This window comes from Plantactinospora solaniradicis (genome assembly GCF_042658085.1).
In the GTDB taxonomy this organism is placed as follows: Bacteria; Actinomycetota; Actinomycetes; order Mycobacteriales; family Micromonosporaceae; genus Plantactinospora; species Plantactinospora solaniradicis.
The window spans coordinates 442,767-535,064 of sequence record NZ_JBHSPR010000007.1 but is presented as its reverse complement, the minus strand read 5'-3'; the positions used below and the strand labels follow the sequence as shown (position 1 = coordinate 535,064).

71 protein-coding genes and 1 pseudogene (1 of these 72 cut by a window edge) are annotated in these 92,298 nt (G+C 69.9%); 38 read left to right on the top strand and 34 right to left on the bottom strand.

The window, feature by feature from the left end:
• The 3 genes from ACFP2T_RS08365 to ACFP2T_RS08355 all read left to right on the top strand — a co-directional run.
• The coding region (locus ACFP2T_RS08365; protein ID WP_377419376.1) for a Gfo/Idh/MocA family oxidoreductase at nucleotides 1-568 on the top strand (568 nt) is incomplete at its 5' end.
• A 17-nt stretch (nucleotides 569-585) separates the two neighbouring features.
• Nucleotides 586-4,767: a glycoside hydrolase family 38 N-terminal domain-containing protein gene (locus ACFP2T_RS08360; protein ID WP_377419374.1), complete on the top strand. Its 4,182-nt coding sequence runs from the start codon at nucleotides 586-588 to the stop codon at nucleotides 4,765-4,767.
• Nucleotides 4,764-5,462, top strand: coding sequence for a DUF7158 domain-containing protein (locus tag ACFP2T_RS08355; protein WP_377419373.1), 699 nt, complete (start codon nucleotides 4,764-4,766; stop codon nucleotides 5,460-5,462). The genes ACFP2T_RS08360 and ACFP2T_RS08355 overlap by 4 nt, the downstream gene beginning before the upstream one ends.
• Nucleotide 5,463: 1 nt before the next feature.
• Here ACFP2T_RS08355 and ACFP2T_RS08350 read toward each other — a convergent pair whose 3' ends face one another.
• From ACFP2T_RS08350 to ACFP2T_RS08330, 5 genes are all read right to left on the bottom strand, one after another.
• A complete protein-coding gene (locus ACFP2T_RS08350) occupies nucleotides 5,464-6,375 on the bottom strand; it encodes a carbohydrate ABC transporter permease (protein WP_377419371.1) in 912 nt (303 codons plus the stop codon).
• 11 nt (nucleotides 6,376-6,386) lie between these two features.
• Complete coding sequence (locus ACFP2T_RS08345) at nucleotides 6,387-7,319, bottom strand: carbohydrate ABC transporter permease (protein WP_377419369.1); 933 nt, start codon at nucleotides 7,317-7,319, stop codon at nucleotides 6,387-6,389.
• 58 nt (nucleotides 7,320-7,377) lie between these two features.
• Nucleotides 7,378-8,826, bottom strand: a complete 1,449-nt coding sequence (locus tag ACFP2T_RS08340; RefSeq protein WP_377419367.1) for an ABC transporter substrate-binding protein — start codon at nucleotides 8,824-8,826, stop codon at nucleotides 7,378-7,380.
• A gap of 22 nt (nucleotides 8,827-8,848) precedes the next feature.
• Nucleotides 8,849-12,364: an endo-1,4-beta-xylanase gene (locus tag ACFP2T_RS08335; protein WP_377419365.1), complete on the bottom strand. Its 3,516-nt coding sequence runs from the start codon at nucleotides 12,362-12,364 to the stop codon at nucleotides 8,849-8,851.
• Nucleotides 12,365-12,603: 239 nt separating this feature from the next.
• Nucleotides 12,604-13,761: a LacI family DNA-binding transcriptional regulator gene (locus tag ACFP2T_RS08330; RefSeq protein WP_377419363.1), complete on the bottom strand. Its 1,158-nt coding sequence runs from the start codon at nucleotides 13,759-13,761 to the stop codon at nucleotides 12,604-12,606.
• Between the two features lie 319 nt (nucleotides 13,762-14,080).
• Between ACFP2T_RS08330 and ACFP2T_RS08325 the strand changes: the two genes are divergently transcribed.
• From ACFP2T_RS08325 to ACFP2T_RS08305, 5 genes are all read left to right on the top strand, one after another.
• Nucleotides 14,081-16,099, top strand: coding sequence for an MGH1-like glycoside hydrolase domain-containing protein (locus tag ACFP2T_RS08325; RefSeq protein WP_377419361.1), 2,019 nt, complete (start codon nucleotides 14,081-14,083; stop codon nucleotides 16,097-16,099).
• The gene (locus tag ACFP2T_RS08320) at nucleotides 16,096-18,726 is read left to right on the top strand and encodes a glycoside hydrolase family 2 protein (RefSeq protein ID WP_377419359.1); all 2,631 of its coding nucleotides are present in this window, start codon (nucleotides 16,096-16,098) and stop codon (nucleotides 18,724-18,726) included. Before ACFP2T_RS08325 ends, ACFP2T_RS08320 begins: the two co-directional genes overlap by 4 nt.
• Before the next feature lie 403 nt (nucleotides 18,727-19,129).
• The gene (locus ACFP2T_RS08315) at nucleotides 19,130-20,119 is read left to right on the top strand and encodes an efflux RND transporter periplasmic adaptor subunit (protein WP_377419357.1); all 990 of its coding nucleotides are present in this window, start codon (nucleotides 19,130-19,132) and stop codon (nucleotides 20,117-20,119) included.
• Entirely contained in the window at nucleotides 20,116-20,946 is an 831-nt protein-coding gene (locus ACFP2T_RS08310; protein ID WP_377419355.1) for an ABC transporter ATP-binding protein, read from the top strand. The genes ACFP2T_RS08315 and ACFP2T_RS08310 overlap by 4 nt, the downstream gene beginning before the upstream one ends.
• Nucleotides 20,943-22,280 (top strand): ABC transporter permease, encoded by a 1,338-nt coding sequence (locus ACFP2T_RS08305; RefSeq protein WP_377419353.1) that lies wholly within the window; start codon nucleotides 20,943-20,945, stop codon nucleotides 22,278-22,280. The genes ACFP2T_RS08310 and ACFP2T_RS08305 overlap by 4 nt, the downstream gene beginning before the upstream one ends.
• A gap of 81 nt (nucleotides 22,281-22,361) precedes the next feature.
• Here the strand turns inward: ACFP2T_RS08305 and ACFP2T_RS08300 are convergent, their stop codons facing one another.
• Entirely contained in the window at nucleotides 22,362-23,411 is a 1,050-nt protein-coding gene (locus ACFP2T_RS08300) for an iron-siderophore ABC transporter substrate-binding protein (RefSeq protein ID WP_377419351.1), read from the bottom strand.
• Between the two features lie 303 nt (nucleotides 23,412-23,714).
• On the opposite strand from ACFP2T_RS08300, the gene ACFP2T_RS08295 reads away from it, so the two are divergent.
• Complete coding sequence (locus ACFP2T_RS08295; RefSeq protein ID WP_377419350.1) at nucleotides 23,715-24,185, top strand: hypothetical protein; 471 nt, start codon at nucleotides 23,715-23,717, stop codon at nucleotides 24,183-24,185.
• An 80-nt stretch (nucleotides 24,186-24,265) separates the two neighbouring features.
• Here ACFP2T_RS08295 and ACFP2T_RS08290 read toward each other — a convergent pair whose 3' ends face one another.
• Together ACFP2T_RS08290 and ACFP2T_RS08285 are read right to left on the bottom strand one after the other, a co-directional pair.
• On the bottom strand, nucleotides 24,266-25,252 hold the full coding sequence (locus ACFP2T_RS08290; RefSeq protein WP_377419348.1) for an ABC transporter permease subunit: 987 nt from the start codon (nucleotides 25,250-25,252) through the stop codon (nucleotides 24,266-24,268).
• Entirely contained in the window at nucleotides 25,249-26,199 is a 951-nt protein-coding gene (locus tag ACFP2T_RS08285; protein WP_377419346.1) for an ABC transporter ATP-binding protein, read from the bottom strand. Before ACFP2T_RS08285 ends, ACFP2T_RS08290 begins: the two co-directional genes overlap by 4 nt.
• A 124-nt stretch (nucleotides 26,200-26,323) precedes the next feature.
• Here ACFP2T_RS08285 and ACFP2T_RS08280 point away from each other — a divergent pair, with 124 nt between their 5' ends.
• The 3 genes from ACFP2T_RS08280 (at nucleotide 26,324) to ACFP2T_RS08270 (ending at nucleotide 28,684) form a co-directional block, all read left to right on the top strand.
• Nucleotides 26,324-27,457 carry a sensor histidine kinase gene (locus tag ACFP2T_RS08280; RefSeq protein WP_377419344.1) on the top strand — a complete coding sequence of 378 codons (1,134 nt, stop codon included), beginning with the start codon at nucleotides 26,324-26,326 and terminating at the stop codon, nucleotides 27,455-27,457.
• Complete coding sequence (locus ACFP2T_RS08275; protein ID WP_377419342.1) at nucleotides 27,454-28,110, top strand: response regulator; 657 nt, start codon at nucleotides 27,454-27,456, stop codon at nucleotides 28,108-28,110. Before ACFP2T_RS08280 ends, ACFP2T_RS08275 begins: the two co-directional genes overlap by 4 nt.
• A 94-nt stretch (nucleotides 28,111-28,204) precedes the next feature.
• Entirely contained in the window at nucleotides 28,205-28,684 is a 480-nt protein-coding gene (locus tag ACFP2T_RS08270) for a hypothetical protein (RefSeq protein ID WP_377419340.1), read from the top strand.
• Nucleotides 28,685-28,748: 64 nt separating this feature from the next.
• Here ACFP2T_RS08270 and ACFP2T_RS08265 read toward each other — a convergent pair whose 3' ends face one another.
• Nucleotides 28,749-30,158 carry an aminotransferase-like domain-containing protein gene (locus ACFP2T_RS08265; protein ID WP_377419338.1) on the bottom strand — a complete coding sequence of 470 codons (1,410 nt, stop codon included), beginning with the start codon at nucleotides 30,156-30,158 and terminating at the stop codon, nucleotides 28,749-28,751.
• On the opposite strand from ACFP2T_RS08265, the gene ACFP2T_RS08260 reads away from it, so the two are divergent.
• On the top strand, nucleotides 30,157-31,131 hold the full coding sequence (locus ACFP2T_RS08260) for a DMT family transporter (protein ID WP_377419336.1): 975 nt from the start codon (nucleotides 30,157-30,159) through the stop codon (nucleotides 31,129-31,131). The genes ACFP2T_RS08265 and ACFP2T_RS08260 overlap by 2 nt on opposite strands.
• On the opposite strand, the gene ACFP2T_RS08255 is transcribed toward ACFP2T_RS08260, so the two are convergent.
• From ACFP2T_RS08255 to ACFP2T_RS08245, 3 genes are read right to left on the bottom strand one after another with little or no spacing between them, the layout of a single operon-like run.
• Complete coding sequence (locus ACFP2T_RS08255) at nucleotides 31,028-32,059, bottom strand: DUF3800 domain-containing protein (protein ID WP_377419335.1); 1,032 nt, start codon at nucleotides 32,057-32,059, stop codon at nucleotides 31,028-31,030. The two genes, ACFP2T_RS08260 and ACFP2T_RS08255, sit on opposite strands and share 104 nt — an antisense overlap.
• A gap of 50 nt (nucleotides 32,060-32,109) precedes the next feature.
• Complete coding sequence (locus ACFP2T_RS08250; RefSeq protein ID WP_377419333.1) at nucleotides 32,110-32,643, bottom strand: GNAT family N-acetyltransferase; 534 nt, start codon at nucleotides 32,641-32,643, stop codon at nucleotides 32,110-32,112.
• Nucleotides 32,640-32,774, bottom strand: coding sequence for a hypothetical protein (locus ACFP2T_RS08245; RefSeq protein ID WP_377419332.1), 135 nt, complete (start codon nucleotides 32,772-32,774; stop codon nucleotides 32,640-32,642). The genes ACFP2T_RS08250 and ACFP2T_RS08245 overlap by 4 nt, the downstream gene beginning before the upstream one ends.
• A 75-nt stretch (nucleotides 32,775-32,849) precedes the next feature.
• Here ACFP2T_RS08245 and ACFP2T_RS08240 point away from each other — a divergent pair, with 75 nt between their 5' ends.
• Nucleotides 32,850-33,257 (top strand): VOC family protein, encoded by a 408-nt coding sequence (locus ACFP2T_RS08240; protein ID WP_377419330.1) that lies wholly within the window; start codon nucleotides 32,850-32,852, stop codon nucleotides 33,255-33,257.
• Between the two features lie 44 nt (nucleotides 33,258-33,301).
• On the opposite strand, the gene ACFP2T_RS08235 is transcribed toward ACFP2T_RS08240, so the two are convergent.
• Both ACFP2T_RS08235 and ACFP2T_RS08230 read right to left on the bottom strand, forming a co-directional pair.
• Nucleotides 33,302-33,535 (bottom strand): hypothetical protein, encoded by a 234-nt coding sequence (locus ACFP2T_RS08235; protein ID WP_377419328.1) that lies wholly within the window; start codon nucleotides 33,533-33,535, stop codon nucleotides 33,302-33,304.
• Complete coding sequence (locus ACFP2T_RS08230) at nucleotides 33,513-34,310, bottom strand: SAM-dependent methyltransferase (RefSeq protein ID WP_377419326.1); 798 nt, start codon at nucleotides 34,308-34,310, stop codon at nucleotides 33,513-33,515. The genes ACFP2T_RS08235 and ACFP2T_RS08230 overlap by 23 nt, the downstream gene beginning before the upstream one ends.
• 61 nt (nucleotides 34,311-34,371) lie before the next feature.
• Between ACFP2T_RS08230 and ACFP2T_RS48110 the strand changes: the two are divergent.
• A pseudogene (locus ACFP2T_RS48110) lies at nucleotides 34,372-34,500 on the top strand (IS5 family transposase); the annotation flags it as partial.
• A 72-nt stretch (nucleotides 34,501-34,572) separates the two neighbouring features.
• The gene (locus ACFP2T_RS08225; protein WP_377419324.1) at nucleotides 34,573-36,312 is read left to right on the top strand and encodes a glycoside hydrolase family 43 protein; all 1,740 of its coding nucleotides are present in this window, start codon (nucleotides 34,573-34,575) and stop codon (nucleotides 36,310-36,312) included.
• A 61-nt stretch (nucleotides 36,313-36,373) separates the two neighbouring features.
• On the opposite strand, the gene ACFP2T_RS08220 is transcribed toward ACFP2T_RS08225, so the two are convergent.
• Nucleotides 36,374-37,093: a spermidine synthase family protein gene (locus ACFP2T_RS08220; protein ID WP_377419322.1), complete on the bottom strand. Its 720-nt coding sequence runs from the start codon at nucleotides 37,091-37,093 to the stop codon at nucleotides 36,374-36,376.
• Nucleotides 37,094-37,509: 416 nt separating this feature from the next.
• Between ACFP2T_RS08220 and hppD the strand changes: the two genes are divergently transcribed.
• The 3 genes from hppD to ACFP2T_RS08205 all read left to right on the top strand — a co-directional run bounded on the left by hppD (nucleotide 37,510) and on the right by ACFP2T_RS08205 (nucleotide 41,964).
• Nucleotides 37,510-38,505 carry a 4-hydroxyphenylpyruvate dioxygenase gene (hppD, locus tag ACFP2T_RS08215; protein WP_377419320.1) on the top strand — a complete coding sequence of 332 codons (996 nt, stop codon included), beginning with the start codon at nucleotides 37,510-37,512 and terminating at the stop codon, nucleotides 38,503-38,505.
• Complete coding sequence (locus tag ACFP2T_RS08210) at nucleotides 38,502-40,856, top strand: aminotransferase class I/II-fold pyridoxal phosphate-dependent enzyme (protein WP_377419318.1); 2,355 nt, start codon at nucleotides 38,502-38,504, stop codon at nucleotides 40,854-40,856. Before hppD ends, ACFP2T_RS08210 begins: the two co-directional genes overlap by 4 nt.
• Before the next feature lie 466 nt (nucleotides 40,857-41,322).
• Complete coding sequence (locus ACFP2T_RS08205; RefSeq protein WP_377419317.1) at nucleotides 41,323-41,964, top strand: response regulator; 642 nt, start codon at nucleotides 41,323-41,325, stop codon at nucleotides 41,962-41,964.
• On the opposite strand, the gene ACFP2T_RS08200 is transcribed toward ACFP2T_RS08205, so the two are convergent.
• Nucleotides 41,965-42,624 carry an ABC transporter ATP-binding protein gene (locus tag ACFP2T_RS08200; RefSeq protein WP_377419941.1) on the bottom strand — a complete coding sequence of 220 codons (660 nt, stop codon included), beginning with the start codon at nucleotides 42,622-42,624 and terminating at the stop codon, nucleotides 41,965-41,967.
• A 206-nt stretch (nucleotides 42,625-42,830) separates the two neighbouring features.
• Between ACFP2T_RS08200 and ACFP2T_RS08195 the strand changes: the two genes are divergently transcribed.
• From ACFP2T_RS08195 to gntD, 6 genes are all read left to right on the top strand, one after another.
• A complete protein-coding gene (locus ACFP2T_RS08195) occupies nucleotides 42,831-43,670 on the top strand; it encodes a 2OG-Fe(II)-dependent halogenase WelO5 family protein (protein ID WP_377419315.1) in 840 nt (279 codons plus the stop codon).
• A 304-nt stretch (nucleotides 43,671-43,974) separates the two neighbouring features.
• The gene (locus ACFP2T_RS08190; RefSeq protein WP_377419313.1) at nucleotides 43,975-45,558 is read left to right on the top strand and encodes an MBL fold metallo-hydrolase; all 1,584 of its coding nucleotides are present in this window, start codon (nucleotides 43,975-43,977) and stop codon (nucleotides 45,556-45,558) included.
• A gap of 20 nt (nucleotides 45,559-45,578) precedes the next feature.
• Complete coding sequence (locus ACFP2T_RS08185; RefSeq protein WP_377419311.1) at nucleotides 45,579-45,800, top strand: MbtH family protein; 222 nt, start codon at nucleotides 45,579-45,581, stop codon at nucleotides 45,798-45,800.
• Nucleotides 45,801-45,812: 12 nt separating this feature from the next.
• On the top strand, nucleotides 45,813-46,628 hold the full coding sequence (locus ACFP2T_RS08180; protein ID WP_377419309.1) for an alpha/beta fold hydrolase: 816 nt from the start codon (nucleotides 45,813-45,815) through the stop codon (nucleotides 46,626-46,628).
• Complete coding sequence (vioD, locus tag ACFP2T_RS08175) at nucleotides 46,625-47,740, top strand: capreomycidine synthase (RefSeq protein ID WP_377419307.1); 1,116 nt, start codon at nucleotides 46,625-46,627, stop codon at nucleotides 47,738-47,740. Before ACFP2T_RS08180 ends, vioD begins: the two co-directional genes overlap by 4 nt.
• A gap of 444 nt (nucleotides 47,741-48,184) precedes the next feature.
• The gene (gene gntD / locus ACFP2T_RS08170) at nucleotides 48,185-49,186 is read left to right on the top strand and encodes a guanitoxin biosynthesis L-enduracididine beta-hydroxylase GntD (RefSeq protein WP_377419305.1); all 1,002 of its coding nucleotides are present in this window, start codon (nucleotides 48,185-48,187) and stop codon (nucleotides 49,184-49,186) included.
• 111 nt (nucleotides 49,187-49,297) lie between these two features.
• On the opposite strand, the gene ACFP2T_RS08165 is transcribed toward gntD, so the two are convergent.
• The 3 genes from ACFP2T_RS08165 to ACFP2T_RS08155 all read right to left on the bottom strand — a co-directional run bounded on the left by ACFP2T_RS08165 (nucleotide 49,298) and on the right by ACFP2T_RS08155 (nucleotide 52,432).
• Nucleotides 49,298-49,888: a nitroreductase family protein gene (locus ACFP2T_RS08165; protein WP_377419303.1), complete on the bottom strand. Its 591-nt coding sequence runs from the start codon at nucleotides 49,886-49,888 to the stop codon at nucleotides 49,298-49,300.
• Nucleotides 49,889-50,154: 266 nt separating this feature from the next.
• A complete protein-coding gene (locus ACFP2T_RS08160) occupies nucleotides 50,155-51,354 on the bottom strand; it encodes an ABC transporter permease (protein WP_377419301.1) in 1,200 nt (399 codons plus the stop codon).
• Nucleotides 51,341-52,432 carry a peptidoglycan-binding protein gene (locus tag ACFP2T_RS08155; RefSeq protein ID WP_377419299.1) on the bottom strand — a complete coding sequence of 364 codons (1,092 nt, stop codon included), beginning with the start codon at nucleotides 52,430-52,432 and terminating at the stop codon, nucleotides 51,341-51,343. The genes ACFP2T_RS08160 and ACFP2T_RS08155 overlap by 14 nt, the downstream gene beginning before the upstream one ends.
• Nucleotides 52,433-53,117: 685 nt before the next feature.
• Between ACFP2T_RS08155 and ACFP2T_RS08150 the strand changes: the two genes are divergently transcribed.
• The 4 genes from ACFP2T_RS08150 (at nucleotide 53,118) to ACFP2T_RS08135 (ending at nucleotide 62,147) form a co-directional block, all read left to right on the top strand.
• The gene (locus ACFP2T_RS08150) at nucleotides 53,118-54,974 is read left to right on the top strand and encodes an ABC transporter ATP-binding protein (RefSeq protein WP_377419297.1); all 1,857 of its coding nucleotides are present in this window, start codon (nucleotides 53,118-53,120) and stop codon (nucleotides 54,972-54,974) included.
• Nucleotides 54,975-55,126: 152 nt separating this feature from the next.
• Complete coding sequence (locus ACFP2T_RS08145) at nucleotides 55,127-56,728, top strand: HAMP domain-containing sensor histidine kinase (protein WP_377419295.1); 1,602 nt, start codon at nucleotides 55,127-55,129, stop codon at nucleotides 56,726-56,728.
• Nucleotides 56,725-57,390: a response regulator gene (locus ACFP2T_RS08140; RefSeq protein WP_377419293.1), complete on the top strand. Its 666-nt coding sequence runs from the start codon at nucleotides 56,725-56,727 to the stop codon at nucleotides 57,388-57,390. Before ACFP2T_RS08145 ends, ACFP2T_RS08140 begins: the two co-directional genes overlap by 4 nt.
• A gap of 479 nt (nucleotides 57,391-57,869) precedes the next feature.
• Nucleotides 57,870-62,147, top strand: a complete 4,278-nt coding sequence (locus tag ACFP2T_RS08135) for an amino acid adenylation domain-containing protein (RefSeq protein ID WP_377419291.1) — start codon at nucleotides 57,870-57,872, stop codon at nucleotides 62,145-62,147.
• 376 nt (nucleotides 62,148-62,523) lie between these two features.
• Here the strand turns inward: ACFP2T_RS08135 and ACFP2T_RS08130 are convergent, their stop codons facing one another.
• Nucleotides 62,524-63,069, bottom strand: a complete 546-nt coding sequence (locus ACFP2T_RS08130; RefSeq protein WP_377419289.1) for a hypothetical protein — start codon at nucleotides 63,067-63,069, stop codon at nucleotides 62,524-62,526.
• Nucleotides 63,070-64,138: 1,069 nt separating this feature from the next.
• Nucleotides 64,139-64,930, bottom strand: coding sequence for an AfsR/SARP family transcriptional regulator (locus ACFP2T_RS08125; RefSeq protein WP_377419288.1), 792 nt, complete (start codon nucleotides 64,928-64,930; stop codon nucleotides 64,139-64,141).
• An 889-nt stretch (nucleotides 64,931-65,819) separates the two neighbouring features.
• Between ACFP2T_RS08125 and ACFP2T_RS08120 the strand changes: the two genes are divergently transcribed.
• The 5 genes from ACFP2T_RS08120 to dpgD all read left to right on the top strand — a co-directional run bounded on the left by ACFP2T_RS08120 (nucleotide 65,820) and on the right by dpgD (nucleotide 71,077).
• Nucleotides 65,820-66,851: a ParB N-terminal domain-containing protein gene (locus ACFP2T_RS08120; protein WP_377419286.1), complete on the top strand. Its 1,032-nt coding sequence runs from the start codon at nucleotides 65,820-65,822 to the stop codon at nucleotides 66,849-66,851.
• A 248-nt stretch (nucleotides 66,852-67,099) separates the two neighbouring features.
• Nucleotides 67,100-68,227, top strand: a complete 1,128-nt coding sequence (gene dpgA / locus ACFP2T_RS08115; protein ID WP_377419284.1) for a 3,5-dihydroxyphenylacetyl-CoA synthase DpgA — start codon at nucleotides 67,100-67,102, stop codon at nucleotides 68,225-68,227.
• 11 nt (nucleotides 68,228-68,238) lie between these two features.
• The gene (dpgB, locus tag ACFP2T_RS08110) at nucleotides 68,239-68,931 is read left to right on the top strand and encodes an enoyl-CoA-hydratase DpgB (protein ID WP_377419282.1); all 693 of its coding nucleotides are present in this window, start codon (nucleotides 68,239-68,241) and stop codon (nucleotides 68,929-68,931) included.
• A complete protein-coding gene (dpgC, locus tag ACFP2T_RS08105; protein ID WP_377419280.1) occupies nucleotides 68,928-70,274 on the top strand; it encodes a (3,5-dihydroxyphenyl)acetyl-CoA 1,2-dioxygenase DpgC in 1,347 nt (448 codons plus the stop codon). Before dpgB ends, dpgC begins: the two co-directional genes overlap by 4 nt.
• Nucleotides 70,271-71,077: an enoyl-CoA-hydratase DpgD gene (gene dpgD / locus ACFP2T_RS08100; RefSeq protein WP_377419278.1), complete on the top strand. Its 807-nt coding sequence runs from the start codon at nucleotides 70,271-70,273 to the stop codon at nucleotides 71,075-71,077. Before dpgC ends, dpgD begins: the two co-directional genes overlap by 4 nt.
• 107 nt (nucleotides 71,078-71,184) lie before the next feature.
• On the opposite strand, the gene ACFP2T_RS08095 is transcribed toward dpgD, so the two are convergent.
• The 3 genes from ACFP2T_RS08095 to ACFP2T_RS08085 form a co-directional block, all read right to left on the bottom strand.
• Nucleotides 71,185-72,774, bottom strand: coding sequence for an MBL fold metallo-hydrolase (locus ACFP2T_RS08095; RefSeq protein WP_377419276.1), 1,590 nt, complete (start codon nucleotides 72,772-72,774; stop codon nucleotides 71,185-71,187).
• A gap of 223 nt (nucleotides 72,775-72,997) precedes the next feature.
• On the bottom strand, nucleotides 72,998-73,612 hold the full coding sequence (locus ACFP2T_RS08090; RefSeq protein ID WP_377419274.1) for a nitroreductase family protein: 615 nt from the start codon (nucleotides 73,610-73,612) through the stop codon (nucleotides 72,998-73,000).
• Nucleotides 73,613-73,697: 85 nt separating this feature from the next.
• Nucleotides 73,698-73,988 carry a chorismate mutase gene (locus ACFP2T_RS08085; protein ID WP_377419272.1) on the bottom strand — a complete coding sequence of 97 codons (291 nt, stop codon included), beginning with the start codon at nucleotides 73,986-73,988 and terminating at the stop codon, nucleotides 73,698-73,700.
• A 310-nt stretch (nucleotides 73,989-74,298) separates the two neighbouring features.
• Here ACFP2T_RS08085 and ACFP2T_RS08080 point away from each other — a divergent pair, with 310 nt between their 5' ends.
• From ACFP2T_RS08080 to ACFP2T_RS08070, 3 genes are all read left to right on the top strand, one after another.
• Complete coding sequence (locus tag ACFP2T_RS08080; RefSeq protein WP_377419270.1) at nucleotides 74,299-75,030, top strand: cyclase family protein; 732 nt, start codon at nucleotides 74,299-74,301, stop codon at nucleotides 75,028-75,030.
• A 301-nt stretch (nucleotides 75,031-75,331) separates the two neighbouring features.
• Nucleotides 75,332-75,940, top strand: coding sequence for a DUF2975 domain-containing protein (locus ACFP2T_RS08075; RefSeq protein WP_377419268.1), 609 nt, complete (start codon nucleotides 75,332-75,334; stop codon nucleotides 75,938-75,940).
• The gene (locus ACFP2T_RS08070; protein WP_377419266.1) at nucleotides 75,940-76,197 is read left to right on the top strand and encodes a helix-turn-helix domain-containing protein; all 258 of its coding nucleotides are present in this window, start codon (nucleotides 75,940-75,942) and stop codon (nucleotides 76,195-76,197) included. Before ACFP2T_RS08075 ends, ACFP2T_RS08070 begins: the two co-directional genes overlap by 1 nt.
• A 101-nt stretch (nucleotides 76,198-76,298) precedes the next feature.
• Here the strand turns inward: ACFP2T_RS08070 and ACFP2T_RS08065 are convergent, their stop codons facing one another.
• From ACFP2T_RS08065 to ACFP2T_RS08045, 5 genes are read right to left on the bottom strand one after another with little or no spacing between them, the layout of a single operon-like run.
• A complete protein-coding gene (locus ACFP2T_RS08065) occupies nucleotides 76,299-77,747 on the bottom strand; it encodes an arabinose isomerase (protein ID WP_377419264.1) in 1,449 nt (482 codons plus the stop codon).
• Between the two features lie 31 nt (nucleotides 77,748-77,778).
• Complete coding sequence (locus tag ACFP2T_RS08060; protein WP_377419263.1) at nucleotides 77,779-81,996, bottom strand: hypothetical protein; 4,218 nt, start codon at nucleotides 81,994-81,996, stop codon at nucleotides 77,779-77,781.
• Nucleotides 81,997-82,000: 4 nt separating this feature from the next.
• Nucleotides 82,001-82,828 carry a carbohydrate ABC transporter permease gene (locus ACFP2T_RS08055; protein ID WP_377419261.1) on the bottom strand — a complete coding sequence of 276 codons (828 nt, stop codon included), beginning with the start codon at nucleotides 82,826-82,828 and terminating at the stop codon, nucleotides 82,001-82,003.
• On the bottom strand, nucleotides 82,825-83,772 hold the full coding sequence (locus ACFP2T_RS08050) for a carbohydrate ABC transporter permease (protein ID WP_377419259.1): 948 nt from the start codon (nucleotides 83,770-83,772) through the stop codon (nucleotides 82,825-82,827). The genes ACFP2T_RS08055 and ACFP2T_RS08050 overlap by 4 nt, the downstream gene beginning before the upstream one ends.
• On the bottom strand, nucleotides 83,769-85,082 hold the full coding sequence (locus ACFP2T_RS08045; RefSeq protein ID WP_377419257.1) for an extracellular solute-binding protein: 1,314 nt from the start codon (nucleotides 85,080-85,082) through the stop codon (nucleotides 83,769-83,771). The genes ACFP2T_RS08050 and ACFP2T_RS08045 overlap by 4 nt, the downstream gene beginning before the upstream one ends.
• A 299-nt stretch (nucleotides 85,083-85,381) precedes the next feature.
• Here ACFP2T_RS08045 and ACFP2T_RS08040 point away from each other — a divergent pair, with 299 nt between their 5' ends.
• Complete coding sequence (locus ACFP2T_RS08040; RefSeq protein ID WP_377419255.1) at nucleotides 85,382-88,567, top strand: family 78 glycoside hydrolase catalytic domain; 3,186 nt, start codon at nucleotides 85,382-85,384, stop codon at nucleotides 88,565-88,567.
• Between the two features lie 31 nt (nucleotides 88,568-88,598).
• Here ACFP2T_RS08040 and ACFP2T_RS08035 read toward each other — a convergent pair whose 3' ends face one another.
• The 5 genes from ACFP2T_RS08035 to ACFP2T_RS08015 all read right to left on the bottom strand — a co-directional run.
• Nucleotides 88,599-89,135 (bottom strand): hypothetical protein, encoded by a 537-nt coding sequence (locus ACFP2T_RS08035; protein WP_377419254.1) that lies wholly within the window; start codon nucleotides 89,133-89,135, stop codon nucleotides 88,599-88,601.
• Nucleotides 89,136-89,196: 61 nt separating this feature from the next.
• Nucleotides 89,197-89,895 (bottom strand): hypothetical protein, encoded by a 699-nt coding sequence (locus ACFP2T_RS08030; RefSeq protein WP_377419252.1) that lies wholly within the window; start codon nucleotides 89,893-89,895, stop codon nucleotides 89,197-89,199.
• 118 nt (nucleotides 89,896-90,013) lie between these two features.
• On the bottom strand, nucleotides 90,014-91,357 hold the full coding sequence (locus ACFP2T_RS08025) for an ABC transporter substrate-binding protein (RefSeq protein ID WP_377419250.1): 1,344 nt from the start codon (nucleotides 91,355-91,357) through the stop codon (nucleotides 90,014-90,016).
• A 37-nt stretch (nucleotides 91,358-91,394) separates the two neighbouring features.
• The gene (locus ACFP2T_RS08020; RefSeq protein ID WP_377419248.1) at nucleotides 91,395-92,219 is read right to left on the bottom strand and encodes a carbohydrate ABC transporter permease; all 825 of its coding nucleotides are present in this window, start codon (nucleotides 92,217-92,219) and stop codon (nucleotides 91,395-91,397) included.
• Nucleotides 92,216-92,298 carry the end of a carbohydrate ABC transporter permease gene (locus ACFP2T_RS08015; RefSeq protein WP_377419246.1) on the bottom strand. It continues 844 nt past the right edge of the window, so the window shows 83 of its 927 coding nt (coding positions 845-927); its start codon lies beyond the right edge, outside the window; the stop codon is at nucleotides 92,216-92,218. The genes ACFP2T_RS08020 and ACFP2T_RS08015 overlap by 4 nt, the downstream gene beginning before the upstream one ends.

Sequence of the window (92,298 nt, the reverse complement as noted above, 5' to 3'; positions counted from 1 at the left end):
GCTCGCCGACAATCCCAGCCTGCGTGCCCTGTACCTCGATGCGGAGGCCGACTCCGGCTATGTTCGCGACCAGAACGTCTTCGCCGACGGGATCACGATCGAGGACGACATGGCGGTGCTCATCGGCTATGACACCGGGGCCTCGCTGACCTACCACCTGACGGCCTACTCGCCCTGGGAGGGATACCGGGTGATGTTCAACGGCAGCCACGGCCGCCTCGAACTCGAGGTCGAGGAGGCGTCCTGGACCAGACCGGCCGCACGAGTCGGGTCGATCAAGGGCTCCGTACACGGTGACCTGGCCGCCGAGACGGCCGGCGAGGCGCGGATCATGCTGCGCCGCCAGTGGCAACCCCCGGAGCGGGTGACCGTCCCCGAGTTCGACCACGCCGGGCACGGCGGCGCCGACCAGCGGATGCTCGCCGCGTTGCTGGACGGCAACCCGGACCAGGCGACCGACCGGGCCACCGCCGACGACGGCCTGCTCGCCCTGCTACCCGGGCTGGCGGCCAACGAGTCGTTCCGCACCGGCCGACCGGTCGACGTCGCCAAGCTGCTCGACGCCTGACGCCCCGGGATCATCTGATGTCACTGCGGATCGGCGCGATCGAGTCGACCGACCTGTTCGTCGGCACCACCGAACACCCCGCCCAGGTGCTCCGGGTCGCCGTGTCGGGCGCCCCGCCCGGCGTACCGGTGGCGCTGCAGGTCGCGATGGCCGGCGTGACGGTCGGCGTCGTCGTCCGCGTCGACGCGGCGGGCGCCGTGGTCGCCGAGGTGGGCGTGCCGGCGACCGGGCCGGTCGGCGCGGTTCTGCCGGTGACGGTCACCGCCGGCTGCGGGTCGGAGACCGTACACGGCTCCGGCACCCTCGTCGTGGCGGAGCCGGGCTGGACCGTGCACCTGGTGTCGCACTTCCACTACGACCCGGTCTGGTGGAACACCCAGGCCGCCTACACCAGCGAGTGGGACGCCCTGCCCGGCGTGGCGCAGCGGCATCGCGAGGCGTGGCAGCACACCGGGTTCCACCTGATCCGCACCCATCTGGAGCTGGCCCGGCGGGATCCGGACTACCGGTTCGTCCTGGCCGAGGTCGACTACCTCAAGCCGTACTGGGACTGCCATCCGCAGGATCGGGAGCTGATCCGCCGGTTGCTGGCGCAGGGGCGGCTGGAGCTGATGGGCGGCACCTACAACGAGCCGAACACCAACCTGACGAGCGCCGAGACGACCATCCGCAACGTCGTGTACGGGCTGGGCTTCCAACGCGACGTGCTGGGCGGCGATCCGGCCACCGCCTGGCAGCTCGACGCGTTCGGGCACGATCCACAGTTCCCGGGGATGATGGCCGACGCGGGGCTGACCTCCAGTTCATGGGCGCGGGGCCCGTTCCACCAGTGGGGGCCGATGATGCGGGTCGCCGGAGAGGTGGCCACCGACGCGTCCGCGATGCAGTTTCCCAGCGAGTTCGAGTGGATCTCGCCCAGCGGCCGTGGGCTGCTGACCAGCTACATGCCCGCGCACTACAGCGCCGGCTGGTGGATGGACTCGGCGGCAACGCTGGCGGAGGCGGAGGAGGCCGTACTGCGCCTGTTCCGGCTGCTGCGACCCGCCGCCGCCACCCGGAACGTGCTCCTTCCGGTCGGCACCGACTACTCGCCGCCGAACAAATGGCTCACCGAGATCCATCGCGACTGGAACAGCCGGTACGTCTGGCCCCGCCTGGTCTGTTCGCTGCCCCGGGACTTCTTCGCCGCCGTCCGCGCCGAGCTGACCTCGCTCAGCCCGCAGACCCGGGACATGAACCCGATCTACACCGGCAAGGACGTGTCGTACATCGACACCAAGCAGGCGCAGCGCGTCGTCGAGAACCTGCTGCTCGACGCCGAGAAGTGGGCCACCCTCGCCGTGCTGCACGGGCACGCGCGGTACCCGGCCGAGGCGCTGGACCGGGCGTGGCGGCTGCTGGTCTACGGCGCGCACCACGACGCGATCACGGGCACCGAGTCCGACCAGGTCTACCTCGATCTCCTCGGCGGTTGGCGGGAGGCGTACGACCTGGCGGGCGACGTCCACCGCCGCGCGCTGACCCACCTCGGCGGTCAGGTCGACACCACCGGTCCGGGCTGGCCGGTGCTGGTCTTCAACTCGTCGTCGTGGTCGCGTACCGACGTCGTCACGGTCGAGCTGCCGGAACCGGCGTGCGGCGGGGCACGTCTCGTCGACCCGGGCGGAGCGCCCGTGCCAGCGGTGCGCGACGGTCACCGGTTGACGTTCGTCGCCCGGGACGTGCCGTCGCTCGGGCACCGCGGCTACCGGTTGCTGCCGGCTGCCACGACCGAACCGGGTTGGACCCCGGTGCCCGGTTCCGTCGTCGCCAACGACGCCTACCGGGTCGCCGTCGACCCGGAACGGGGCGGCACGGTCACCGAGCTCATCGAGCTGGCCTCCGGCCGGCAGCTCCTGCGACCGGACTGGCTGGGCAACGAGATCCTGGTGTACGACGAGTACCCCGAGCACCCGGAGTTCCACGAGGGTCCCTGGCATCTGCTGCCCACCGGCGGCCCGGTAGCCGCCTCCGGCGGCAGTGCGGCGGAGTCGGTGCGGGTCGAACGCAGCGCGATCGGTGAACGGGTCACGGTCCGCGGCGAGGTGGGCCCGGTGCGCTTTACGCAGGTGCTGACCCTGTGGCACGGCCTGCCCCGGTTGGACTGCGTCACCCGCGTCGAGGACTTCACCGGTCGCGACCATCTGGTCCGGCTGCGCTGGCCGGTCGGCGTGCCGCGCGGGCTACCGCTGTCGGAGGTGGCCAACGCGGTGGTGGGGCGCGGCTTCGCCCATCCCGACGTGGACAGCGCGCGGCATCCGTGGACCCTGGACAACCCGGCGTACCGCTGGTTCGGCTCCGGCACCACCGCCCGGGTGACGCTGACCGATCCCGCGACCGGGGCCACCGGAGACCGGGCCGTCGGCGTCGCCGAGGTGATCGTCGCCGACCAGCCGGCGGCCGGCACGCTGGGCCGCGCGATCGCCGTGGCCCTGGTCCGCGCCGGGGTCACCGCCACCTGCACGACCGCCGACGGGCCACGGTACGGCCGGTTGGATCTGGACTCGAACCTGCCCGACGCGCGGATCGTCGTCGGCGGTCCCGAACGCAACAGCGTCACCGCGCAGCTGCTCGCCGCCGCCGGCCCGGTGTACCAGGCCGAGTTCGCCCGCCAACTGGCCGCTGCCGGTACGGCCCGGCTGTGGCTGCCCGCGACCCTTCCCCTGGACCGGGTCTGGACCCCGGACGCCGACCTCACCGGGCTCCGTGACCTGCCCGTCCTGCTGGTCGCCGGGGTCGACAGGGACAGCGACGCGGTAGCCGAACTGGTGGCCGACCTGGCCGACGCCCGGATCGAGGTACGCCAGCCGGCGGCGTCGTGGCCGGCCGAGCCCTACGCGGACCGTACCGTCGCGATCCTGAACCGGGGGATACCCGGCTTCGCCGTCACCGCCGACGGTGGGCTGCACCTGTCGCTGCTGCGCTCCTGCACCGGCTGGCCGACCGGCGTGTGGATCGACCCGCCGCGGCGGACCGCGCCGGACGGCTCCCCGTTCGCGCTCCAGCACTGGACCCACGCGTTCGAGTACGCGCTGACGTCGGCGGACGGGGACTGGCGTGCGGGTGGCATCACCGTCCGGGCGCACGACTACAACCATCCGCTCGTCGCCCTGGTCGCCGAGCCGCACCCGGGCCGGCTGCCGGCCGCCACGGCACTGCTGACCGTGTCGCCGGGCGTCGTACTCACCGCGCTCAAGGCGACCGGTGATCCCCTGGCTGCCGGCCGTCCCGCCGAGGTCGCCGATCCCCGGCTGGGGGTGACCGCCCGCGTCTACGAGCCGCACGGGCGGCCGACCACGGTCCGGCTCGACGGTCCCGGCCTGTCCCTCGCCGGCACTGCCGACCTGCTGGAGCGTCCCCGGGACGGGCGGTCCGGCACACTCGGGCCGTACGAGATCAGCACCCTCTCGCTCGCGCCAGCTCCTGGTGGGACCGACATACCCCCGGAACCGGTCGAGATCGGGCCGAGGATCGAGCCGGTCCAGCCGGTCTACGCCAAGTACTGGCTGCACAACAAGGGTCCCGCGCCGATGGGCAACCAGCCGGTGAGCGTGCACCTGCACGACCGGGACGGGACGGTCCAGGTCACCGTGGCGAGCGACCTCACCGACACCACGTACGACGGCACCGTGTGGCTCACCGCGCCGTCCGGCTGGACGGCCGACCCGTTCGAGCGGCCGGTCCGGCTGGCGCCGGGCGGATGGAGTTCCTTCGCCGTGGAACTCGTCGCCGGTCCGGGCGCGGCCAGCGGTGTCCTGACCGCCCGGCTGGAGCACGCCGGCAGCATCGTCGAGGATGTCCTCCCGCTCGGAGACGAGCCCGGCACGCTGTCGGCGACCCTGGACGTGGCCGAGCTGCGGCTGCGGCCCGGTCAGCGCGGAACCCTGACGCTGCGGTTGGCCAACCCCGGCGGATACGCGGTGCACGGCGAGGTGCAGGTGCTCAGCCCCTGGGGGACCTGGGACCTGCTGGCCCCGTTCGCTCAGGGCTTCGAGGTCGGCGCGGGTGGCCAGACGGACGTACGCGTCGAGGTGACCGTGCCGGAGGACGCCGCCGGGGGCAACTGGTGGGCGCTGGCCAAGGTGATGTGGTTCGGCCGGGTCACCTACAGCGCGGCGACGCGGATCGTGGTCGACCCGCAGCCGCCGGACCCCGCATGACCGTCGCCTGGGTCGACGGTGAACCGATCGGCCAGGACCTGGTCGACGCGGAGCTGCGGCGGCGGTACGGCGGCCGGGGCGGAACCAGCCTGCCCGGCCCGGACACCGCCGAGGGCCGTCAGTTGCGCCGCTGGGTCGTCCAGGTGCTGACGGTACGGACGCTGCTCGCCCACGAGGCGGACCGCCGGGGGCTCGCTGCCTCGGGACCGCTGTCCGGGGCGGACCGGGTGGCGCTGGGCAGCATCGCGGCGGCCGCGCTGGCCCAGTCGCCCCATGCCGCGGTGGTCTTCCAGGCCGTGGCCGGCGGGGTGACGGTCGCACCGTCGGAGGTGGACGCCCATCGGGCGGCCAACCCGGAACTGGCGGGGGAGGAGGTCCGACTGGTTCGCCACCTCCGGGCCGGTCGTCCGGTCAACGGCAGCCGGCCGTACCGGATGCGCCGCACCGACCTGCTCGGCGACCTCGTCTTCGCCGCGCTCCCCGGTGCCGTCGTCTCGGCCGAACCGGACACGCTGGAGGTGCTGGAGGTGATCGAGGTCGGCGGGCCCGACCTGGCCGGCACCCTGCGCGACGCAGCCCGGGGCCGGGCCTTCGCCCGCTGGCTGGACGTCCAGCTCCGGGCCCGGGTCGTGCTCGCGCCCGGCTCGGAACATCCCGCCGACCCGACCCAGCCCGACCACACCCACCGGCACTGAGTCATCCCTTGACCGCGCCGGCCAGGCCGTTGACGAAGAAGCGTTGCAGCAACACGAACAGGGCGATGATCGGCGCGAGCGTGATGATCGAGCCGGCGCAGAGCAGGGTCCACTCCGTCGAGTTCTCGCCGATGAACGCGTACATCCCGACGGACAGGGTCCGCTGCTCCGGGCGGGCGAGAGTGAAGACCAGCGGGATGAAGTAGCTGTTCCAGGCGCTGATCGCGGTGAAGAGACCGACGGTGGCGAGCATCGGGCCGGAGAGCGGCAGCATGATCCGCCAGAACGTCTGGTGGAAGCTCGCGCCGTCCACCCGCGCCGCGTCCTCCAGCTCGCTGTCGATCGTCTGGAAGTAGCCCATGAACAGGAAGGTGCCGAAGACGATGCCCCCGGCGGCCTGCACGATGATGATCGAGAAGAGGGAGTTGAGCAGGCCTAACTGCTCCATCAGGTCGAAGATCGGGATGATGGTGTAACCGTGCGGCAGGAAGAGCGTCGCCGAGATGAGGAAGAGGCAGATTCCCCGGCCCGGGAACGGGGCGCGGGCCAGCACGTAGCCGGCCATCGCCGTGACCAGCAGGGTGCCGACGCAGGTGCCGATGGTGATCAGCAGGGTGTTGACGAAGTACGTGCCGAAGGACGCCTGCTCCCAGGCCTGCTGGTAGTTGGACCAGAGCAGCTGCTCGGGCAGCGGGTTCAGGCCCCGGCCGAAGAACTCGTCGGTGTCCTTCAGCGAACTGCCCAGCGTCCACAGGAACGGATACATCCAGGCGATGCCGCTCACCAGCAGCGCGACGTGGGTCATCACCATCGCGACCCGTGGCCGGCGCCGCCGCCTGGGGCGGGCCGGCGCCGGCACCGCCGGCTGGGGCGGGACGGTCGGCGGCGGGGACGTGGTAAGCACGGACGACATGTGAAAGCCTCCTATCGCGCGGCCCGGCGCCGCACCAGCGAGCGCAGGACGACGACCTGGACCACGGAGAGCGCGATCAGCAGCACCCCGTAGAAGAACGAGGCCGCCGATGCCAGGCCCACGTCGGGATTGACGTCTCCGGTGCCGCCGAAGGCCAGATGGTAGATGTACGTGTTGACGACCTCGGTGGCGAAGTACGGGCCGCCGTTCGTGAGCACCTGGACCATGTCGAAGACCTGGAACGAGCCGACGAGCGCGAGTAGCAGGATCACCACGCCGACCGATCTGAGCATGGGGATCGTGATGTATCGGAACGAGGCCACCGCCCCCGCGCCATCGAGCCTGGCCGCCTCGTAGAGCTCTTCCGGAATGGTCTGCAAACCGGCCAGGAAGTAGATGAGGTTGTAGCCGAGCGTGTGCCAGATGCCGACCACGATGATGATCCCCATGGCGAACCGGGGATCGCCCAACCAGTCGACGTAGGTGTCGATGGCGTGCAGATCGAGCAGGATGTTGTTGATGACGTCGCCGAAGTTGGAGAACAGCAACTGGATGACCACGCCGATCACCGCCGCCGAGGTCACCACCGGCAGGAAGAAGATGGTCCGGTAGAACGTCGCGAAGCGCAGCCGCTTCTGGTTGAGCACCAGCGCCAGGGCCAGCGCCAGCACCAGTTGCACCGGTACGACGACGGCGACGTAGAGGAACGTGTGTCGTACCGCGCCCCAGAAGATCGAGTCGTCCATGATCCGCCGGAAATTGTCCAGGCCCACGTAGTCGCTCGGATCGCCGATACCGTTCCATCGGTAGAGGGTGTAGCCCAGCGAAGCCCCGATGGGGTAGATGACGAACACCGCCAGCAGCACCATCATCGGGAGCGCGTAGACATAGGACCATCGGGCCGCCCAGATCCGGCGGGCCATCGAGTCGCGGCGCACGTTCACCTCAGCTTTCGTCGGCGGTGGCCGCCGGTCCCGTGCCAGACCGGCGGCCCCCGGCGGATCAGGCGGGCTTGGTCTCGTACGGCTTGCTGGGATCCCAGTCCGCGAACACGTAGTCGGACATGCTGACCTTCGCACCGGCGGCCGCGGCCTTGTTGACCGCGTCCTCCTGGGCCGTGTTGAGCCGGTCGTCGAGTTTCACCAACTCGCCACCGATGTCCTTGAGCTGGCCGGTGAACAGGCCCGCCAGCACGTCGTTGATGTCGGGCTTGACCGCGTCGAGCGTCACCTTGGCAACCTCGGGGTTGCGCACCTTCGGGTCCGGGCCGGACAGGTTCGTGTTGGCCGTCGCGACGTACTGGGCGAACTGGGGGGACTTGACTCGCGACGGGTCGTTGTTCTCCGGGTACACCGACAGGCCCAGCCCGGCCTCCACCCAGCGCCGTCCCGCGTCCTTGCTGTAGAGCCAGTCGAACCAGGCAAACGCGGCGTCGGGATTCTTCGTCTTGGCGGAGATGCCGAACAGCCGGCCGCTGCTGCCCTGGCTGTAGTAGAAGTAGCCCTGCGGCGTCGCGGTCGGCGAGGGTAGGGTCACCAGGCTGTAGTCGGTGAACTTCGCCTCGGTCCAGCCCGACTGGCTCCAGACCCCGTTGACGATCATCCCGAACTTGCCCTGCGCGAAGAAGGCCCGGGACTGCTCGTCGGAGATGCTCATCGAGGTCGGGAAGATGAATCCCCGCTTCTTCCAGTCGAGGAACAGTGCGATGAAGTCGGCGTAGTTCCGGTCGCTGCCGTACGTGAACTTGCCCACCCGATAGTCCACGGTGGCCGACGAGCCCGCGCCCCCCACCGCGCCGGCGCCCCGGCAGAACAGCTCGACCCACCAGGCCAGGGCCCCGTTCGCCGAGTTGCCGAATCCGAGCCCGAACGCCTTGCCGCCGGCCCTGGCCGTGATCGCCTCCGCTGCCCGGGTGACGTCGTCCCAGGTCTTCGGGAGCCGCACGCTGCCGTCGGCGTTGGTGAGCCCGGCCTGCTTGAACAGGCCGTGGTGGCAGTAGAGCTGAAGGTTCGAGCCGGCGCCGTTGAACGGGGCGCTGTAGGTCTTGCCGCCGAAGACGTTCCCGCCCTCGGGGAACCACCCCGGGCCGAATCGGGCCTTCCACGAATCGGTGGCCCACTTGTCCAACGGCAGCAGCCAGTCCGAGCTGACCTGCTCTTCGATCGGCGGCTTCCGTGGGAGTTGGAACACGTCCGGCGCGGTGCCGCTGCGGACCGCGAGCGCCAGCAGGTCGGGGTACTTGTCGGTGACCTGGGTGGTCCTCTTGATCGTGTTGTCGCCGTGCGCCTGCTGGAAGAGCCTGATCTCCTGATCCATCCAGTCCTTCTGGCTGACCAGCCAATCCCAGTTGGCGATCTGCTGGCCGGTCGACGGTTCATCCGAACCGCAGGCAGCGAGGGTGGGGACGAGGGACGCCGCGACGGCGGCCCTCAGCAATGTACGTCGGTGCATGATGGTTTCTCCCGGGACGAGTTCATACACAAGGGGGTGTGCTGGCGGTCGCGGTCACGCTCTGCCCGCCGAGCTGCCAGGTCATCGAGGACGTGCTGGCGAATTCGACGCCCACGCGACGGGGGCGCTGGAAGGGCAGGAACGCGACCGGCTGACCGCGGTCGGCCGGCGCCGGCGTGAAGGTGTTGACGGTGCCGATCGGTACCGGTAGTCCGAACGCATTCGGGTTGTTGTAACCGAAGTACGCCGTGTGGGTGCCGTTGTTGTTGTTCACCACGCAGAGGTCCCGCGGCACGACCCGGGCGAGCGTGGTCTGGTCCGCGCCCGCCGGTTGCAGCGCGGCGTCGTCGACGTAGAGGTCGTCGGCCCCGGTCGTGGTGCTGATCCACCACTCCGCCCGGTCGAGCGTCTTGGTCCAGTTGAGCGGGATGTTGTTGGCCCAGACCTGGGTCCAGGCGCCGGCCGTGACCGCGCCGGACGCCAGCGGCACCGAGGTGGTCGTGCCGTCGGTGAAGTACAGCTTGGCCTTGATCAGCGCGGTGGTGGCCGGTGCCCCGTCGGCGAGCCGGATCCACGCCGAGGTCTTGTAGCGCGCCCCGTTGGTGAGCTGTACGCCCTCGGCCGGCCCGGCCCACTCGTAGCCGCGGTTGGTGGCCCGCAGCGCCTGGCCACCGGCGTGCACCGGCGAGGTCACCGCGTTCGAGGTGCAGGGCGAGAAGCAGTACCAGTTGGCGGCGCCGTTCTCGACGTCGCCGTTGACCAGCAGGTCCACCCCGGCCGGCGGCGAGGCGTGCACGTTGAAGACGACGTCGTCGAGCAGCAGGTCGGAGGTGCCGGCCGTGGTGTCGATCCAGAACTCGGCCCGGGAGAACGACCCGCTGAAGGACACCGGGATGTTGTTGCCCCGGATCTGCGTCCAGCCGGTGTCGCTGACCGCCGCCGAGCCGAACGGGATGGTCACCTGCCCGGTCGAGGTCCATACCTTCAGCCGGATCTCGGCGGTCGCCGTGCCCGGCGTCGCGAGCCTGACCCAGGCGGAGGCGTCGTAGCGACCGCCCTGGCCGACCGTCACGCCCTGTGCCGGCCCGACCCAGTTCGCCGAACGACCGGTCACCTTCAACGCGCCCGATCCGCTGTGCACCGGGCTGCTCACCACGGAGAGCCCGCCGCAGCCGCCCAGGCAGTACCAGCCACTGGTGTTACCGCCCTCGATGCCGCTGTTGGAGAGCGTGTTGAGGTTGCCGGGCAGCTTCGGGGTGACGAACGGCGGGGCCACCGGGTCGGGCGGCGTACCGACCGTCGGGGTGAGCGAGACCTCGTCGAAGGTGCAGGTGAGCCCGCCCGCGACGGGGTTCTGCCAGAGGAAGACCTCGGACCACCCGGTCCCGGCCGGCGGCGTGAAGGCCGCGACCTTCTGGGTGTACGCGGTCTCGTCGCGGTAGTTCAGGGTGTGCTGGAAGGTGGTGGTTCCCGGTGCCGGTCCGCCCCGTACGCCGAGGTAGCACTGGTTGCCCGGCCCGCTGGACCTACCCCAACCGGTGAGCGTGTAGTTGGTGCCGGCGGTCATCTCCAGCACCGGCTGGGTCAGGCCGCCGCCGGTGGTGGAGGTGGCCGCGGTCCGTACCGCACGGGTCCCGCCGATCGCGTCGCCGACCGGGGTGGCCCCGGTGGCCAGTGGGGTCCAACCGTTCGTGCCGTGCGCGAAGCCGCCGGCCAGGACCTTGCTGCCGAGGTCGGCGCGTACGCTGGTGGCGACGCCGTCCGCGACCACCCTGACGGTCGCACCGGCGGTCGTCGGCATGTTCACCTCGACCTGCTTGGCGATGCCGTTCACCGTCACCGTCACCAGGTACTCGCCGTGGAATCCACGGACGGCGTAGCGGCCGGCGGCCGAGGTCTTGCCGGACGCGTTGGTCCACCACTGCCGGTGGACCAGGTCACGTAGTGCCAGCAGGTTCGGTTTCGGTGTCCAGTCCGGGCGGTAGAAGGCGACCAGCGGATTCCAGATGTTCGACTCCCAGAACCCGAAGCTGCTCACCCCGGTGATGTCGGGGTGGCTGAATGCCAGGGTGAGGAAGTCGCGGGTGTAGTCGGCCTGCAACTGCTCGTCGTCGGTCGCGACGTCGAATTCGGTGATCTCGATGGGCAGGCCGAGCCCGGCGTAGCGGTCGAAGATCGGGAGCAGATCCTCGGGCGCGGTGAGTTGCAGGCCGGTGAAGTGCCCCTGGATGCCGAGGACGTCGACCGGCGCACCCTGGGTGCGGAGCGACGAGAGCAGGTCGTAGATGTACTTCTGCTTGCGCAGGTTCCACCCGTTGTCCTCGATGATGTCGTACTCGTTGAGGTAGAGCAGCGCCTCCGGGTCGGCCTGGCGGGCGAGGGTGAACCAGCGGCCGATCTCGGCCGAGCCGAGGATGTCGGTGACGTTGTGCTCGGAGTAGGGCTCGTTGACCACGTCCCACTCGTCGGCGATGCCCTTCAGCGCGGTGACCTCGTCCGTGACGTGTGCGTCGATCCGGGCCCGCAGCGCGGCCGGGTTGCCGGCGAGATTACGGACGTCGGGCGGCATCAGTCCCCACGAGCCCCAGACCAGGGTGTGCCCGTGGACGGTGTGCCCCTGATCCTTGATCCACTCCAGCGCCGGCAGCGTGTTGCGGGTCCGGTGGGCCTGGTCCTCCCAGTAGTTCCACTTCAGGTCGTTGCCGAGGGCGACGGAGTTGAAGTCGGTCGCCATCACCTGGCGGTACTTCTCGCCGTCGGGGGAGTCCGACAGCAGCCACGGCGCGGACGCGGCCGAGCCGAAGTCGAAGGCGTGGTCCTGCATCTTCACCTGGACGTCCGCGTTGGGCACCGGGTTGCCGGCCGGGTCGACCACGTCGACCCGGAGATCGCCCTTGCGGTACTGGTCGATCCGCGCCGCGGCGGCGGTACGCCAGGCCGCCGTGCTCTCCCGGCCGGCGTACGTCACGGCGGGGAAGCCCGCCGGATCGCCCTGCCCGTAGTCGAGCACGGAGACGTCGGCGATCTGTAGCACCTGCGGGCCGTAACCCAGCCACAGTTGGAAGTGCGCGTCACCGGGGGCGTAGTTCTCGGCGATCCGGAACGGGAACTCGAACCGCTGCCACTGCGTACCGATCTTCAGCGGGGCGTTGGCGGACTTCTGGTGGTTGCCCCCGTCCCGCTCGAAGATGAAGGTTGCCTGGCCGGCGGCGCTGCCCGCGACCGGTTGGATCGAGCGTGCCCAGAAGGTGGCCAGCGCGGCGTCACCCTGCTGGACGGCGGTGCCGATCTCGGCTCCGAGGGTGATCTCGTACTCGCCGTCCAGACCGGAACTGGTCGGCGCGCTCGTGGTGGTGATCTGTAGCGCCTGGGTGAAGTCGGGGTTGCCGGTCACCGGCAGGATCTGCACCTGCGGCGGCGGGTCGCCCTTCAACTGGTTGAAGGCGGTGAGCGGGGCGGCCGGCATGACCTCGACGGGCGCCGCGGCCAGCACCGGATCGGCGGCGAGCACGGCGGCGGTGCTGAGCAGCGTGGTCACGACGCCGCCGACGAGCGCCCGGCGGGCGGATATGCGCGGTGTGATCGGTGATCGCGATGTGATTGGTAGTAGTCGCGATGCGTCCGGTGGTGCGGAAGGCCTTCTCTTCGCGGAACGGAACCGTTTCATGAGCGATGCCTTTCCAGGGATGGTGGCAGCGCTTCACCGAGCCCTCTGTCCTGGTCGACAGAGCAGCGGGTGAAGTGGGGTGTGGGCGGGGGCGGACCGCCGGATGTGTTCTAGCGCTGACTGCTGATGTTCGGACCGAGTCCGCTCCACGGCCGGGGCGGGGTGTCCGGGCCGGTCGCGGGGGTGCGGGCCGGGGTGAAGGGTTTCGACGGTGCCCCGGTGGTGCTCTCCCGGACGATCAGACTGGTCGGCATGCTGATCGTCCCGGCGGTACCGGCGTCGGTACCGCCCGACGTGACCGCTCCGGCGTCGCCGTCCGGAGCGCCGGCGTCGTCACCGTCGATCGTCCGCAGCAGCATCCGGGCGGCCGCGACGCCCATTTCGGGGAAGGGCTGCCGCACGGTGGTCAGCGGCGGATGGGTGTCCGCCGACGACGCGATGTCGTCGAAACCGACGACCGAGATGTCCTGCGGCACGCGCAGGCCGCAGTCGATCACCGCCTGCATGACCGCGTACGCGGTGCTGTCGTTCTGCGCGACGATCGCGGTCGGGCGGTCGGGCCGGGCGAGCAGTTCGGAGACCCGTTCCCGGACGGTCGGCGGGTGGAAGCCGCCGTCGACCGTGAGCCCCGGATCGGGGCTGATCCCTGCCTCGTCGAGGGCGTCGAGGTAGCCGCGATAACGGTCCTGGCAGCAGACGTACGCCATCAGGCCCTGCACGCAGGCGATCCGGGTGTGTCCGAGTTCCACCAGGTGACGCAGCGCGATCCGGGTGCCCTCGTAGTTGTCCGTCTGCACGGACGGCAGGCTGGAGGGCGTGCCGAGGGTGTTGACGAGCACCACCGGCAGCCCGGACCGGTGGAGTTTCTCCAGCGGATCCAGCGGTTGGTCGTGCGTCACCACCAACAGGCCGGCCGACAGCCCGGAGGTCGTGATCCGCTCGACGAGAGCGGTGTAGTCCTTCTCGTTGGTGCTGGTGTAGAGGATGATCTCGTACGGCGACTGCTCGATCACCGAGGCGACGCCGTAGTTGACCGCCGCGACCATGTGCCAGGTCAGGCCGGGAACGATCATCCCGATGAACGGTGTGCGCCCCTTCGCCAACGCCGTGGCGGCGGAGCTGGGGGTGTAGTTGTGGCTGCGCATGACCTCGAGGACCCGCTCGCGGGTGGCCGGGTCGACCTTCGGGCTGTTGTTGAGCACGAGTGACACCGTGCTCTTGGACAGCCCGGCCAGCTGGGCGATGTCACGTATCGTCAGCTTCGGCATTCGGGTCCTCCGTCAGGGCAGAAAGAAACCTAACCGTACGGCTCCATTGTGGTACGCGCCTCCGCCAGGGGGAGGCACCGAGAATCGCATTCGCCGATCGCGTTGGAGCGGTCCAACGCCCGAGTCGGACGCTAGCAGTGGACCGGTCCAACCGCAATGCCTCCGCGAAACAATCCCGTAACCGGCCGGACGCCCGTTGGGTTATTGCGGTCCGGTGCACACAGATGGCAAGCTCGCACTCCGAGCCGTTACGGGCCTCGCCGGTCCCCGTTGGTGCCTCGCTCAAGGATTCATTCCCACGGACACCCGAGGAACCGGCATGCCCGCAGGCTATTCGCTGCACGACTTCTCGTTCGATCTGCGCCAACACATGGCGCCCGCCAATGTCTGGGTCACCAGCGGCTGGACCTCGGTCGTCGCCGCTCCCGGGACGGTCTGCGGGGTCGGTGGCTGCTTCGCCCCGCCGTACGCGGCCCCCGACAGCTCGCTGAGCGTCACCCTGGAGGTCGACGGACGGGAGCTGCGCGATGGCGTCCGGGCCGGCATCGCCGGTTTCGGCCTCGGACTGCTCACCTCCGGTGGCACCTGGCGGCCGGACCGGATCGAGCGAAGCGGCACCTTCCACCAGTACGACGACGGCCGGCTCGTCTCGCTCGGCGTCCACAGTCGGCTCACGCCCGTGCACGGTGCTGGCGGTTACGTTCTCGAAATCACGGTCGAGAACCGTGCCGACCGGGACGCCGAGATCAGCATCCACCCGCGGCTGTCGGCCGGGCAGCCGGGCCGGCTGCCGCTGGCGGACTGGGGCTGGATGGCGCCCCGGGCCGGCGATCTGGTCGCAGCCGCCTCGACGAGCATGACGCTGCGGCACGACCTGCTGCACAGCCGTGTGCCGGCGGGTGGCCGGACCCGCTTCACCCTGGCCGTCGAGCTGGGCGAGGCCGTCGAGCCGGGTGAGGCCGCCCGGCCCGGGGCGACGGAGCCCGACCCGGCGGACCGGGCCCGCCAGGCCACCGACCGGTGGGCACGCCGGCTGGCGACCGCGCTCGACGCGTTTCCCCGACTGGAGACCGACATCCCCGGGCTCGCGGCGTACTGGCACCGCAGCATCGCCAGCGGCCTCGTCTGCCTCTGGGACAACCCGGGCTTCGTCACCACCCCGTTCGTCGCCACGTCCGGTGTGGACGGCGGCGCGCTCTGCGCCTACGTCTGGGACACCGGTGGCTACGCGCCGCACCTCCTCACGCTGATGCTCGGCGAGACCGCGACCGACCTGCTCGAAGCGATGCTGAAGGCGGACCTGACCAAGCACTACGCGATCGCCCCGGACGGCACCGGGCTGGGCGTCGCCTACGCCTACAGCGGCTGGTCCCTGGTGACCCTGGCAACCGCGGTGGCCAGTCAGCGGGGCCTCGCCCGGGGTCTGGTGGAGCGACTCCACGACGCGGTGGCCGCGCTGGACGCCCGCTTCCCCGCCGTCGGTGAGCTGCGCGACTACGGCACCCAGCACAACCTGCTGGAAATGCGCGGTGCCGGCTGGGAGCACGTCGTGGCGAGCCCGAACGCGGAACGGGCCGCCTACCTCGACGCCCTCGCCACGCTCGCCGAGGCATCCGGCGCGGTCCTTCCGGTCGACGCCCTGCGGGCCACCGCCCACCGGATCCGCGCCTCGATCGCGGACGAGTTGTGGGACGCCGAGGCGAAATGGTTCCGCAGCCGCTATCCGGACGGGCACACCGAACTGACGTACTCGGTGCAGGCTTTCGACGCGTTGCGCGCTGGTGCCTGTACCCCGCAGATGGCCGCCGACCTCATCGCCCGGGTACGGCCGGGCGCGTTCCTCGGCGCGTACGGCGTGAGCAGCGTCAGTGCCGAGGACGAACGGCACTACGAACTGGGCGACACCGACTGGTCCGGCGGCGGCGCCTACACCGGCGAGGCGCCCCAGCTCGCGCTCACCCTCTGGGAGCGCGGCGAGGCGGAACTGGCGTGGACGGTGCTGTCCCGGCTGCTCTGGATGGGCGAGCACTACCCCTACTTCCCGCAGGAGCACTACTCCGACCGGCCCGCCGCACCCCCCGTCGGCCGCCGCGCCAACATCATCGCCGGGCTTGCCGGGGCGGAGGCGATTCTGCTCGGGCTTGTCGGCGTACGACCCCGGCCGGACGGCGGTCTCGTCATCTCACCGCCGCCGGCCCCGGGCAACGTCGCGCTGCGAGGGCTGCGGTTCCGTGGGCGCAGCATCGACGTCGAGTGCACGCCGCACGGGTTCTCGGTCACGGTGGACGGCCGGCGGATAGCGCCGGAGGGCGGCGCCGTCGTGGTGCCGGCCGCGTGAACAGACCCATCCGATTCGAACCCCACCTGGAGCGGCTCGTGAAGACCAACCCGACGCCCGAGGCCATGCCGGTGCGCATCCCGCTCGACGGCACCTGGACGCTACGCCCCGGCACCGGACCGGTGCCGGCGGACATCGCGGCAGGACTTCGCGACGGCGTCGCCGCGACCGTGCCCGGCGTGGTCCACACGGACCTACTCGCCGCCGGCCTGATCCTGGACCCCTTCGACGCCGACAACGAGGCCACCCTCGGCTGGATCGGCTGGACCGACTGGGAGTACCGCAGGTCCTTCGAGTTCACGTCGACCGGCCACGACCGCCATGACCTCGTGGCGGAGGGGCTTGACACCGTCGCGACGATCTGGCTGAACGGAGTCGAGATCGCCCGGACGGCCAACCATCACCGGACGTACCGGGTGGACGTCCGCCAGGCCCTCCGCGAGGGTACGAACGACCTGAGGATCGTCTTCTCGGCTGCGGCCCGGTACGCGCGACACGAGTCCGAGCGGCTCGGACCCCGTCCCCTGGTGGATCGTGCGCACCCCTTCAACGCGATCCGCAAGCCGGCCTACAGCTTCGGATGGGACTGGGGTCCGGAGATCGTCACCGCGGGAATCTGGCGGTCGATCGCCGTCGAGAGCTGGTCGGGCGCGCGCATCGCGGCGGTGCGGCCATTGACCTCGTACGTCCCGGAGACCGGAGCCGCTCTCGACGCCTACATCGACGTCGAGACGGCCGACGTATCCGCCGACCTGTTCGTGCGGGTCCAGATCGGCGACGCCATCGGCATCGCGGACGAGGCCGACGGGTTCGAGGCGCGCGTCGTGGGGGATCCCGTGGACAGCCACGCCACGGTCCCGGTCTCCGAGGGCCGGGGACACGCGGCCCTGGCCGTCCCGGCGGCGCGGCCGTGGTGGCCCCGAACCCACGGCGACCAGCCGCTCTATCCAGCCGTCTTCGAGCTCGTGTCGGCGGCGGGGACGGTGCTCGACCGGTGGTCGACCCGGATCGGGTTTCGCACCGTCACCCTCGACACCACCCCGGACGAGGTCGGGAACGCCTTCTGCCTGAGGGTGAACGGGTGCGACGTGTACGTCCGTGGCGTGAACTGGATTCCGGCGAGTTCCTACCTGCCGAGCGTCACCACGTCCGACCTGAACCGTGCGCTCGACGACGCGGTGGACGCGAACGTCAACCTGGTGCGGGTGTGGGGTGGTGGCATCTACGAGTCCGAGGACTTCTATGGCCGCTGCGACGAGAAGGGTCTACTCGTGTGGCAGGACTTCCTCCTGGCGTGCGCGGCGTACGCCGAGGAGGAACCGCTGGCGGGCGAGATGGAGGCCGAGGCACGCGAGGCGGTGACCCGGCTCGCCGGGCACGCCAGTCTCGCGCTGCTGTGTGGTGGGAACGAGAACCTGTGGGGTTACGCGTCGTGGGGCTGGCGTCGGCATCTACAGGGTGCCACCTGGGGCGACGGCTACTACCGCGAGCTTTTCCCACGGATCGTCGCCGAGCTGGCGCCGGGTACGCCGTACTGCCCCGGCAGCCCGTCGTCGATCGATCCCTACCTGCATCCGAACGACGAGTCCAACGGCGCGATGCACATCTGGGACGTGTGGAACAGCAGGGACTACACGGCGTACGCATCACACCGGCCGCGCTTCGTCGCCGAGTTCGGCTTCCAGGGCCCGCCGGCGATCTCCACGCTCCGCTCGGTGGTACACGACGTGCCGCTGTGGCCGTACGGCCCCCAGATGCTCGTCCACCAGAAGGCCGACGAGGGGAACCTGAAGCTCGAACGAGGACTCGGCGACCACCTGCCGACACCGCGGAACTTTCTCGACTGGCACTGGGCCACCCAGCTCAACCAGGCGCGTGCGATCCGTTTCGGGATCACGTACTTCCGCTCCCTCCACCCGCTCAACACGGGGGCGATCCTCTGGCAGCTCAACGACTGCTGGCCGGTGGTCTCGTGGTCGGCGGTGGACGCCCACGGCATCCGTAAACCCCTCTGGTACGCACTGCGGGAGGTCTTCGTCGACCGCTTCGCGTCGGTGCAACCGACCGGGGACGGGCCGGTGCTCGCCGTACACAACGATCATCCGTCGGAGTGGCGGACAACGGCACGGGCGGTGCGGATGACGCTCGCCGGCACGACCCTCGCGTCGTACGAGGCCGAGGTCTATGTCGAACCTCGGGGGGCGGGGACAGTGCGATTTCCGCTCGACGTGTTCTCGCCCGGGAATCCCCGCCAGGAGTTCGTCGTCGTCCAGCTCGGCACGGGCGAGCGGGCGCTGTGGTACTTCGTCGAGGACCCTCTGCTCGACCTCGCCCCGGACGCCGTCGACGCGTCGGTGCTGCCCGCCGGTGACGGCTACGATGTCGTGGTCCAGGCGCGTTCGCTGGTCAAGGACCTCGCATTGCTGGTCGATCACGTCCATCCGGATGCCCGGGTGGACGGCGGACTCGTGACGCTGCTCCCGGCCGAGAAGGTCGTCTTCCATGTCAGCGTTCCGAAAGACGTCGACGCCGGGGCACTCGTGACCCGACCGGTGCTGCGGACCGCCAATGATCTCGTCGCCCAGGCGGGCACGTCAGATCATGCCGCCGTCGCCGGACTCGCCTGACGTCATGCTCGTCCCAGGCCGTGCCACGGCGGAGCGGGGTGGATCTGGCTACTGACGGGGGTCCATGCCGGAGGCGTGAACACGTCCGAACCGAGGATGAGGCATGCCGCCGGATGCTCGCCCTCGTGTTGGAGTCTTTCGACGACCCCGCCGAGCGCTGACCGTCCGGCCTTTGGACGTCGGCGCCCGTGTCAGGCGCGACGTCGTCGGGTGTTCTGTGGAGGTACGCGGGTCCGTGGCCGGGCGCCCGTTCTGGTTTGATACCGCAGTGACCGTACCGGTTGACGCCGCAGCACCGCCTTGTCGGTCGTCGCCGGAATAGTCCGGTGTCGGGCGCAACCTTTTGCCGGCACGCAGCGTCTTGTCAGATGTCCGTCCGGACAAAAGTCAGTGAGGGGTGCCGGTGCGAAGGCGACTACTGCTGCGTTCGTGTGTCCTCGTGCTGGTGGCCAGCGTCGCCGGTTGCAGCGAGTCGGCCCCGGAGGCGGAGACCCCGGGTCTCGCGCCACGTGGCACGGCCATGACCACGGCGAAGCCGACCCGCCAGGACCTTGACAACCGGGTGAGCCTGTCCGGCAAGGTCACCATGAACCCGGTGTTCGGGGTGGTGGCCCCGTCGGCCGGGGAGATCCGGTACCGCGATGTCGAAGCGCCGGAGAGCACGCCGACCAAACCGACGAGGGTGGCCAGCGTCTGGGCGAAGGGCAAGTCGAAGCGGGTCGACGTGCCGGCGGGCGCGGTGTTCGCCGGTCGACTGGTGGACGACCGGTCCAAGGTGACCACTGGGATGCCGGTGGTCTCGGCGAAGCGGATCGGGTACGGGCTCGTGGCCGACATCGACGGCTCCCAGGCGTACCAGATCTCGGATGCGCTCACCACCGTGCAGGCCCAGATCAAGAACGGCCCCGGGCCGTTCGCCTGCAAGGTCCTCGGCACCATCGCCGCGCTGCCGGCCGGCACGGTCCCGACTCCCGAGCCGTCCGTCGATCCCTCCGCCGACCCGTCGGCACCGCCCGTGCCGGTGGACCCGAGGCAGCCGATCGAGCCCTCGGAGCCGACCGGAATGCGGCTGGTCTGCACGGCGCCCTCCGGGGTGAAGCTGATCAACGGCGCCAACGCGACGATCGAGGTGGTGACCGCCCGGGCCAAGAACGCACTGGTACTGCCGGTCGAGGCGGTGGCGGGTGGCCAGGGCAAGGGCAAGGTGGACGTGGTCGGACCGGACGGCACCCGGGAGACCCGGGACGTCGTACTCGGACTGAGCGACGGCAAGGTCGTGCAGATCAAGTCGGGTCTCACCGGCGAGGAGACGGTCGCCCTGCCCGGCCCCGACCTGCCGTCCGCGAAACCCGCCGAACCGGGCGGGCCCCTCGATCCGAAGAGCGGCAAATGACGGCGCTGCTGGAGCTCAGCGGCATCACCAAGACGCTGAAGGGGCAGCAGGCGCCGCGTACCATCCTCGACGGCGTCGACCTGACCGTCGACAGTGGTGAGAGTGTGGCGATTCTCGGTCGGTCGGGTTCCGGCAAGAGCACGCTGCTCAGCCTGATCGGCCTCTTCGACCGGCCGGACAGTGGACGTTATCTGTTGGGCGGCCGCGATATCAGCCGGGTCGCGGAGCGCCGGGCCGCGGGTCTGCGCAGCGCCGAGTTCGGTTTCGTGTTCCAGCGCTTCTTCCTGCTCAAGCACCTTACCGCCGCCCAGAACGTGGCGATGGCCCTGGTCAACGGGCAGGGCTGGCTGCCCCGCCGCAAGCGCCGGGCCCGGACGTTGGCGGCGCTCGACCAGGTCGGCATCGCCCACCTGGCGAAACACCGGCCGGCCCGGCTCTCCGGCGGCGAACAGCAGCGGGTGGCGGTGGCCCGGGCGCTGGTCCGGGAACCGCGCCTGCTGTTGGCCGACGAGCCCACCGGCGCGCTGGACACCGAGACCGGCAACCTGGTGATCGAGGTGATGCGCGCGGCCACCGACCGGGGCTGCGGCCTGATCCTGGTCACCCACGACTGGGACCACGCCAACAAGATGCAACGGGTGCTGCGGCTCAGCGACGGAACGCTCAACCCGGCGATCGACACCAGGGGTACGCCGCCACAGCCCGAGCCGGAGCCGGATGTGGCGCCGGCACCGGTGTCGGGGACCGAGTCGGACGGGACCGGCGGGCCTCCGTCGGCGGACAGGGCCGGGCGGGGCGACGCCGGGCTGGACGGGATGTTCTGGTGATCCGGCTCTCCGGGCGGTTCCGGTCCGCCGTGATCATCGGACTACAGGGCATCCGGGCCCGCAAGATGCGTACCTTCCTGTCGATGGTGAGCCTCTTCCTCGGGGTACTCGCCGTGGTGGTCGTCCAGGCCGGGGCCGAGACCCTCGAACGCGCCGAGCTTGCCAACCTGGAGTTGCAGGTCGGCAAGGACGGCACCCGTCAGGCGTATCTGCCGGGCAACCCGGACTCCGTCCGGATCAGCAACGACACCCTGACGGGCCGGTCGGACGCCGTCGCGATCGGCACCCGACAGGCGATTGTCGGCGAGCCCGGGGTCACCCCGGTCAACCCGGGCGGATCCCCGTTCGACCAACCCGGTGGCGGTCCCTACCCGCCGGGTCCGGACGGCGGGGCGATGTACTGCGACATGAACGGCTACTGCCGGCCGTTGTCGTCCGGCTCCGACACGGCCGACGGCCCGGTACCCGGTCAGGCGATCGAGTTGACCCTCAACACGCTGACCGGTGACATCCGTCAGTTCAAGCCATTCCGGCTGGTCTCCGGGCAGTGGCTGGACTTCTCCGGGGAACCGTCGCTGTCTCCCCGGCTGGTGGTCAACCTCGAGGCCGCCAAGGGCTTCGGTCGGCACCAGGTTCCGGCCGAGCTTTGGACGGAGGGGGCGACCGCCAACCCGACGCCCCGGATCATCGGCGTGGTCGACGACGGCACCGGGCAGCCGACCGCGTACACCCGGGCCGACGAACTGCAGAACTGGGTGCCCGCCGCGACCGGCGCCAGCAACTACGGTCCGGGGCTCCAGGTGATGCTGGCCCCGACGGCGAGCGACATGGAACGGTTGCTGCAGATGCGGTTCGCCGCGAGCGGAATGCCTCCGGACCAGGTCCACTTCGAAACCGTCCAGGCCCGCAAGGACATCGCCGAGCAACTGGCGATGATCCGCTGGATCTTCCTCGGCATGGCCGCCCTGGTACTGCTGATCGGCGTGGCCGGCATCCTCAACGTCGGGCTGGCGACCGTAGGGGAGCGGGTCGAGGAGTTCGCGCTGCGACGCGCGGTCGGCACCTCGAGGTTGCTGCTGGCCGGCATCGTGCTCGCGGAGACCCTGCTGACCGGCCTGCTCACCGCAGCCGCCGCGATCGGGGCGTCCGCGCTCGCGCTGACGGCGGCCGGCACCCTGCTCGGCGACCAGGTGCCGTTCCTCGCCGACGTCGTGTTTCCGTGGCGGGCCGGGGTCGCCGGGATCATCGCCGGACTCGTCGCCGGTCTGCTCGGCGGGCTGATCCCGGCGATCCGGGCTGCCCGCATCCCGATCGCGACGGTGATGCGGGCCTGACCCGAACCGGTCGGGGCCGGCTTCCGATGCCGCAGGGCCGACCGGACCGCAGCGGAGCCGGCCCCACGGCGCGGCCGTGCGCTACCCGGCGGCCGGCTGGGCCACCTCGGTCGCCGGGTTCCCGTCCAGGGCGGCGGTGAGCTGCGGTACGAGGCGATCGAGCACGTACGGCAGGCTGAGCACCGTGACGAACGAGATGCCCTGCCCGTACGTGGTGTTCTCGTCGACGTAGAGTTCCCGGCCCTGCTTGACCACGTCCAGGCCGCCGTAGACCGGGGCCTTGTGCAGCTTCGCGCGCTCGGCGATGGGGTCGGTGGTGAGCCAGACCGCCACGTCGGCGTCGAACAGCTCGGCCCGTTCGGCACTGATGTTGGCGCCGAACTTGTCGCCTATCACCTTGTCCAGGTCGGGCGGCGAGGCGAAGCCCAGCTCGGCCATCACGCGGGTACGGATGTCCTGGGTGCCGTAGACGAAGTAGCCCTCGTAGGTGGTGGCGAGCACGGCCTCGGCACCCACGAATCTCGGGTTCTCCTGCCGTACCTTGGCGAACCGCGCCATGGTCTCCCCGACCACCTGCTCGGCCTGGGCGCTGCGCCCCACCGCCTTGCCGACCGTCCTGGTCAGCACGTCCCACGGCACGCCGTAGTCGACGTGTTCCTTCGGCTGGGCCACCGTTGGCGCGATCTTGGACAGCGTGTCGTACTGCTTCTGGTCCAGCCCGGAGTAGAGCGCGAGGATGAGGTCGGGTGCCAGCGCCGCGATCTTCTCGAACTGCGGTCCGTCCCCGGTGTCCTGGAGTACCTGCGGCAGGGCGGCGCCGCCGAGCCTGTCCTTGGCCCACGGCCCGATCGCGCCGGGGAATCCGCCGAGCCACTCGGTGGTGGCCACCGGGACGACGCCGAGGGCGAGCAGGGCGTCCTGCTCGACCAGGCCGACCGTCACCACGCGCTTGGGCTCGGCCTTGATGGTGGTGGTGCCGTACTTGTGGGTGATGTCGACGGGGAACGCCGCCGCGTCCGGTGTACCGCTCGGCGCCCCGCCGGCCTCGTCGGCGGGCCCGCCGCAGGCGGTCGCGGCGAGCGCGAGGAGCGCGGCCGTCAGCAGGCCGGTGACCCGAAATCGGGGCCGCATTCGTGGTCGCGGTGAGGGGCTACGGCCCATCGTTCGTCCTCCAGGTTCGCAGGCGGTGGGGATGACGGCGGCCCGACTCTGGATCTTCCCGGCCGGGCGACCACACCATAGTCGAGACAGCTTAGGTTTGCCTAACCAAAGTTCTTCCATCTGTCGGTCCCGCCGCAGGTCGGGGTCGATCTGTGGCCGATCGCCCGCATGTCTGACCGTCGGACGGGAACGCCGGTACGCACGAGAGACCCATTCGTGCCGGGCCAACGCCGGCGGTCCGGCCCGGACGACCCGGCAGCGAGGATGGTGGGGATGAGCGCGAAGAAGCGACCGGTGGACTCCGAACCGAGCGGCCAGCTCGGGCCGATCGACCAGCCGGACGGCACGGGCGACGGGCAGACCGCCGCGCCCGGGGGAAACCGTGGCCCACAGTCGGTACAGCCGTGGGGAACCACCGGCGGCACCGAGGATCGGGACGCGCCGTGGGGCGCCGCCGAGGACTCACCGTTGGACGAGGGCAGCGAGGAGGCCGGCCTGCCGCCCGGGCGGCGCGGCGAACGGCGGGCCGACGATGGGGTCCCCTGGTCGCCGGAATCGGGCCGGCACGGCTTCGGTCCGGTGGAGCCGACCCGGGTCCCGGAGGCCGGCCCCGGCGCCGCTCCGCCGGACCCCGCACCGGCCCGCCGCCCGTTCCCCGACGACACCGCCCTCGACGAACTTCGCAACAACCCAATGGAGGAGCAGACCGGGATGCACTCCGAGGGCGTTGCCCGGCGCGAGTAGCGCGGTGCGACCGACGGTCCGGGGGAGCGGCACCGGACGGCGCCCGCAGGCTGCGGCGCCGTCCGGTCCCGGTGGTCAGGTCAGCGGAAGCGCCCCTGGACCCGCCACAGTCCGAAGCCCATCAGCAGCACGCTGAGCGCCAGGAAGATGGCCGATTCGAGCCACTGGAACGACCAGTAGCGGTCTGCCGGATGGTACGAACCCTCGACATGCAGGTCGAGGCTGGCCAGGCACTCCGGGACCGCGTCCGGGCCGAGCAGGACGCACTCGTGGTACCGGGTCGGCTCGACCGGCTCGCCGTCCGAGTCCAGCAGTTCGCCGTGGGACACCACCCAGGCGTCGGGGATCTGCACACCCCTGACGGTGGCATCGGCCTTCATGGAACTCAGGTTCCGGACCGTCTCGGCGGTCATCGGCTGCGTGACGCTGACCGGCGGACGTAGGTGCGGGCGGACCAGCATCGGCATCACGATCTGCGCCACCGCGAAGACCACGACGGTGAGCGCCATCGCCGGCACCGTGCGGCGGATCGTCAGCCCGAGGATCGCACCGAGCACGACGGCGAAGGCCGCGTACGCGACCGGGGCGAGGTTGCGGGTGCCGAACAACAGTGTCGTGAACCGGTCCGCCGCCACCTGGTCGTACGGGCTGGCCGCCCAGGTCAGCAGGAGACTGAACAGTCCGGTCGCTGCCATGCCGGCCACGCCGACGACCAGCAGCTTGATCGCCAGCCACCGGCGCCGGGTCAGGCTCTGGTTCCAGGCCAGCCGGTGGGTGCCCGCCTCCAGTTCCCGGGCGACCAGCGGCGCGCCCCAGAAGGTTCCGAGGATCCCGGGAACGGCGATGAGCAGGCCGTCGAGCAGGTAGAGCCGGGTGCTGTAGCGCTGCGTGAACTCGTTCATCAGTGCCGCGCACCCGTCGCCCCGGCCCGGACACAGGGCGAGGGTGGCGTCGTACGAGTGCCGGATCTGCATGCCCAGGGTCAGCAGATAGATCCCGAGCACGGTCAGGGCCACGGCCCCCACCACCGCCTGGGTACGGAACTGCCGCCAGCTCATCCAGATCATCGGGCGGCCTCCCCGGCCATCGTCCTGGCGCCCGTGGCGGACACCTCGGCCGCCCGGCTCAGATAACTGAGCACCAACTCCTCCAGCTGGAGACTCTCGACCGTCCACGGCCCCGCCGGACGTGGACCGTCCGAACGCACGACCACGCTGTGCCCCCGATCGGTCCGCTCGACCCGGACGACCTCGACCCCGGTGGGCAGCCGGTCGACCTCGACGCCGGCCCCGATGGGCGGCCGGTCGAGCCCGTCCCGGGAGGTGACCAGCCGGTAGTGGCTGGCCAGCAGATCCCGGACGTCACCGGCGACCTGGACTCGCGAGCCGCCCAGCACGATCAGGTAGTCGCAGACCCGCTCGACGTCGGCGAGCAGGTGCGACGACAGCACGGCGCTGGCACCGAGTTCGGCGACGAACGACATCAGGTTGTGCAGGAACCCGTCCCGCGCCAGCGGATCGAGCGCCGCGGCCGGCTCGTCGAAGATCAGTAGTTCGGGGCGCTTGGCGACCGCGAGGGTCAGGGCGAGCTGCGCCCGCTGGCCGCCGGAGAGCCGGCCCGCCTTCTGACGCGGATCCAACCCGATCTGACCGATCCGGCGGCTCGCCAGACCGGCGTCCCAGGACGGGTTGAGCCTGGCCCCCATCCGCAGGTGGTCGGCGACGGTCAGCGCCGCGTACACGGGGGTGTCCTGGGCGACGAACGCGACCCTGGCCAACTGGGCCGCGTTCGTGGCGGGCCGGGAACCGAGCACCTCGAGTGTGCCCGAGGTCGGCGTGATCAGCCCGCAGGCCAGTTGCAGCAGCGTCGACTTGCCGGCCCCGTTGGGGCCGACCAGGCCGATGACCCGGCCCCGGGGGATGTCCAGATGACAGTCGGTCAGCGCTGGGCGGCGGCCGTACCGCTTGGTCAGGCCGTCGGCGCGCAGCGCTGGAGAGGAATCGGTGTGTCGCATCGGCTCATCCTGTGCAGCCGGGCCGGCGCCGGCATCGGTCCACGGCACGGTTCGCGCCGCTGGTGACCGTACTTTTGACCGGTTCGGCACCACGGGGGGATCTCCTAGCCTGACGGGTGTGAAGATGCGGAGGCGAGCGGCCGGGCGGACCGTGATCGCGGTCGACGCCGGACTCGCCGCCCTGTTCGGCGCGGTGCTCGTCGGCCAGGCGGTCGCGATCAGGCAGAGCTGGGGCGGCGACTACTGGCAGTTCGAGTGCGTCGCGGGGTTGGTGGTCTGTGTGATCGCCCTGCTCCGCCGACGGCACCGGGCCTGGACGGCGGTCGCCGGCCTGGTCGTCGCCGCGGTCGCCATCCTGGTCGCCAGGTTCGCCGAGCTGCCCGGCGAGCCCGGCCCCGCCCTGGTCCTGGGCCTGTCCGTGCTGCTCGGATCGGCTGTCAGAACCCTTCCGGTCCGGTTGGCCGGCGCTGTCGCGGCCGGCGGACTCGCGGTGGTCGCCGGCACCTGGCTCGGCGTCCGGCCGGCCTCCTCCGGAGCCGTGATCGGGCTGAACGCGGCGGGATGGCTCGCCGCCGTCGCGGTCGGGCTGGCGTTGCGGCTGCTCGACGCCCGTCGCCGGGCCACCGTCGACCAGGTACGTCGCGAGGAGCGGCTGGACCTGGCCAGGGAGCTGCACGACGTCGTCGCCCACCACATCACCGGCATCGTGATCCAGGCCCAGGCCGCCCAGATCGTCGCCCGGAAGCGCCCGGAACAGGCGCAGGACTCCCTGGCGGGCATCGAGGCGGCCGGCTCCGACGCGCTCGCCGCGATGCGCCGCGTCGTCGGCCTGCTGCGGGACGCCGACGACGCCGCCCCGGCCAGCCCCGGCCCGGAACAGCTCAGCGAACTCGTCAAACGCTTCGACGGGCCCGGCCGTACGGTGCGGCTGCGGCAGCCCGACGACGAGTCCGCCTGGCCGCCCGAGGTGACCAGCACCGTCTACCGGGTCGTCCAGGAGTCGCTGACCAACATCTCCCGGCATGCCCCGCAGGCCCACTCGGTCACCGTCAGCATCGCCCAGGATCCCCGGGCCATCACCGTCGAGGTCGTCGACGACGCGCCACCCGCCCCGGCCCGCTACCACCACCGTGGCGGGTACGGCCTGATCGGCATGCGCGAACGCGTCGAGACCCTCGGCGGCACGCTCTGCGCCGGCCCGCGTCCCGGGGTCGGCTGGTCGGTACTGGCCACCCTGCCCGCCCCGGAGTCCCGATGACCATCAGTGTCCTGCTCGCCGACGACCAGGCGATGGTCCGCAGCGGTCTGCGGTTCATCCTGGAGGACCAGCCCGACATCAGCGTCGTCGCCGAGGCGTCGGACGGGGTCGAGGCGATCGAGCTGGCCCGACGGCTGCGTCCGGACGTGTGTCTCGTGGACATCCGGATGCCCCGCCTCGACGGAATCGAGGTCACCCGCGCCCTCGCCGGCCCCGGGAACCCCAACCCGCTCCGGGTGATCGTGGTGACCACCTTCGACCTCGACGAGTACGTCTACGGCGCGCTGCGCGGCGGCGCGGTCGGCTTCGTCCTGAAGGATGCCGGACCCGCGCTGCTCGTCGAGGCCGTCCGTGCCGCGAACGTCGGTGACGCCCTGGTCTCGCCGTCGATAACCCTGCGGCTGCTGCGCCACCTGACGGCCGTCGGAGCACCATCGGCGCGCGTGCCGGGGCGTCCGCTGTCGGAACGGGAGACCGAGGTCGTCCGGGCCATCGCCCGAGGCCGTAAGAACCAGGAGATCGCGGCCGAGTTGTTCATCTCGGTGAGTACGGTCAAGAGCCACGTGTCCGGCATCCAGACGAAGCTCGGCGTACGCAACCGGGTCGAGATCGCGGCCTGGGCCTGGGAGAACCGCATCGTGGGGAACCCGTAGCGAGCCGATCCGTCGACGTGTCGCGCCGTCGGGCGTCGCCGCCCCCGTGCGACGCGCGGGTCGGACAGCGGGCCGGGCGGGGTTAGGGTCGGGTATGGGGCGTAACTCTCGTCGATCCCTTGTGGTTGCCGCGCTCTGGGCGGTGCTCGCGACCACGGCACTCGCCGGCTGTGTCCGTACGGCACCGTCGGCGCCGGCCGAGTCGTGGACGCGGAACGGGGAAACGGTCAGCATCGACGTGATCTCGACCAACGACGGCCCCGGTCACTGTGAGTGGCAGCGGGCCCGGTTCCTCCAGATCTCCTGGCCCATCTATTCGGCTCCGGAAGGCCAGCCGAAGTCCGCGCAGTACGTGCGGGATCCGGAGGGCGTGCTCGGCCAGGAGGCGCTTCGACTCGCGTTCCGGACCGGCGTCGCGCTTCCGGAGGACGCGAAACCGACCGGGTACGAGCGGGACGGCACGGCGCTGTGGCTCGCCGAGAGCGACCGGGAGTCGACCGCCTATCTGGTCACCGAGGATCCGCGCCGGGTAGAGGCTTGGCCACGGGCCGATCCACCGCTGGGTTGCGACTGACGGTGTCGGGGAGAGCCACGTCAGTGCGCCGGATGCCAGGGGTTGTCACGTCCGAGGGCGCCGGTCAGGAACGGAGCCGCAGCGCGGCGACGGCGCGGGCGAGCCGGCGTACGCCTTCGTCGAGCAGGGGCGGCGGGGCGGCGGCATAGGTCAGGCGCAGGTGTGGGGCCGCTGGTTCGGTGGCGTACCAGGGGCGTCCGGGAAAGACGACCACCTGTTCGGCGGCGGCCTCGGCGGCGAGTTCGACGTCGTCGAGGTCGTCGGGGAGCCGGATCCAGAGGTGGAGACCGCCTCGTGGCGGCGTGGGCGGAACGAACTCCGGCAGGTGGCGGCGCAGGGCGGCGAGCAGCGCGTCGCGGCGGGACTCCAGCGCGGAGCGCAGGGTGCGTCGGTGCCGTGCCCAGGCCGGTGAGGTGACGAAGTCGAGCGCCGCCTGCTGGAGGGGGCCGGCGACGAAGAAGTCGTCGAGGGTTCGGGCCGCGCGCAGCCGGGCACCTGCGGCGCCCCGGGCACCGATGGCCGCCACCCGGAGGCCGGGTGCGGCGGATTTCGTCAACGACCGCAGGTAGACGACGTGTCCGTCCGGGTCGTCGGCGGCCATCGGGGGCGGTGGGCTGCCGTCGATGGTCAGGTCCCGGGCGTAGTCGTCCTCCAGGAGGAAGGCTCCGGCGGCCCGGACCGCTTCGGCCACCGCGCCGCGTCGCCGCGGCGAGAGGATCGCACCGTGCGGGTTCGCGTGCAGCGGCTGGCAGTAGCAGAGCCGGGCGCCGGTGCGGGTCAGGGCCGTGCCGAGCAGGTCGGGCCGGACACCGTCGGCGTCGGCGGGTACCGGGATCACCCGCAGACCGGCGGCCCGCGCGGCCGCGAGTGCGCCGAGGTAGGTCGGCGACTCCACCAGGATCGGTTCGCCGGGCGCGGCGAGCGCCCGGAACGCGGTGGAGAGGGCGGCCTGCCCACCGGGGCAGATCACCATGTCGTCGGCGTGCAGGGCTCCGCCGGCCTCGCGGGCGAACCAGGCCCGCAGGTCCGCGCGGCCCTGCACCGGGCCGCGCTGCCACGTGCTCGGCTGCCGGGCGGCCCGGGCCAGCGCGGTGCCGAGTGCGGTGGCGGGTTGCAGGTCCGCGTCGAGGTAGCCGCTGGACAGCGGGATCGCGTCCGGGCGTGGAATGGCGAGCAGGGCCTGCATCGCCTCCTCACCGGCGGGCCGGGGGCCGAGCGCGATGGCCTGCCAGGACAGGTCGGGCGCGGGTGGGCGGTGTTCCGGGCGAGCGGCCACGAAGGTGCCCTTGCCGGGTACGGCCTCGATCAGTCCCTCACCGACCAGCCGGCGTACCGCCCGGGCCACGGTCACCGGTGAGGCGTGGTGGCGTGCGGTCAACTCCCGCACCGACGGCAGGCGCGTCCCGGGGGCGCGGGAGGCGGTGAGATTCCGAAGATCTTGGATAACGCGTACGGCTGCGTTATCGTCTTCCATGAAGAGACATAGTAGCGCTACCGCCTCCGATCGAGTAACGGGTAGCGCGCTCGGCGCCCTGGGCGTACTCGCCTTCAGCATGTCGCTGCCCGCGACCCAGGTCGCCGTCGGCGAACTCGATCCCTGGCTGGTCGCCTTCGGTCGGGCCGTCGGCGCCGGACTGCTGGCCTCGGCGTACCTCCGCCTGGTCGGGGCGCCCCGGCCCACCGCGACACAGTGGCGCCGACTCGCGATCGTCGCCGCCGGAGTGGTGGTCGGGTTCCCGCTGTTCACCTCGCTCGCGCTCACGACCCAGACGGCGGCACACGGCGCGGTGGTCATCGCGGTACTGCCGGCCGTCACCGCCGTGTTCGCGGTGCTGCGCGCGGGGGAGCGGCCGGCACCGCTGTTCTGGGCGGCCAGCGGAGGCGGCCTGGCCGCGGTACTCGTCTTCCTGGTCCTCAGCGGCTCCGCCTCGGGAGCGGTGGAACCCGCCGACCTGTTCCTGCTCGCGGCCGTGGCGCTCTGCGGGCTCGGGTACGCCGAGGGCGGCGCGCTGGCCCGCGACCTCGGCGGCGCCAGGACGATCTGCTGGGCCCTCGTCCTGTCCCTGCCACTGACCGTGCCGATCACCGCCGTCGCGCTCCTCGCCCGGCCCCCGGCCGCCGGCACCGAGGCCTGGCTCGGCTTCGGGTACGTCACCGTCGTGTCGATGTTCCTCGGCTTCTTCGCCTGGTACGCCGGACTGGCCCGAGGCGGCGTGGCGCAGGTGGGCCAGATCCAGCTCGCCCAGCCCGTACTCACCCTCGGCTGGTCGGCCCTGCTCCTCGCCGAACCGGTGACACTTCCGGCGATCGGCGCCGCGCTCCTCGTCCTCGGCTGTGTCGTCGTCACCCAGCGGTCCCGGGACCCCCGGGCGGTGCCAGCCGGAACCAACTCGCCTCGTCGCCCCAGATCGAGCCCGGATCGACGTACGGCCGGAGTAGGGCGGTGAGTTCGGCGTCGCCCCGACCGTGCAGCTCCTCCGATGCGATCTTCCGGGCCGTACCGGCGAGGAAGTCGGCGACCTGTACCCGGGGCTCCAGGTGCGAGTCGACGAACGTCAGGCTGGTCAACCGGCCCGCTGGTGCGTAGCGGGCCGGCGTGGGGTCGGGCTTGCCGAACACCTCCTGAAGTTCGGCGACGCACTCGGCCGTCAGCGCCGACTGCGTGTCATGGACGATCGAGACCGGCTCGCCGCCCGCGCCCCAGTGCGTGACGGCCGAGACGATGGCCGGCAGCATGGGGTTCAGCGCCGGCACCGCCCTGGGATTGTCGCGCAGCCGCGCCAGCAGGACCTCCATCCGCGGTCGCGCCGCTGGAAGCAGTCCGATGATCTCCTCGACCGGGCTGCCGGTGCCGGCCGAGCGCAGCAGGTCGACGAGGTCGTAGAAGGCGTCGACGGAAACCCGTACGCCCCGACGGTTTCTGGGCCGCAGCAGGTAGTTGAACGATTCCAGGAAGGTCTCCCAGTGGCCCCGCCCGAACGTCGGCGAACCCTCCCGGTAGAGCGTGGCGGCCATCGCCCCGGCCGGCTGACCCTGCCGCAACCCGAGGGTCGCCGCGTACGCCAGGTCGTCGACGAGCAGGTTGACCATCGTGCGTACGACGAAGAACGTCTTCTCGGTCAGGTGCACCCGGGCGCGCCCGTGGATCGGTCCCGTGGGCCCGAGCAGCCAGGTGAGGACCGGCCGGTGTTTCTCCCGGAGCAGGTGGTTGGCCTTGTACTCGGTTGCCGGAGAACGGATCCGGCTCCGCAGTTCCGCTATGCAGTCCGTCGCCGACTCGCTCGTCAGCCGCACACTGGCGTGCGCGAACACGTCGGTGACGCCGCCGAGGAGCCGTTCACCCTCCGAGCCGGATTCGTCGCAGGCCAGCTCCACCCGACCCAGACTCCTGACCGCACCCTCGGCTGGCAAGTGGATTCGCCGGTTCAGCCCGGCCGGGTCGGCGTCGGCAGCGGTCGGTTGGTGTAGACCGTGATGCCGTATCCGGCTCCCTGGCGCAGCCAGCCGGCCGCGTCGTAGAAGGCCAGCGTGCCCTCGACCTCGGTGACGGTCAGCAGCCACGACGGCCGGTCGCCGGTCAACGTGGCCAGCAGCCGGCGACCGAGACCGGCCCGCCGGGCATCCGGGCGTACGGCGAGTTCGGCGACCTCCAGCCAGCCGGAGAACGGCTCGACGGCCGGCCCGAGGATGTTCCGGACGCTGCCGTAGGCCCGGTCGGCGGGGAACGGGGTCGGGGTGTCCAGCCCGAGTGCGAACCCGGTGACTCTGCGGTCGTCCCCGGCCAGTACGGCGACGAAGCCGGGCTGCCCCGCCCAGCCGACCAGCAGGTCCCCGAACCGGGCCGCCCGCTCGGCGGACTCGTTCCACGGCGGCGCGCAGAACACCGCCGCGTACGTCTCGACCAGTTGGTCCCGGACCGTCAGCGCCTCGGGGCCGGTCACCGCCCGCAGCGTGGTCATGGCGCCGGCCGGTGCGCCCGGACGAGGCCCGGTGCCAGGTCGGCCAGTTCGGCGGCGACGAACCGGTTGGGCTCGGCGCTCCAGAGCAGTTCGGATTCGGCGTAGCGCCGGTCCCAGGCCGAGGCGTCCATGATCAGGGAGCCTACCGGCATCCGGGCGGTGCCATCCGCAACGCGGCTGGTGCGGTCGTCGCATAGCCTGCTGCCATGACTGGCGGGCCTACTCGTTTCGGTGGACGGAATGACGTCGTCCTGGCGGTGGTCCTGGACTGTGCCGATCTGGCCCGCTCGGGGGCGTTCTGGTCCGGCGCACTCGGGTACACCGCCGAACCGCTCTCGCCGGGGCGTTACCGGCGGCTGCTACCCCCGGACGGGAACGGCGTCGAGCTGCTGTTGCAGCGGGTTCCCGAGCCGAAGGCGCAAAAGAACAGGATGCACCTGGACCTGCGCGTTCCCGACCTGGAGGCGGAGGTGGTCAGGCTGTTGTCGCTGGGGGCGCGGTGCATCACCGGGGGCCCCGTCGAGGAAGACGGCTGGGCGTGGCACGTCCTTGCCGATCCCGACGGCAACGAGTTCTGCGTGCTGCGGCCACCGGCAACGCCCATCGAACCCTGACCACACCAGCTATGGACGGTCGGCGGGGATCGCGGGCGGACGGCTCAGGTCTGCGGTTCGGCGAATCGTCGGGCGATGTCGAGGTACTGCTCGTTGGTCCGAGCCGCTCGTTCTCTGATGTCGGCGCTCGTGCCCGGTACGTGGGGCAGTCGTTCGACGTACCCGGCCAGTTCGAGGTACCGACGCTGGGCGTACTCGCGGCAGGCCAGGCAGGTGACGTATACGCCGGAAACGCCGTTCGTGGACGCCGATCGGTCAGGGCTTGCGGGCCACGGCACCGTAGGCATCGATGTGTTCGGCGTGGAGGTCGTCCGGACGCCACTGCGTGACCGGTACCAGGCCGGGCTCCACCATCGCCAGCCCCTCGAACCACCCGGCGAGTTCGTCGGGACTGCGCAGGATGTACGGAACGCCGCCGCTCTCCACCAGCTTGTCGGCACCGTCGACCACTGCCGGACTGGTGTCGCTGCTGTCCCACAGCACCAGGTGGCTGCCGGAAGCGGCGACGCTCATCATCCGTCCCACGATGGAACGCACCACGTCGAGGTCGGGCTCGTAGCCCAGCACGCCCATGAACATCACCGCGACCGGTTCCTTGAAGTCCAGCGCCTTCGTCGCCTCGGCGAGGATCTTCTCCGGGTCGTGGTAGTCGGCGTGCACGTAGGTGGTCAGCCCCTCGGCGGTGGTGCCGGCGAGCAGGGCACGAGCGTGCACCAGCACCATCGGGTCGTTGTCGACGTAGACGATCCGGGACTCGGGCGCGATCTTCTGCGCGACCTCGTGGGTGTTCTGCATGGTGGGCAGGCCGGTCCCGACATCGAGGAACTGCCGGATGCCCGCCTCGGCGGCCAGGAAACGCACGGCACGGATGAGGAACCGCCGGGACTGCCGTGCCATGACGACGATCTCCGGGTACACCTCGGCCACGGCGGCTCCGGCGGCCCGGTCGGCGGGGAAGTTGTCCCTGCCACCCATCCAGTAGTTCCAGATCCGTGCCGCGTGCGGCACCTCAAGCTCGAGCTTCGAGCCGAGTTCGGAATCCGGGTCGACCATGGCCAGGCTCCTATCCGAGGGGATCGTCGAGTGAGGACCAATCCGGCGACGGGATCGGCACATCGTACGGCTCAAACGCAACCGGGCCGTCGCCACCCGCTTCGACAAACTCGCCGTCCGGTACCAGGCCACCGTCCACCTCGCGGCGATCAACGAGTGGCTCCACCCCTACTTACGAAACGCAGCCTAGGGTTACCGACGTGAATCTCTGCGCCAGCCGGACTGACCGGAGCGGAAATCTCACCGCCATGGGGAGGACGACATGACATCCGTGACCAGAAGCGCCGGAACAGATCCGGGCGAGGGCGGGCTGATCCGCAACCCGGTGTTGCCAGGCTTCAACCCGGATCCCTGCATCCTCCGGGTCGATGCGGACTACTACATCGCCACCTCGACCTTCGAGTGGTACCCGGGCGTACGGGTACACCACTCCACCGACCTGGTGCACTGGCGCCCGCTCGGCGGCATCCTCACCGAGCGGCGACTGCTCGACCTGGGCGGTGCCGCGGACTCGGCCGGTGTCTGGGCCCCCGACCTGAGCTATGTCGACGGGGTGTTCTACCTCGTGTACACCGACGTCTCCAGCTTCGCGAGCGGTTACTGGGACTCCCAGAACTACGTCGTCAGCGCCACCGACCTGGCCGGCCCGTGGTCCGACCCGGTGGCGCTGCACGCCCGTGGCTTCGACCCGTCACTGTTCCACGACACGGACGGTACGAGTTGGCTGCTGACCATGGCCTCCGACTGGCGGCCGGGGCGGGAACCCTTCGCCGGCATCCAGATCCAGGCGTACGACCGGGCGGCGGGCAAGCTGATCGGTGACGAGCGGCTGATCTTCGAGGGAACCTCGACCGGGCTGACCGAGGCACCCCGGCTCTACCGCGAGGACGGCTGGTACTACCTGGTCACCGCCGAGGGCGGAACCAGTTGGCCACACCAGGTCACGGTGGCGCGGTCCCGGTCGCTGTACGGTCCGTACGAAGTGGACCCCGACGGGCCGCTGCTGACCTCCTTCGGGCATCCCGACCTGACCCTCCAGAAGGCGGGACACGGCAGTTTGGTGTCCACGCCGGACGGGCAGTGGTATCTGGCCCACCTGGCGGCGCGGCCGTACACCCCACTCGGCCGGTGCGTGCTCGGCCGGGAAACGGCGATCCAGGCGGTGACGTGGGAGCCGGGCGACTGGCCGCGCATCGAGGGCGGCCTACCGTCCGAGACCGTGCCGGCGCCGACCGGCGTGACGGCGGGCGCGGTCCGGCCCGACCAGCACGACGAGCACGACGACTTCGATTTGCCGGTACTCGGCCCCGACTGGTCGACCCTGCGCCGTCCGGCCACGTCCGACTGGGTGCAGCTCACCGCCAGGAAGTCGCATCTGCGAATCTACGGCGGGCAGTCCCCGGTCGGCCGGCAGCGCCCCAGCCTGGTGGCCCGTCGGGTGACCGACCCGCACTGCGTCTTCGAGACCACGATGGAGTTCCATCCGGCCACCTTCCGGCAGCTCGCCGGCGTCACCGCGTACTACAACACCCGCAACTGGCACTACGCGTACCTGACGGTGGACGACGAGGGTCGACGGATACTCGAGGTGATGTCGTGCGACACCGGTAAGCGGACCCTGCACCCCGACTGCCGGATCGACGTCACCGGAGTCGACCGGGTGCGCCTGCGGGTCCGGTTCGACGGCCCGGTCGTCAGGTTCGCCTACTCGTTGCGCCCGCCGGCCGAGCCTGTCGGGGCCGGCGCTCCGGCCGAACCGGTCGAGGGCAGCGACTCGGCCGGGGCCGGCGACGACTGGCGCGAGCTGCCCGTCGAGTTGGACGCGACGATCCTCTCCGACGAGTACACGTCACACCTGGTGGAAGGTGAGCCAGCCGCGTGGGGCTTCACCGGCGCCTTCGTTGGCCTGTGGGTGCAGGACCTGGGGGCCGACGGCGGGTTCGCCGACTTCGACTCGGCGACGTACGAGGTCGTCGGGCCCGACCGGACCCAGCCGAGGTAGCCGGCCCACGATCCGAGGGCGATGGGCGGCCGTCGGTCATCTCGCCGAGGCCGCCCGCCCGCTACGGCCGGCGGCTCGCGACGTAGACGGTGTTGGCCGCCTCGCCGCCGTGCAGGTGGTTACGGAACCTGACGAGGTGTGACTGCGCGCTGTCGAACACCTCGGCGAGCGTGGCGTCGAGTTCCTCGTCGGGCGGATCGTCCGACCAGAGCGCGAACACGCCCTCCGGGTGGAGGTGGGCGGCGAGCCGGCGCAGCCCGTCGGTTGTGTAGAACGCGGCGTGGCTCGGATGCAGGACGTGCCGTGGGGTGTGGTCGATGTCGACCAGGATGGCGTGGAAGCGCCGGCCCGGCGTACGGGGATCGAAGCCGTCGGCGTCGTTCACCATCGCGAAGAAGTCGCCCTGGACGAGGTGGCTCCGCGGGTCCAGGGTGAGCCGGGAGGCGAGCGGCAGCAACTCCCGCCGGTGCCAGTCGATCACCTCGCCGAGCGCCTCCACCACCGTGAGCGTACGCACGCGCGGGTCCTCGAGCACGGCCGCGGCGGTGTAACCCAGGCCGAGACCGCCGACGACGACATCAAGATCAGTGCCGCGCAGCGCTGCCAGGCCGAGCCGCGCGAGTTCGATCTCGGCCACCGTGAACAGGCTTGACATCAGGTACTCGTCGTTGAGTTTGATCTCGTATACGTCGATGTCGAGCGCTGGATCCCGCCGGCGCCGCAGACTGATGGCGCCCATCGGTGTTTCGCGCCAGTCGATCTCCTCGAAGCGAGGACTCATCGGCCACCTCCCTTCCCTGCGCCCCTGGCTGGTGGCGATCGCAGTGGGACCGGTCGTTCCGGCGGCTGCGTCTCGTTTCGGCACGGTACAGGGCATTGGGGGCAACGGTGGGAGGTTGGAGGCCAGTCACGACCCGGAGGAGCCGACGGGTCCGCCGGAACTGGCGCTTTCGTGGGGCGGCGATGGGGGGCCGGTGGCAACCTGTTGCTGCCTACCCTGCGCCATGTGACCATGGCAACGGTTTCGATAAATCATTCTTCAATTCGAAGGCCACGTTCGACTTCGCGGTGGTCCGCGGCCAAGCGGCGCGATTCGGTATGCCTGCCCAGTCGGGGAATGCGCGTCGTGCTTGCGGAGCGCAGAACGGTGACCGTGTTGTTTTCGACAAGAGCGGCTATTCCCGTAGGAGGCTATCAATGACGGTCCTGCGTATCGGTCATATCGAACTCTATTCCAGTGACCGAGCCTCTCTTGTCAACTACTTCTCGACCGCGTTCGGGTTCGCCGAGGTCGCGTACGCGCGGGCGGAGTCTGCGGAGTCCACCCTGCTCGAGTGCGGCGACGTCCTATTGATGGTCACCGAAGGCGCGATTGCGACCGAGTTCCTGGACCGGCACGGCGATGGCGTGGCCGATATCGCGTTCGTCTGTGACGACGTTGCCGCGGTACGGGACCTGGCGCTCGGCGCGGGTGCCCGTCCGATGGGGCCGGACGGTGTCTCGGGCTTTGGCTCGGTCCGGCACACGCTACTGCCCGCATCGGCTCCGGACTGGCCGGCCGGCCTGTCGTGGACACCTGTCGAGGCCGTCGACCAGGGCGGGCACGTCAGGAAGCTGGACCACATCGCGGTGTGCCTCGCGGCCGGCGACCTGGTGGACTGTGCGGAGTTCTACCTCAAGGGGTTCGGCTTCGAGCGCTACTCGAGCGAGTACATCGAGGTCGGCAACCAGGCGATGGACTCGATCGTCGTGCGTAACCCCGCGGCCTCGGTGACCTTCACCCTCCTCGAACCGGTCGCGGACCGCGACGCCGGCCAGTTGGATGCTTTCCTGGCCCGCAACGGCGGTGCCGGAGTGCAGCACCTGGCCTTCCTGGTGGACGAGATCGTGCCGGCGGTACGTGACTACCGCAGCCGTGGCGTGAAGTTCCTGAGCACGCCGGGGGCGTACTACGACGCGCTCGCCGAGCGGTTGAGGGACATGACCCTGGAGATCGCCGACCTACGCGAAACCCATGTACTCGCCGATCGCGACGAGTGGGGCTACCTGCTCCAGCTCTTCTCCCGCTCCCCGCACCCGCGCAACACGCTCTTCTACGAACTCATTCAGCGCCGTGGTGCCCGGGGCTTCGGCAGTGCGAATATCAGGGCCCTCTACGAGGCTGTCGAACGGGATCGGATCGTAGCCGAGTGAACGTGCTGACCCTCGCGGAACTCGCCCGTCTCGCCAAGCTGAACCTGGAGCCGGCGGTCTGGGACTTCATCGAAGGCGGTGCGGGGGAGGAACGCACCCTCACGGCGAACCGGGACGCCTTCGACCGCGTCTGGCTGCGCCCGACGGTCCTGGCCGGCAACGGTACGCCGCAGATCGACACCGCGATCCTCGGTCGTCGCTGGGCGGCACCGTTCGGAGTGGCTCCACTGGGCTATCAGACCCTGGCCCATCCGGACGGCGAACTCGCCACCGTACGGGCGGCGGGTGAGGCCGGTGTCCCCGTCGTGGTGAGCACGTTCGCCGGACGTACCTTCGAGGAGCTGGCCGCGGCCGCCACCGCGCCGCTTTGGTTGCAGGTGTACTGCTTCCGGGATCGCGCGATCACCCGGGACCTCGTGGAGCGCGCCGGCCGCGCGGGCTTCGAGGCGCTGATGGTCACCGCGGACACCCCGTATCTCGGGCGGCGACTGCGCGACGAGCGCAACGGGTTCACGCTGCCGCCGACCGTACGGCCGGCGAACCTTCCCCCGGGCGACTACGCGTCGCCCAGTGCGCAGGCCAGGGCCCAGTTCGACCCGGCGCTCGACTGGTCCGTCATCGACTGGCTGCGCTCCATCAGCGACCTGCCGATCATGGTGAAAGGTGTCCTGACCGCCGCGGACGCGGTCCAGGCGATCACGGCGGGCGCGGACGGCATCGTCGTATCCAACCACGGAGGTCGTCAGCTCGACGGTGCGCCGCCGACGCTCAGCGTGCTGCCCGAGATCGCCAGCGCGGTGGCCGGCAAGTGCCCGGTCCTGCTGGACGGCGGGGTACGCCGGGGCGCGGACGTCCTGGCCGCCCTTGCGCTGGGTGCGGACGCCGTCCTGTTGGGACGCCCGGTACTGCACGGGCTGGCGGTAGGGGAGCAGGCGGGTGTCGCGCAGGTGCTCGACATCCTGCGGGCCGAGCTCGTCGATGCGATGTCACTCGCCGGGATCGCGGCGCTCGACGATGCCGGACCGGATCTGGTGCAGGAGTCCGAGCCGAGACGTCGCCGGGCCGTGTTGCACCGAGCGGATCTGCACGCCAGCCTCTCCGATCCGCTCATGGAGACGATGAACTTCCTGAACGAGATCGCGATGCGATACCCCGAGGCGATCTCGTTCGCGCCCGGACGACCGCACGACAAGTTCTTCTCGACCGAGCAGATCTTCGACCACATCCGGCGGTACCTCAAGCATCTGGAGAACGAGGGGCGCACACCGGACCAGATCCGCAGCCTGATGTACCAGTACGGCCCGACCGCCGGGCAGATTCGCGAGCTGATCGCGGACTCGCTCCGCGCGGACGAGGGCATCGACGTGCCGCCGGAGTCCATCGTGGTCACCGTCGGCGCGCAGGAGGCGATGCTGCTCGTCCTGCGGGCGCTGATCTCCGGGCCGACCGACGTGCTGATGGTCTCCAGCCCGTGCTACGTCGGCATCAGCGGCGCCGCACGGTTGCTGGACATCGAGGTGGTGCCGGTGGTCGAGCGGCCGGACGGGCTGTCGCCCGCCGACGTCGTGGACGCGATCGAGGTGCAACTCGCGCGTGGACGCCGGCCGAAGGCGCTGTACGTCATCCCGGACCATTCGAACCCGGCGGGTACGACCGTGCGCCTGCCGGCCCGGCGGGCACTCCTGGACATCGCCGCGCGCTACGACGTCCTCCTGATCGAGGACAGCCCCTACCGGCTGGTCAGCCCCGGGACCCAGCTGCCGACGCTCAAGTCGCTGGACGTCGGACGCCGGGTGGTCCACCTGGGCTCCTTCTCCAAGACGATCTTCCCCGGCGCCCGGGTCGGCTTCGTCGTCGCCGACCAGCAGGTGGTCGACGCCGACGGGCACACCGGGCTGTTCGCCGACGAGTTGTCCAAGATCAAGAGCATGGTGACGGTGAACACCTCACCGCTCAGTCAGGCGGCGGTGGCCGGCGCGCTGCTTGCCGCCGACGGGCGGGTCGCCGCCCTCAACGCCGGACCGGCCACCCACTACGGCGAGACGATGCGGCTCATGCTGGAGTACCTCGACCGGCGGCTGCCCGCCGCGCGCCGGGACGCACTAGGCGTGTCGTGGAACCGGCCGACCGGCGGATTCTTCCTGACCGCCTCGGTGCCCTTCCTCGCCGACAACGCGGCGCTAGCCCGCTCGGCCGAACACTTCGGGGTCCTGTGGACGCCAATGTCCTACTTCTATCCGGGTGGGGGCGGAGAGCACGGCATCCGGCTGTCGACCAGCTACCTGACCGCGACGGAGATCGAGGAGGGGACGTCCCGGCTGGCTCGGTTCATCGAGTCGGAGATCGCGTGAAGAAGGCGGCGGTCCTCGGCACCGGCTGACCGGAACCTCCGTGGCACCCGCGCTCATCCGGCACGGTGGGCGTCCACCTGAGCAACGTGGACGGGTTCGCGGCCAGGACTGCGGCGATATGCGGCGTGGGTACGCTCGACCGGCCGATCGACCTCGCGGTGGCGGCCGTACCGCCGTCGCGGGTCGCCAGCGTTCCGGCGCGGGCAGCGGGCCGGCATCGCCGTCGATTACACATGGCCGCCACTGGGTACCGACTCCGTCGGCGCTGGCCGATCCCGACGTGTTGGACCATGCGACAGCGCCGACGGCGCGAGGTGCGGGCGACGGATCCGTCCCGTTCGTCCGGTCGACCAGGTAGCCTGGGTCGACTCCGAAGCCGGCCGGCAGGTCCTGCAGGCCCGAGGTCAGCGAGGACCGGCTCGCCAGGGCAGGTGGTACGGGGGATGAAGTGATCAAGGTGTTGGTCGTGGACGACCACGAGGTCGTCCGCCAGGGACTGCGGTTCGTACTGGAACAGGAACCCGACTTCAAGATCGTGGGCGAGGCGGCCGACGGCGCAGCCGCGCTCACCGAGATCCGGCGGCTGACGCCCGACGTGGTACTGCTGGACATGATGATGCCGGTGCTGGACGGCATCGGAGTGCTGCACGCCTTGCGGTCGTACGACGAACAGCCGGCGGTAATCGTGCTGACCTCGTATCCGGGAGAGGAACGGGCGATGAAGGCGGTCCGTGCGGGAGCCTTGTCCTACCTGCCGAAGAGCACTGCGGTCGACCGGGTGACCGAGGCGGTCCGGGCCGCCGCCGCGGGCGGCAGTGTGCTGGAGCCGGGGGTGGCCGCGTTGCTCGTACGCCGGCTGCGGGAGCGGGACGGCGACGGTCCGCTGGAGAGGTTGTCGACTCGCGAACGTGAGGTGCTGGCCGCGCTGTCGCGAGGGCGGTCCAATCGCGAGATTGCGCGCGCGTTGTCGCTCGGGGAGCAGACGGTGAAGTCGTACGTCTCCAGCATCCTGACCAAGCTGAACCTGCAAGATCGCACCCAGGCGGCGATCTTTGGTCTGCAGCAGGGGCTGGTGCCGCTTGGCGAGGCGCTGCAGACCGACCAGTGATCAGTCCACCAGCAGGCCGTCGCGCATCACCACGCGGGAGTGACAGGCATCCGCGACGGCCTTCTCGTGGGTCACGATGACCATCGTGGTGCCGGCCCGGTTGAGGTCGCCGATCAGCTCCATGATCTCCTGGCCATTGCCGGAATCGAGGTTGCCGGTGGGCTCGTCGGCGAAGACGATCGCCGGCTTGCCCACCACCGCCCGCGCGATGGCCACCCGCTGACGTTCCCCGCCCGACAGCTTGGTCACCCGGTGGCGGATTCGGTGCCCGAGGCCGACCCGCTGCAGCGCCTCGGTTGCCGCGGCCCGCCGCTCGCGTGCGGGCACGCCTCGGTAGAGCAACCCGTTGGCGACGTTCTCCACCGCGTTCAGCGCCTCGAGTAGGAAGAACTGCTGGAAGACCACGCCGACCCGGTGGGCGCGCAGCCCGGCGAGCTGGCGATCACTGAGCTCCTCGACGGGATGGCCGTCCAGCCGGACCGAACCGTGCGTCGGGCGGTCGAGTGCCGCCATCAGGTTCAACAGGGTCGACTTCCCCGAGCCGGAGGCGCCGGAAATGGCCAGCATGTCGCCGGCTTCCACACTGAGGTTCACCCCCCGCACCGATTCGACGGGCGGCTCACCGGGGTAGATCTTGCGGACGTCACGCAACTCGAGCACTGGCATGCTTCCACGGTGGCCGCTGACACCCCACGCCGCATCCCCCAAAGGTAGATCGGGCCGTGCCTCCTTTTGGGGGGACCCCGCCTACTTGACATCTCAATGGTGGCTCGATGGGGCTGCTCTGACGGCGTGGTGGCGGTCCTTGTCCGGCTTCCCGGCGCTATGCGAGTGTGGGGCCATTGGCAGAAGGAAGGGTGCTTCCTATGACGTCCCAAGGATTTGCTCCGCTGACCGGGGTGCGGATGGACCGTCAATTCTTCCGTTTCGAAGAATACCTCGAGTTCGATCCGGCGCTGGTGGTCGACGTACTCCAGGGCCGGCGCTTCGGGGTGATATTCCGTGACGTGATTCCGGTCGCCGCGCAGAAGGAGATGGTCGCCAAGTTCTGGAACAGTCCCGCGCTCCGGCGACGTACCGGCGAGCCGTCGTACCACGTGGGCACCTACCACTGGAACAAGCCCATAGACACCTATCTCGCCGAATCGGCGGCGGAAACGCCTCACGTCATGGACGTGCTCGACGTGACCGACTCTCCGTGGCATTGGTTCCGGTCGGTCCTGGCGGAGGAGTTGGCCCGCGAGGGCGCGTCACTGCGGCTCGCCGAAATGAGCGGCGCAAAGGCCTGCCCGGCCTTGATCAGAGCTTGGAACAAGGAGGGCGACTTCTCCCTCGAACCGCACGAGGACGCGGCTCAGTGCCGGGATCCGCAGCAGGCGGGTTTCGAGGCGCAGCAGGTGCTCGATTACGAGATCTGTGCCGTCAACATGTGCATCGAGCACGAGGAGGGCGGGCGGTTGGTGCTCTGGAACATCCGGCCGGACGACGAGACCAGGCGGCGGCTGGATATTGAGCACACCGGGTTCTCCTACCCTCCCGAGACACTGACCGACTTCGAACAGATCCGGCTCGACATCCGACCGGGCGACATCTACGTCTTCAACGGCCGGCACGTGCATGCGGTCGACGCGAGCCGTGGAAACCGTACGGCGGTTTCGTTCCTGCTCGGATACATCGACGACCGGACGGTGGTCACCTGGACCTGACGGTCAGGTCCAGGGCGGTGGGAGGTTGCGGAGCCTGGGTACGGACGAGGCTTGCCCCAGACCCGGAACAGCCGATCCAACAGTCAGGTCAGCACGTTGCGGCGTTTGACGAACGCTGCACCCCAACACTGCAACCTCGGTAATGCGCGGACTCGCGCCCGGACCAGATATCGACGGCCAGCGGTCTCTGTGGAGGCCCACTGGAGCCGTTCTGGCAGACCGCTAGCGGCCCTTGAAGGCCCTGCGGACGGCGTGTGAACATGATCCGGGACTCGGTGCACACAGGCTTCAATGAGGGGCACGCATGAGTGAGCAACAGCGCTTTCTTCGGCCGAATGTCATCATCGAGCCGTTGGTCGATGGCTTCTATGCTTGGCACCACACCGTGGCGCCGGTTCAGGCAGCGATGAATCTGGCATTTCTTCAGCTGCCGATGCTCGAATCGTATCTGCAGGCACCACAGGTTCACGAGGCGGCCAGCAGCAACCCGGACCTGCGCGGCGGCTATTTCGTGAACATTCCGGAGGCCCGCAGCGGCGAGGTCCGCGAGTTGGTCAACGCGATCAAACGGGACCGGGCGCACATGCTGCGGTTCGCCGAGGCGATTTCGGAGGCCGAGGCCCTGGTCAGGCAGGAGGCCAACGGGTTCGACCTGACGCCGCTCTACCCGAAGCTGCCCAGCGAGCTCGGTGGTCTGGTGGAGATCGCCTACGACACCGAGAACCAGGCGACGCTGCGGTTCATGGAGCCGATCGTCTACAAGAGTCGGGCCTACATGGAGGACCGGCAGTCGGTCCAGATCTCCATCGAGCCCGGGTACGAGCGGCCCTTCATCCTGAGCACCCCGCGACTGTCGTCGCCGGACGTGCTCGATCTGCGCATCCCGTTCCGGCACCCGGGGCTACAGGAGCTGTTCCAGGCTCGGGTCCGACCCACCACCCTGGCCCGACTGCGTGAGGCGTTGGAGCTCGACGACGACCAGGCCCGTCAGCTCGATGGGCTGCTCACCGACGAGTGCAGCCAGTCCCCGGACCGGCACATCGAGTCCGGCGGCCGGGTGCGCTACTTCGGGCACGCCTGCCTCGCCATCCAGTCGCCAGAGGCCACGGTCCTGACCGATCCGTTCGTCAACGCCGATACCAACTCGACCGGACGCTTCCTCTTCAACGACCTACCGGATCACATCGACGTCATCTTGATCACCCACGGGCACCAGGACCACATCGTGCTCGAGACGCTGCTGCAGTTGCGCGGCCGGGTCGGCACGATCGTCGTACCGAGGTCCTCCCGGGGCAACCTGTGCGACCCCTCGCTCGGGCTCTACCTGAGGCACCTTGGTCTGCCGGTCACCGAGGTCGACGACTTCGACGAGGTGCAGTTCCCGGGTGGCAAGGTCACCGCGACGCCGTTCCTTGGCGAGCAGGCCGACCTCGACATCCGTGGCAAGTCCACCTACTGGGTCGAGATGGCGGGTCGATCCATCTTCGTGGGTGCGGACTCGTCGGGCATCGACCCGAGGCTCTACCGCTACATCCGTGGCGAACTTGGCACCGCGGACATGGCGTTCCTCGGCATGGAGTGCGATGGTGCGCCGCTGACCTGGCTGTACCAGGCCCTGCTGACCAAGCCGGTAACCAAGAAGATGAGCGACTCCCGCAAACTCTCCGGATCGAACGCCGAGCAGGCAGGTGCGATTGTCACCGAGCTTGGCGTCGGCGAGGCGTACATCTACGCGATGGGCGAGGAGGACTGGCTGGGCCACGTCATGGCCACCAGCTACACCCCCGACTCCTTCCAGCTCAAGCAGATCGAGATATTCCTCGCCTGGTGTGCCGACAACGGTGTCAAGGCCGAGCACCTGCTCGGTCAGCGTGAATGGCGTTGGTAGCGAGAAATCAGGAGGACGTTGTGCGGACGGTGAGCTTCGACTTCGAATCGCCCGAGGCGCGATTCAAGGTGCTGATCAACGACGAGGAGCAGTACTCGCTGTGGCCCGGAGACCTTCCGGTTCCGGGCGGCTGGACCGAGACCGGGGTGCATGCCTCCAAGGAGGAGTGCGACGAGTATCTCCGCAAGACCTGGACCGACATGCGGCCCAAGAGTCTGCGCATCGCGCTCGACGGGGAATGACGCTCCGCCACCATGCCCCACGTCTTCACGAACGGCATTCGGCTCGCGTTCGACCGGCACGGCCGGGGTGAACGTGTGCTGTTCATCATGGGTTCGTCGGCCAGCGGCCGGGTCTGGACGCTGCACCAGACCCCGGCCGTGGCCGCGGCCGGCTATCAGGCGATCACCTTCGACAATCGGGGTGTCCCACCGTCGGACACGCCTCCGGGGCGGTACTCGATCGACGACATGGTGGCCGACACCAAAGGTCTCATCGAGGCGATTGGCGCCGCTCCCTGCCGGATCGTCGGCACCTCCCTGGGCGCGGTGATCGCCCAGGAACTTGCGATCCGCTGGCCCGAGCTGGTCCGGTGCGCGGTCCTCATGTCCACCAAGGCCCGATCGGATCCGGCCCGGGCCGCCCACGCCCGCGCTTATCGTGCCCTGGCCGAGAGCGGGATAGAGCTTCCGCCGGACTTCCGGGCCAGCGTCATGGCATTCGAGATGCTCTCGCCCGCGACCCTCAACGACGAGGAGGCGGCCGCCTCCTGGTTGGAGACGATGCGCCAGTCTGCGGGCGGCAAGGAACCGGCTCCGGGTCAGGCGTGGGTCGACGTCTCGGGGGATCGGCGGGAGGCACTGCGCGGGGTGACCGCGCCGTGCCGGGTGATCGCCTTCGCCGACGACCTCGTCACTCCTCCACATCTGGGCGCCGAGGTCGCCGAGGCCATCCCGAACTGCGACTTCGTCGAGATCGAGTCGTGTGGCCACTTCGGCTATCTGGAACGCCCCGCCGAGGTCAATTCCGCGATCGTTGAGTTCCTGGCCAAGAACGAGAGTAGCCCATGAGACTGCGGTCAGCGCCGCTGGAGGACTGGCTCCGCGACTACTACTTCAGCGCGGAGATCGACATCAGCTCCAGCGGCGTCCAACCGTACTCGATGGCCGAACTGCGGGCGATGACCGGCCTGCGGCAGACGGACCTGGACGAACTGGTCTTCGATGACGGCTACTCCGTCGGGGCTCCGGCGCTTCGAGAGGTCATCGCCGGGCGGTGGGGCAGTGGCGACCCGGCCCGGGTCATGACCGCCAACGGTTCCAGCGAGGCCATCTCACTGGTACTCATGGCCCTGCTCCAGCCCGGTGACGAGGTCGTGGTGGTCGAACCGGGCTATCACCTGCTGGTGGAGTTCGCCGTCGGACTCGGCTGTAAACCCCGCGTCTGGCGGCTCGACCCTGCCCGGGACTTTCGGCCGTCCCTGGACGAACTGGCCGCACTGGTGACCGACCGCACCCGTGCGATCATCGTCAACTTTCCCCAGAACCCGACCGGAACGTCCATTACCGAGCCGGAACTGCGGCGCATGGTCTCCATCGCCGACAGCGTCGGTGCCTACCTGCTGTGGGACGCGGCGTTCGCCAGCATGGTCTATGACACCGAGCCACTTCCGAACGTCGCCACGCTGTACGACCGCGGCATCGACTTCGGCACCTTCTCCAAAGCGTTCGGGCTGCCGGGCCTGCGCTTCGGCTGGTGCGTCGCGCCCCCCGAGGTGCTCACCGACTGCGTGCGCATCCGTGACTACACCACCCTGCACGTGGCGCCGCTCATCGAGCTTCTGGCGCTACGGGTCCTGAGGAACGCCGACGCGTTCCTGGAGCCTCGGTTGAAGCAGGCAAAGGTCAACCGCGAGATCTTCGGCCAGTGGGCCGAAGCGCACGCCGACCAGATATCGGTCTCGCTCCCCATGGGTGGCGTCGCGGCCTTTCCCCGGCTGAACGGCCTGTCCAACACCGACGCCTTCTGCGACGACCTGTTCCAGCGCCGCGGCGTCCTGGTCATTCCGGGATCCTCCTTCGGAGCCCCCGAACACATCCGGCTCGGTTTCGGTGGACCGACGGACAAGCTCGTCGAGGGCCTGGACCGCCTGACGCAGGAGCTGTCCACCTGGGGCGGCTGACGTGGTCGGTGGGCCCGCCGGTGCCATGGGCCCGGGTCATGCGATCTCAATAGACGTTTCGCGTGGGCCAGAGTGTCTGACCGGTAATGGGGTGCCGATGGTGCCGCCCTGGAGATCGAATAGCGACTCTTGTCGGGCAACGGCGGTAGGTGTGACGATGGGATTACAAAGGCAGCTCATTAAAATGCCTCGATAACGGATCGGCTCTTACTCTGACTGACGGTGCTGCTTGTAGTGGCAGCCATCGCCCGGATAAGAGTTGCGAATTAGCGTTCGCGACGCAGCGCAGAGCACGAAGTAAAGCATCATGTGCGGATGTCGATGTCGAAGGCGCCTGGTCAGGATCTGGATCTGACAGACGCCTTCTCAACCGGGCCGGAGAGTGCATCTCGATGGCGCACCTGCAATACCCCGATCGTCAACTGGTAGGAGAGGATCGTCAGCATGGACAGGTTGGAGCTCGACCAGGCCGAACTGGACGAGGTGACGGAGCTGCTGGACGAGTACGAGGCGGAGTTCGAGCGGCTCGACACCGAAGCGGCGCTGCACCGGGCCACCGTGGTTGCCCACCAGTTGCCGGCCAGGATCCGGAGCCACCTCAACGCCTTCCGTCTTGAGCAGATGTCCGGCGTGCTCTGCATCTCGGGCTACGTCGTCGACCAGGACCGCCTCGGACAAACCCCTGGGCACTGGCGGGATCGACCGCGGCGGTCCCCGGCGCACCGGGAGGAACTGCTCCTCATCCTGTACGGCTCGTTGCTCGGCGACCCGTTCAGTTGGGCAACCCAGCAGGACGGTCGGCTGGTCCACGACGTCGTCCCGATCAAGGGGCACGAGAACGAGCAACTGGGCTCCAGCAGCGAGTCGCTGCTGACCTGGCACACCGAGGACGCCTTCCATCCCCTGCGCGGAGACTTCCTGTCGTTCGCCTGTCTCCGCAACCCCTACGGTGCGGCGACAACGGTCGGCTACGCGGACAGCCTGGACCTGCCGGACGCCGTCAAGGAGGTGCTGTTCCAGGAGCGGTTCAGCATTCGCCCCGACGAGTCCCACCTGGCCAAGAACAACTCGGAGCCAGGCATGGAGGCCTTCGACGACATCGAGAAGATGCAGCGGGACCCTGACCGGGTCGCGGTACTGTTCGGCGATCCGAACCGACCCTATATCCGGGCCGACCCGTATTTCATGAGCGTCGATTCCAAGGATCAAGAGGCGCGGTCGGCGCTGGACGAAATGACCAAGGCAATGGACGAGCTGATGTTCGACCTCAGGCTCGAGGGCGGCGACTTCTGCTTCCTGGACAACTACCGGGTGGTCCATGGCAGGAAGCCCTTCAAGGCCCGGCACGACGGCACGGACCGTTGGCTCAAGCGGGTCAACCTCACCAGTGATCTGCGGAAGTCCCGTGCGGCGGGCGCGGCCAGAGGAGTGCGGTCCGTCCACTGAGCAGTGTTGGGCAGCGACGCGTCGGAGGCCGGCGTCACCCCGCGCGAGCGGGGCGGCGCCGGCCTCGACCGTAACCGCACCATCCCTGGTCAGGCTCCGGGCCCGATCGCTTCACTTGGATTGTGGTGCTACGGCAAGGTCGGATCGGAAAAAGCCGTCGAGCTCCAATGAGGACAGTTTGTCACTGAAATCCTCCGGCGCCCGCGGCGGAAGTGCCTGCTCTCGCGACGGGGTGCCGATGTAGAGCCAGCCGAGCAGCCGCTCGTCCGGCCGCAGGCCGAGGAGCTGGTGGGCGCTCGGCGAGTCGGTGAACGCCCCGGTCCGCCAGATGCTCCCGTAGCCCCTGGCGTGGAGCAGGAGCATCAACGCATGGTTCATCGAGCTCGTCGCGGCGAGCTGTTCCCACTCTGGGATTTTATGCCCGAGCCGGGGCTGGAAGACCAGCGTCGCCAGCAGCGGAGCGCGCAGAGCCTTCGCCGACGTCTGGTCGGGACGGTCCGAGCCCGCGTCGGCGGCGAAACACGCGCCGAGCGCGACCCTCTCGGTGTCGCGTACCAGGATCCAGCGCCAAGGCCTCAGTAGTCCGTGGTCGGGCGCCGTGGCGGCCGCCTTCAACAGGTCGGCGAACTCGTCGGTGTCCGGGGCCGGCTCGGTCAAATACCGCTCACTCCTGCGGGTGAGGATCGCGGTGACAACGTCCATGTCGGCTGCTCTCGTCAGGGCCTCCCCGGTCGGGGTGCGATCGGGACCCGATCGCGAGTTGAATTCTGCACGGTGCATTGCTCGAATGGACGGGCGATATCAGGCTGAACCGCCGCCTTCACCGGGGCGCCATCGCTGCTCCATCGAACCTCATGAAAAATGCCAAGAACGCGGCATCGGGGGCACCGGCCTGGCTGCCGATGCCCCCGATGCGAAAGGAGTGTGAGCTGACCTGAGCCGATCAGCAGAGGCTGGACAGACTGGATTCAGGTCGTCCTCAGGGCGTCGGTGGGTGGAATGTTCGCGGCCCGCAGCGCGGGATAAAGGCCCGCGATCGCGCCGGCGGCGATCGAGACGGCGAGTCCACCCCAGAGCGCCTCGGGCGGGATCAGCACCGTCCAGCCGCTGTAGAAACACATGGTCATGGTCACCACCACGCCGATGACGATGCCGCCGATGCCGCCGAGGGTGGCAAGGACCAGAGACTCGGTGAGGAACTGCGCCGCGACGTGGCTGCGCGCGGCGCCGAGCGACCGGCGCAGGCCGATCTCGGTACGCCGTTCCAACACGGAGATCACCATGACGTTGGCGATGCCGATCGCGCCGACGAGTAGCGCGATCGCGCCGAGTCCGAGGATGAGACCGGCGCCCGACTCCTCCACGGCGAGCTGGGCGGTGAGCGCGTCCGACGGCCGGCTGACCTGGACCCGTTGCGGATCTACTGGGTTGGCTACCGGGGCGAGGAGATTGGCAACGTTGCTGACGTGTTCGGAATCGGCGCGTAGGTAGAGACGGCTGGGGTGGCCGTCGTAGCCGAGGAGGTGTTCGGCCGAGGCGAACGATACGAGGGCGGCGTGGTCGATCTCCGGTGCGAGTGTGAACGGTTTGAGGATCCCGATGACGCTGTACCAGCGGTTCCCGAGCCACACCCGTTCGTTGCCACTGACGTCGCTGATGCCAAGGCTGCGGGCTGCTTCGTAGCCGAGGACGGTCATGGGGAAGGGGCCGTCGTCGAGGAACTTGCCGGCGAGCAGCGAGCCGTCGAGGGTAGTGAGCAGTGAGGCGTCGCATGCCCGTACCGAGCGCCCGCCGGTCTGGCCGGCGGGCACGTGGTTGTTGCGGTAGACGTTCGCGGTGGCGAGCTTGGCGGTGGGTGCCACGGACTGGACGTTGGAGACCTGGCGGATCATCGGGGTGGCGGTGGTCGGAAGGATTGCCTCGGTACCTCCCGCGTCCTGTCCGTTGCTGACGGTCAGTAGGTTGGTGCCGAGCTGGTCGATCTGGGCCAGCAGGTCGGACTGGCTGGACCGGGTGACGCCGAGAACCGAGACGATCGACGCAATGCCGATCGCGATGCCGAGTCCGGACAGCAGCGCTCGGAGCTTGCGCGAGCGGAGTCCGAGCGTGCCGGTTGGTAGGAGGTCCCGGGCGCGTAGGGTGCTGCGTGGCACGTCATGCGTCGTCACTAGGGACCTGCACCTTCTGACCTTCGGCCAGGCCCGGCCCGCTCACCTCGGCCATCCCAATGGCTTCGTCGAACAGCCCGGTCTCAACCGGAACGCGTCGGGTGGCGCTGCCCTCCACGAGGATCACTTCGTACCCGCCGCCGGGCAGGGCGTTGAGCGCGGTGATCGGCACGGCGAGGACCTTGGGATGCAACTCGACTGTGATCGCGACCTGGACCTGTGCCTGGTCCAGGAAGCCGGTGACGGCACCGTTCACCTTTACGGTCACCGGCACGGTCGATTCACTCTCGGTGCCCGTGCTGTCCTCCGACCCGCCGGCGGCCGTCGTCACGGCACCGATGTTCGTGATCGCCCCGGCCTGGGTCTTGCCGTCGGGCAGAGTCACCCTGACCGAGTCGCCCACCTTGGCGCTGGGTAGTTGCTGCGGCGAGAGTTGGATGGTGACCGCGGGCTCATTGCTCGTGCCGTGCGCGACCGTCGCGCCCGGCTGGACCTGAGTGCCGACTTGTAGGTCGTGGCTGCCGATCCGGACCGCGGCGGGCATGAACACGATCTGCCCGAGTGGAACGTCACCGGTCACCGCCAGGTTGGCTGCTCGCTGCCAGCGGCGGACCGCGGAGTAGGTCGCGAGGCTGAAGCGCGTGTCCACGGTCAGCCCGTCGCCGTGGCCGAGTTCCTTGAGGTTGGTTTCCAGTTGCCTGACGTCGGCGCCATTGGTCATGCCGAGTTCGAGGGTCCGCCACGAGGGGCGCCCGCCGTACATCAGCACGACGGGTTCCCCGTCGACCTCGTAGGCGGTTCCGCCGCGGCTCACCACCTGGCCGACCGCCGGCATCCGGGTGAGGACTCCCGGACCGGGCGCAATTATGGTGTAGGTCCCTCTGTGTCCCAGCGTCCCGGTGACAGTCTGGCGTTCCGCGATGTCCATCCGACGCACGTCGGCAGTCCCCGTCGACACCGATGTCACCGGGCTCACCCCCGTGCTGTCGGCCCGGTTGTTGATCACGATGAACCCCGCCGCTCCCACCACTCCGACGAGCGCCACCCCTGTCAGCACCATCATTCGCGTGCGGCTCATGTCACCGGCCCCCGTGCTCCGGGTCGCGCGTACGGGCGAGGCCTCGTGCCTGGTCGGCAGGATCGTTCAGTCCGGTCATGCTCACACGATCGCGTGGAGTGACGGGTTGTCACTTCCCCCAAATGTGGCAACAGCGGCGCCCTATTTGGGGGGTGGCGGTCATCCGACTGATGCCGCCGCGCCGGCCGATACGGCCGATGGCGGCCTGCTGGGGGCCCGCTGACATCTGAATCGCGTTTCTTGTAGTGGCTCTGGCCATGTGTGACGATCGGCCTACTCGAAGAGGTCCTCCCTTGTGTGGTGTTCGCGAGCCTATGGCAGATCCCGACGATTTCGACGTGGTGGTCGCGGGCGGCGACGTCGGCGGTCCCACGCTCGCCACATTGGTGGCGATGTCATAGACCCGCGCGTTGCTGGGAAAGGAGCGCTTTCCGCGTAGCAGACCGTGGACCCGCTAATTCCTCTCGACCATCCACGGAGTGTGCGGGATGACCGGCCCGGACCAACTCGTCCAGGTCGGCTCTCCCGTCCGACACGGCGATACGTCGTTGGGACTGTGCCGAGACGAACCGCGACGAGGATTTTATCCAGACGCAGGTGATGTTTCGGCGAGGACGCCGAGGCGTCCGCGCCGCTCGAACCCGGGGGCCCATTCCGGGCTCCCCCATCGAACCAGAAGGTGATCATGAATCCAGCGGACGTGCAGAGGCCCCGGGGGGCACGCGCGACGTTGCGGCTCATCGCGGCTGCGATCCGTCTCGTTTGGGCCTCCGGGCGGCGGGACTTCATCCTCGTCATCGTCCTTCAGCTGCTCCAGGCGGCCGGCGTCTTCCTGATCATTCTCCAGCTCCAGCAGATGTTCTCCGGGTTGATCGAGGCCAACAGTGGCGGCAGCGCGGAGGGCTTGGCGATCAACCTCGTGTTGTTCATCGCCGCCAACGTCCTGATGGGCGTCGCCAGCGTGATCGTCAACAACCGGCGCCAGATCATCGGTGAGCGGGTCACGATGTACGTCTGCGGCGAGATTCTCAAGGTCGCCTGCCTCGCCGAACTCGACGACTTCGACGACTCGGACTTCCACGACCGTCTGCAACGGTCGGCCATCAACGCAGTGAACCGGCCGATGCGGCTGGTGCAGAGCATGATCGATATTGGCCGGAACGTCTTCGTGCTCGGCTCGATCTGGGCCGCGCTCGTGGTGCTCCAGCCCTGGATCGCCGCGTGCATGCTACTGGTCGTGGTGCCCGTGTGGATCGGCGGCACCCGGGTCGGCGAGCATTACTTCACGTTCGTCCTGCGGATGATCCCGCGCGATCGCAGCCGCATCTACCTGTTTCAGTTGCTCACAATGCGCGACCCGGCAAAGGAGATCAGGGCGTTCAACCTCGCCCAGTATCTCGCGACGCGCTGGCGGGAGTCCATGGTCGAGCGCATCGGCGAACTCGCGTTGACCCTGCGTAGGCAGTTGCGCTCCTCACTGATCTCCACCTTTGGTAGCAACCTCGTACTTGCGTTGGCGGCGGTCGGCCTGATCCTGCTCAACAGGGGGGGAGTGCTGACCCTGGCCGAGACCGCGGTGGTCGCCGGGGCGCTCCTGCTGTTCAGCCAGAGACTCCTCGCCGCCGTCGTGGAAACCAACATGTTCTTCGAGTCCGCCCCGCTGGTCAGCGACCTCAACGATTTCCTTGCCCTGGAGCCGGGCCTGGTCAAGCATCGGTCGGGAACGGACTTCAAGGGCCCGTTCCACCGGATCGAGGTCGACGACGTCTCCTTCCAGTACCGGGACGCCGACCGCAACGCGCTCGACCACGTCTCTCTGAAGATCAACGCGGGGGAGGTCGTCGCTCTGGTCGGCGAGAACGGCTCGGGCAAGACGACGCTGGCCAAGCTGATCGCGGGTCTGTACTCTCCGCGGCAGGGCGCGATCAAGGTCGACGGAACCGATCTCAGCGAACTGGACCTGAACGCCTGGCGCCAGTCGGTGGCCGTCCTCTTCCAGGACTTCATCCGCTACGCGCTCACGGCCGTCGACAACATCCACCTCGGCTCGATCGCCAGGGAACCGGACCTGGCCGACATCCGCGTGGCCGCCCGCGCAGCCGGGGCGGATGAGTTCCTGGCCACCCTCCCCGAGGGCTATGACACGATCCTGTCCCCCCAGTTCGGCAAGGGCCTGGATCTCTCACTGGGCCAGTGGCAGCGGGTGGCGCTGGCGAGGGCCTTCTTCCGCGACGTCCCGCTCGTGATCCTCGACGAGCCGAGCGCTTCGCTGGACGCCCGGGCCGAGCGGGCGCTGTTCGACAGCGTCCGTGACCTGTACGAGGACAAGACCGTCCTGCTGATCTCCCACAGGTTCTCCACCGTGCGAACCGCCGACCGTATCCTCGTACTGGAGGACGGGAAGATCGTCGAACAGGGCAGCCACACGGAGCTGATGGCGCTCGACGGCCTGTACGCCGAGCTGTTCTCCATCCAGGCGAGCGCGTTCATCGAGGAGGACCTGGAGGAGAGCGTGGAACTGCCGCAGCCTGTGGACCGATGACCTCATCCCGCTAAAATTCTCGCGTCGCAATTCACCACCCCCAAAAGAGGTGCCTGAGCCGCCCTCTTTTTGGGGGCTCGGCGCTGTTCGGATCAGCACATTTGCTGGGTAGCCTGGGGCCTGGAACAACTTCCTTTTCCCGGAGGCGGCGAATGTTCTCTCGGTTCGGCCTGCGTTCCCGGATGGCTGTGTCGTACGTGCTGGTGTCGGCGGCCGCCGTGTTGGTGGTCGAGGCCTTCCTGCTGGCGATCATGGTTCCCCGGATACGGTCGGCCAGCGACAGCATCGAGCAGGCGCAGCAGCGCGCGCTCCAGGCCGAGACCGGTGCGCGCCGGATTAAGATCGAGGGCCTTGCGCTGCAGATCGCCGTCGCGGCGGGCATCGAGGCGAGTGCGTTAGCCGCCCAGGAGCCCGGGCGATCGGAGGAGGCACTGCTCCTCGATGTGGCGGCCAACAGCTTCGGCGGGACGCCGGACCCGCTGCCGAGCGGTGACGGCGCCACCATCGCGCCGACGCCGGAGTTGGTGCAGGTGCTGGCGACCGTGGACGGGCAGGTGGTCGCGAGCGAGCCGTCCAATGTCCTTGCCCGCAACTCCCCGCTCCCTGCCGCGGCGATCGGCCTACGGCCGAACAGCGGTCAGACGGAGGTGAATGGGCGGGTTGCCGACTGGGCCACCAGGCCCGTGGAGATCGCCGGCCGGGCGGGGTCCGGCCGGCGGGTGATCGGCATCGCCTACGCGACCCATCTGACCCCGCTCAAAGGCGTCCTGGGTAGGGAATCGGCATCGACCGGAGCGCCGGTGTCGAAGGGGGGACCGGCATCGACCGAAGGCAGACCACCGGTCGACGAGGAGCCCGCGGCGGTTGCCGATACGAGCATCGGCTCGCTGATCGTCCCGGGTGCGATCATCCTGATCCTGCTGCTGCCGGTCGGCGGGCTGTTCGGGCTGCTCAGCACCGGCCCGCTGATTCGGCGGATCCGCAGGCTGGCGAGGGGGACCTCGGCGATGGCCAACGGTGATCTGAAGGCTCGGATCCCGGTCTCCGGCGGTGACGAGGTGGGCCGGCTGGAGCAGGCGTTCAACTCGATGGCCGAACGGCTGGACACGGCCGTCCAGGTCCAGCGAAAAGCGGCTGGCTCCGAGGCGCGGCGGGCCGAGCGGACGAGGATCGCGCGGGAGCTGCACGATTCGATCTCCCAGGACCTGTTCTCGGCGAGCCTGGTCGCGGGCGGTCTGCGCAAGGCGTTGCCGGCCAGTTCCGAACTGCGCCGCCAGGCCGAGTCCATGGAGCTGTCCCTGGCACGCATGATGCGTGAGATGCGCGCGATGCTGCTGGAGTTGCGGCCCATCGCATTGGAGGACGCGGGCCTCGCCGAGGCGTTGGACGAGCTGTGCCGGGCCTATGAGGTACGCCTCGGCATCTCGATCTCTTCGCGAATCGATTCACTGCGGTTGGGCGCGCCGGTCGAGCACGCCGTGCTGCGGGTCGTTCAGGAGGCGCTGGGCAACGCGGTACGACACGGCGAGCCCGACGCCATCGAGCTGCGGGTCGCCGAGACCGACGGGCGGGTGACGGTGACGGTCCACGACGACGGGCGGGGCTTCGACTCGGTGAAGACGGCAGGACGGCATGGCATGGGGCTGAAGCTGATGCGCGAGCGCGTCGGCGAGCTGGGCGGCACGGTGGAGGTGGTCAGTGCACCGGAACAGGGGACGACGGTGAAGGTGCTGTTGCCGGTGGGTGTGGAATGATCCGGATCCTGATCGTGGACGACCACGAGGTGGTGCGTCAGGGACTGCGCTTCGCGCTCGAGCAGGAGTCCGATTTCGAGGTCGTGGGGGACTGTGCCGACGGCAAGGCGGCACTCGGCCGGATCGGCGCGCTCCGGCCGGACGTGGTCCTGCTGGACATGATGATGCCGGGCCTCGACGGCATGGGTGTGCTGCGTACGCTGCACGAGCGCGGCGACGCACCCGCGGTCATCGTCCTCACCTCGTTTTCCGCCGACGAGCATGCGATGGGCGCGGTCCTCGCCGGCGCGGTGTCCTACCTGCCGAAGACCACCGCCCTCGACCGGGTGGTCGAGGCGGTGCGGGCCGCCGCAAGCGGCGGAAGCCTGCTCGATCCACACGTGGCCGCGCTGCTGGTGCGCAGCGTCAGGGCGACCGACAGCGACGGGCCCCTTGCCAAGTTGTCGGCCCGCGAACGAGAGGTGCTCGCGGCTCTGTCCCGAGGCCGGTCGAATCGGGAGATCGCCCGTGCACTCTCGCTCGGCGAGCAGACGGTGAAGTCCTACGTGTCGAGCATCCTCACCAAGCTGGACCTACAGGACAGGACCCAGGCGGCGATCTTCGGTCTGCAGCAGGGCGTCGTGCCGCTGGGCGAGGCACTGCAGGCCGAGCCGGAGGAGTAGCCGGTACAAATCTTCCGAGATGCCCTGATGGAGTCCCGATGGGGCCCTTCTGAAGGCTCCGTGGTGACCCTTGTCCACCGTTTCCGGTACATGCAAACGTGGTTATGGAAAGATTGGAGCGGAATGCCCGGGATGCCACGAGAAACCTTTCGGCGTCCGGAATGCGGGGAGATTCCCGTTTCCTACCCTGTGCCGAACGAGTTGCGTCCGTGGCTGAGTGCACCGGTTTTGCCGGTCCACCTGGCTCGCCTCCACTTTCAGCATCCCGCATCGGTATCTCCGCCGCTGACTTCGCCGTCCGTACCGGCTCCTCGGGCATGCCGGGGACGCGGCCGAGGGAAATCGAATGACTGTGGCGTTCCTCATCGGATTCGCCGACGAGCGCGCGGTCGTGGCCCGGACCTAGACAGGTCCGGCGCGACGCGTCGGCGTCAGCAGTCCGGGTTTCCGATTTCGATCCGTCCAGCATTGGAGTCGTCATGCGGACCGCTTTGCGCCTGAGGGGCCCTCTCGACGTCGATGCCCTGCGTTCGGCGCTGGAGGACCTGGGGACGCGCCACGCAAGTGGGTTCACCCTGACGGTGCTCGATCTCGGCGATGAGCGCAGGGACCCGGTCGACGACGAGGCGGTGTTCCGTGGCACCCATGCCGGGGAGTGGCCGGCGGTGCCCGACCCCGGTTCCGGGCCGGTCTTCCAGGGCCGGCTGGTGCGGATGGGGCCCGACGACCACCTGCTGAGCCTGGTCCTGTCCGGCCCGGACGCCGACACGGCGGCCCGGTTGCTGCTCACCGAGTTGCCGGGAAGCTACGAGGCAGTGCGGTCCGGCCGGCCCGTTCCCCGGCACCGGGAACGGCCCGGCGCGCGGCAGCCGGTGGAGATCGTGCCTCTGGAACTCGCGACGGACCGTCCGCGCTCTTCTGGACTGCCCGCGAACACCGCCGACGCCCGGTTCGCCCTGGCCGACGCCGACCCTGTCGTGGTGCTCACCGCATTCCTGGTTCTGCTGGGCCGCTACACCGGCCAGACCAATGTCGTGGTGGGCGTTCCGGCCGCCGTCCACGACGGTCTCCCGGCCCCGCTGGTTCCGCTTCGGACGGACCTCTCGGGCGATCCATGCTTCCGCGACGTTGCGGAACGCACGCGTACCCGGCTGGCCGAGACCGCCGACCAGCCCGAGGCCGGTCGGCGGTCGTCGTTTCAGGTGGTTCTCGACCACCTTGCCGACGCGGCCAGGCGTCTCGGCGCCGGTCCCTGGAACGGCGAACTCCACGCAGAGGTGGTCAACGCCCCCGTCGACGACACGCCACCCGACCTCGCCCTGCTCCTCGGCGACCGAGAGGCGGTGGTGCGGTACCGGACCGAACTGTTCGACCAGTCCACGATCGTTCGGTTCCAGGGCCATCTCACCACCCTGCTCGCCGCCGATCCGGATCTGCCGCTCTCGGAACTGCCGATGCTGGCGGAGACCGAGCGGCATCTGGTCGTGGTGGACTGGAACGACACCGTGGTGCCGCCGGCCCCCGTTGCCGGGGTCCACGAGCTGTTCGAGTCCCGGGTCCAGGCGTCGCCCGACAGCGTGGCCGTGTCCTGCGCCGGAGAGACACTGACGTACGCGGAGTTGGACGCCGAGGCGAACCGGCTGGCCCGGTACCTGCGGGGCCTCGGGGTCGGCCCCGAGGTCGTGGTCGGGCTCGCGCTGGAACGCAGCCTCGACATGGTGGTCGCGCTGCTCGCGATCTGGAAGGCGGGCGGGGCATACCTGCCGTTGGACCCCGACTACCCGGTCAACCGGCTGGTGTACATGGTCTCCGACAGCGGGGCGTCGGTGGTGATCGGCACGGCCGACCGGGTCGCGGGCTTCGCCGACCGGGTCGGCACGGTCGCGACCCTGGACGATCCGGCGACCCGAGCCGCGATCGAGGCCGGGTCGGGTGAGCCGCTGGGTGCCGTGACCCGACCCGACCAGCTCGCCTACGTGATCTACACCTCGGGCTCGACCGGCACGCCGAAGGGCGTGCTGGTCGAGCACGGCGGGGTGGTGAACCGACTGGTGCGGATGCAGGAGGTATGGAACCTCGATCCAACGGAGCGGGTGCTGCACAAGGCACCACTGACCTTCGACGCATCGGTCTGGGAGCTGTTCTGGCCGCTGTCGGTGGGCGCGGAGCTGGTAATCGCGGAGCCGGGCCGCCACCATGACCTGGCCTACGTGATCTCGCTGCTGGAGACCGCCCGGATCAGCGTCGTCCAGTTCGTGCCGTCACTGTTCCGGCTGTTCGTCAACCATCCGCGACTCACCGGGATGCCGTCGCTGCGGCTGGTCTTCTGCAGCGGCGAGGCGCTCGCGGCCGAGGACGTGTCCCGCTTCTACGCGAGGAACGACACCGCCACGGTGGGCAACCTGTACGGGCCGACCGAGGCGTCGATCGAATCGACCTCCGCGGTGTGCGAGCGGGGGGACACCGGGACACCGCCGATCGGGCGGCCCATCGGGAACGCCCGGCTGCTGGTGCTCGACGCGAACCTGCGCCCGCTCCCGGTCGGCGTTCCGGGCGAGCTCTACATCGCCGGCACGGGTGTGGGACGTGGGTACGCGAGCCGCCCCGCGCTGACCGCCGAGCGGTTCGTCGCCGACCCGTTCACCGATGGTGGGATGCGGCTGTACCGCACCGGCGACCTGGTCCGTTGGCGGACCGACGGCCAGCTCGACTACCTGGGCCGGATCGACCAGCAGGTGAAGGTGCGTGGGGTCCGGATCGAGCCGGGCGAGGTCGAGGCCGCGCTCCTCGCCCACCCGGCGATCACGGACACCGTGGTGGTCGCCCGCGGCGAGGGCAGCGACCGCAGGCTGATCGCCTACCTGGTGGTGGGGGAGACGGCTGCGCCCAGCACCAGCGAGCTGCGGGCATTCCTGCGTATGCGGCTGCCGGACTATCTGGTCCCCTCGGCCTATCTGGAGCTGGCCGCGATCCCGCTGAATCCGAACGGGAAGGTGAACCGGGCGGCGCTGCCGGAGCCCGAGACCTCGCGGCCGGTCCTGTCGGCCGCTTACCAGGCGCCGCGGAGCAGGACCGAGGAGTTCCTGGCGGCGTTGTGGGCCGCCCTGCTGCGGCTGGAGCAGGTCGGGATCACCGACGACTTCTTCGACCTCGGCGGGCACTCGCTGCTGGCCACCCAGCTGATGTCCCGGGTGCGTAAGGAGTTCGGAGTCGAGCTCGACCTCGCGGTCCTGTTCGAGGAGCCGACCGTCGCGGCTCTGGCCCAGCGGGTGGAGACCGCGACGCCGGGCGACGTCGCGCCGCCGATCGTGCCGGTCGCCCGGGAGGGTGCCCTTCCGCTGTCCTTCGCACAGCAGCGGATGTGGTTCCTCAACCAGCTGGAACCGGACTCTGCGGAGTACAACGAGCCGCTGGCCCTGCGGATCAGCGGTCCGCTCGACCTGGTGGCGTTGCGCGCCGCCCTGGACGCGATCGTCGAGCGGCACGAGGTGCTCCGCACACGGCTGGTCGGCGACGCCGAGGGCCGGGCCTACCAGGTCATCGACCCTTTCACCGGGTCGGGTCTCGTGGTGACCGACCTCAGCGGCACGGGCAACCCGCTGGGCACCGCCCGGGACTGGGTCGCGGCCGACGCCGTGGAACCGTTCGACCTGGCCACCGGCCCGCTGCTGCGCGCCCGGTTGCTCCGGCTCATCCCGGAGGACCATGTGCTGAGCCTCTGCTCGCACCACATCGTCGCCGACGAATGGTCGGTCGGTCTCCTCCGCCACGAACTCACCGCGTTGTATCAGGCCTTCCACGACGGGCAACCGTCGCCGCTGCCCCCGCTGGCCGTGCAGTACGTCGACTTCGCGGTCTGGCAACGGCAGTGGTTGACCGGCGAGGTGGCGGAGCGGCAGCTCGCGTACTGGCGGAACAGGCTAGCCGGGGCACCCGTGCTGGAGATCCCGACGGACCGGCCCCGGCCGCCCGTTCGATCCTCGGCGGGGGCACGGGTGGAGTTCACCGTTCCCGCCGAGGTCACCGTGGGGCTGCGCGCGCTGGCCCGCGACAGCGGCGCGACGACCTTCATGGTTCTGTTCAGCGTGTACACGGTCCTCCTCGGCCAGTACTCGGGCCAGGACGACATCGTCGTCGGGACGCCGATCGCCAACCGGAACCGGGCCGAGATCGAGGATCTCATCGGTTTCTTCGTCAACGCCCTGGTGCTGCGTACCGACCTGTCGGGCGATCCGTCCTTCACCGAACTGGTCGGGCGGGTCCGCCGCGAGGCGTTGGCCGCCTACGCTCACCAGGACGTACCGTTCGAGCAGTTGGTGGACGCGCTGGTCGACGAGCGCGACCGGTCCCGCACACCGATCTTCCAGGTGGTGTTCAACTACAACCAGGGCGACGTCGGTGGCGCCGCCCCGAGCGTGGAGTCGGCGGTCGGGATCACCCTCGTGAAGATGCCGGGACCGATCTCGATGAAGTTCGACCTGCGGCTCGTCTTCGACGACGTGGACGGCGCGCTGTCGGGAGCGATCGAGTACAGTACGGCCCTCTTCGACGCCGCCACGGTGGAGCGGCTGGTGGCCCGTCTGCTGATGCTGCTGACGACGTTCGCGGACGACCCCGGCGTACGGCTGTCGCAGCTACCGAAGGTGACCGAGGCGGAGCGGCGTGAACTGGCGGAGTGGAACGGCAAGGTCCTGCCCGTATACCGGTCGGTGGCGTGCACGAGCTGTTCGCCGCCTCGGCCGGCCCCGACCAGGTAGCGGTCGTCGCCGACGGGTTCGTGCCGGCTACTGGTCATCGCGATCGTCGAGTGGGCAGAACTGACCCACCTACCCGAGAATCCGTAACGTCCCGGGGATCGGCGTGTGACGTTCACCGTCGGACCGTTCGGGTGGTACCGACTCGGCCCCGGGAGCGCCCACGAACGGCAACGGCCGCCGCCTGGCCCTCGCGCTTGCAGGGAGGCGAAGGATCATCAGACGGCGACCGTTTACGACACCACGACGCACACCGAGTCTAGGAAAGGATTCGGTCGGCGGTAGAAGCCAAGATCAAGGATGAGGATGGAGCGGAGGCAGTGGCCCGAGGCGCCACCTCGACTCTCCGGGAGTTCGCCCCTGATGCGTCAGGCCGATCTCATGAAGGTGCCGCGCTGCGCGAGGGCTTGACCACCCTCGGCGGCTCGTACTCCTTGCACGCCTGTCGCGCATCGCGCATCGCCGGGGCGTCGTTCAGCGCCCGCAGGCGGTCGGACAGGGGGAAGTTTCCGTCATTGTCAGGGTCGGGAAAATCCGGCATGCCATGCTCACGCATACAACTGGCGTACTGTCGTCTTTTTGCCATGTCCTCGGCGGCCGTATGTTGCTCCGCATCCGCCTTCTGAGAATCCTTTTGGGCTCGGCCCCGTCCCTTGCACACCGCCGGCACTTTGTAGTTGACGTCAGTCTCCGGGAAGATCCAGTCGCCCGACTCGTCCTGGACCGGGTCCGGGAAGCCGGGCTCCCCGTTGGCGCGCATACACTGCGCGAGTTCCAGAGCGGTGTTGCCGATGGCAGCGGCTGAAGGGGACGTCTGGTCGCCGGGGTCGGAGTTGGAGCCGCCCCCGTCGCATCCTGCAAGAGCGATCATCGCCGCTCCAACCACGACGAGCATACGTGGATTGGTGAGCATGCCTGGATTCATGCGTTCAGGTTCCTTGGGGCGGCGCCGTCCCGCCTCCCCCAAATGTGGCGCTATGCCACCCCATCCTGGGGGGAGCGGATCCCGACCTCAGGGCAGGACCACGGGCCCCTGGCTGAACCGACGGTTACCGACAAGACCTCTGGCCAGGCACTTGGTACGCCGGCGGGGGATGGTGGTCACGGCACGATGAGGACTTGTCGGGCGTCGGCGGATGGACCTGAGCAGCGGTTCGTGGTGCGGACGGGTGGGTTCACGGACCATGGACCCACCCGAACCCGCGACACCGATCCCGCAGGTCACGGAGCCAGGCGTCGGTGCCTGAGCCATCGGTCGCGAACCGTGGACGCGTCGCTCGTCAGCAACGAGCACCAGCAGTGCGGAGCCAGGCCGTCAATCGGGCACTGATGGACGCTCGATGGAGGATGGCTCGCGTGCCGGAGCACCACACAACCCTGGTGCGCCGAGGGCTGGGCGCGGACGAAACGCCGAAAACGCGGCTTAGGTGGGCAACCCTGCTCCACATTGAACCTTCACGGCGGTCGTCGTGGCCGGCCGACGCCCATCGCCCGTTGGGGACGGGCAGAAGCCCTCGGCGCCATCGCGTACCGTCGACCTTCCACACCGAACGGTCGGTGTGCTGCGTGCTCCGCCCGTGCGCCGGCCCGGATGTCGTGAGTGTGCCACCGCGACGCCGGCCACCCTGGTCAACGCGGTACTTCCGTGTCGCCGACGCCGTCCCGCTACGACGGGCACTCCGCCGGACCAGCGGATAGGACTCCGGTTACCCCCAAATGAGGGCGGCGGGTCGCCACTTTTTGGGGAAGCGCACGACAGTGATGGCGATGAAGGTATTAGGCATGACCAAAAACGGGATTCGCGTCGATGTGCCCGGGTTGAGGACGTGGCCTGCGGACGGTCGGCGATGATGCCCACCAAGATCGGACCCCCGACGAGATCAGCGGGCCGGCCAGGGTCGGCAGGCAGGCACGTTCAGGCCGAAGGCCAGCGGGTCGAGGCGCGCGGCCGTGATTTCTGACCCCGGTCTCGCGCCGGCGGCGGCCAGCGCGTCTCAGCTGACCGGGACCCTGGCTCGTTGTCCCCAGGTCGGCAACGCCATCTGTGCCGCCGGCACCTGTTCGAGGATTGACCTATGCAACTCCTGAAGGTCCTGCCCTGGCTCGATGCCCAGCCTGTCGCGCAGCCGCCGCCGGATCAGCGCGTAGTTCTGCAGTGCCTCCGCCTGTCGACCGGACGCGTAGAGGGCAAGCATGAGCTGGGCCCTGAAGGCCTCGTGGAACTGGTAGACCGAGACGACCTTGTGCAACTCGGGGATGATTTGTCGAGTATTCCCCAGGAGGATTTCCGTGGCGAAGAGCTCCTCGTAGGCCGCGATACGTTCTCCGTCCAGGACTCGGGCCTCCTGCTGGACGGTCTCGCCAGGGATCCCGGACAACGAGTTTCCGCGCCACACACTCAAGGCACCGCGGAGGCTGGAGACCGATTCGCTCAACTGGCCGACCTGGGCCTTCTTCCGGGCATCCTCCACCTGTCCCCGGAAGAACCAGAGGTCGGTGTCGGTCTGTCCCACGTCGAGCATGTAACTGTCAATGTCGGTCTTGAGTCCGACTCCGGGCAATGGGCGGAGAAGCTGACGCAATCGATAGATGTAGGACTGCAACGTGGTCTGTGCGGTGGCCGGCGGCCTGTTGTCCCAGACGAACCGGATGAGTTGGTCGATCGGCACCTCGCTGTTTGCGCCGAGCAATAGTGCGGCAAGCACGGCGCGCTGCTTGGGGGCGGTTATCTGAATACGTTTCTCTGGCGATTTCACTTCGAGGCTGCCCAGAATGAAGAAATGCATTGGTTCCTCCCGTGATTGGCAATTCTATCGAGGTAGATGGATGGCATCAGTCGCAATCGTTAGATGGCACTCGGTCTTGCGCGGTCCGCGCAGGATCGCGATTTCGTCTCTGGGTGGGACCGGGCTGGAGGGGGTGAAAAATGTCGCTGAGGAAAGCGGAACATCACCCGTCCGGCGCACGAACTCTGTCACAGCCTGCGGCTTCAGTTGAGCTGATGACAGCGGAGTCGGATTTGTGGGCCACCAGTTCGAGTGCGCCGACTCTTTGGCGCGCTGGTATGCCGAGCATGGGACCACCCCCCGTTAATGCGATCACTCATCTTGGCCCGACAGCACGAGATCGTATAGACGTGGGGCGCTGGCGTCTAGATCGGGCCGCCGTGGAGTCGGCGTGGTCTGCCGGAGGGCAGCAGCGGCTGTTTTTGCTGCCAGAGAGGGGCCTTGGCCCGTCAGGACCGGTTCCGGCGTTGGGCTGCCCTCCGTCGTGCCGGCCCGGCCCTGTGGGTGATGTGGTGGCGGTGCGATGGACGTCTGGCAATCAGCGACGGGGGCGCCTGGACGGGCGACCGCGAGGCGCCGACGTCGTTCTCGGAATTGCTCTATGTAACCGGCCGCCTCGCGGTCCCTGCTTACGGCGGCGCGGTTTGGACTGACGATCGAGTATGTGATCAAATATCAATGAATTGACGATTCTGGGTGATTTGCCGCCTCAGGGTACTTGGTGTGGCCAGCGTCGGTGACGCAGCGTCGATCGCCGATGTGCAACTGCGGGAAGAACGCAGTTGCACAGTTACGCGGGCCCGCATGCTGCGACTAACATGCAATCGTGGCCAGCGGTGGTTGATCCGTTGTTGGCCTCCAAGAGTTGTGCGCTTCGGGGGAGCTGATCTTGGAAGAGCGGCGTGTGTTCACGATGGCCGAGAGCCATCCGGAAAGAGCCGTCGGGAAGGCGGAGCCGGCCTTGGCCGAGGCCCCGTCCGGCGATTCTCCAGAAAGTCAGTGGCTGCCGGTTAGGTCATTGCTTCCCGCTGATTCTCCACGGCAGGCGGGCGAGGACATCGAGCACACCAGAATGTTGTCTCGCATTGACGGCCGTCTTCCGCCAATCATCGTGCACAGGTCAACGATGCGGGTCATCGACGGCATGCACCGCCTCGGTGCGGCCCTGCTACGCGGCGACGAGATGATCGAGGTGCGGTTCTTCGACGGCACCGAGCAGGAGGCCTTCGTGCTCGCCGTCCGGGCCAACATCGCCCACGGATTGCCGCTGTCACTCGCCGATCGGTCCCGGGCAGCGGAGCGGATCATCGCCTCGCATCCCACCTGGTCCGACCGGGCGATCGCGTCGGCCGCAGGCCTCGGCGCCCGGACGGTCGCCAACATCCGTCGGCACATGCAGGTCGAAGCGGAAACGGCCGGGGCTCGGGCGAGGACCGGGCGGGATGGGCGGGTGCGCCCGCTGGACAATTCCGAAGGACGGCTGAAGGCCTCGGCGCTCATCCAGGAGCGCCCGGAGGCGTCGCTGCGGGAGATCGCGCGGGAGGCCGGAGTCTCACCGTCGACCGTCCGCGACGTGCGCGGGCGGATGCAGCGCGGCGAAAATCCGGTTCCACAGGTCCGGCGCCGCCGCTGCGACGTGCAGGCGATCGAGCCGGGCGGCGACGGGCTGCCGGACGGCCCGGGTCTGGCACTGCTGCTGCAAGGCCTGCGAAGCGACCCGTCACTGCGGTTCAGCGAGTCGGGACGGACCTTGCTGCGGTGGATCTTCTCCCGTGCGATCCGCTCGGACGAGCGACTTGATGTCGCGGGCAAGGTGCCACCACACTGCACCTACATCGTCGCCAACGTCGCGAGAGCTTGCGCCGATGAGTGGCTGCAACTCGCGAACGAGCTCGAACAACGCAGCGCTCATCCCGTGTGAGCCGATCGCCGGGCTGGTGCCGCAGCTGCACCGCCTGGCGACTCGAGCGTCGGCGACATCTCGAAGGCCATCGACGGCTTCCCCCGGCTGGTGCGATCCATCAGCCAGGGGGCCGACACGAGCGCCAGGCTCGTGTGACATGCGTACGTTCACGGCCGGAAGAGGCCACGACACAGAAAGGCGAACGACGTGACGACGGTAGTGTTCCGCCCGCGCAGTAAGCCCCGCATGTGGGGATGGACGTTCCGATGACCCTGACCCTCAACGTCCCGGTACCCGGCCCCCTCGAACTGCTCAGACACGAGACGATCGCCTCGAACCCGCGGATCATGGGTGTCGGCACGGCGGTCACCGAGCAGTCCTATTCACAGCAGGAGTTGCTCGACCTGTTCGAAATCACCGACCCCAAGGTGCGGTCGGTCTTCGGCAACAGCGCCATTGCGCGGCGGTACCTGACGGTGCCGCCGCGTACTGCTGGTGGCGCCTTCGCCGAGGAGCCGCAGGGTGCTCTGCTGCGGAAGCACAAGCGGCTCGCGGTCGGCATGGGTGCCCGTGCCGTGGGCGCGGCACTGGTCGACGCGGGCATCACGCTGGCCGACGTCGACTACCTCTGTTGTGTCACCTCCACCGGATTTCTCACGCCGGGGTTGACCGCCCTGTTGATCCGAGAACTCGGGATCGATCCGAGCTGTCACCGTGTCGACGTCGTCGGCATGGGCTGCAACGCCGGCTTGAACGCGCTCAACGCGACCGCCAACTGGGCCAAGGCCAATCCCGGCCGGGTCGCGGTCATGGTGTGTGCGGAGGCGTGCTCGGCTGCCTACGTCATGGACTCGACGATGCGGACGGCCGTGGTGAACAGCCTGTTCGGCGACGGTGCGGCGGCCATCGCGCTGATGGCCCCGGCCGGCGACGACGTCGACGCCGAGCACAGTGGCCCGCAGATCCTGTCGTTCGCCAGCCACATCATCACCGACGCGGTCGATGCCATGCGGTACGACTGGGACGACGAGCAGAGCCGTTTTAGCTTCTTCCTCGATCCTGGCATCCCGTACGTGGTCGGTGCGCACGCGGAGTCGGTGGTCGACCGGCTGTTGGCAGGTGCCGGCCTGCGCCGCCGGAGCATCAGACACTGGCTGGTGCACTCGGGAGGGAAGAAGGTCGTCGACGCGGTCCGGGTCAACCTGGGCCTGACCCGTCACGACGTGCGGCACACGATCGAGGTGCTGCGGGACTACGGCAACCTGTCGAGCGGCTCGTTCCTGTTCTCCTACGAACGGCTGCTCCGCGAACGGGTGGTGGCACCCGGTGACTACGGCGTACTGATGACGATGGGACCGGGCTCGACCATCGAGACGGCCCTGGTCCAATGGTGACGGGCGGGCGAATGTACGCGGATCTCGGTGCGCCGGTGGGCGACAACGTCATGGTGGTTCGGATCGACGGCGGATGCTTTTTGTCCACGGAGCCGGTCGCGGCCATCGCGGCAGTCTGTGAACGGGCGGAGGACGGCGACGGTACCGCCGCCGTGGTGGTGCACGTGTCCGGTGCGCCGGACGGGGTGTGGGCCAGGGACCTGACGGTTCAGCTGGTCAACAAGTGGGAGCAGGCGCTGCGGCGCCTGGAGCGGCTTCCGGCGGCCACGATCGCTGTGGCCACCGGCGACTGCGGCGGGATGGCCCTGGACGCTCTGCTCGCCACCGACCACCGCATCGCCGCCGAATCGGCGCGCCTGGTGCTGCCCGTTCAAGGTGGTCTGATCTGGCCCGGCATGGCGTTGTACCGGCTCGCCCGTCAGGTGCCGAACGCCGCCGCGGTACGCCAGGCAGTGCTCTTCGGCGGCGCGCTCGGCATGCGCGAGGCGCTCGCGATGAACCTCGTGCACGAGGTCACCGACGACCTGTCCGGCTCTCTCGCGGCGGCAGTCGAGCGGGTCTCGACCGTGTCCGGGTCGGAGTTGGCCGTGCGCCGGCAACTGACCTTGGACGCACAGGCGGTCGGCTTCGAAGACGCGCTGGGTGTACACCTGGCAGCCTGCGATCGTGCGCTGCGGCGAGTTGCCGCCGGGACGGCGTCATGACGCTGAGCCCGGCGCTGGCGGCGCTGGAAGACGAGGTGCGCGCCGTGCGAGCCGATCTCGATGTCGCGCGGCAGAGCCTCGCCGGCGCCGCTGCGCGCACCGAGGCCGTGCTGGCAAGGTTGCCAGAGGTCGCACACCGGTCACCGGAGCAGCGGGCGGACGCCGCAGCGGCGCACGCGGCCGTCCGGGATCTGCGCTGCGCGTTCCTGGACCGCCATGCCGAGGCGGTGTACTCGGAGCTGACCGCCGGGATGACCCGGGAGTTGCGGCTGGACGAGTTGTGCGCGGCCGCAGCGGCCGCGTTTCCCGGCCTGGTGCCGGGGCGGGATGCGCTCGCCATGGAGCGCGGCCGGCGGCAGGCGCACAAAGAGGGCTACGAAATCGATCAGGCCATCTTCGTCAGCAGCGTGTTACGGCTGCCGACCTCGGGCGGCCATCTGCTCGCCGCCATGCGCCGACCGACGCCGCGCGCACTGGGATTACTCGACGGGTTCCTGCGGAACGGCGACGCCGATCTCGGATCGGTGCGTCTGGAACGACGCGATGGCACGGCCCACCTGACCATGTGCCGCGACGACAGCCTGAACGCGGAGGACAACAGGCAGGTCGAGGACATGGAGACCGCCGTCGACCTCGCACTGCTCGATCCGGCCGTCGAGGTGTGCGTGCTGCGCGGCGGCGAAATGACCCACCCCCGGTACCGGGGCCGGCGGGTCTTCAGCGCGGGCATCAACCTTAAAGCCCTGCATGCCGGGGAGATCGGGCTGATCGACTTCATCCTGCGGCGGGAGCTGGGCTACGTCCACAAGCTCGCGCGCGGCCTGCACGTCGGAGGTGGTTGGTGGTTGCCGCCGACCGGAAAACCGTGGATCGCCGTGGTCGACGGTTTCGCGATCGGCGGTGGCGCCCAACTCCTGCTCGTCGCCGACCACGTGATCGCCGCGTCCGACGCCTACCTGAGCCTGCCGGCGGCCCAGGAAGGGATCGTGCCGGGCGCGGCGAACTACCGGCTGACCCGGTGCGTCGGGTCCCGTCTCGCCCGGCAGGTGATCCTGCTGGGACGTCAGATCCGGGCGGTGGAGTCGGATGCCCGGCTGTTGGTGGACGAGGTCCACGTCTCCGGCGACGAACTGGACGAGGCCGTGCGGCGCAGCGTCGAACGGCTCCGGGGGGCGGCGGTGGTGGCCAATCGGCGGATGCTTCTCGCGGCCGAGGAGCCGCTGGACGCGTTTCGCCACTACCTGGCCGAGTTCACGCTTCAGCAGGCGTCGCGGCTGTACAGCGACGACGTCATCAGCAAGGTGGGCCGCTTCACGGCGCACAAGCACGGGGCGGTGCCATGAGTGCCGCGAGCCGGCGCCGGGTGCGGTACGAGAAGCGGGACCACGTCGCGTACGTGACGCTGGATCGGCCCGAGGTGCTCAATGCGATGGACCTGGGCATGCACGAGGAACTCGGCATCATCTGGGACGAAGCGGAGAGCGACGACGACGTCCGGGTGGTCGTGCTCACCGGCGCCGGCGACCGGGCCTTCTCGGTGGGCCAGGACCTACGCGAGCGGGCCAGGCTCAACGAGCACGGCGCGCCGCCGACCACGTTCGGTAGCCGTGGCCAGCCCGGTTGGCCGCGGATCACCGAGCGGTTCGACTTCTCCAAACCGATCATCGCGAGGGTCAACGGGTACGCGCTGGGTGGTGGCTTCGAGTTGGCTCTCGCCTGTGACATCGTCGTCGCTGCGGAGCAGGCGGTCTTCGCCTTCCCAGAGGTGCTGCTCGGTCTGGTGCCGGGAGCGGGCGGCGCGTTCCGGTTGTGCCGACAGTTGCCGTTGCGAACCGCGATGGGATACCTGCTGACCGGCCGCCGGATGACCGCATCGGTCGCCCGCCAGTTCGGTCTGGTCAACGACGTCGTGCCGGCAGATCAGTTGGACCGGTGCGTCGCGGAATGGGTCGAGGACCTGCTGCACGGCGCGCCACTGGCGGCACGCGCGATCAAGGAGGCCGCGATGCGGTCGGTGGACATGCCGCTCGAGCAGGCCTTCGCCACCCGGTTCGAGTGGGAGCAGCGGCGCATGTACAGCCGGGACGCGATGGAGGGCCCACGGGCGTTCGCGGAGGGCCGGGATCCTGTCTGGGACTGTCGCTGAGTTTGTCGGGTGCGTCGGGGCCAGCCTGGGCAGTGGACCAGGCCGGCCCCGACGCGATGCCGGCCGGTGGCGGCGGGGGCCCTGCCGCCGGCCGGCGCGAGCGGTGCCTACCAGCGCCACTCGCGCTTGTTGAACAGGTGCTCCGCGGTGATGCCGTGATTGGTGCACCAGCCGAGGAACTCGTCGATCTGCTTGATCTGGTAGGTGTCCTCGGTGTAGGTGGTGGCCATCACATGGCCCTGCCAGCTCTCCTCGCCCATGGCGTATATGTAAGCCTCGTCCGCGTGGAACTCCGTCATGATGGCGGCGGCCTGCTTCGCGTTCGAGCCCGAGAGCTTGCGTGAGTCACTCATCTTCTTGGTGACCGGTCGGGTCAGCAGGCCCTGGTAGAGCCAGGTCAGCGGGGCACCATCGCATTCCATGCCCAGGAAGGCCAGGTCCACCTTGCCCAGGTGGTTGCGGATGTAGCGGTAGAGCACGGGGTCGACGCCGGAGGAGTCCGCGCCGACGAAGACCGACGCCCCGGCCAGTTGCACGAGGAAGGTCGACTTGGCGCGGATGTCGAGGTCGGAGTGCTCGCCGAGAAACGGCGTCGCGATGACCCTGCCGCCTGGGAACGGCACCTCGTCGAAGTCGTCGACCTCGATCACGGCGAAGCCCAGGGCCTTGAGGTACAGGCCGATCGACGGATCACACAGGTTGCCGCGGGAGGACCGTGGTACCACGACCGCACCGATCCGCGAGCGCAGCTGTATCAGGGTCTCCAGCACGATGTGGTCCTGGTGGCCATGGGTGATCAGCACCAGGTCGATGTAGTCGGGCAGATCGTCCAGGGTGTAGCGGTCGCCGTGCCGGTTGTCGGTACTGATGAACGGATCGGTGACCACGGCGCCCTCCGGCGTCTGCAGCACCAGGCATGCGTGGCCGAAGTAACGGATCCGGCCACCACGCTCGATGTGCCGGTCCGGAGCTGCGCTCGGCTCGGTGGTGAGTAGCCGGTTGAGCTGCGCTGCCTGCGCGTCGTCGAGTTCCAGCGCCTCGCGCAGCCGGGCCGCGCTCGTGGGCTTGACACGCGCCCTGAACAGCTCGTCGAGTCCCGGGTGGTTGAACGGGATCGGCAGGTCCAGGACGTCCGGTGTGGGCAGTCGGGGCGTGCTCAGGATGAATGGGCGCTCGACACCGTCGTCGAGCGAGAGTTGCACCGACTGACGACCCACGTCGTAGGCGGCGCTGGTGTAGATCAGTGGCTCGATGAAGTGCATCGATGGCTGGTTGCTGGTGTCGTAGGCCAGTTCCACCAGACCGTTGAGCGCGGACGGCAGCTTGGGGTACAGCGGGGTGAGGTCGAACCCGGTCGCGTTCTGCCTGAGGAGATCCTCGGCCTCGGCGACGGCGGCGGCGAAGGTCAGCATGTCCGCCCGGTCCCGTTTGATGACATCGAGCAGGGCCGCGACCTCCATGCTCCGCGCCTCGTCGATGTTGACGAAGTAGCCGCCGCGCAGGGCCGGGTTGGCGCTGGCCGCCACGTGCACCTGCGGATTCTGGAGGTAGGACTCGAGCAGCGGCACCTGGAGATTCGCGAGGTTCATCGACGCTTGGACCGGCGCGACGATGTGCAGCCACGCGTAGAACCGGTCAACCAGCGGCTCGATGATCGCGTTGGAGCGGAGGAACACCGGCTCGTCGAGGACGCACATGTGAGCCCCTTAAGGTCGGGAGTTGGTCAGCCGTCGTCGTTGATGAGGCGCCGCGCCCGGCCGAGGCAGGAGGACGTGGGCGACGTACGCGGTTGGGCCACCGGCGCCCACGTTCGCCTGGCTGGGGCTGATCAACCTCGAGAGCCATGATGTCGTTTCGTGTCCCGTTGTGCGACTGACACAGCCGCCGCAGTTGTACAGGAACATGCACGCAACGTGGTTGTCACGGATGCCGTCGTGCGGCCGCGACCTCGGTCAGTCGGAAGGAGGACAGCCTGTCGGTGACGTCCTGCACGACGCGGGGCTGCAACGCGCGGTCCCGCGGCGGGGTGCCGATGTAGAGCCAGCCGAGGAGTCGTTCGTCCTGGTGCAGGCCGAGCATCTGACGTGCGGTCGGCGAGGCGACGAACGCGCCGGTCCGCCAGATGCTGCCGTAGCCCCTGGCATGCAGGAGCAGCATCAGTGCGTGGCTCATCGAACTCGTCGCTGCGAGTTGTTCCCATTCCGGAATCCGGTGTCCGAGCCGGGGCTGGAAGACCAGCGTCGCCAGCAGCGGAGCACGCAGGACCTTGGCAGCGACCCTGGTGGCGACCTCTGTGGCTGGCTCGTCGGGGCGCTCGGCCCCGGCGTCCGCGGCGAAGCATTCGCCGAGCGCGTGCCGCTCCGTGTGCCGCACCAGGATCCAGCGCCAGGGCCGCAGCATCCCGTGGTCGGGCGCGGCGGCTGCGGCCCTGAGCAGGTCGGCGAACTCGTCGTCGCTGGGAGCCGGGTCGGTCAGGAAGTGCTCGCTCCGGCGGGTCAGTATCGCGGTAACCAGGTCCATCTCGGCTGCCCCCATTGAGATACTCCACGAATTCGTTCCTGCCACCCGCCGGCCACCGACGCTCCAGCGGGCCGCAAGCCGTCGGCGGCTGTCAGACCGTTCACAGCGGTCCGCGCCCGGCCCTGAGCACGAGCAACGCCAGTTGCGCGCCGTCCGCGCCGATGGCCTCGCCGAAGCGTTCTACGATCTCCTGCTCGCGGGACAGCACGAGGCGGGTGCCGCCCGTGGCGACGCGGAGCGCACCGATCTGCCGGGAGAGTTCCGCGCGTTCCCGCCAGAGCCCGATGAGCGTCGCGTCGATCTCGTCGATACGTTTACGCATCGATGGAATCGGGCCCTCCGCCGGCGTCTCGGCGTCCGGAGCGTCTGCGTAGGTCAGGTTTTCCGCCATTGCCGTCTCCCGGATCGCCGCAGCAGTGCAGTCGCACGCTTGTCTTCCTGGTACGGATGCGGGCGAAGGCTACGCGAGGTCGACGACCGGCTCAAGCGCGCACCGGGCCTCGTCCTGGAGCGACGGTGGGGGATAGCTGGCGGCTTGTTGCCGCCCGCTGTGGGCACGTGGCAGCCTGAGCGCGTCACGTCGGCTTCGCCACGGATCGCCCTGCCGCGCTCTGACGGAACGATGCGTGCCGGGACACGTCCGACCGGATTGAGACCGTCCGGGCCGTGGGCTCTGCCTGAGATCGTGGAGGTCGGGCGCGATGAGCGGACTGCACGCCTCGATCAGCGCCGTCGTGGACCTGTCCCACCCGTTGTCCACCATGACTCCCTGTCACCCTGCGGCGAATCCACCGACCGTAGCGACCGTGGCCGAGTTCGCCCGTGACGGGTGCTTCGCGGGCCGGTGGAGCCTGGACGAACACACCGGGACGCATGTGGATGCCCCCGCGCACTTTACGGTCGACGGCCGATCTGTCGATGCCATCCCGGCGGCGGATCTGGTGCTGTCCGCCGGTCTGGTGGACATCCGTTGGCGGGTCCGGCGCAGCGTCGATGCGGTGGTGGAGATCGACGATATCCTCGATTGGGAGCGGGTGCACGGACCTCTGCCGTCGCCCGGTGTCGTAATCGCGTTGACCGGCTGGGCGGAACGGATCGGGGCCCGGCGCGCGTACCTCGGTCTCGACGCCGACGACCGCCCGCACTGGCCCGGGTTCGGAGCCGCCACGGCCGACTTCCTCGCCGCCGAGCGGCCACAGGTCTGCGCCCTCGGCATCGACACACCGAGCCTGGACTCGGCGACCAATGAACGGGCGGGCTCGGCGGTCCACCGATCCTGGCTACGGGGGCGGCGGTTCGGCCTGGAGAACCTGACGAATTTGACACGGATGCCGGTGGCAGGTGGGGTCGTCGTCGTTGGTGTGCCCGCCTTCGTCGGCGGCAGCGGCGGCCCGGCACGCGTCCTCGGTCTCATCCCCACAGCCCCCGAGTGAGGCGTCAACCCTGGTATCGGGATCGGCACCGGCCGGGGTTGGTCGGCGGAGAAGGCCGTCGTCCCTGTGCCAGGGCAGGATGAGCCGGGCGCGGCCTCCATCGCCGCACGGTGCCGACGCGACCAGCCCGAGTACGTGGTCGAGCACGTCACGCCGCGCCATCCGGCATGTCCGCTGCGCTCGAGGTGGCGTCGGGCGTTGTCCGAGCGGTCGTGGCACGAGGTCCCGGGCCGGGACGGCTTGACAACGCTCGGCTCCTTATCGATTATCAGTATATCGATTATCGATAAGGGGGGTCGGGATGTCGTTCCTCGGGAAGCTGCGTAGACCGGACTGGTTCGGCGAGATGCAGGCCCTGCTCGTGCTGGGACTGGTCGGTACGGGCCTGGCGGTGGTGGTGACCGGTGTCCGGACCGTCCTGGGCGACAGCCCGGTGATCGCACAACTGCCGGCCGACGCGATGACCGACGTCGCGGGACCGGTCGCCGGACTGGACGACGGCGTCACCATCGGCCCGGACTCGATCGTCGAGGTGCAGATCGCCGATCCCAGCATCCACCAGGTGGTCGCCGAGGCGTTGACCAGCCTGCCCACGGTGCTCGTCGTGGTCAGCACGCTCCTGATGCTGCTGCGCATCGTGCGGCGGGCCCGCCGTGGCGATCCGTTCACCGCCGGCACGGTACGGCAGCTGCGGATCCTCGCGGTGCTGGTCATCGCCGGTGGTGCTGTCGCAGGGACCGTGGAGAACCTCGCTGCCCTCGATCTGTCCCTCACCGTCACCGAGGAGACGGCCTACACGGTCTGGCAACTCCCGGCCGGCTGGTTGCTCGCCGGATTCGGCCTAATGGCCATCGCCGAGGTGGTCAATCGTGGCGCGGTGATGCGCGACGAACTGGACACGGTGATCTGATGCCCCCCGAGGAGAGCCGTCGGATCGAGATTCACCTGGACAAGCTGCTCGCCGAGCGCGGCCTGACGCTGACCGAGCTGGCGAACCGGGTCGGCCTCACCCTGGCGAACCTGTCGGTGCTGAAGAACGGTCGGGCCCGCGCGATCCGGTTCAGCACGCTGACCGCCCTCTGCGACGTGCTCGACTGCCAGCCTGGTGACCTGTTCAGCGTGCGATCCGACCCGGGGAGCGGGGCCAGCCAGGCGCCGCCCGGTTGAGCCGCCCCGAACTGGCCGGGCCGGGCGGCTCAACCGCGTCGGCCGGGTCGGCCGCGTCGGCCGGGTCAGCCGGGATCGGGTGGATCGGGCGGCGGTGATCGTCAGGGGCGTACCTCGACGAAGTCCAGTTCCAGCAGGTCGGCCACGGCGCGCAGGTCGGCGCCGCGATGTCCGGTACCGAGCGCCCAGTGGTGGGAGATGCCCGTACCGCTCCACGCGTCGGTCCACTCGCCCGGATCACAGCCGAAGTCGACCCGGGACGTGGTGTTGCCGATCGTCAGGTGTGGTCCGTCGACCACGGTGCCCTCGGCGGCGACGAAGGCGTACCGGCCGTCCCGGTCCTGCCGTAGCCCGAACGCGGTGACCGGGCCCGGGGTGACGTCGAACTCGACCGACACGCCCCAGCCGCGCTTGCCGTGGTAGACGCCCAGGCCGCGCAGTAGCGGGCGGCGGGCGCTGATCGCCAGGTGCGCGGGCCCGTCGTGGCCCATCTCCACATGCCCCCGGTCGAAGTCGAGCGCCTGGAACTCGGTGAACGATCCGCCGGCGCCGAGCCGGTCCATGACGAGCATCGCCAGCGACGTACGCAGCTCGTACTCGCCGGCGGCCGGAACGCCCCGCGCGGTCAGCAGTGACGCGCCGAGGATCATGCCGGCACCGAGCCGCTCGTGGATCTCCCCGTCCAACCCTCGGTGGTAGTAGGCGAGGCTGTCCAGCCCGAAGTCCTCGACCAGCCGGTCCAGCCCGACCGCGACCCGGGCCGCCCAGTCGAGGTCGTCGGCGTCGACCGACCCGGTCAGTTCGAAGATCTCCCGGGTCTGGTCGAGTTTCGCCGTCACCTCGGTGGTGCCCGCGTCAGGCACCCGGACCCGCAGGTCGTCGAATTCCAGCACCTCCACGTGCCCGCCGAAGTTCGCCGAGACGAGGGTCAGATCGGTGGCCACGTCCAGCATGCCGGGATAGAGGTGCCCCATCAGCCCGTGCCGGCCGCGCCGCAGCGCGGCCCGTACCCCTGCGGCCCGCACCCAGCGGCCGATCCGCTGCCAGGCCCGCTCGTCCTCCAGATAGCCGGAGACCGACCGGAACGGCACCCCGACCCGCCGGAACGCGTTCGCCATCTCCGGCAGCGGGCAGGCGCCGCAGTAGGCGAGCCACTGCCCGGTGTCGAAGCTCGCGTGGTCCATCGACTTCGTCGGCTGGAGGTTGATCAACAGCACCGGCGCGCCGCTGCGCTGCGCGACCGGCACCAGCATCGTCGCGGTCATGTAGGTGGTGAGAAACCCGACGATGACGTCGCAACCGGCCTCGCGGAGCCGCTCGGCGGCCACCGCGCCGTCCTGGGCGTCGGAGATGAACCCGACGTCCACCACGTCCGCGCCGAGGTCCCGCATCCGCTGCGCCACCCGCTCGCTGGAGCGTCGGAGCTGGGGCAGCAGGTCAGGAAACTGCGGCCAGTAGGCGCCGAGGCCGCCGGCCACCAGGCCGACCCGGGGGCGCGGCGGGCTGATCCGGTCGTCCAGGGCGACGGGGTACGGCTCGATGGCGGTCATTCGTTCGATCCCTCCTGACGGCGATGGGGGCTCAGCTGTCGCTGGTGGCCCAGTGCAGGCTTACCGGGCCGAAGAGGCCGGACACCCGCTGTCCCGGGAAGACGAAGTGGGTCGGACTGACGGTGTCCAGATACGGCGCGAGGGTCCCGAACACCTCGACGTCGACGGTGTGCTCGCCCGGCGCCAGTCGACCGAGGTCGAAGACGTACGGCGCGCAGAACCGCACTCCGACGCTCTGGCCGTCCACCGTCACCTCCGCCGAGCCGCGTACCCGGCCGAGGTCGAGCCGGGCGTCCCGGGCGTCCGGGGGGATGACGACGGTGCGCCGGTACCGCACCCCGCCGCTGTAGCCGGCGAGTCCGTGCTGCTCCCAGTCGCCGAGGTCGAGCCGTCCCGGTCCGACCGTGAACCGGACCGGCCCGGTGAGCGCCGCACCCGCCTCGTACCCCGGTCGGGTCTGGATCCGGAGCTGAACCAGCCGGGCGCCGGGCGGCAGTTCGGCGCTCATCGACACACCGCCGTCCGGACCGACGTCGCTGTCCGGATCGGTGCCGTCGACCCCGGTGTACGCGTCGACCGGCATGTCGTCGACGTACAGGTCGGCGTCACCGACGACGCGGAGGTCGAGCCGGGTCGCGCCGGGCGGGACGGCGAACCGCAGCCACTCCACCCGTTCGCCCGGCGGCCGGGGTACGGCGAACGTGACCGGTACGACGGTGTCGGCCTGGTCGGTGTCGTCCAGCCAGGCCGCACCGGGCAGCGGATGCGGGCGGCGGGTCACGTACAGGTCGGCGACCACCCGGTGTGCCCGGCGGTGCCGGACGACCCTGGCCGGCGTACCGTCCACGGTGGCCCACCAGTCCGTGTCGGTGACGAAACCGAAACCGTGACCGTGGCCGTGGCCGTGGCCGTCGTGACCGTGACCGTGATCGTGATCGTGATCGTGACCGTCGGGACCGGGACCGTCGATGACGGCGTCGACCAGGATCGGTGACGGGGCGGTCAGTTCGACGACCACCTCGTTGGCACCGGGCCGCAGCACCCGCCCCAACTCGTAGCGGCGCACGGTCGGAATCGGCCGCTCGTACGGTGCGAAGCCGCCCTGCCGGCCCGCCTCGACACCGTTGACGAGCAGCCGGGCGCTGCCGAGCGCGGTGAGGTTGAGGGCCGCGCCGGACGCCGGGCGGTCGAGCGTGACGGTGGTGCCGAAGGCGATCCGGCGGCCGGGCTCCGGCAACCCGTCCACCGTGATCCACTCCGGTCGGCGGTACCGGTCCGGGTTCCGGACGAACGCGAGGTGTGCGCGCAGCGCCAGGTCGGTCGCCGGGACGAGTTCCAGTTCGAGTTCGTGCCGCCCGGCGGCGAGTCGGACCGGCGCGCTGCCGAGGTGCCCGCCACCGTCGTCGATCGGCACCGGCGCGCCGTCCAACCAGAGCCGCTTCGCGGCCGGTGCACCGACGGACACGGTGAGCCGGTCCTGGTCGACGCCGGTCAGGTCGGCGTCGGTCAGGGTGAACTCGGCCCGGAACCGGACCGGCGTGCCGGCCCGCACCTGACCGAAGTCCAGGAACTCCTCCGGCACGTGTCCCTTCGGCCCCAGCGCGGGCCGGTGGATCGGATCCTTCCGGATGCCCCGGCTGGCCGAGTAGGTCACCGGAGCGTTGCCGACCAGGCCGTGCGGCCCGAACGTGGCCAACCCCGGCTGCCATCCGTCGGCCCCGTCCAACCGGTGCTCCAGCTCCCACCGCTGCACGACCGGGTCGGTGGCGGCGGACGGCGGCCAGGCGAAGTCGCCCCACCTGTTGTCCAGGGTGGGCACCAGTTCGGCCAGCCATTCCCCGTCGAGCGGCAGCGTCTCCCGGTGCGGGGCCGCCACCGGTGCCAGGACCCCGGCGGAGGCCGCCGGCGGTGGCGGTGCCCCGGCGGGAGCGGCCGGCGGTGACCCGGGCGGGAACACCAGCAGCGCGGCCGGGCCGTCGGTGAAGGGTACGACCACCTCCGTCACCTCGCCGTCCACCGTGTACGGCAGTGGACGCGGCGGTGTACCGAACGGGCTCGCCAGCACCGGGGCGCCCGGCGCGTGCCGAACCCGGACCCGCACCTCGGACAGGTAGCGGGCCGGGTCGAAGTCGTAGCCGACGTTGTCCCAGCCGTGCCCGGGACCGCGTTGCTCCGGTCGGCCGTCGACCTCGGTGGCGCTCCACGCGGTGGCGGTGACGAAGACGGTGAGCGCACCGTCGATGTCGCGGGCCAGTACGGGGACGTCGGCGACCACCCGGGGGGTCAGGTCGGCGAGCGCGCCCGACAGTTCGGCGGCGGACCGGACGAACCGGGCCTCGCCGGTGGCGAACCGTTCCCGCAACCGGGCCACCACCTCGTCGGCCACCGTCCCTGCTGGCCCCTGGTCGGTCGTCGGTGTGGCCGTCGGCAGGTCGGCCGTCGGTGTGGCCGTCGTCCGGTCGGAGACGCCGCGTTCCGGCAGCGCGCCGACCGCGACCAGCAGCCCACCGGCCACGACGAACTGGTCCAGCCGGTGGGCGGTCGCCTCCTCCAGCACGGTCGCGGCCGGCAGCACGACTGCGGCGTACTCCTCGCCCGCCACGCACAGCCGGGGTGGCGTGACACCGTAGGGGGCACCCCGGGTCCGGCCGCGCACCTCCGCGGAGGCGAGCGAGTCGTCGTCGATCACGTCCGCGTCCAGCCCGGCCAGATCCAGTACCCCGGGGACCGGTGCGAACCAGGCGGCGTCACCGATCAGCTCCCGGTACACCGTCTGGGCGCCGGTGGCCGCCGGACCGGCCCCGTCGAGTCGTAGGTCCGCCTGCGCGGTGGTGGTCGGGTGCAGCACGGCGACCTCGCAGGTGTGCCGGCCCAGCGACAGCGCGGCGCAGAGCCGGGTCACGGTGTCGGCGAACTCCCGGTGGTGCCGCCAGTACGGCTGCCGCCAGTCGGTCGCCGGTGGCGCCCACTCCCACCAGCCGGCCTTGGTGGAGTAGTACACGGCGTGCGGGTTGTAGAGGGTGGCGCCGGTACGCAGCCAGGGCAGCAGCCAGTCGAACGTCTCCTCGAGGGTGCCGCCCCAGCCGGTCGAGTGGAACGCCTCGATCCAGACCCGGGGCTGGTCGTAGAGGTGGGCGAGGGAGGAGTGGATCCGGGCGTCGCCGTGGTGGTCCGAGCCGGGCGCGCTGAACCAGCGGTGCGTACGGGGGTAGTCGGCGTACAACGAGGCGCCCTCGACGGGATGCCCGGCCCGCGCCGGATCCTGCTGGTCGCAGCCGACCAGCAGGCCGTAGCGGTCGTGCCACTGCGCCAGCGGGCGGAAGAACGCCGTCTCGGCGAGCGTGGCCCGCAGCGCGTGGTAGTCGCGACGGACCCGGTCGGCGTCCGGCAGCACCGCGTCCCACAGCGCGCCGAGCCGGGTAACCAGGTCGTAGCCGTACCGGGCGGTGAACTCGACGGCGAAGGTGGCCGACCAGGTGGGCAGGGCCGGCAGCTCGTCCTGGAAGGAGCCGACCACCACGGTGCCGAGCCGGTCACCGAGCCGGCGGGCGAACTCGGCGTGTACCTGGTCGAGCAGGGTCGCGCAGGCGGTCGGGGCGAGGTAGTCGAAGCCGTGGTCGGTGTCGTAGTACAGCGAGAGCCGGAACCCGGGACTGCGCGCCTGCCAGGTGGCGGCGGTACCGGTCAGCGGAACCGGCTCGGGCGGCCCGGCCGGTCGGCCCGCCTCGTCGACCACCTCGACCGCCGCGCCGATCGGCCGTCCACCCGCCGGGCAGCGCAGTTCCAGCCGCCCGGCACCGGTCGCGGTGACGGTGAGCCGGTGCAGACGCCGGCCAGCGTACTCCGGGTGCCGGGCCACGAGTCTGGCTTGCAGGTCGGCGCCGGAGAAGCCGAGCTGGTCGTAGAACCACAGGCTGATCCCGAGCCGCTTGGCGTCGTCACACGCCCCCAGGAACAGTTCCCACCAGCGTTCCGACAGGAACGGTGGATCGTCCGGATCGGCGCCGTGCGCGGGCCCCGACGGAGCCAGGTTGAGGACGACCAGGTTGTAGACACCGCCCTCGGCGAACCGTTCGAGTTGCCAGCGCAGCCGCTCGGCGTCCAGCGCCTCGCCGCTCCACCACCAGATCGGCACCGGGGAGAAGGACTTCGGCGGATCGGCGAGCACCGCCGCGAGCCGTTCGGGCAGGCGGGCGGCGGCGGGGAGCCGTTCGGGAAGCCGGCCGGCGGGGAGCCGTTCGGGAAGCATCAGGTCAGCCCTTCAGTCCGCTGGAGAAGCCACGGATGACGTACCGCTGGAGGACGAGGAAGACGGCGAGGATCGGCAGCGCGGCCAGCACCAGACCGGCGGCGACCAGGCCGTAGTCCGAGGTGTACTCGTTCACGAACGCGAACACCCGGACCGGTACGGTCTCCCGGCCGGAGCCGCCGAGGTAGAGCAGCGGGGTGAAGAAGTCGTTCCAGATGTGCACCGCGTTGAGGATCAGCACCGTGCCGGTGATCGGCCGCAGCAGCGGGAACACCACCCGGGTGAACGCCTGGAGGTGCGAGGCACCGTCGATCAGCGCCGCGTTGGCGTAGTCGGCCGGCAGTGACCGGATGAACCCGGTGTAGAGGAAGACCGTGAACGGCAACTGGATGCCGGTGTAGAACAGGATCATCCCCTGGTACGTGCCGATCAGGCCGAGGTCGGAGACGAGCTGGTACAGCGGGATCATGCCGAGCTGGAACGGCAGGATGATGCCGAGCAGGAAGAGGATGTAGAGCCCGTAGCTGAGCCGGGTGGCCCGCCGCGCCAGGAAGTACGCCGCCAGCGAGCCCAGCGCGACCAGCGCGACGATGCTCGCCACCGTGATGATCGCGCTGTTCACCAGCGCCGAGCCCAGGGACGCGGACTGCCAGGCGGTCGGGAAGCTGTCCACGCTGGGCGGCGCGGGCACCCCGAGCGGGTTGTTCGCCACCTGTCGCGGGTCCTTGAGCGCGAGCGTCACCAGCGCGTACACCGGGAACAGGAAGGCCACCGCGGCGGCCAGCATCACGATCTCCAGCAGGAAGGTCCGGGGCCGGTACCGGGTGGTCATGAGGTCGTCTCCCGGGAGCGCAGGTAGGCGATCTGCACGAACGACACGGCGGCCACGAAGAGCGCCAGCACCAGCGCGATCGCGGTGCTGTAACCGAACCGGCCGTACACGAACGCCTGCTTGTAGAGCACCGTCGACAGGGTGTCGGTGGCGTAGCCCGGCCCGCCGTTCGTCATCGCGAGGATCTGGCTGAACAGCGTCAGCCCGCCGACGGTGGAGAGCATCAGGTTGATCGTCACGGCGGGGGCCAGCAGCGGCCAGGTGATGTACCGGAACCGGTGCAGGGTGCCGGCGCCGTCCACCATCGCCGCCTCGTGCAGCTCCCGGGGTACGCCCTCCAGCCCGGCCAGGAAGATCACCATCGAGTACCCGGCGCACTGCCAGATCACCGTGAACGCCACCGACCAGATCGCGATGTCGGGGTTGCCGAGCCAGTCCTGGCGCAGCCCGCCCAGCCCGACCGCGCCGAGCATCGCGTTGAGCCCGGCGTCGGGTGCCGGGTTGTAGACGTACTTCCACAGGAAGGCCACCATCACCGGGCTGACCACCACCGGGGCGAAGAAGACCGCCCGCAGCGCCATCCGGCTCTTGATCGCGGTGTGCACGCCGAGCGCGAGCAGCAGGCCGATGCCGTTCTGCACGAAGACGATCGCGACGGTCAGCAGCAGCGTGTTGCGCAGCGAGCCGAGTGCCTGCTCGTCGTGCAGGAGTTCGCGGAAGTTCGCCAGGCCGACGAACGAGCGGTCCTGGCCCACCCCGGACCAGTCGGTGAACGCCGAGCCGACCCCGGCGAGGCTGGGGTAGAGCACCACCAGGGCGTACACGGCGATGGCCGGCACGGCGAACAGCCACGGCGGGGCCGTACCCGACCGCCGTCGGCGGCGGCGCGGCGTCGTGGGGACCGCGCGCGCCGCGCCCGCCGGCGCGTCCTTCAGTACGGTCATGACGCCTTCCGGTACGCCTCGTCCATCTTGGTCAGCGCGCCCTCGATGGTGTTCCGGCCGCCGAGCAGTTCCTGCACCACCGCGAAGTGGGTCGGCTGGACCTGGGCGTTGGGCCAGCGCTGGTCCATGAACGGCACCGCCTTGTTCTCCGCCAGGTACGGCATGAACGGCTTGAGCACCGGGTCGACGTCGGGCTCACCGTCGGCGTAGAGCGGCACACAGGCGGCGGCCTTCGCCCACGCCCCGACGATCGCCGGTTGGGCGCAGAAGTCGACGAACGACTTCGCCGCCTCGAGGCCCTTGCTCTTGGCACTGACCCCGATGCCGACCACGATCCCGCCCGGGATCCAGTTCTCCGCCGCGACGTCGCTGCCGGGCATCGGGAACATCGCGATGTCGTCCGGGCTCGCCGCCGCCTTGCGGAACGCGTCGAGTACGGCGGAGACCTGGATCGCCATCCCCGCCTTGCCGGTGCCGACCAGCGAGACCGACTGCTCGTACGTGGTGCCGTTCGGGTTGTCGTTGAAGAAGCCCCGCTCCTGGAGTTCGAGGTACGCGGCCATGGCGTCCCGCCAGCCGGACTGGGCGAAGCTCGTGGTGCCGGCGCCCATCCGGTCGTCGAAGTCGGGCTGCTTGGCGTAGACCTTGGACGGCACCAGCGCGTAGTTGATGAGCTGGGTGACCCAGGGGGTCTGCGCGCCGAGCGCGATCGGCACGATGCCCTTGCGCTTGAGCGTCTCGCAGACCCGGATCAGCTCGCTCCAGGTGGTCGGCGGCTCGACGCCCGCGGCGGCGAACGCCTTCTTGTTGTAGACCGCGCCGAGCACGCTCGTCCCGGGCGAGAAGATGTACGTCTTGCCGTCGTTCTGGTAAGCGCCCTTGAAACCGGTCGGGATGCGCTGGGTCCACGACTGCGCGCTGAGGTCGGCGAGCAGCCCGGCCTTGCTGATCTGCACCATGGACATCGCGCTGCCGTTGCCGGGGTAGACCGCGTGCAGGTCCGGTGCGTTCCCGGCGGCCAGTTGCGCCCGTACCGAGGTCTGGATCTGGTCGGCCGGTGCGAAGGAGAGGTTGATCGAGACGTCCGGGTGCTGCTGCTTGTACTGGTCGAGGGCGAGCGCCAGTCCGGCCTCCTGGCTGCCGGCGCCGATCATCTTGAGGTTCTTGCCGTCGCCGCTGCCCGACCCGCCGCCGCAGCCGGCCAGCAATCCGGGTACGGCGGTGGCGGCGGTGGCTCCACCGAGGAGGCGCAGGAAACCTGCCCGGCTGATCGTCGTACGCTGCTGCGCCCTGCCGAACTGCCCTGTCATGTGTTCCTCCTGTGCTGGGGCGGCCCCGAGAGCCGATGGAACGTTTCAGAAGTCGTGCCCAGGCGGGCGCTCTCAGTAGTGTTGAGAAGTACTCAGGCAAAAGTGTGAGATTTATCAGCCTGGGCTGGAGGTTACGAGCCCATTAACCGGGCTGTCAACCCCCTGCTCGGCATGCGATTGGGTGCTCCTGAGCGCCTTGACAAGCGCGAGTCCGGTGTTAACCTCTGCCGGTTCTGAAAGGTTTCATTGTCATCTTCACAGGAGTCGACGTGACAACTAGCCAGTCCAGGATCCGGCCGGTGTCCCTGAGCGTCGAGCGGGCCGTCGACCCGATCGGTATCGACGAACCCCGGCCGCTGCTCGGCTGGCAACTTCCCGCCACGGCCCGAGGACGCGCGCAGACGGCGTACCAGATCGTGGTCACCGACGACGCCGACGCCGTGGTCTGGGACTCCGGGACCGTCGCCTCCGCCGACTCCGTCGACGTGCCGTACGGCGGCCCGACGCCGCGCCCCCGGACCCGCTACCACTGGCGGGTCCGGATCATCGACGAGCGCGTCGAGCCCTCCGCCTGGAGCGAGCCGGCGACCTGGGAAAGCGGCCTGATGCGCCCCGGCGAGTGGACCGCCGGTTGGATCAGTTCGGCCGCCGAGGCCGCCGCACCGGTCCGGATCGACCTGGACACCCGTGCGCCGTTCGAGAACATCGGACGGATATGGGCGGCCGGCACGCCGACGCCGACGGAGGTGCTGTTCCGGACCGAGTTCACCGTGCCGCCCGGCCGCGCGGTGACCGGAGCACGGCTGACCACCGGCGGCGCCGCCGAGATCACCGCCTGGCTCAACGGCGTGCCGGTGCACGACGCCGATCCGCGCCCGGCGGTCCGGGTCGGCCGCAACGTGCTCGCGCTGCGCGCAGTGGCCGGCGCACTGCCCGGCGGCCTGGTCGCCCGGCTGACGGTGAGCCTGGCCGACCTGCCCCCGGTGCTGGTGGTCGCCGACGACCGGTGGTGGGCCGCCGCCGCCCCGATCCAGACGCGGCAGGCCGGTCCGGATGAGCGGGCCGGTTCCGGCGAGTGGGCAGGTCCGGATGAGCAGGTCGGCCCGGACGAGCAGGCCGGTTCCGGCGAGGCGGCACCGGACTGGGCCCGGCCCGACCACGACGACTCCGGCTGGGCCAAGGCGGTCGCACTCGGGCCGCACGGCAACCCGCCGTGGGGCCGGGAGCCGGCCACCCACCGAACGAGCCCGTACCTGCGGCGTGCCTTCGAGGTGGCGGCGCCGGTGCGGCGGGCCCGGCTCTACGCCACCGCCGCCGGGCTGTACGAGCTGACGATCAACGGGACGCCGGTCGGCGACCACCGGCTCGCTCCCGGCTGGACCGACTACCAGCGACGGGTGCCGTACCAGAGTTACGACGTCACCGCCCTGCTCCGGCCGGGACGCAACGCGCTCGCCGCGACCCTCGCCGACGGGTGGTACGCCGGCCAGGTCGGCTTCCTCGGTGCCGGACACTACGGCGACGTCCGTGCGCTCCGCGCCGAACTGCACCTGGACCTCGACGACGGTACGCACACCGTGCTCGGCACCGACGGGCGGTGGCGGACCGGCGAGGGCGGCCTGCGCTACGCCGACCTGCAGAACGGCGAGGTCTACGACGCCCGGCGCGAGCCGGCCGGCTGGCGGGAGCCCGACTTCGACGACACGGGCTGGCCGGCGGCGGTGCCGGTACCCGGACCGGCCGGCGAGCCCCAGGCCCAGATCGCCGAGCCGATCCGCGCACTGCACGAACTGCCGGCGCGGACCGTCACCGAACTCCGGCCGGGCACCGTCATCGCCGACTTCGGCCAGAACGTCGCCGGCTGGGTGCGACTGCGGCTGCGTGGTCCGGCGGGGCAACGGGTCATGCTGCGCCACGCCGAGGTGCGGGGCCCGGACGGTGAGCTGTACCTGACGGCCCTGCGGACCGCACGGGCCACCGACGAGTACGTGCTGCGCGGCGATCCGGACGGCGAGGAGTACGAGCCCCGGTTCACCGTGCACGGCTTCCGCTACTGCGAGGTCAGCGGCCTGTCGGGGCCACTGGACGGCACCGACGTCACCGCCGTGGTCGCGTACGCCGACATGCCGGCCACCGGCCGGTTCGCCTGTTCGTCGGAGCCGCTGAACCGGCTCCAGGCGAACATCGTGTGGAGCCAGCGCGGCAACTTCCTCACCGTACCCACCGACTGCCCGCAGCGGGACGAGCGGTTGGGCTGGACCGGGGACGCCCAGGTCTTCGCCGCCACCGCCGCCTTCAACTACGACGTCCGCTCGTTCCTGCGCAAGTGGTTGCAGGACGTCCGCGACGCCCAGCGCCCGGACGGCGCGATCGCGCACGTGGCACCCGACGTGATGACCGGCGCCCAGGTCGACAACCCGACCCGCTGGGCCGGCAGCGGCGGCTGGGGCGACGCCGTGGCGATCGTGCCGGAGCGGCTGCTGACCGCGTACGCCGATCGGCGCGCGGTGACCGAGAGCCTGGACGCGATGGACGGCTGGCTGCGGTACCTCGACCGGCGGGGCGGCGGCGACCAGCCCGACGGCGGGTACGCCGACTGGCTCGCCGTCACCCCGACCCCGAAGGAACTGGTCAACGCCGCGTACTTCGCGTACACGGCCCGACTCGCCGCCCGGCTCGCCGAGAGCGTTGCCGACCCGAGGGCGGGGGACTGGCACGCCCTCGCCGACCGGCTGCGCGCCGAGTTCCAGGCCCGGTACGTCGGTGGCGGCGGCCGGGTCTCGTCCGGGACCCAGACCGCGTACGTGCTGGCGCTGCACGCCGACCTGCTGCCCGCCGCCGACCGGCCGGCGGCGGTGGACCGGCTGGTCGCCGAGGTGGCCGCCCGGCACGACCATCTGACCACCGGGTTCCTCGGCACTCCGTGGCTGCTCGACGCGCTGACCGACGGCGGTCGGGTGGACGTGGCGTACCGGTTGTTGACCCAGCAGGGGTACCCGTCCTGGCTGTATCCGGTGGTGCACGGCGACGCCACGACCATCTGGGAGCGCTGGGACTCGTGGAGCGACTCCCGTGGCTTCCAGAACCCGCACATGACCTCGTTCAACCACTACGCGTACGGCGCTGTCGGCGACTGGCTCTACCGCACCGTCGCCGGGCTCGCCCCGACCGCGCCGGGGTACCGGACGATCCGGATCCGGCCCCGGCCGGGCGGGGGACTGGCGAGCGCCGAGGCCGAGTTGGCGACGGTGCAGGGCCGGGCCGCCGTGGCCTGGCGGGACGAGGCGGGGACGTTCGTCCTCGACGTGACGGTGCCGCCGAACACCACGGCCGAGGTGTGGGTGCCGGACGCCGACCCGGCGGACGTCACCGAGGGCGGAACGCCCGCGTCCGACGCCGACGGAGTACGCGCCAGCCACCGCGCCGACGACGGGTCGGCGGTCTTCACGGTCGGCTCCGGCACGTACCGGTTCCGCCGCGGGTGATCCGCCGACGGCGCCGTCGTGCGGGGTCGGATCAGGACCGGGAGGTCTTCTTACCCTGCCAGGGGCTCGGCAGCGTACCGCTGCGGCGCAGCATCCGGACCCAACCACGGACGATCTGGCTCGGCACCTCGTAATGCTCCGCGACCTTCGTGACGCTCCCGAGCCGCCAGTAGTTCACCGCGAAGTCGGACGGCATGTCGTTCACGCGCCGCGCCTGCCCGTCGGGCATTCTCGGCTGCCGGCCCTTGTCCGAGCCGCGCGGGAGCCGTCGGGGCACCTCGGCTTCGGCCGCGCTCTCCTGTTCCGGACGTGGACCGGTCGGCGACGGGTCCCGTGGCGGTGTGGGCGTGACCGTTGGCAGGCGGCCCTCGGAGAGCTGTGTCGCCTGCTTTATCAGCAGGGCGAAGTCGAGGTCGGCGAGTGCGTCTGGAAGTGGTGCGCCCTCGGCGCCGATGTGAACGGTTATCCCGCGTACGCGGAGGGCCGTCGGCTCAAGCTCTATCCGAATGACCGCACTCGACTTGGATTGGTCGTCCGGCGTGACGGTGATGGTATACGAGTCCACCATATGTGGATCCTTTGCCTGGCGCTGCTCGGGAGCTCTGGCAACGACGCGGGATGGAAGTCGCCTACGGTGTGCTGTCCGTCAGCTTGCGAACCCGTGTCATCCAACCCTGGGCGGTATGCCGCGGCACGTTGAAGTGCTGCGCCAGTCCCGTGACACTGCCGATCCGCTCGTAGGCGGCGCGGACCTCGTCAACGGCCGGCATGCGGCGATACGCCCGTCCTGAACCGTTGCCCGCGGTCTGTTCGACCGGACTGGCCGACGCCGGAGCAGCGACGGGCTTCCGGGGTCTGGCTATCGGCAGGGCCGCTTGCGTCGCAGCAGGCTCGTCCGCCGACCGGTCGTCCGACGCGGCTTCCGGCTGGTCGACGGGCTGGCCGGCGAATCGCGATGCGGACGAGTCCGCGACCTGGGCTTCGGAGTGGCGCCGTTCCCCGTCCGGGGCGGCTGGCCCGGGGACCGCGGCACGCACCCCGGCGCTGAGGGCCCGGACGACCGCTTCGAGGTCGATGCCCGGAAGGTCCGTGGCGAACAGGCCGGAGGGAGCGGTGGACCGGACTGTCATCTCGATGATCCGTGGGTCCGGCGCACCGGTCTCGACCTTGATCGTTGCTTCGAGGTCTGGCCGGGATGCGTCCGCACCCTCCCGCTCCGGCGTGATGACAATCCGATAAACACTCATCTGTTTCCCTCGCGTCGCCTGACCGTCGAGCCGCTCTCGACAGGTAACCCGTGGCGGCCGGCGGATCTGTGCTCCGGCCATGATAGGCGACAGGTGTTCGCCCGGATGTCTGGGTCGTCCGCCTACCGCCCGCCGTCTCCGTGAGGTGCGAGGCGGCGGGCCGGTGCGGGGCGGAGGCTGGTCAGCCGTACCTGGTGACTCAGCTGTACTTCGCGACCGCGTCCTTGACACTCTCGGCGTTCTTGCGCAGCTCCTCCGCGACCGCGGAGAAGACCTGCTGGGCCGGCTGGTTGTCGGCGTAGATCTTCTGTAGGCCGCCGTAGATGGCCTTGTTCGCGTTCGGCACCAGCAACCGGACCTGGTCCTGTGCCTGGGTCTTCGGCAACTGGTCCACCGCGACCTTGTAGCCCGGCCGCTCGGTGAAGAGCTTCTGCAACTCCGGGGTCTGCTGCGCCGCCTTCGTGGAGGGCAGGTAGCCGGTGTCGACCGACCACTGCGCCACGTTCTCCGGCCTGGCGGCGAACCGGATGAACTCGAACGCCGCCTCCTTGCGCTCCTTGGGCGGACCGGCCAGCATCGCCAGCCCGCCGCCGCCGGTCGGGCAGCCGAACGCCTTCTGCTCCGGCAGGAAGGCGGCGCCGAACGCGAACTTGGCCTCCTTGGTCAGCGTCGTCATCACCCCGGTGGAGTCCTGGAGCGTCGCGATCAGCCCGTTGGTGAAGTCGACCCGGGGGCTCTCGGTCATGTAGGCGAGCTTGTCCTGGTGGATCAGTCGCCGCTGCCACTCACCGGCCTCGACCGCGCCGCCGGTGTCGATGGCCACCTCCATCCCCCTGGAGTAGTTCCCGCCCCACTGCCACACCGCGCCCTGGAACATCCAGTCCCCGTCGACCCTCGGGTACGCGTGCAGCCGGGGCGCCCGGCCGCCGACGCTCACCTTCCGCAGCGCCGGTGCCCACTCCCGCAACTCGTCCCAGGTCTTCGGGCCCCGGTCCGGCAGGCCGGCCTTCGCGAACATGTCCCGGTTGTAGTAGAACAGTGGCGTGCTGCGCCCGAACGGCACCCACCAGACCTCGTTCCGGACGGTGCCCTCGTTGATCAGCGAGTCGACGTACCCGGTGGGGGAGAAGTCGTTGTCGAAGTAGCCGGTCATCGGCTCCAGCGTCTGGTTGAGATGGAACCGGTGCCAGGTCACCTCGGAGAAGATGCACAGCTCCGGGATCTGTCGGGCCTGGAGGCCGGCGGCGAGCTTCTGGGACACCTCGTCGTAGGTGCCCTGGAACTGCGCCTCCAGGTAGACGTCCTGCTGGGACTCGTTGAACTTGCCGACCAGCCGGTTGAACGCGTCGGCCGGCACCCCGCTGTACGGGTACCAGACCACCACCCGCTGCCGCTTGGCGTACTGGCCGGGCACGTCGCCCTTCGGCTGGCTGAACTGGCTGCCGCCGCTTCCGCCGCCACCGCCGCAGCCGAGCGGCGTCAACGCGAGAGCGGCGCCGCCGGCGAGGCCGAGCAACCGGCGCCGGGAAAGGGGTGTGGACATGATCGGTTCCCTCCGGGAGTGAAGAGCAGGTCGGATGTCAGCCCTTGACGGCACCCTGGGTGAGGCCGGCGACGATCTGCCGCTGGGCGACGAAGAAGACGGCGAGTACCGGGAGTACGACGAACACGGTCGCGGCCATCACCGCGCCCCAGTTGACGTAGCCGTCGGCGTCCTTGAGCATCAGCAGCCCCACCGGCAGGGTCCGCATGGTCTCGGTGTTCGTGACGATCAACGGCCAGATGAAGTCGTTCCACTTGCTGACCAGCGACACGATCGCGACCGTGATCAGCATCGGGCGGGACAGCGGCAGCACGACCCGGAACAGGATGCGCAGGTGCCCGGCGCCGTCCGCCCGGGCCGCCTCGATGATCTCGATGGGAATGGTCAGCATGTGCTGGCGCAACAGGAACGCGCCGAACGCCGAGGCCGCGCCCGGGATGACGATGCCCTGGTAGGTGTTGATCCAGCCCAGGTCGGCCACGGTCAGGTAGTTGGCGAGCAGGGTGACGTGTCCGGGCACCATCAGCGCGCCGAGCAGCGCGGCGAACAGCACCCGCTTGGCCGGGAACCGCAGGAACACGAAGGCGTACGCGGTGAGTACCGCGTTCGCCACCTCCAGCAGCGCCCCGGACCCGGTGGTGAGCAGGGAGTTGAGGTAGAACTGGCCGAACGGCGCGGCCCGCCACGCCTCCGCGTAGTTGCCCCAGCGCAGGTCGCCGGGCCACCAGACGGGCGGGAAGGTGTAGATGTCGCCGGACTGCTTCAGCGACGAGGTGAACAGCCAGTACAGCGGCCCCACCATGATCACTCCGACCAGGGCGAGCAGCGCGTAGAGGCTGAACCGGCGCATCCGAGTGGTCAACGGTAGTGGACCTTTCGCTCGAGATAGCGGGTCTGCAACAGGGTGACCGCGAGCAGGATCGCGAACATCACCACCGCAC

Coding starts and splice junctions, on each gene's coding strand:
- ACFP2T_RS08125 (WP_377419288.1), bottom strand. CDS start 64,930: ATGCATTTCTTCATTCTGGGCAGCCTCGAAGTGAAATCGCCAGAGAAA.
- ACFP2T_RS08225 (WP_377419324.1), top strand. CDS start 34,573: ATGACATCCGTGACCAGAAGCGCCGGAACAGATCCGGGCGAGGGCGGG.
- ACFP2T_RS08140 (WP_377419293.1), top strand. CDS start 56,725: ATGATCCGGATCCTGATCGTGGACGACCACGAGGTGGTGCGTCAGGGA.
- ACFP2T_RS08060 (WP_377419263.1), bottom strand. CDS start 81,996: ATGCTTCCCGAACGGCTCCCCGCCGGCCGGCTTCCCGAACGGCTCCCC.
- ACFP2T_RS08290 (WP_377419348.1), bottom strand. CDS start 25,252: ATGATCTGGATGAGCTGGCGGCAGTTCCGTACCCAGGCGGTGGTGGGG.
- ACFP2T_RS08310 (WP_377419355.1), top strand. CDS start 20,116: ATGACGGCGCTGCTGGAGCTCAGCGGCATCACCAAGACGCTGAAGGGG.
- ACFP2T_RS08095 (WP_377419276.1), bottom strand. CDS start 72,774: ATGTGCGTCCTCGACGAGCCGGTGTTCCTCCGCTCCAACGCGATCATC.
- ACFP2T_RS08070 (WP_377419266.1), top strand. CDS start 75,940: ATGCCCCCCGAGGAGAGCCGTCGGATCGAGATTCACCTGGACAAGCTG.
- ACFP2T_RS08250 (WP_377419333.1), bottom strand. CDS start 32,643: ATGACCACGCTGCGGGCGGTGACCGGCCCCGAGGCGCTGACGGTCCGG.
- ACFP2T_RS08330 (WP_377419363.1), bottom strand. CDS start 13,761: ATGCCGAAGCTGACGATACGTGACATCGCCCAGCTGGCCGGGCTGTCC.
- ACFP2T_RS08245 (WP_377419332.1), bottom strand. CDS start 32,774: ATGGACGCCTCGGCCTGGGACCGGCGCTACGCCGAATCCGAACTGCTC.
- ACFP2T_RS08195 (WP_377419315.1), top strand. CDS start 42,831: ATGACGTCCCAAGGATTTGCTCCGCTGACCGGGGTGCGGATGGACCGT.
- ACFP2T_RS08065 (WP_377419264.1), bottom strand. CDS start 77,747: ATGACCGCCATCGAGCCGTACCCCGTCGCCCTGGACGACCGGATCAGC.
- ACFP2T_RS08085 (WP_377419272.1), bottom strand. CDS start 73,988: ATGGCGGAAAACCTGACCTACGCAGACGCTCCGGACGCCGAGACGCCG.
- ACFP2T_RS08270 (WP_377419340.1), top strand. CDS start 28,205: ATGGGGCGTAACTCTCGTCGATCCCTTGTGGTTGCCGCGCTCTGGGCG.
- ACFP2T_RS08285 (WP_377419346.1), bottom strand. CDS start 26,199: ATGCGACACACCGATTCCTCTCCAGCGCTGCGCGCCGACGGCCTGACC.
- ACFP2T_RS08055 (WP_377419261.1), bottom strand. CDS start 82,828: ATGACCACCCGGTACCGGCCCCGGACCTTCCTGCTGGAGATCGTGATG.
- ACFP2T_RS08340 (WP_377419367.1), bottom strand. CDS start 8,826: ATGCACCGACGTACATTGCTGAGGGCCGCCGTCGCGGCGTCCCTCGTC.
- ACFP2T_RS08130 (WP_377419289.1), bottom strand. CDS start 63,069: ATGAATCCAGGCATGCTCACCAATCCACGTATGCTCGTCGTGGTTGGA.
- ACFP2T_RS08190 (WP_377419313.1), top strand. CDS start 43,975: ATGAGTGAGCAACAGCGCTTTCTTCGGCCGAATGTCATCATCGAGCCG.
- ACFP2T_RS08030 (WP_377419252.1), bottom strand. CDS start 89,895: ATGGCCGGAGCACAGATCCGCCGGCCGCCACGGGTTACCTGTCGAGAG.
- ACFP2T_RS08180 (WP_377419309.1), top strand. CDS start 45,813: ATGCCCCACGTCTTCACGAACGGCATTCGGCTCGCGTTCGACCGGCAC.
- ACFP2T_RS08220 (WP_377419322.1), bottom strand. CDS start 37,093: ATGAGTCCTCGCTTCGAGGAGATCGACTGGCGCGAAACACCGATGGGC.
- ACFP2T_RS08165 (WP_377419303.1), bottom strand. CDS start 49,888: ATGGACGTTGTCACCGCGATCCTCACCCGCAGGAGTGAGCGGTATTTG.
- ACFP2T_RS08155 (WP_377419299.1), bottom strand. CDS start 52,432: ATGAGCCGCACGCGAATGATGGTGCTGACAGGGGTGGCGCTCGTCGGA.
- vioD (WP_377419307.1), top strand. CDS start 46,625: ATGAGACTGCGGTCAGCGCCGCTGGAGGACTGGCTCCGCGACTACTAC.
- hppD (WP_377419320.1), top strand. CDS start 37,510: ATGACGGTCCTGCGTATCGGTCATATCGAACTCTATTCCAGTGACCGA.
- ACFP2T_RS08090 (WP_377419274.1), bottom strand. CDS start 73,612: ATGGGGGCAGCCGAGATGGACCTGGTTACCGCGATACTGACCCGCCGG.
- dpgB (WP_377419282.1), top strand. CDS start 68,239: ATGTACGCGGATCTCGGTGCGCCGGTGGGCGACAACGTCATGGTGGTT.
- ACFP2T_RS08325 (WP_377419361.1), top strand. CDS start 14,081: ATGCCCGCAGGCTATTCGCTGCACGACTTCTCGTTCGATCTGCGCCAA.
- ACFP2T_RS08295 (WP_377419350.1), top strand. CDS start 23,715: ATGAGCGCGAAGAAGCGACCGGTGGACTCCGAACCGAGCGGCCAGCTC.
- ACFP2T_RS08300 (WP_377419351.1), bottom strand. CDS start 23,411: ATGCGGCCCCGATTTCGGGTCACCGGCCTGCTGACGGCCGCGCTCCTC.
- ACFP2T_RS08230 (WP_377419326.1), bottom strand. CDS start 34,310: ATGGTCGACCCGGATTCCGAACTCGGCTCGAAGCTCGAGCTTGAGGTG.
- ACFP2T_RS08355 (WP_377419373.1), top strand. CDS start 4,764: ATGACCGTCGCCTGGGTCGACGGTGAACCGATCGGCCAGGACCTGGTC.
- ACFP2T_RS08275 (WP_377419342.1), top strand. CDS start 27,454: ATGACCATCAGTGTCCTGCTCGCCGACGACCAGGCGATGGTCCGCAGC.
- ACFP2T_RS08150 (WP_377419297.1), top strand. CDS start 53,118: ATGAATCCAGCGGACGTGCAGAGGCCCCGGGGGGCACGCGCGACGTTG.
- ACFP2T_RS08350 (WP_377419371.1), bottom strand. CDS start 6,375: ATGTCGTCCGTGCTTACCACGTCCCCGCCGCCGACCGTCCCGCCCCAG.
- ACFP2T_RS08035 (WP_377419254.1), bottom strand. CDS start 89,135: ATGGTGGACTCGTATACCATCACCGTCACGCCGGACGACCAATCCAAG.
- ACFP2T_RS08050 (WP_377419259.1), bottom strand. CDS start 83,772: ATGACCGTACTGAAGGACGCGCCGGCGGGCGCGGCGCGCGCGGTCCCC.
- ACFP2T_RS08240 (WP_377419330.1), top strand. CDS start 32,850: ATGACTGGCGGGCCTACTCGTTTCGGTGGACGGAATGACGTCGTCCTG.
- ACFP2T_RS08145 (WP_377419295.1), top strand. CDS start 55,127: ATGTTCTCTCGGTTCGGCCTGCGTTCCCGGATGGCTGTGTCGTACGTG.
- ACFP2T_RS08080 (WP_377419270.1), top strand. CDS start 74,299: ATGAGCGGACTGCACGCCTCGATCAGCGCCGTCGTGGACCTGTCCCAC.
- dpgA (WP_377419284.1), top strand. CDS start 67,100: ATGACCCTGACCCTCAACGTCCCGGTACCCGGCCCCCTCGAACTGCTC.
- ACFP2T_RS08045 (WP_377419257.1), bottom strand. CDS start 85,082: ATGACAGGGCAGTTCGGCAGGGCGCAGCAGCGTACGACGATCAGCCGG.
- dpgC (WP_377419280.1), top strand. CDS start 68,928: ATGACGCTGAGCCCGGCGCTGGCGGCGCTGGAAGACGAGGTGCGCGCC.
- ACFP2T_RS08075 (WP_377419268.1), top strand. CDS start 75,332: ATGTCGTTCCTCGGGAAGCTGCGTAGACCGGACTGGTTCGGCGAGATG.
- ACFP2T_RS08135 (WP_377419291.1), top strand. CDS start 57,870: ATGCGGACCGCTTTGCGCCTGAGGGGCCCTCTCGACGTCGATGCCCTG.
- ACFP2T_RS08265 (WP_377419338.1), bottom strand. CDS start 30,158: ATGGAAGACGATAACGCAGCCGTACGCGTTATCCAAGATCTTCGGAAT.
- ACFP2T_RS08260 (WP_377419336.1), top strand. CDS start 30,157: ATGAAGAGACATAGTAGCGCTACCGCCTCCGATCGAGTAACGGGTAGC.
- ACFP2T_RS08280 (WP_377419344.1), top strand. CDS start 26,324: ATGCGGAGGCGAGCGGCCGGGCGGACCGTGATCGCGGTCGACGCCGGA.
- ACFP2T_RS08360 (WP_377419374.1), top strand. CDS start 586: ATGTCACTGCGGATCGGCGCGATCGAGTCGACCGACCTGTTCGTCGGC.
- gntD (WP_377419305.1), top strand. CDS start 48,185: ATGGACAGGTTGGAGCTCGACCAGGCCGAACTGGACGAGGTGACGGAG.
- dpgD (WP_377419278.1), top strand. CDS start 70,271: ATGAGTGCCGCGAGCCGGCGCCGGGTGCGGTACGAGAAGCGGGACCAC.
- ACFP2T_RS08025 (WP_377419250.1), bottom strand. CDS start 91,357: ATGTCCACACCCCTTTCCCGGCGCCGGTTGCTCGGCCTCGCCGGCGGC.